Source organism: Allokutzneria sp. A3M-2-11 16 (assembly GCF_024213555.1).
Lineage (GTDB): Bacteria > Actinomycetota > Actinomycetes > Mycobacteriales > Pseudonocardiaceae > Allokutzneria.
This window is the reverse complement of record NZ_JANAVO010000001.1, coordinates 226,403-337,658: the sequence shown is the minus strand read 5'-3', so window position 1 is coordinate 337,658 and position 111,256 is coordinate 226,403. Positions and strand designations below refer to the sequence as shown.

Below are 111,256 nucleotides of genomic sequence, written 5' to 3'. Positions count from 1 at the left end.
CACATGGCTTCAAGGCGGTAAGCCAGACTTTGGCTGGCTCAAGTTCTTCTCGGCTGCCGTACTCGCGGCAACAGTGCTGCTGACAGTTTGGGATCTTTGGCTTTGGCGCACCAGGATTGCACAAATAATCCCCGGGGTACCACGATCTCTCCGAGGTACTTGGCGTGGAACCCTCACGTCTTTCTGGGTAAACCCTGAAACAGGAGAGCGGGTTCCTCCCAAGACGGTCTATCTTGTCGTGCGGCAGCGGATTACTCGCATCTCGGTCACGCTGCTGACCAACGAGTCGCGCTCGACGTCGTCTCTGGCGGAGCTGTCAGAAGTGGACGGAATTTGCGAACTGGTCTACCTGTACATCAACCGCCCCGAAGCTCGTTTCGAGCATCGCAGTCGAATGCACCACGGCTCAACCGTCCTCTCGGTTTCCGGTAGTCCGGCGAAGCGTCTTAAAGGCAAGTATTGGACCGATCGGGATTCCAAGGGAGAGCTCGACTTCGCCGAGTGGAACAAGACGCTTGTTGATGATTTCGAAGAAGGCGTCACTCTGTTTCGCCCTGAAACGAAGACGTGAGCTGCCAGAAGCGCAAGTGAGGCTGACCGCGGAACCACAGCGAAGCATGTTCCAACTTGTGCATGCCTACGTGGTCTCGACGGAGATGACGTGATCCTCCTTATGATCAAGCCACTACCTCTGCGGACTGACCACTGCGTCGCCGATGTTCGCGGCTGCTCTTGAACCGCACGGCATCTGGCTTGGGTCGCAGTGCGCGAAGGCCCCCGTTCTCAGCGCGCAATCGAGAACATCTTCCACGCTCTGAAGTCCCGCTCATCATTGAAGAAAATACTAAAGAACTCGTGCAGGGGAGGGATGCTACTGTTGGACGTGGATTGCTGGTAATGAAGCACGAACAGCACTTCGCTCATATGACGGGCTAGGCAGGCGCTGATTACAGTGCTCTCACGTTGGATAATCTTTGCTTGCTTTGCCCGGATGGCCGAGTCATGAATCGAACCGATGTGCGTCCCATCTTCAGCTGTGAAAAGCACGTGAGCCTTGCCTTCGATGAGCTTTTCAAGGAACTCGGCTTCGGCTGCGTCTTTCAGTTTTTGCCTTCCAGAATACTTGCGCTTCAGCACCTCGGTCGCAACAGTTGTATACCAGGCTTCTACTGGGTCGCGCTTGCTGTCAATGTTCGGCGCCCCAGTCAAAACATCAAGATTGTAATATCTAGTGCTTTTGGCGAAGTCGCTGAGGACTGCGAGGGCTGTAAGCGCGAGATCGCGGTCCGGCAAGCTCCACTTCAGCTCGCTCTGATATTTGACCCGCCGTGCCTCTACTTCGCCGAATAGCTTCTGCAAGTCATGCCCATACTTGTGCTTAAACTCGGTGTTAGTTGGATACTGGAAGGGAGGGGATATCTTATCGTCGATCAGGATCACAAGTTTTGCGAGACGCTCTAGGCCAATCGACAGGCCAAAGAACGCATGATTGTACAACTCTGGCTGCGAGAAGTTGGCCTTCCGTAGGGCCGTGAGCCCCGTGCAAATTAGCTGAGCAGCGATGCCTGCCTCGCGTGTGAGAGTAATCCACTCTCTAGGCAGTCCAGAAACGTTTACTACCTCTTGTTGATTCAACTCCGGTTAGCTCCCTTATTTACCCCCCGTGACTGTATGACCTTAGCGTACATGGACAGTTTCAGCTACTGAATTGACGGCTATCTTGACGGCAACGATGCCAAGAATTTGCTGCCATATAAGTGTCTGCGCAGCTGCTGCTCTAACAGAGGTAACGCGAGTTTGCAGAGGCGCCTCTATGGAATCAGGTGGTCTCGTCATGCATCGCTAACCCAACTCGTCGATGGCAGCTGCCTGCCGGAATGGATAGCAGCCGCTTGCACTAATCCGCATTCTGAGCAAAAATAGATATGATCATGAATATAAATTACGTCAATCCCATTCGTTTCCTCGTGAAGATCATCGCCAGCGCGCAGCCTGTCAAAGGGGAAGCGGCATGACGCTCGAACCCCTCGCCGACTATCTTCAGCCTCGCTTTGGCAACATCTACGAGGATGACCTCACTGCTGTGGCTGACGGCCTTGACGTTCGTCCGTGGACACCGGAGCTTACGCAAGCCGTCATGCAGTATCTTGTGCGCGAGATCACCGACGAGCAGTACGCCCAATTTTGCGACGCATTCGAGAGCATGGTTTCCTCTCCTGCGATACCGCAAGGATCTCGGGAAGAGCAAGCTGCCCCCATTGTGAAACGGTGCTTACCGTGGGAGATTGCATACGCCTTTCGCATAGCCGCCCTTCGGGCCGTTCCGACACTCGACGAGCTTGTCAAGCAGGTTGGCAGCTGGGAGGGGAGGGATCAGGGAGGAAGGGAAGATGTCGCCGAGTGGCTTCATGTTCACGCCAGCAAAGACCAGCTCGCTGAACTTGTCGCCTACGTCAGCCATCCAGAACGCGACTCGACAACACCGTGGTATCAGCCGGACCCCACTGCGTGGGACCTAACCAATAACCTCACTTCAGCAGAACTACTCGACGCCTGGCATTACTTTATTAGTCCTGCATCGAGTGATCTCACCGACGCAGAGTGGGAGCTGCTTATCCCACTGCTGTTGAACCGTGGGAACAGGAACGGGACTACGTCCCCGCGATCTGCCGACGAGCTGGCTGCCACCCGACGTGCCTACGATGGTATTCGTTACAAGTTTGCCAATGATGTTCCTTGGAGTCATATACCGCAACGGTATGGTCGAGGGGGAAACATATACCAACGACTTCAGGGTAGGAGGCTCGAATTCTTTGCGCAGATGGCGCGGTCGCTGGAGGACGTTCCGGAGGCCGCAGGGTTGGTGGAGTGGTTGAACCGACTCGTCGTGAAGGATCGGCAGTAGCTCATTAGGTCGCTTGGCCGCGCAGCAGAACGTGGTTCGGTCGTCCATCGAGCCGCCCTGTGATGAGCGTTGACCGCATGGTTGTCAGGCAGCGATCCGCTTAGACCGGTCGCCACTGCTGTAGTCGCGATGCGAACTGGATGACGCAAAGGAGAGCCGCTGCAATCAGTTTTGAAGGCTGTATCTGACGGCTAATTTGACGGCAACGACACCAAGAATTTGCTGTCTTGTACGTGTCTGCGCAGCCTCTCTAACAGAGGTAACGCGAGCTTGCAGGGACGCCTCTATGGATCCATGCATTCGGGGGTTCGAATCCCTCCATCCCAGCCAAGTACCAGAGATCATCGATGTTGTATCTACAACGAATTTTGCGGTTTGACGGCTAATCTGACGGCAACCGTTGCCGTCACGTACGATCGGTGGATAGCCAGGACTCTTGTCCTGGCTATCTTCGTGTGGTGCGAAGGCGCCGCGAAGCACACCTTCAAGACGACCAACGCCGTCGCGCTTTAGATCCATGTTGCTGTGCTGGTAGATCTGCTGAGTGGTCGAGATGTGAGAGTGTCCCAGAATTGCTTGAACCGTGCGGGCTGAGACTCCCAAGACATCAAGCATGGTGGCGGTGGTGTGGCGTGTGTCGTGAAGTCGAATGGCTCGGATTCTGTGTGCCTTACAGACGCGCACGAAGGAGCGAAAGAAGTTTCGAGGATCGATCGGGAGAGCTTTAGCGGTGGTGAAGACGAGATCGTGAGTTGGTGGGGTAGGGCACATCTGGAAGAGTTCACGCTGCTTCTCGCGGTGTTTCAGCAAGACGTCACGTGCGAGCGAAAGCAAAGGCAAGTCGCGTCGGCCGGACTTCGTTTTGACAGGGCCAGGTTGAGGAGCGCCAGCCACGCGAACGATCTGCTGCCGAATGCGTATCACTTCGCGCTCGAAGTCGATATCGCTCCATCGGAGCCCGAGCACTTCGCCGCGGCGCAGTCCGTACAGCACCGGAAGGAGGAAAGCTGCGGAGAGTTGGTGTGATTGTATAGCTTGCAGGAACGTGTGCAGTTCGTCGGTCGTCCAGGGGATTACTTCGTCCGCCACATAGGTCGGGAGCTTGACGAGGCTTGTCACGTTGCGCGTGATGAGTTCTTCACGCTGAGCTGAGGTGAGAACCGAGCTCAGTATTGCTCGGAGCATTTTTGCGCTGTGCGTTGAGTGGCCTTGTTCGAGATGACCGTTGAGGAAGGCTTGCACGGTTGACACTGACAAGCGTGTGAGCCGATACCTACCCAGCCCTGGTTGCAGGTAGAGCCGAATGGCTGTGGAGTAGCGCTCAAGCGTCGTCGGGCGTACGTTCGGCTTCGCGACCTCTCTGAGCCAGTAGGTTAAATAGTCGCTGAGGGTCCACTCCTTGGCCGGATGAGCAATACCTTGCTGCTGCTTCGCCTTGGCAGCGATGAGCCTGCTATGGACTTCAGCTCGAGTCGCCCCATAGAAGCGCAAACGCTTCTTGGTGCCGCTGGTTGTGAAGGCGTAAAGCGCCCCCTCATACCGTCCATCCTTCCGACGGTAGATCGTCCCCTCGCCGTTTGCTCCGCGACGCGCCATCTAGGCAATGTCCTCGCGTGCCAGTTGGCCCAGAAGGTGCTTTATTGCGGCAACAGGTATGAGCCGCCGTCTTCCGATGCGGATCGTCTCGAGCTGGCGCGAGTTGATGAGCTGGTAGAGCGACGCCTTGCTGATCCGCAGGACCAGGCAGGCTTCAGCCACGCTGAGGACCAACGGCTCTTTCGTCTGGTCGTCCTGCGAGTTTGATTGTGTTATTGAACTTACTTCCATATTCCTCCTTGATTATATCAAATAGCGTATCTGTGAGCTCTTTATTGTGCGGGCGGGCTGCGGTTCTGTGGCCTGCTCATGTCGCTTCTCCTGAATCTTGGCCAGACAGAACTTTCGGCCCGAGCTTGAGTAAGCCGACGTCGAACAGAACCTGGCTGCCCGTCGGCAGCGTCAACACGACGCTGGCGACGTTCTCCTGTCGCCGTTCATCTGGCACCAGCCACACGACCTTCGGGAAGACCGAGCGGTGGCGTTGCTCGATCCCCGAGCGCCAGTAGGCGATGAAACACTGGCACTTGCGCCGGATGGTCGGCAGGCTCTCGGTTGCAAGATCGACCTCGACGAACGCGCTGCGCTCGATGTCGCCGATGCCGAGCCGCACGTACGCGTCCGGCTTGAGGATGCTCATCTCGCCACCAGGACCGTGGTGGCGCCGCCAACAGGCCGGCTCTCCGTCGAACTGGAGGAGATCGGCGCAACCCTCCCGCTCGTGCTCGACCAGCTGAACGTAGAACTCGGCTACCGCCAGCATGTGGTCTTGGAAGTACGGCTTCGTCTCCCACACGCGGCGTCGTCGCCGACCAAGCGGTCCGTCTACCTGAAGCACCGCTTGCCCGAGGCCGGAAAGCCCGTAGGTGAAGCCAGCTGATCCAGCTCGAACGCCGCCGATGACCCGTGAAAGCCGGACAACAAGATCAAGCCCGTGCAGGCGTTTGAGTAGCTGTTGAGCCCTACGCACGCGGGCGCCGAGCGCACCGTCGACCACGTGCAGCCGTTGCAGTTGGCGAAGGCTCAGCAGACGAACCTTGTGCAGCGAGCGCAGCACATCCAGGTCTCGGCCGCTCAGTTTTCGCCGGAGCCGATGGATACGCCCCTGATGAGGCAACCGCCCTCTCATCGTGAACCTCTGAACGATGAGATATTCGGTGGCGTTGAAAGCGCTGTAACAGGGGGGGATTTCCTTGCCCTGCCAACGCGATGAGAACGCCGACGCGAAGGCCAAGGCAGAGCGCTCATGCTGCTCTCCTCGGAACTTGCCCGATTGGGCCGTTGGGTGAGTCACCGCCGTGCCAGCGCTGCTTCAGGAGGTCATCGAGTGCTGCACCGTCGACGCCGTATCGCTGTTGGCTGGTGCGGCGCAGTTCTGCCGGATCACTGAGTGGTTCCGGGAGTCTCTGCGTGCGCACGATGAACGGTTCGCTCAACTGGCGCTCGACTAACAACCGCGCGTACGCCTCGAAGGCACCGAGCCGTTCGAGGTCTTGTGCGATCAGTCCACCACCTAGCACAGCCGCTAGGTGAGCGCAGTCCTCGGCGCTGGGATGGAAGACGACCCGCGACCGGGCATTGGCAAGCAGGGCAGCCCGCAACTTTGGCGGAAGTTGGTGAAGGTGTTGGTGTGCAACAGTAAGACCAACATGCAAGCCGCGTGCTTGAGCGAACAGGTCGCCCAGATCAACCGGCAGTTTGAGGTAGTTCTGTACTTCGTCGATCACGGCCATGACTGGATGGCGTTGGGGCGCAGGCACTTCTGCCCGCCGCTGCATGGCTTGCCAGAGCTGGGTTACCAGCAGGGCGCCGATGAAGCGTGCCGTCTCGCTGCCGACGACGCCGGTATTCAGGTTGACGAGCACGATGCGCCGCTCGGTGAACAGGTCGTCCAGCTGGAACCGCGGCGAGGCTTGCCCGAGCAGCCGTCGGATTGCCGTCCGGCTCAAAAAAGCCCGGGTCTTGTTGAGTACCGGCGCGATCACCTGGTGACGCTCGGCGTCGGAAAGCCCGTCGTACCAAGCAAAGAACGGAGCCAGCACCAACGGATCGCCGACCTTGGCGAGCAAGCGACGTCGGAAGGTCGAGTTGGTGAGAAGCACCGGCAGGTCGGCGAACGTGCCATCAGGACTGCGCGCAAGGGCGATCAGGGCGTGAAGGAGGACGTCGCTGCTTCGTGGACCGAGGCTGCTGCCGTACAGCTCGTGAAGCAGATGAAGCAGCTGATCGGCACGGCGTTCGGCGTCCTCGGGTGAGCCAGCGAGGGGGTTGATGCCGACCACTTGATTGGTGGCACCAGGCTCAATGAGGACGACGTCGTCACGTCGGTCTTCGGGGACGCCAGTGAGAACATCGGCCACCAGGTCGCCCCGCGGCTCGATCACAAGGACGCTGTGACCGGCAGCCATATCCGCGTGGACCAGCTGGGCGAGCAGCGTCGACTTGCCCGATCCGGTTGGCCCCACGACGTGCAGATGGTGAAGCGCCGTCTGCGTTGGCATCGCTACCAACCGGCCGCCGTCAGCAGGGTGCACGCTTGCACCCAGGATGCGTTGCGATGAAAGGAGATCGACCGATTTCGGGGGTAGCACCAACCGACTTGGTGCGGGGTGTTGCCGTCCATAGACGTGCCTGAGTGACGTCGCTCCATCGACTGGCCACCCGAGTAGCGCGGCCAGCTCGGCCGCGTTGAGGATGCCCGCCCAGCGCATGCCGATGCTGAACACGTCGTTGATGCGGCGCGCGCCCCGCATGGTCGGCTTGGACACCTTGAGTCCGGTGTGGCTGGCATTCGCCAGTTGCAGCGCGCTGCCCAACATGCGCACAACAGCGCTTGCTACTTCTGGCAATGCGGCACGGGCACCGATCCGTGCTCGTACTGCGAACAGCGGCTCGCTGCTTCGTCGTTGCCAGCCCCGCTGTTGGTCAGATGACGCATGCCGAAGGGCAACCAGTCCAAGCGACCGCGCGAGGTTGAACTCAGTGGGCTGGCTGTGGCGCTGCTGCCCGGGACCGATGACCCACTGCACGACGGCCGACTCGTCCTTGTCGAGCGCGTTCATCACTTCCAGGAGGCCAGCGGTAACACCGGCAGCCATCTCGACGCGCAGAGGTTGGGCCAGCCCAATCGGTCGGACGTTGCTAACGAGGAGCGGACGCGTACGACCAGCCCGGCTGCGTCGAACGATCACCAAGCCCGGAAGTTGGGCACGTAGTTGCCCTGGGAAGGTGTCCCCGAGACGCTGGTCGAAGCCGAGCAGCCATCGAACCGCGCCCGCTTCGATCCGTAGCTCGAACACGACGATCGGGGTTTGCTGACGCCATCCGAGCTTTGGACGCTGCGCTAAGGGCTGGAGTACTCGCGTGACCTCCGCAAGGCTCAGCTCCACTGGAAAATAGAGTTCATGCCAGCTCAACCCGTGGGCTAGTTTGTGCGTGCTCCTTTCGGTTCGTGTGTTGCTGTCCGACGTCATGGTGCCCCCCTTCATTTTGCAGTTTTTCTTCCAGGAAGCTATGGGCGCAACTAAGTTGACCTGACGGCTATAAGCCGTTGGCCGTTGGATGTCGCACTGAATTGCCTGGAGTAGAGCAACCCGCAACGCTTCAGCCGCCTCATCTCCAATTTGTCGACCGGAAATTGCGCCTGCTCTAACTTCACTATGAGGGAGCTGACATGTCGAGTTCAATGAACTTTGCGCATCCCACAACACCGATAGGAACGGGCTGATCGAGGAGTAGGTGCCAGCGGAAAGTGATCGAACCTATCGCTCGCATGGGTGGGTAGAGCAAGAAAGAAGAAGCCCCGTTCCGACTCGTCAAGTCAGAACGGGGTGAGGGTGGATAGGGGCATACCTGGCAAGCTCTACGAGCTGTTTCGCGAACCCGGGATGCGTCCGCGGGTGCCACGCGCTTTCGCCAGGATCTCGTCCATATTGGGAGCGACCTTATTGAACTCGCTAAGGCGCATGTGGACCTCGCGGTTCGTCATGTCCGGCATCCGAATCTCGAGGACGACCAGATCACCGATGTCTTTGAACTGAGCCAACTCCTCGATGAGTACGTCCAATGCCTTGGGCTGGTCGAGCTTTGGATGTTGACGGACGACTACCTGAGCGAAATCTGCGTCACTACCTTCGCTGTCGGACAAGTCCGACACCTTGCGGCTCACGATTGCCATCGCTCTCTCCTTTTCCACTTGTCGTCGGGAAAGTTTTCCACGACTGCTTCTATTTAGTCACCTTTTGTCTGATTTTCATATAGTGGAAAGAGCTGCACGAGAGAGCTGGCTGATGCATAGGTAATGTTGTCTGCGTCTGCTCATGGAGGCTGAAGACTGGCGCGTGTACCAGGCGCGTCGTCGACTACTCTGGAATCGAACTTACATCGGATTGGTCAACGCCAACACTCTGATGATTCATAATTATGCTTAGACTCGGTGCGGCGCCTCCGACGACTGCGAGCGTGTTCGGTTTGACTGCTGATCGAAACGTCCGGAGCCAGCTACCAGTGGGCTCTTCTGGAAGGTGCTCGTCCTCCTCTAGCCGGAGGAACCCGCTGGCGAAGCTATCAAGTTGGAGCGGCGCCTTGACCTTGCCGATGCCAGCGTCGTTATAGGCAACGATGTAGTGCTGATACAGACCTGGACGCCCAAAGTAGTACTCTTCGGAGTAACCAAATCGGCTGGCGCCAACGATGTAGCGAATACTATCTGGGTGATCCTGCAACGCCGCGAAGCGGGTTCTTGGAAGCGCTAGCTTCATTTGCTTTGTGAGCAGCTTCGTGACGGGCAGTCGAAAGCCGCGTCGGCGAACCGTGATAGCAAAGGCATCGATCGAGTCGTCCTTTGAAGGCGCGGTTGCAGCGACGTACACCTCGCGAGTTCGGTAGATGAACGTAACCCGTTGGCTTCCATTTGAAGGAGCGCGCTTGGTGATTGGCTTGCCTACGAGTGCCTCGACTCCGTCAAAGGTTAGACCACAAGCAAGCTTCAACAAGTTGCTTCGACGGCGACGGTACCGGTCGCGAAGGCGAATGTAGCACTTCTTCATTGGCTTGAAGAGCAGAAAGCCCACGAGCGTGATCAACGCTGTGATTGCTCCGGGTGCCCCGATCCACATTCGAAGCGTGTCCAACATGGTGACCAACCTTCGCTCGCGGCCCGATCATTGAGGCTAGCAGGTGCTGAGCATGACGATGTCGCGAAAGGCTCGTGGTCCTGTGCACGTCTCGGCGGGGTTGCAGGATGGCGTAAAAAACGTCACGCCGGTAACTCATCTCGTGTTCGGGGCGACGAGACGTTTGCGTGCACGTTCGTCTGATCCTGAGTAAAGAGGCCGCCATGTACTACCTCGTTACAGATGAGACAAATCTAGAGCAGAGCGGTGCCAGCAAATTCTTCATCTACGGCGGGCTGATCCTCTCCTCGAAGCAGATGATCGAGGTCACTGACGCTATTTCTGGCATACGTGACAAGTACGGTTACCGGCCGCATGATCAGCTCAAGTTCGATACGAACTGTCGGCCGGCGCATGTTTCTATTGATGACGCCAAGCTAGCCAAGAACGAGGTCATTTTGGCCTGCCATGCCTCGGGGGTGCATTTTATTGCCTATCTGATTCTGCACGCGATCTTGCAGGCGGAGAACAAGAACGCTTATGCGCTGAACAGCGTACTGTGTGCCTTTGACAAGAAGTTTCTCGCCCAGAGGAACGATCGGGGGATCGTCCTTACTGACCGCCTTCCGGACTCTTCCGATGCGTACACGTTACTTAAGAGCAAATTTCAAGAAGGGTTAAAGTTTCCCGATAATGCGCAGCTCGTGCCGTTGGACCGAGTGTTGATGTACGGCACGACGTGCGATGGCGCGTCCCACATTAGCTCGGCAGTTGACATTGTTCTGGGCGGTTTCCGCTGGGTGGTGAACTCGAAGGATAAGAGTATTTCAAACGACACGCCGAAAATTATCATGAAGAACATTGTGCAAATGATGTATACACGAGAAGGGGGCGACGTGAAGTACGTTCGCGACTACGGGCTGATTTTGCGACCGCGAGTCGTGGCGGCTCCTGCCTACAAGGCCGAGTACGACAGTCTAATGACGTACTTCAGGACCTTGATTGATGAATGACTTCGGTCGCCGTTGGCTCCGCACAGATGAGAAACGGGGGCCCAGGACTGCGCGAAGTCGTGCAGACATTCAAGGGTAGTGTCACGCGTCGTCCGAAACGCGTGGAAGCGGTGGCCAAGCCCGACACCGAGAGTATCGTCACCGTGACAAAACTCGCCCAGGGGTCAGGAAGGTCACATACAGCCAGTTGGAGTCGCTTCTGAGCTCTCGACACGCCGTCAATGCGAGGGTAGAGCGTGGCTGTGACGTAGGCTGGAGACAACTTCGAAGGCCGTTGGAGGCCACATGACCCGCAGGGACCGCGCTATGCCCAGCTCTAACAAGATGGTGCACCTGGACAAGTCAGGCCAGCACTCCGAGAACAAGGGCACCACGATGGTCTCGGGCTTCGAAATTAAGCCCGTGGCCGAGTTTCCCACGCAACTCGTGACCCCGTCGTCCACTGGCCCTCAGAACGACGCAGCTCCGCAGGAGTAGGCTTGACCATCCCGGCGAGTGCTATCGGTCTCGTCGTCTTCTTTCTCGCCGTCGCACCCGGAACCTGTTACGAGCTGCTCCGCGGTAGAACACTTCTGCCGCGTGAGGAGAGTACTTTTCTCCAGGTCAGTCGCGTCTTGTTGGCTGGCACGCTCATTACCGCGCTTACCGTGCTCCTGATGTCGCTCGTTGCAGCGGTCGCGCCTTCTGCATTTATCGATGTTGCTCAGCTGATCGTAGGTGGCGAGAAGTACATCGCCGCTAACGTCTTGCTTTGTGGCTGGACGATATTGGTGCAGCTCGTCTTGTCGGCGCTGCTGGCTGTAGTATTTAGCGGTCTGCGAACGCCTCGTCAGGCGCGGCCAATTTTGCAGGTAGACGCGTGGCATCGGCTCACCGAGGAGGTCGTCCCCTCGGGTTATGAAGTACAAGTGAGCGTGCGCCTGAAGAGTGGTCGAGAGATTGTCGGTCGCTATCTGGGTGCGTCAACTGATCTAGATCCCACGAAGCGCGAGTTGAAGCTTCAAGAACCACTGTTCGTGCGCGAAAGCGATAAAGAAGAGTCTGTTCCCCTGGTTGGCTGGCAAACCATGGTCATCATGGGTGGGGAGATCGAGTCGCTAGCGTTCTGCTACAAGCGCGTAAGCGGCGAAGAAGAGCAGGGGAAGCCTACGCGGCTGTCGAGAGTTGGACTGCTCGGCTCTAGGTGGTTGCTCAGCTGGCAGCTGGCAGCAACGGCTGCAGCACTCCTCTTATTCGTCATTGTTTTGATCGGCAATGCAGATGCACGCATGGCGCTTTATCTATTCTTTGTGTGGCACTTCTCCTGATCTGCTCAGTAGGGCTAGAAATTGCAACCGCGGGCTTGTATAATAATGAAGTGAGATTAATTGAGCATCTAACCTTATGGCGACAAAAGTAGTAGTATTAAAATCGAAGTTCACTATGGCTCGTTGGGTGAAGAAGTCGACCACTGCGAGCGGGGTTCCTGTGAAGGCTGACGACCAGAAGGTTGTCGCGACACTCGCCCGGTTGGTTAGACTTTCCAAGCAATCCTGACATGCTCTGGATTGAACTGGAATCCTTCCCACATCATCCCGCGCGGGTGTCCCGGTAGAATCTCTACATAGTCGACGAGCAGAGAAATGATTTTGCGCTTCCATTCGATGCTGGCCGTTTCGGCCACGGTCTTCAGCGTCTGCCCCGCAGGGATGATACGAGCCCTGTTGGACTGAATCTTGCTGAGCTCAGACTCAGTGGAAGCAAGGGCAGCCTGAGCCGATGTCTTCGCGATCACCAGCTCGTCGCGTGTGAGCACCCCTGCGCCGTAGTCGGCTACCAAGCCTTCGAGATGCAACTTCTGCTTGGTCTGGAGTTCCACGAGTTCCTTCAGGCGAGCCTGATCGTCGGTTGGCGCCAATGCCGCCGCTACTTCTGGTGTGTCGAAGCGGTAGACGACAGCTTCCCAAACCAGCAGATCGACCGGGTCGGCATAGCGAAATGTCTTGCCGCAACCGACGATCTCCCCGTATGCGTCCTTGTGGCGGCACCCGTAGCGACGCTGATAGCTGCCATCTTTTGACTTGCGCCCTTTGCCGTACATAGCGCCGCCGCACCGGCCACAGCGGCAGATGCCGCTAAGAAGGTAGGTGCGTCCCTTGGTGCGCGTAGGGTACGGGCTTTGGGTAAGTTTGAAAGCAGCCATCATCAGTTCGTAGTCCTCCTTGGAGATAATGGCGGGCCAAACCGCCCGGTACTCCTTGTTTTTGTAGACACGAGTACCTGGCCCTGGAAATTCAGCGAAGGCAACATCACGCCTCCGCATCAGTAGGTATCTCAGGTTGCCCTTGCGCCAACGTCCGCCACCGGACGCCGGGATAGCTCGTCGATTCAGATCGTCCACTAGGTCTGCCTCGCGCTCGCCGCAGATGATTCGGTTGGTGCATTCTCGCCGAACGGCGGCTTCTTCTTCGATGATGGCGCAACCGACGCGGCCGGGGTTCAGAAGTCGACCGTTAATTTTCTCGCCGTCTGGTGTTGTGAGCGTCTCGTACTTAGCGCCCTCGTATCCATACGGGCGCTGTCCGCCGTGGAAGGCGCCAGCGATGGCTTTGGCGTTCTTCTTCCTGTGCTGACGGGCCGAACTTTGGTCCGTTTCAAACTCAGCGTCGCTGACAGCTTCACGAAACGCCTTGCGGCCACGAGGCGTGTGGAGGTCATAGACCATGCCGTCGGTGGTTGTAACGTAGCGAAGGGCTGTCGTCTTGCTGAGGGCGATCAGCTCCAGCGCTTCGGTCATCTGGCGACAAAGACGAGGTACCTCGGTGACAATAATTTCGCTGACCAAGTTGGACCGGATCGCGTCAAGCAGGTCTTGGTAGCCATCCCGGGGCTTGGTCTCAAAGACTGACGCACCGATGTCGTTGTCAGAATACGACAGGTGCAGCGGGATAGCGTCGCCGGTCTCCTCGGCGTACCCGCTGATTTCTTGAAGTTGGATCGTGACGTTGACGCTGCGCTTCGATTTGTCCTTACTGAGGCGAGCATAGGCTGCACGTGCTGCACCAACTGCGAGTGCAGTCCATGAATTTTCTGTGCTGGTGGGAGTAGTAGAAGTAGTCCTCATCAATGTCACCCGTTATGCATTTATTTAAGCAAATTGCGGGTGAATAAGCAATCCCATGCTGAGGCGTGCGAGTTCGGCCCGCGTCGGCTGGAGACGCTGCGCACCGCGCTGGAGGAGGGTGAGGTCAGGCTCGCCCGGCGGGACGGGGTGGTGCGCTACCCGGCCCGGTTCCAGCTCGTGCTGGCGACGAACCCCTGCCCGTGCGCCCCGCCGAGGGACACGGAGTGCCTGTGCCCGCCGAACACCCGCCGCCGGTACCTGGCCCGGCTGTCCGGCCCGTTGCTGGACCGGGTGGACATCCGGGTGCGGATGCGGCCCCTGACGGCGATGTCGGTCCGCGACGGGACCGAGCCGGAGTCGACCTCGGTGGTGCGGGAGCGCGTGCGGCAGGCGCGCCAGCGGGCGGCGGAGCGTTGGGCCACCTACGGGCTGGGTTCGAACGCGGAGGTGCCGGGAACCGTGCTGCGGCGGGATTTCCCGTTGGCTCGCGAGGCGATCGAGTTGCTGGACCACGGGCTCGACATCGGTGTGGTGACCGGCAGGGGAGCCGATCGGTGCCTGCGGGTGGCGTGGACGTTGGCGGATCTGGCGGGTCTCGACGTGCCGGGCGTGGACGAGGTCGCGGCCGCGCTGGAGTTCCGCGATCGGAGGTCGGCGTGAGTCCGCTATTCGTGGAGCCGCGTCAGCCACGGGTGGCTCGGCGCGATGGCTTCGCGCAGCCACTTCTGTTGGGCCGCGGTCAGGTGTGCGACCACGGCGGCGAAGTCCTGTTCGTCCTTGTCACGGGGATCGCGGGACTTGTAGTACAGCTGGATCTCCGGCCGGAGGAACGGCAGCCCATCGGTGGTGACCGCGCCGATCTCGGCCAGCGGGCGGCGAATCCGGGTGTCCCGCCGAGAGATCCATTCTTCGCCCGCCGACTCGTCGATCATGATCTGGACGCGCCACGGCGATTCCGGGCCGGGGCGGCACCACACGTCGTGAACGGTGGTCGGCAGCGGCTGTCCCGGTGGCCACGGGCGCAGCGTCCCAGGCGGGTCCGCGGCCCACAGCTCCCAGCCGGGGAGGGCGCGGTGCACACCGAGGTGGTGCTCGCGCAGCACCATGACGTCGATGTCGGCGTGTCGGCGCCGTTCGTCCACAGTGGACGGGTCGATGGCGAACTCGATCGCCCAGCCCCCGGCGATCCACCACGGCCCGTCGAAATCCGCGAACCAGGCCGCCACCTCGGCGGGAGTGGCCGGTTCCCAGCTGCCCAACTCCGCGCCCATGGCCCCAGCCTGCCGGACGTCGTCGCGCGAAGGAGGCTGACATGACCGAGGCGTTGCCCTCCATCGAGCTGGCCAGGGCCTATCTGTCGAGGGTCGCCGAACCACCGGCGCCCGCGCTCGTCGCCTTCGTGGCGCGGCACGGTCCACAGCGGTCAGCGGTGCTGATCCGTTCCGGCGAGGTGCCTGCGGAAGTGGCGAAGGTGACCACCGCCCGCGCCGAGGTCTGGCGACCGGAGGCGGATCTTCGTGCCGCGGCGGAGGTGGGCGCCCGGTTGCTCACGCCGGAGGACGACGAGTGGCCCGCGTGGCGGCTGCTGTCGTTCACCGCCGCAGCGATCCGAGGGAAGGAGGACGCGGCGGAGCCGGTGGCGCTGTGGGTGCGTGGCGACCCCGACCTCGCCCGGCTGACCGAGCAGTCCGTCGCGATCGTAGGAGCGCGGGCCGCGACCGGCTACGGCGAGCACGTCTCGGCGGAGTTCGCGCACGGCCTGGCACGGCGTGGGTTCACGGTGATCTCCGGGGCCGCCTACGGCATCGACGGCGCCGCGCACGGCGGTGCGCTCGCGGCCGGTGGGCAGACGGTCGCCGTACTGGCCTGCGGTGTCGACATCCCCTATCCGGCAGGGCACGCGCGGCTGCTCGATCGGATCGCCTCGGCCGGTGCGGTGGTCAGCGAGTACCCACCGGGTACCCGGGTCGGACGACACCGGTTCCTGGTGCGCAACAGGCTGATCGCGGCGTTGGCGGAGGGAACGGTCGTGGTCGAGGCCGGGCTGCGCAGCGGTGCCAGCAACACCGCGGCCACCGCGCGCACGCTCGGTCGGATGGTGCTCGCGGTGCCCGGGCCGATCACCTCGGCGATGTCGGTGGGGTGCCACGCGATGCTGCGCGAGGGAGAGGCCCAGGCGGTCACCAGCGCCGCCGAGGTCGCGGAGTCGATCGGCCGGATCGGCGGCGACCTCACCGTGGAGCCGGAGGCACCGGTCCGCCCGACCGACGCGTTGGACCCGCGGTCGTTGCGCGTGCACCAGGCGCTGCGCGAGCGCGCGGGCAGCAGCCCCGAGCAGGTGTCGATGGAGGCCGGCATCCCGATCGGTCAAGTGCGCGCGGTGCTGCCGATGCTGGAGCTGGCCGGCCTGGCCCAGCGTGGTGACACAGGGTGGCGACGGTGCTCCGGCCGCTCCGCGCCGTCCCGCGGGGAAGGAGGTGGACCCATCACCCCGGCTACCTGAGCAAACACGCGGAGGGAGGGTGAAGATCGTCGCCGTGGGTACGGACGCTTGCTCAGCCGGGCTACCCCCGGACGAGTGGTTGCCTGCGTCCACCTGTCGGTCAAGTGGTTGGCGTAGTCGCGCCTGGCCCCTACGGTGACCATGTGGCTGCCGTTGTCCCGACCCGTGAGGGCGCTGATCCACTCGGATCAGTGCGGCGGTCGTTCCGTTCCGGGACGCGGCGGTAGGACGCCATGGACGCCCTCACCCACCGTCGGCCGTCCCGCGTCGACCTGATCCGACTCCGCACCGAGCTGCCCGATGCGCTGGGCAGGGTGCTCGACGACTTCGAACGGCACCTCGCGAGCGAACGCGGACTGTCGCGGAACACCGTGCGCGCCTACGTCGGTGACGTGGTCTCGCTGTTGGGCCACCTCGTTCACGGCGGAGCAGGCGATGGCGGCGATGAGCGCGCCGGGGCGGACCGGCTCGACGCGCTCGACCTGACGGTGCTGCGCTCGTGGCTGGCCGCGCAGCGTTCCTCCGGTACCGGTCGCACGACGCTGGCCAGGCGGTCGGCCTCCGCGAGGGCCTTCACCGCGTGGGCCGTGCGCGGCGGGCTCATGGCCGCCGACCCCGGCGAGCGCCTGGCGTCGCCGCGGGCGCACCGGGCACTGCCGGTGGTGCTCCGGGCGGAGCAGGCGGAGCAGGCGATGCGGGCGTCGGCGTCCGGCGCCGAACAGGACGATCCGCTGGCTCTCCGTGACCACGCGCTGGTCGAGTTGTTGTACGCGAGCGGCATCCGAGTCTCCGAACTGTGCGGCCTCGACGTCGGCGACGTGGATCACTCGCGGCGGGTCGTACGGGTGCTCGGCAAGGGCGACAAGGAGCGCGCCGTGCCCTACGGGGTGCCCGCGCAGAAGGCGCTCGACGACTGGCTGAACAAGGGCAGACCACTTCTGGCGAAAGGGGAATCACCAGCGGCTTTGTTTCTCGGAGCGCGTGGGCGGCGGCTGGATCCGCGCACCGCGCGGCGAGTCGTGCACGACGTGGTCGGCGCCGTCCCCGGTGCGGCGGACATGGGGCCGCACGGCCTGCGCCACACGGCGGCCACGCATTTGCTGGAAGGCGGAGCCGACCTCCGCAGCGTCCAGGAACTGCTCGGTCACGCTACGCTCGCAACAACGCAGCTTTACACCCACGTCACCGTCGAACGGCTGAAGGCGATCCATGACCGAACCCACCCCCGTTCCTAACGCTGCCGGGGGAGGGTCCCGCACGGCGACTGTGCCCACGACGTCCACGTCGCAGCAGGGCCAGCGGCGTCCTGCGCGGACCTATCACGGCTCCGACAGGGACGGCGAGACCGGCCGGACCCCTTCAGCGGCAACGGCTTCCGGCGTGCCCGCGCAGAGCGAGCCGTCCCCCGCCGGTGCGGTCGACGCCGTCTCCAGCAGCGACACCTCCGGCAGCCCAGCTTCCAGTAGCCCAGCCTCTGGCAGCCGGGTCGCGAAGGGCAGTGCGCGCGGCACGGGTACGGCTGCCGCGGCCTCCTCCAGCACGGAGCTCCGCAGCGCCGACGAGGTCGAAGCCGGGATCGTGGCGCTCTGGCGCGCCTACGGTGGGAGCCGGGCGCAGCCGCTGCGGGATCGCCTCGTGCTGCACTACGCGCCGCTGGTCAAGTACGTCGCCGGCCGCGTCGGCACCGGCCTGCCGTCCTACGTCGACGTGGCGGACCTGGTGCAGTCGGGCATCTTCGGCCTGGTCGACGCGATCGAGAAGTTCGAGCCCGAACGCGGCCTGAAGTTCGAGACCTACGCGATGCAGCGCATCCGCGGCGCGATCCTGGACGACCTGCGCGCCCAGGACTGGGTGCCGCGTTCGGTGCGTAGCCGGGCGCGGGACGTCGAGCGCGCCATCGAGCGACTGGAGGCCAGGCTGCAGCGCTCCGCGACCGACGCCGAGCTGTCCGAGGAACTCGGCATCACGATCGGCGACCTGCGCGATCTCTACGCGCAGCTCCAGCTCACCTCCGTCGTCGCACTGGACGAGCTGATCGCGGCGGGCCGGGGCAGCGCCTCGCTCGCCGAGACGCTGCCGGACGACCGCGCCGAGGACCCTGTCGCCTCGCTGGTCGACCAGGACGGCAAGCGGCAGCTCGCCGACGCCATCGCGCAGCTTTCCGAGCGCGACCGCGTCGTGGTCACGCTGTACTACTTCGAGAACCTGACCCTGGCGGAGATCGGCAAGGTACTCGGGGTGACCGAGTCCCGCGTCTGCCAGCTGCACACCCGCGCCGTTCTGCGGCTGCGCACCAAGCTTTCCGAGCAGTCCGACGGTTAGCACTGCCTGGCGCGGTTAGCACTGCCTAGCGCTGCCCGCGGTCTCCGTTCCACGGCAGCAGCCGGAGCGCCGGACGCCGGAGCAGCCGAAGCGGGTCGAGGTAGTCCTCGCCGCGCCGCACGCCCCAGTGCAGGCACGCGGGTGGACCCCGGCAGCCCGCGTGACCGGGCTGGAGCGCGCCGATCACCGCGCCGCGCGCGATGCCCGAACCCGTGGTGACCGCGGGCGTCAGTGGTTCATAGGTGGTCCGCAGTCCGTTGGGGTGGTCGATCGACACCACGCCGTGCCCGGCCACCTGACCAGCGAACGCGACCGTGCCGTCCCCGGCCGCGAGCACCGGTTGCTCGGGCGTTCCGGCCAGGTCCGCGCCGCGATGGCCCGGGCCGTAGCGATGCGGTGGCCGCTCGAAGTGGCGGACCACGACCGGCGTTCCAGCCAGCGGCCAGCCGAAGCGGGACGACGGCGACACCACCGTCCGCACGGGTGGCGACAGGAGGGTCGGTGTGGCCGCCGGGAGGAGCAGGAAGGCCGCCAGCAGCAGGGGCGTGAGGTGCGGGGACATGGCTCCACTGTCGCCCGGGGGGAAGGGTGGTGACGGCCGGAAAGGCCGGGGTTGTGGACAAACTGGGTGGTTGTGGACAACTCAGGCGCACCCGGTGGACCGAGTTGTCGGTGGCCGGGCGGTGGCGAGTACACTCGGCTCGCGGTCTGTGCTGCACAGATCGACTTCGCGTGCTACTGCGGGTCCCGATTCACCGGGGCGCGGCGCCCGGGGGTCTGAGGGGGTCGGTTTCCTCCCGCTCAGTCCGGGTGACGGCAGGGCACCAGGGCGGTGACCAGCCCGGTCCCCGCGACAACCCACCCGCGCGTGGGGCAAGGCCCGACGCGCTGATCACATGAGGTGTGAACCGGCCATGGCCGTCGTCACCATGAAGCAGCTGCTCGACAGCGGCGTGCACTTCGGACACCAGACCCGTCGCTGGAACCCGAAGATGAAGCGCTACATCCTGACCGAGCGCAACGGCATCTACATCATCGACCTGCAGCAGACGCTGACCTACATCGACCGTGCCTTCGAGTTCATCAAGGAGACGGTGGCGCACGGCGGCACCATCCTGTTCGTCGGCACCAAGAAGCAGGCTCAGGAGGCCATCTCCGAGCAGGCGCTGCGCGTCGGTATGCCGTTCGTCAACCAGCGCTGGCTGGGCGGCATGCTCACCAACTTCACCACCGTGCACAAGCGCCTCCAGCGCCTCAAGGAGCTGGAGTCCATGGAGCAGACCGGTGGCTTCCAGGGTCGCACCAAGAAGGAAATCCTCATGCTCACGCGTGAGAAGGACAAGCTGGAGAAGACCCTCGGCGGTATCCGCGACATGCAGAAGGTGCCCAGCGCCGTCTGGATCGTGGACACCAAGAAGGAGCACATCGCCGTCGGCGAGGCGCGCAAGCTGAACATCCCGGTCGTGGCGATCCTCGACACCAACTGCGACCCGGACGAGGTCGACTTCCCGATCCCGGGCAACGACGACGCGATCCGCTCCGCCGCGCTGCTGACCCGCGTGGTCGCCGACGGTGTCGCCGAGGGCCTGATGTCCCGCTCCGGCCGCAACACCGCCGCCGCCGAGGGCGCTGACAAGCCTGAGGCCGGTGTCGCCAGCGAGGAGCCGCTCGCCGAGTGGGAGCAGGAGCTGCTGACCCCGGCCACCGCGGACGCCGGTGCCTCCGCGGGCGGCGGCGACTCCGCCCAGTCCTGACCCGAACGCGTCCCGCCCGCCCGTGCGGCGGGCGGGACGCGCGGTCGGACCACCCGAGCACAAGAGCCCACCCCTCCTCGTAGGCGAACAAGGACGGAACACAGCACCATGGGGAACTACACCGCGGCCGACGTCAAGCGGCTTCGCGAGCTGACCGGGTCCGGAATGATGGACTGCAAGAAGGCGCTTGAGGAGTCGGCAGGCGACTTCGACAAGGCCGTCGAGCTGCTGCGCATCAAGGGCGCCAAGGACGTGGGCAAGCGCGCCGAGCGCACCACCGCCAACGGCCTGGTCGCCGCTGACGGCGGCGTCATGGTCGAGCTGCGCTGCGAGACCGACTTCGTCGCCAAGAACGACGCCTTCCAGGAGCTGGCGAACAAGATCGTCGCCGTCGCCAAGGCCAACAAGCCGGCCGACGTCGCGGCCCTCAAGGGCCTCGACCTCGACGGCCGGACCGTCGACGCGGCCGTCCAGGAGCTCTCCGCCAAGATCGGCGAGAAGCTGGAGCTGCACCGGGTCGTCGTCTTCGAGGGCGTCGTCAGCACCTACCTGCACCGCCGTTCCTCCGACCTGCCGCCCGCCGTGGGCGTGCTGGTCGAGTTCACCGGCGAGGGCGAGGAGGTGGCCCGCGGCACCGCGCTGCAGATCGCCGCGATGAAGCCGCGCTACGTCACCCGCGAGGAGGTGCCCTCCGACCTCGTCGCCCACGAGCGCGAGATCGCGGAGAAGACCGCCCGCGAGGAGGGCAAGCCGGAGCAGGCGCTGCCGAAGATCGTCGAGGGTCGTCTCAACGGCTTCTTCAAGGACGTCGTGCTGCTGGAGCAGTCCTCCGTGCAGGACTCCAAGAAGACCGTGAAGGCCCTGCTGTCGGACGCGGGCGTGACCGTCACCCGGTTCGCGCGCTTCGAGGTCGGCCAGAACTGAGTTCCACCGGGGGCGGGGTTGCTGCGCGCGTCACGCCGCGGCGGCCCCGCCCTTGGCACGTGTGCCGCCTGTGCCGCTGAAAGCCGTGACACCGAAAGACCACGACCCCGCCGCGGCGGGACGCGAGGAGGACTGACGTGAGCTCCGACGACGGGATGCTGCACCCGCCTTACAAGAGGGTGCTGCTCAAGCTCGGCGGCGAGATGTTCGGCGGAGGCTCCGTCGGTGTCGACCCCGACGTCGTGGAAACCGTCGCCACCCAGATCGCCGACGTGGTCCGCACCGGCGTGCAGATGGCCGTGGTCATCGGCGGCGGCAACTTCTTCCGCGGCGCGGAGCTCCAGCAGCGCGGCATGGAACGCGACCGGGCCGACTACATGGCCATGCTCGGCACGGTGATGAACTGCCTGGCGCTGCAGGACTTCCTGGAGAAGCTCGGCATCGACACCCGGGTGCAGACCGCCATCACGATGGGCCAGGTCGCCGAGCCCTACATCCCGCGCAAGGCCGAGCGGCACCTGGAGAAGGGCCGCGTGGTCATCTTCGGTGCCGGGGTCGGCATGCCGTACTTCTCCACCGACACCGCCGCCGCGCAGCGCGCGCTGGAGATCGGCTGCGAGGTCGTGCTGATGGCCAAGGGCGTCGACGGCGTGTACACGGCCGACCCCAAGAAGGACGCGCGCGCCGAGCGCTTCGACCAGATCTCCCACCAGGAGGTCCTGGTCCGGGGCCTCGAGGTCGCCGACGCAACGGCGTTCAGCCTCTGCAAGGACAACGCCATGCCGATCCTGGTCTTCAACCTCTTGGTGGAGGGCAACATCGCGCGCGCGGTGCGTGGTGAGAAGATCGGCACGCTGGTGAGCACCCCCGCCTAGCCGGTACCGGCGTGAGAGGTGCTGGTACCCACACCAGCCCGCTCCATCGGCACGCACACTAAGGAGAAGCCGTGATCGACGAGACTCTCTTCGACGCCGAGGAGAAGATGGACAAGGCGGTGACGGTCGCCAAGGAGCAGCTCCAGTCGGTGCGCACCGGCCGGGCGACCCCCTCCATGTTCTCGCGCATCCACATCGAGTACTACGGGGCGCCGACGCCGCTGAACCAGATGGCCAGCGTCAACGTTCCCGAGGCCAGGATGGCGGTCATCAAGCCCTACGACGCCGGCCAGCTCAACGCCATCGAGAAGGCGATCCGGGACTCCGACCTCGGGGTGAACCCGACCAACGACGGCACGGTGATCCGCGTGATCATCCCGCAGCTGTCCGAGGAGCGCCGCAAGGAGATGGTGAAGGTCGCCAAGACCAAGGGCGAGGACGCCAAGATCTCCATCCGCAACATCCGCCGCAAGGCCAAGGAGGAGCTCGACCGCATCGTCAAGGACGGTGAGGCCGGCGAGGACGACGGCACCCGCGCGGAGAAGGAACTCCAGGACCTCACCGACAAGTACGTCGGCCAGGTCGAGGTGCTGGTCAAGCACAAGGAAGCCGAGCTGCTCGAGGTATGACCCACTCCTGTCTCCCCCACCGTGTCGGCCGGGGATCGTGAGAGCACGTCCGGCGCGTCGGGTGGCGCGCCGGACGGTGGCTTCGACTCCGACAAGCCCGCGTCCCGGGCCGGGCGCAACCTGGGTGCCGCGATCGGCGTCGGGGTCGCCCTCGGCGCGGTCATCCTGCTCACCCTGCTGACCTACCGGCACTCGTTCCTCGCGGTGATCGCCGCCGCGGTCGCGGTGGCCACCTGGGAGCTGGCGGGCGCGCTCAAGCGCAGCCGCGGCATCGAGGTGGCGCTGCTGCCGGTGCTCATCGGCGGCCAGGCGATGCTGTGGTTGTCCTGGCCCTTCGGCAGGGACGGCGTGCTGGCCTCGTTCGTGGTGACGATCCTGGTCTGCCTGCTGTGGCGTTTCCGGGGTGGCCAGGACGGCTTCGTCCGCGACGTCACCGCCTCGGTGTTCACCGCCGCGTACGTGCCGTTGTTCGCCGCGTTCGCGGCGATGCTGGTGCTGCCGGAGGACGGCGTCGGCCGGGTGATCGCGTTCATCCTCGGCGTGGTGGCCTCCGACACCGGCGGTTACGCGGCCGGGGTGTTCTTCGGCAGGCACCCGATGGCGCCGCGGATCAGCCCGAAGAAGTCCTGGGAGGGCTTCGCCGGATCGCTGCTGGCCGGCATGGTCGCGGGCGCGCTGAGCCTGACCCTGCTGTTGGACGGCCAGTGGTGGCAGGGCGTGCTCTTCGGCATCGCGCTGGTGATCACGGCGACCGCCGGTGACCTGGCGGAGTCCTTGATCAAGCGGGACCTCGGGATCAAGGACATGGGCACGCTGCTGCCCGGCCACGGCGGACTGATGGACCGGATGGACTCGCTGTTGCCCTCCGCCGTGGTCTCGTGGCTGCTGCTCAGCCTGTTCGTCGCGGTGCCCTAGTCGACGTCAGTCGTCGAAGCGCTCGTCGTAGTACCGCACGATCGCCCGCCTGGACGGGTCGATCACCGAGAACGTCGCGCCGCCCGGATCGCGGAGCACCGCGGTCCGGCCGTACGGCGAGTCGAACGGGTCCACCTCGATCGCGCCGTCCAGCATCAGCGCGCGGTCGGCGGTGACGTCCGTGCCGACGCGGGGACTGACGTTGAAGTAGATCATCCAGTGCGGCGGGACCTCGGCCGGGTAGTCGCGCCCCATCGCGAGCCTGCCGAGGTACGGCTTCCCCTGCAGCCACCAGGTCGTGTAGTCGAACCGCTTCCCGTCGCCGACCTGGCGCGGGTGGAAGGCGAACAGCGTCGCGAAGAACGAGTCCGCCCGGTGCGCGAGGTGGGTGTTCAGGTCGGCCCAGCCGAAGGTGCCCGGCCTGCGCGTGACGAAGCGCCACGGGCGCGTCGGCTGCCAGAAGCCCACCCGCGCGCCGCTGGGATCGTCGAGCATCAGCAGGGAACCGTGGCCCTCTATGTCCAGCGGCCCGTAGTGCACCTTCCCGCCGAGCCTGCGCACCCGGGCGCGCGCGGTCTCGATGCGCCGCATCCGGAGGTAGAGGCTCCACGTTGGATAGTCGCTGAGCCGGTTCGGCAGCGCGTGCAGTCCCGCCACCGGCTGGCCGTCGAGCATCGCGAAGGTGTAGTCGCCGATCGCGGGATGGTGCTCGGTCTCGAACTCCCAGCCGAACAGTTCCGCGTAGAAGTCCTTGCTGGCTTCGAGATCGCGTGTCGAGACGTCCACCCAGGACGGCGTTCCACTGACCGGATCATGAGCGCTGTGTGGCATCGGGCTGACCACGGCGACCTCCTGGGTGAGCAGGCAGGATCGGCTATTGATCAACGGTACGCCGGAAAAATCCCAACACGGTGCGTCCATTCGGGCGGGATTGCGACACGACTGTCTCAATTGGCCGGTCCGGCAGGCGGGCCTGGAGCCGCTCGGCGTGCCCGGCCGCGAGCCGCGCGAGCCGTTTCCACCGGCGTATCCCGGCTGTTCGCCTGGCGAACCGCTCTCGGGCGGCGCGTTCCTCGGCCTCGCGCCGGTGCAGGGCGAGGAAGGTGATTTCGGGTAGGTGCACGGCTGTGCTCGCTCTCTCGTGATGGAACTCGCTTACGGTTGAGGGGTGCGGAACTACGTGCGCGCCGCGCTCGCCGGGGTGCGCCCGGCGGCGGTGGTGCCCAGCCCCAACATCTGGAACTGGCCCGAGGTCTACGAGATCGAGAACCGGGCGCAGGACCACGGCGGGGTGGTCTGGCGCGCGTTGCGCGAGGACTGCCCCTTCGCGGGACTGGACGTCGTGGATGTCGGCTGCGGGGACGGGTTCCACCTGCCGGAGTTCGCCGCGAGCGCGCGCGGGGTCGTCGGGGTGGAGCCGCATCGGCCGTTGCTGCGCAGGGCGAGGCAGCGGATCGCCGGACTGACCAATGTGGAGCTTCGGCACGGCTCGGCCGAGCGGCTCCCCCTCGCCGACAACAGCGTCGACGTCGTGCACGCGCGGACGGCGTACTTCTTCGGCCCCGGCTGTGAACGCGGGATGGCCGAGGCGGATCGCGTGCTGCGACCCGGCGGAGCGCTGGTGATCGTCGACCTGGACGCCACGAGCGCGCCTTATGGGACGTGGCTGCGCGAGGACCTGCCCGGCTACGACTCCAACGAGATCGAGGAGTTCTTCACCGCACAGGGTTTCTCGTGCCGGGCGCTGGAGACGCTGTGGCGCTTCCAGGACCGGGAGAGCCTGGCGGCGGTGCTGCGGATCGAGTTCTCCCCGTCCGTCGCGGAACGGGCGATCGCGCAGACCACCGGGCTCACGTTGCCGGTCGGCTACCGCATGAGGCTGCGGCGCAAGCCGAGCGGGTTGCTGGTGCCGTGAGCGTTCAGTCCTCGTCGAGGCCGGTGCCGTGCTCGGCGAGCAGCGTGTAGATCTGCCGCCGGGCCTCCTTCAAGATGGCCAGCAGCCGGGCCTGTTCCTCGGCGGGAATGGCGTAGGCCGCCTGCTGGACAGCCATCGTGAACTGTTCGTAGGCCTCGCGCAGCTGCTGCTCCGCCGGGCTGGCGGGGTTGGTGAGCCCGCCCCACAGCTCCTCGGTGTCGATCTTCTCCGCCTCGGTGCGGCCCGCCTCGGTGAGCGTGTGCAGCCTGCGTCCTTCCGCCTCCTCGGTGCTGACGAATCCCTCGTCGGTGAGCAGCTGGAGGGTGGGGTAGACCGATCCCGGGCTGGGCTTCCACGCGCCCTCGGAGCGCTCGGCGATCTCCTGGATCATCTCGTAGCCGTGCATGGGGCGTTCGATGAGCAGTGCGAGCAGTGCCGCGCGCACGTTGCCCCTGCGCCGCCTGCCGCCCGGGCCGCCACGGTGTCCTCCGCCGCGGCCGCGTTCCCAGCCGGGGCCTGCGCCCCAACCCGGGCCCCCGCCCCAGCCGGGTGGCTGCGGCGGGGCGGGCGGGAACGGCGGGGGACCACCGAAGGGACCGCGGCCGGGCTGGAATCCGTAGCCGCCCCGGGCCTGCGGGGCGAAGCCGAAGTGCTGGTGCTGCGGGCCCCAACCGGGGCCGAAGTGGTCGTTGTGCGGGTGCATGAGGTTCCTCCTCGGTCGGCGCTGACGAGTTAACGATATATCGCTGACGTATCGCGATGCAACGCCGAATATCGGCGGCCTGGCGGATCGCTGCTCCGAATGGAGTAGTAACATTGTTGATCTTGTGTCCGTTTTGTCCCCTGAACAGGAGAAGGCAATGCGTCTGAGCAGCATCGGAATGGCCCTGAGCGTCTGCGCGCTCGCCGCCGCCCCGGTCGTGGAGATCAACGAGTCCCTGGTCGAGATCGAGGACGTCACGGTCGACGTGCACCCCGGCGAACTGACCTCGCTGCTGATCGACCAGCCGCCGAGGGGGGCCTGACCGGCGGCGTGCCCGGAGCCCGGCCCGGACGTGGGACAATCGGCCCGCTATGACTTCACTACCTCTCGTCTTCGACGCGCCCAAGCGCGGCCTGCCGCCGCGTCATCTGGTGGACCTCAGCCCCGCCGAGCGGCAGGAGGCCGTCGTCGCGCTGGGGGAGAAGCCGTTCCGGGCGAAGCAGCTGGCCAACCACTACTTCAGCCGCCTCACGGTCGATCCGGCCGAGATGACCGACATCCCGGCCGCGGCGCGGGACAGGCTGGTCGGCGACCTGATGCCGCCGCTGTTCACCGAGCTGCGCAAGGTGACCTGCGACGACGGCACCACGCGGAAGAGCCTGCTGCGGGCGCACGACGGCACGTTGATCGAGAGCGTGCTGATGCGCTACCCGGGCCGGGCCACGCTGTGCATCTCCAGCCAGGCCGGGTGCGGGATGGCCTGCCCGTTCTGCGCGACCGGGCAGGGCGGGCTCCAGCGCAACCTCTCCACCGCCGAGATCGTGGAGCAGGTCCGCCTCGGCGCCGCCGCGATGCGCGACGGCGAACTGCCCGGCGGGCCGGGGCGCCTGTCCAACATCGTGTTCATGGGCATGGGCGAGCCGCTGGCGAACTACAAGCGGGTGATCGACGCGGTGCGGCGGATCTGTGATCCGGTGCCGAACGGTCTGGGGATTTCGCAGCGGTCGGTGACGGTGTCGACGGTGGGATTGGTGCCCGCGATCCGCAAGCTCACCGAGGAGGGCTTGCAGGTTCGGCTCGCGGTGTCGCTGCACACGCCGGACGACGAGCTGCGGGACACGTTGGTGCCGGTGAACAGCCGGTGGAAGGTCGCCGAGGTCCTCGACGCGGCGCGGGCTTATGCGGATCGGACCGGTCGGCGGGTGTCGATCGAGTACGCGTTGATCCGCGACATCAATGACCACGGGTGGCGAGCGGATCTGCTCGGCCGGGTGCTGCGCAAGCACCTGGGGCAGTTCGCGCACGTCAACCTGATCCCGTTGAACCCGACGCCGGGGTCGAAGTGGGACGCGTCGCCGAAGCACGTGCAGGAGGACTTCGTGCGCCGTGTCGAGGCGCAGGGGGTGGCGTGCACGGTGCGGGACACGCGTGGTCAGGAGATCGCCGCGGCCTGCGGCCAGCTCGCCGCCGAAGGCTGATGGGCGACTGGAAACAGCGGTAATACCCGGTTATACTTTATCGTATGAAAACGGCGATCTCTGTTCCTGACGAGACGTTCGCGCAGGTGGAGCGTAGTGCGAAGTGTCTGGGTGTCACGCGCTCGGAATTCTATGTGCGTGCGGCACGCTACTACCTGGAGCACCTGGAGCAAGAGTCTCTGACCAACGAGATCAACGCGGCCCTTGAGATCATCGGTGACGATGATGACTCCGCTGCTGCGGCTGTTGGCGCAGGTCGGCGTGTGCTGGCGCAGGTGGACGACGAGTGGTGATCGAACGGGGCGGCATCCACTGGGCCGATCTTGGCGAGGTGGATGGCTCAAAGCCGGCCAAGCGGCGCCCGGTGCTGGTCGTGCAGGCCAATCCTTACAACGCGAGCCGGCTGGCGACCGTGCTCGTAGCGGTCCTCACGTCAAACACAAGGTTGGCCACCGCGCCAGGGAACGTCTTTCTGCCTGCGTCCGTGACAGGGCTGCCGCGGGACTCGGTGGCAAACGTGACCGCGTTGGTGACCCTCGACAAGAGTGACCTGACTGGGCGAGCAGGCGAGGTTCCGATGAGCTTGATGCGGGACGTGGACGCGGGGCTGCGCCGAGTACTCGGACTCTGACTCCGGGGCCGAAGTGGGGTGCTCCGGTTGAGCAGATCGCTCGGCGCGTGTATCGCGAGTCGGCCCGACCCCTGCCGATGAGTGCTAGCATTGACTGCACTGACAGCGTGGGAGGTGGGCGATGGCGACCTTGACGATCCGCGACTTCGACGAGGAGCTGAAGGCCAGGCTTCGGGTCCGGGCGGCTGAACACGGTCGTTCGATGGAAGCCGAGGTGCGCGCGATCCTCGCCTCCGTGCTGGTCAAATCCGAGCCCGGGCCGGGGATGGGGTCGAGGATCCGGCAGCGGTTCGACGGCGTGGACGACCTGTCGTTCGAGCCTCCGCAGCGCGTGGAGCAGGCACGAGCCGCGGAGTTCCCTGAGTGATCGTCCTCGACACCAACGTCGTCTCCGAACTGATGCGGCAAGTTCCGGACGACACCGTGGTTCGCTGGGTCGATCGCTATCCGGCCGACGAAGTCTTCATCACGGCGGTGACGGTTGCCGAACTCGTGTACGGAGTCGCTCGGCTACCGGGCGGCCACCGCAAGACCGTGCTCGCGGCCAAGGTCTTCGAGCTGCTGACAGAGGATCTGCAAGGCCAAGTCCTGCCGTTCGACGGTGCCTCCGCCGAGTACTACGGCGAGATCGTGGCAGCGCGCGAGCGGCAAGGACGCCCGATCAGCATGGCCGACGCTCAGATAGCCGCGGTGTGCAGGCGTTTCACGGCGTGCCTCGCGACGCGCAACACCAAGGACTTCGTCGGTACCGGCATCTCGTTGCTCGACCCGTGGGACGCGGCGACGACCTGAAATACCGGGCTGGGAGTCAGCGGCGCCAGGAGGTGCGGCGGCGGACCTTGTCCAGCAGCAGCACGCCGACCATGCCGGAGCCCAGGACGATCAGCCAGACGTCCTCGTTCCAGCCCCTGTGGTTGCCGATCAGCATGATGAACATGATCGCGGCGCAGATCCAGCCGGCGGCCCGGGTGGCGCGAGGGAACTCGCCGTGCCAGCCCCACGCCTCCGAGGGCTCCGCGTGCGGGTCGGTGGCGTGGTGGGCGTGCGCGTCGTGCTTCTCCAGCTCAGCGGACTGCTGGGTCGCCACGATTACCTCCCGGGTGATGGTTGGAGCGGCGTTATCGTCGCACATCCGCCCCGTGTGATCCCCGCCGGAGTGGTCTTCCCGACCCGCCCCGCGGCCTCCTCTAGGCTCACCGGGAGTGACCGTCCAGCCGTCGACGGGGTTCCGCCCGGCCGAGCAGCGAACCCCGGATCTCCACGCCCCGGTCGAGGTCGGCATCCACGAGGTGCGCAAGAGCTTCCACGACCAGGTCGCGGTGGACTCCGTGTCGCTGCGCGTGCACGAGGGCGAGTTCTTCTCCGTGCTCGGCCCGTCGGGATGCGGCAAGACCACGTTGCTGCGCATGATCGCGGGCTTCGACGACCCGGACAGCGGGCGCATCGAGCTGGACGGCGTGGACATGGTTGGAGTGCCGCCCTACCGCCGCGACGTGAACACGGTCTTCCAGTCCTACGCGTTGTTCCCGCACCTCAGCGTGCGCGACAACGTGGCATATGGCCTGCGCCGCAAGAAGGTCAGGGGCGCTGAGCTGCGGCGGCGGGTGGCGGAGCACCTGGAGCTGGTGCAGCTCGGCCGCTTCGCGGACCGCCGTCCCGGCCAGCTCTCCGGTGGGCAGCAACAGCGGGTCGCGATCGCGCGGGCGCTGGCGTGCGAGCCGAGGCTGCTCCTGCTCGACGAGCCGCTCGGCGCGCTCGACGCCCAGTTGCGCAAGCAGGTGCAGATCGAGCTGATGCGCATCCAGCGCGAGGTCGGCACGACCTTCCTCTACGTCACCCACGACCAGGAAGAAGCGTTGGTGCTGTCACACCGGGTCGCCGTGATGAACGCGGGGCGGCTGGAGCAGGTCGGCTACCCGGAGGACGTCTACGAGCGGCCCGCGACGCGGTTCGTCGCCGGGTTCATCGGCACCTCGAACATCCTCGACGGGCAGGTGTCCGGAGTGGATGGTCAGTGGGTCGAGCTGTCCGCGCACGGCGTGCACCGCCTGCGCTCCGCGTTGCCCGAGGGGCGGACCGTGCGCGCGGGGGAGAAGGTCGCCGTGACGGTGCGGCCGGAGAAGCTGCACCTGCACGAGCGCGAGGACGAGGTGCCGACCGGCTGGTGCGCGCTGAACGGGACCGTGGCCGACGTGGTCTACACGGGTGTTTCCACGCAGTACGTCGTCGAGCTACCCGGTGGTGGATCGATGGTTGCCTTCGTGCAGAACGCTCGTAGGGTTTCCGACGCGGGTACCCCCGGGCAGCCGGTGTGCATGGCCTGGGACCCGGAGTTCACGGTGCTTCTTGACGAGAGTCTCGTCGACGAGGAGAACAACGATGTCCGGTAGCGTCCGCGTCGCGCGGTTGTGGGACGGCAAGCGGTCGAACAGGCGGACCATGTTGCGCTCCATGGCTTTCTTCGCGATCGCGGCGCACGGGCTGGCCGCCTGCGGGATCTCGGAGGCCCCGCAGGGCGACCCGGGTAGGCCGGGCGGGCGCGCGGTCAACCGGGTCGACGAGTCCAGGCTGAACTTCTACAACTGGACCGACTACATCGCCCCGGACACGATCAGCAGCTTCCAGGCGGCGACCGGGATCAAGCTCACCTACGACAACTTCAGCTCCAACGACGAGATGGAGGCGAAGATCGCCTCCGGCGCCGCGGGCTACGACCTCGTGGTGCCCAGCGACAACTTCCTGCGCAGGTTCGTGCGCGGAGGGCTGGTGCGGGAGCTGGACCGCGACCTCATCCCGAACCTGGTCAACCTGGAGCGCCGCTTCGTCGAGGCCGACTACGACCCCGGCAACCGCCATTCCGTGCCGTGGGCGTGGGGCACGACCGGCCTGGCCTACTCGAAGACCGCGCTCGGCGACCGGGTCACCGGCTTCTCCGCGTTCGACCTGGCCGAGGCGCAGGGCCGTGGCATGGTGCTCGACGAGGCGCGCGACGCTCTGGCCATAGGGCTGCTCGCGCTCGGGCACGACCCGAACACCGGCGACGCGGGTCAGATCGACGACGCCACGCGGTACCTGCTGAACCTCAAGAAGAAGCTCGGGCAGATCAGCTCCGACGTGATCGAGCCGTTGACCTCCGGGCAGATGGTGCTGGCACAGGCGTTCTCCGGCGACGCCTTCCAGGCGCGCAGGGCGAACCCGGCCATCGCCTACACCATTCCCCGGGAGGGCGGTCTGTCCTATGTGGACCTCCTGTGCATCCCGAAGGACGCGCCGCACGCGCTGAACGCGCACCGGTTCATCGACCACATCCTGCGGCCCGACGTGGGGGCCGCGTTGTCCAACGCGGTGCGCTACGGCAGCCCGAACGCGGCCGCGAAACCGTTCATCGACAAGGACCTCCTCAGCGACCCGCTGGTCTACCCGAGCGCGGAGGTCCTCGCGCGGCTGCCGTTCATCAAGGACCTGGGGCGCGAGGTGGAGGCGCGCTACGCGGACGCGTGGACAAAGGTGAAAACAGGGTGAGATCTGCCCTGCGCCGGGCGCTCATGCTCGGTCCCGCCAGCGTGTGGCTGGCCCTGTTCTTCCTTGCTCCCATGGCACTCGTGGCGCAGTACAGCTTCGCCACCAGGGAACTCGGTGTCCTCCGAGTGGTGCTGCCGTGGACGACGCAGGCGTACCGGAGCGTGCTCGATCCGGCGTTCCTGCCGATCTTCGGGCGCACGGTGCTCTACGCGGGGCTGACCACGGTGATCTGCCTGATGCTCGGATTCCCGTTGGCGTGGTTCATCGCGCGCCACAGCGGCCGGTGGCGGTCGGTGCTGATCGCGGCCGTGCTGATCCCGTTCTGGTCCAGTTTCCTCGCGCGCATCTACGCGTGGAAGGCGCTGCTGGACGACAGCGGTTTCCTGTTCACCGACGGTGCCGTGGTCCTCGGGCTGAGCTACGGCTTTTTACCGTTCATGGTGTTGCCGCTGTACGTCGCCTGTGAGCGCATGGACTACCGGCAGGTCGAAGCGTCCTACGACCTCGGACACGGTCGGTTGTCCACGTTTTGGCACGTAGTGCTCCCCGGGGTCGCACCGGGAGTTCTCGCAGGCTCGTTGCTAGTGTTCGTGCCCGCTGCCGGTGACTTCGTGACACCGAAGCTGCTCGGCGGTGTCGACCAGTCCACCTTCGGCAGCGTTATCGACGACCAGTTCCGTGGCGGCAACAACTGGCCGTTGGGTTCGGCGATGGCCGTAGTGCTGCTGGGGCTCGTCGCGATCGTCCTTGTAGCGCGCGGAAAGCGTGGAGAGGACGTGCTGTGAAACGACGTCCTTGGAAGCTCGCTGTTGTCGTAGTGCTGGTCTACGCGTTCCTGTACTTGCCGATCGCGTGGCTGGCTTTGGTGTCGTTCAACTCGTCGCGGTCGGTCAGTGAATTCACCGGGTTCTCGTTGCAGTGGTACGCCGAGCTGCTCGATGACGAGCGTGTCTTACAAGCACTGGATCTGACGCTGCGGCTCGCGTTGACGAGCGCGGTCGTATGCGCGGTGATTGGCACGCTCGCAGCTTTCGGACTGCGACGGGCGTTCCGCGGCCGGTCGGCTTGGGCGTTGGTCCTGACACTGCCGATGGTGGTGCCGGAAGTCGTGATGGGCGTGAGCCTGCTGGCGTTCTGCGTCAAGCTCGCCGGGATTCCCCTGGGCTTCTGGGCGTTGCTCGTGGCGCACGTGTCGTTCTCGATGAGTTTCGTGGTCGTCGTGGTCCGCGCCCGGCTGAGTGGCATGGGCCCGTGCCTTGAAGAGGCAGCGGCAGACCTGGGCGCCGGTCCGTTCACCGCGTTCCGCACGGTGACATGGCCACTGGTGCTGCCCGCGGTGGCCGCGGGTGCGGCGTTCGCGTTCCTGCTGTCCTTCGACGACGTGGTGACCTCGAACTATCTTGGTGGGGTCGGATCGACCACGTTGCCGGTGTACGTCTACGGGCAGGCCAGCAAGCGCGGGGTGTCGCCGGAGATCGTCGCGCTGTCCACCGGGATGGTCGCGGTCAGCGCGGTCCTGCTCGTGGCGGGCGTGGCGATCGCGAGCAGGCGGGCGCGTCGCGCCTCGTCGTCCGTCGTGGAGGTGGTCGGTGTTCCGCAGGGTGGTTGAGGACTTCGAGTGCGGCAACTGCGGCCGCGCGGTCCGCGGCAACGGCTACACCAACCACTGCCCGCGCTGCCTGTGGTCGCGCCACGTCGACGAGGAGCCGGGGGACCGGGCGGCGGAGTGCGGCGGGCTGATGCGCCCGGTGCACGCGTTCCTCAAAGGCCAGAAGACGCGGATCGTGCACGAGTGCGCGAAGTGCGAGGAGCGCAAGAACGTCAACTCCGTGGCGGCGGACGACCGCGATGAGATCCTCAGGCTCATGGCGGCGTCCGCGCGCGACCTCACGGGGTTCTGAGCAGCGGGTTCAGTCCAGGGCGCCGTTGTAGTCGGGCAGCTTGAACGTGCGCTCGGCGTGGCCGCCCGCCAGGTCCCAGGTGTTGTTGCCGACGTTGGCGACGATCTTGTAGCCCTTGGCCTCGACCGCCTTGCGCGCGTCGGTCTTGACCTTCTCGGTCGGCTCGAAGTTGAACCACGGCCGCAGGTAGAGCCCGTCGACGGGGTAGTCGACGTCCACCAGGTTGGCCTTGGTCGGCAGGCCGAGCGCCTCGGGGCGGTTGGTGATGAAGAAGACCGCCGCGCCCTTGGACTTGGCCAGCAGCACGGCCTTGAGCATCGACCTGATCGCCGGGGTGGTCAGCTGCGGGTGGTAGGCCGTCTCCAGCGTGGTGTTGTCGATGTCGAGGGTGATCGCCGTCTTCTCGCCGGTGTTGGTCAGCCGCGAGGTCAGGTAGGTCTCCAGCTGTTTGGCGATCACGCCGACGTCGGAGATCCAGGTCTCGTACGACGGCTTCGCCGCGGGCGCGGCGACCGCCGCCGAAGGGGCCGCGACGCCCAAGGCCGCCGCCACGAACGCCGCGGTCACCAGTCGTGCCCTCATGCTGTTGCTCCTCTCGCCCCGGGCAAGGGATCCCACGCAGGTCATGGGGACCGGGGGTCAGGAGCACAGGATGTCGGTGATCAAGCCGCGCGAGAATCCTCCGAACGGACGGGCCACCTGGACAGGGAACGGGGCCGTCGGCAGGCAGCCGACGGCCCCGTTCGGGTCGATGGGTCAGGCGTGGGAACGGCGGTTTCCGACGATGAGCCGGTAGATGGCGAGCACGATCACGGCGCCGAGGATCGCCAGCAGCCACGAACTGAGGCTGAAGAACGAGTCGACGTCGGCGTTGAACAGCGTGCGGCCGATCCAGCCACCCAGCACGCCACCCACGATGCCCAGCAGCATCGTGACGATGATGCCGCCCGGGTCCTTCCCCGGCATGATCGCCTTCGCCAGAGCACCGGCGATCAGGCCAAGCACGATCCAAGCGATGAAGCCCATGGGGTGTACCCCTTCCTGCCACGACGCGACGCGCCGTACCTGCGCAGTTGCCGTTCGTCCCTGCTCTCCACAGAGGTGCCCCAGTCCTGATGATCTCACGCGGATGTTATGACTCCGTGACCTAGCATGGCCCGATCGGGGATGCGACACCATGGTCATGATCCCGCCGCCGGGCGCCCCGCGCCCCGCGGCCCGAGTCCCACGATCGGGGAGAATGGCCGTTATGACTGCTTCCGGCGCTGGTCAGCGCTCTGTGCTTGTGCTCGGTTCGACCGGCTCGATCGGGACGCAGGCGCTCGACGTCGTCCGCGCCGCGCCCGCCCTGTTCCGGGTCGCCGGCATCGCGGCGGGCGGGGGCGACCCGGCGACCGTCGCCGCGCAGGCGCTGGAGTTCGGCGTCGAGGCCATCGCGCTGAGCAGGGCGAGCGCCACCGAGGACCTCCAGCTCGCGCTGTACGCGGAGGCGCAGCGGCGCGGGTTCGAGCGCGGCGAGTTCCGGCTGCCCAGGGTGCTCGTGGGACCCGAGGCCGTCCGCGAGCTGATCGCGAGCACGCCGGTGGACATGGTGCTCAACGCGCTGCCCGGCTCGATGGGCCTGGTCCCGACGCTGGACGCGCTCGCGACCGGATCGACCCTGGCGCTGGCCAACAAGGAATCGCTGATCGCGGGCGGTCCGCTGGTGCTCAAGGCGGCGAAGCCGGGTCAGATCGTGCCGGTGGACTCCGAGCACTCCGCGCTCGCGCAGTGCCTGCGGGGCGGGCGGGCCGAGGAGGTGGACCGGCTGGTGGTGACCGCCTCCGGCGGGCCGTTCCGGGGTCGCCGCCGCGAGGAGCTGACCGAGGTCACCGTGGCCCAGGCGATGAACCACCCGACGTGGGCGATGGGCCGGGTGATCACGATCAACTCCGCCACCCTGGTCAACAAGGGGCTGGAGCTGATCGAGGCGAAGCTGCTCTACGACCTGCCCTACGAGCGCATCGACGTGGTCGTGCACCCGCAGTCGATCATCCACTCGATGGTCACCTTCGTCGACGGCTCGACCCTGGCCCAGGCCAGCCCGCCGGACATGCGGCTGCCGATCGCGCTGGCGCTGAACTGGCCGAACCGGGTGGCCGGGGCGGCGCGGCCGTGCGTGTTCGACACCGCGGCCTCGTGGACCTTCGAGCCGGTCGACGACGAGACCTTCCCGGCGGTGCGGCTGGCCCGCCAGTCCGGGATGGCGGGCGGATGCGTGCCCGCCGTGTACAACGCGGCGAACGAGGAGGCGGTCGAGGCGTTCCTCGCCGGCCGCGCCTCGTTCCTCTCGATCGTGGACACCGTGCAGCGCGTTGTGGACGAGGCCGACCAGTGGCGCGCGGAACCGTCTACGGTGGACGAGGTGCTGGCCGCGGAGCAGTGGGCCAGGGCTCGGGCTCAGGAGCTGGTGGGCGCGGTGAGCGGCCCAGCCACCGCTGGAAGGAACTAGAGACGTGTCGTTCGTTTTCGGCGTGGTGCTCTTCGCACTCGCCATCGGGGTGTCCATCGCCCTGCACGAGTTCGGTCACCTGCTGACCGCGAAGATGTTCGGGATGAAGGCCACCGAGTACTTCATCGGGTTCGGGCCGCGGATCTTCTCCTTCCGGAAGGGGGAGACCGAGTACGGGCTCAAGGCCATCCCCGCGGGCGGCTACGTGCGCATCATCGGCATGACCGCGCTGGAGGAGGTCGATCCGGCCGACCAGAAGCGCGCCTTCTACAACCAGAAGGTGTGGAAGCGCGTCGTCGTGCTCAGCGCGGGATCGGTCATGCACTTCATCATCGGGGTGCTGGTCGTCTACCTCATGGCCGTCTCCACGGGTATGCCCAACCTGGAGAACAAGCCGATCGTCGGCGAGGTGAGCCAGTGCGTCCCCGCGGCGCAGGACACCAAGACCACCAAGCTCGTCCCGTGCGCCCCCGGTGACAAGGCCCCCGCGCTCGCGGCCGGTCTGCAGAAGGGCGACCGCATCCTCAGCGTCGCGGGCAAGGCCACCCCGGCCTACGCCGACGTCCTCAACACGACTCGCGCGGCCAGCGGCCCGACGCCGTTCGTCGTCGACCGCGCGGGCCAGCAGCTGACGCTGACCATCGACGTCGCCCAGGTGCGCCGGATGCCGCTGGGCGCCAAGGCGGGTGACGACCGCCTGGAGACCGTCGGCGCGGTCGGCCTCGCCAACGCGGGCACCATCTCCTACGGCGCGTTCTCCGCCGTCGGGCCGACCTTCGAGTTCACCGGGCTGCTGTTCCAGAACGCCTGGGAAGGGCTGAAGAAGCTGCCGGAGAAGGTCCCGGTCGTGGTGAAGGCGATCTTCGGGGACGACAACCCGGAGCGCCCGGTCAGCGTCGTCGGCGCCAGCATCATGGGCGGGGACGCGGTCGAGCGCGGCCTGTGGGAGGTCTTCCTCATCCTGCTCGCGATGCTCAACCTGTTCATCGGTGTGTTCAACCTGCTGCCCCTGCTGCCGCTGGACGGCGGGCACATCGCGGTGAATCTTTATGAAAAGGCCCGTAACTCGATCCGGCGAATGCGTGGTCGCCCGATCGGGGCGCCGGTCGACTACACCAGGCTGCTTCCGCTCACCTACGTGATGATTTTCCTCGGTGGTGCGCTGATGCTGCTGACCATCACCGCTGATGTGGTGAACCCGCTGCGCCTGGGTGGCCAGTAGCGAACTACCGAATGTGAGCGGCGCCGCGGCCATTGTTTTTCGGGCCTTGTGGCGCCGCTCACATTTGTTGTATGGATTCCGGGCGCACCCCCGGCGTTTCCACCCGGCTCCTCGGGGCCCGTACAGTGGAAGGCGGCAGTGGTGCTCTCGCCTCGCACGAAGATCCTCATCCCGGGAGTTGAAATACATGTCCGTTGACGGTGTGATGCTCGGAATGCCGGGCCTGCCCGCCCCGGTGCTCGGAGCGCGGCGCAAGACCCGTCAGCTCAAGGTCGGCTCCGTCGGCGTCGGCAGCGACTCGCCCGTCTCGATCCAGTCGATGACCACCACCCTGACCTCCGACGTCAACTCGACGCTGCAGCAGATCGCCGAGCTCACCGCGTCCGGCTGCGACATCGTGCGCGTGGCCTGCCCGTCCCAGGACGACGCGGACGCGCTCCCGGCCATCGCGAAGAAGTCGCAGATTCCCGTCATCGCCGACATTCATTTCCAGCCGAAATACGTTTTCGCCGCGATCGAGGCCGGTTGTGCGGCTGTTCGGGTGAATCCCGGAAACATTCGCAAGTTCGACGACAAGGTCGGCGAGATCGCGAAGGCGGCGAAGGACCACGGAACTCCGATCCGCATCGGTGTGAACGCCGGTTCGCTCGATCCGCGACTGCTGCAGAAATACGGCAAGGCCACCCCGGAGGCGCTGGTCGAGTCCGCGCTGTGGGAGGCGTCGCTGTTCGCCGAGCACGACTTCCACGACATCAAGATCTCGGTCAAGCACAACGACCCGGTGGTCATGGTGCGCGCGTACGAGCTGCTGGCCGAGCAGTGCGACTACCCGCTGCACCTCGGCGTGACCGAGGCGGGCCCCGCGTTCCAGGGCACCATCAAGTCGGCGGTGGCCTTCGGCGCGCTGCTGGCCAAGGGCATCGGCGACACGATCCGGGTCTCGCTGTCCGCGCCGCCGGTCGAGGAGATCAAGGTCGGCACCCAGATCCTGCAGTCGCTGAACCTGCGCCCGCGCAAGCTGGAGATCGTCTCCTGCCCGTCCTGCGGTCGTGCCCAGGTCGACGTCTACACGCTGGCCGAGCAGGTCACCGCCGGGCTCGAGGGCATGGAGGTGCCGCTGCGCGTCGCGGTCATGGGCTGCGTCGTCAACGGTCCCGGCGAGGCGCGCGAGGCCGACCTCGGCGTCGCCTCCGGCAACGGCAAGGGCCAGATCTTCGTGAAGGGCGAGGTCATCAAGACCGTGCCCGAGCACAAGATCGTGGAGACCCTGATCGAGGAGGCCATGCGCATCGCCGAGGAGATGGAGGACGCCGGCGAGCCCTCAGGCGCTCCCGTCGTCAGCGTCTCCTGACCTCGCCTGGTGGTTCCGGCGTCTTCAAGACCCCCCAACCCCCGGTGTTGATCACCGCTAACGACGGCGAACCCCGCGGCACGCTCCGCGGGGTTCGCCGTTTTCTCCCCCTCCCCGGGAGACGCATGCCCTGAACGACCCGTTCAGCGCGCGGCGAACGGCCCTCAATGACTCATTCAGTGCGTTGGTGGCCCTGAATGAGTCATTGAGGGCGTTCAAGTACCCCAATGACTCATTCAGGTGGTAAACGCCGGTGGGTTGGGGGTTGTTGGGGACGGTGGCGGGTGGGGTCGGGGGTACTTGAAGATCCGCCTACGCGCAGTGATTGGAGTAGCTGCGGATACGGCCAACCGGGGGGCAACCGGCGCGCGTTCGGCCCGGGGTCTGGCAGTCTTGGGGAGTGCTGAAGCTTGCCGGGGCTCGGCTGCTCGACGAAGGCGATCTTCGGGCGGTGCGTGCCGTTCTGGACGCCGATCCCGTCGCGTCGTGCATGGTCTCCTCGCGTGTCGAGGTCGCGGGCACCGATCCGTGGCGGCTCGGCGGTGAACTCTGGGGCTTCGGCCGGGACGGGATGTGCTTCTCCGGCGCGAACCTGGTGCCGCTCGCGGGCGGTCCCGCCGCGCTGCGCGCCTTCGCCGACCGGGCGCTGCGCCGTCGCCGCGCGTGCTCCTCGCTGGTGGGCCCGGCCGAACAGGTCCTCGGGCTCTGGCAGGAGCTGGAGCCGGAGTGGGGCTCCGCCCGCGAGATCCGCGCCGACCAACCGCTGATGGCGTTGGTCGGCCCGCCGACGGTGCGGCCCGACCCCCTGGTGCGCCCGGTGCGGCCGGACGAGCTGGACCGCTACCTGCCCGCGGCGATCGCGATGTTCGTCGAGGAAGTCGGCATCGACCCCCGTGCCGAGGACGGCGGTGTCGGCTACCGCGCCCGCGTCGCCGAACTGGTCGCAGCGGGGCGCGCGTTCGCCCGCTTCGAGGACGGCGAGGTCGTCTTCAAGGCCGAGATCGGCGCGATGTCGGCCAGGGTCGGCCAGATCCAGGGCGTCTGGGTGCGACCGGAACGCCGTGGTCAGGGCCTCGGTGCTGCGGGCACCGCCGCCGTCGCCGACCGGCTCGTGCGCGGGCTCGGCCGGGTGGCCAGCCTCTACGTCAACGGCTACAACGCGCCCGCCCGCGCGGCGTACGCCAGCATCGGCTTCAACCAGGTCGGGCAGTTCAGCACCGTGCTGTTCTAGAACGTGGCGGGGCGCGCTGGCACACTGTGCGCCGTGTCAGCACAGCCACCACGCGTCCGCTCGGCCAGGCTGTTCGCGGCCGCGCTCCTCGTCCTGCCCGTCGCGGGCTGCGGGCTGTTCGGCTCGGAGGCGAAACCGGAGGTCACCGCCCGCACCTTCCTCAGCGCGTTCGCCGGTGGGGACACTACGACGGCGTCCAAGAACACCGATGACGCGCAGGCCGCGAAGGACCTGATGGACAAGGTCCGCGCCGCGCTCAAACCCGTCGCGCTCAAGACGACCGTGGACGAGCCGACGGCCAAGGGCGATACCGCGACGGTGACCTACACCGCCGAGTGGGACCTGGGCAGGAACCGGATCTGGGGCTACAAGGGCACCCTTGAGCTGCGCCGCGGCGACAAGCAGTGGCAGGTGCACTGGACGCCGGAGGCGATCCACCCGAAGCTCTCCGCCCAGCAGACCCTGGCACTGCGGGAGCAGCAGCCCGATCCGGCGCCGATCCTGGACCGCGACGGGGGTTCGCTGCTCTCGGCGGAGAAGGTCGTCTCGGTGCTGCTGGACCGCAAGCAGGCCGGAGACCTCAACTCGGTGGCGTCCGTGCTGGCCAACGCGTTGAACCGGTTCGACTCCGATATCACCCAGCAGTCCATTGTGGACAGAGCGGGCAAGACGCCGGAGGGCCAGGCGTACGCCGTCGCGCTGCTGCGCGATCCCGACTACCAGAAGGTGAAGGCGCAGATCTACGACCTGCCGGGCGTGCGGTTCAGCTCGCAGACCCGGTTGCTCGCGCCCGACCGCGCGTTCGCCGCCCAGGTGCTGCCGGGAATCCGCAAGGCGGTGGAGAACCGGATCGAGGGCAAGGCGGGCTACCGGATCTACTCGGTGAACGCGGGCGGCAACGAGGTCGAGACGCTGGTCGACGAGAAGGCCGCGCCCGCGCAGGCCGTCTCCACCTCGCTCAGCCGCGCCATCCAGTCTGCGGCGGAGGACGCGGTCGAGCCGGTCGGCAACGCGGCGATGATCGTGGCGCTCCAGCCGTCCAGCGGTGACGTGCTCGCGGTGGCGCAGAACGGGGCCGCGGACGCCCAGGGCGCGGTGGCGCTGACCGGGCGCTACCCGCCGGGCTCCACGTTCAAGATCGTCACGGCGGCCGCGGCCCTCGGCGGCGGGGTCGCCGACTCGAACACCGAGCTACCCTGCCCGGCGACGTGGACCATCCAGGGGCGCAAGATCCCCAACGACAACGAGTTCGAGCTCGGCACGGTCCCACTGCACCGCGCCTTCGCGCGCTCGTGCAACACGACCTTCGCGGAGCTGGCGACCAAACTGCCCGCGGACGCGCTGACCAAGTCCGCCAAGCAGTTCGGCCTCGGCGCGGACTTCGTCATCCCCGGCATCACCACGGTGACCGGCTCGGTCCCGCCCGCGAGCGCGGTCGTCGAGCGCGCCGAGGACGGCTTCGGCCAGGGCAAGGTGCTGGCCAGCCCGTTCGGCATGGCCATGGTCGCGGCGACGGCCGCCAAGGGCTCGATGCCGCTGCCCAACCTGATCAGGGGCGCGGCGAAGACCACGGTGGACGCCGAGCAGCAGCCGGTGCCGCAGCAGGTGGTGGACGCGGTCCGCACGATGATGCGCGAGGTGGTGACCGAGGGCACGGCGACGAAGCTCCAGCGCAACGGCGAGGTGCACGGCAAGACCGGGACCGCGCAGTTCGGCGACGGGACGCACTCGCACGGCTGGTTCGTCGGGTACCGCGGCGACCTGGCGTTCGCGGTGCTGATCGTGGACGCGGGCTCCTCCTCGCCCGCGGTGGACGTGGCGTCGAAGTTCCTCGCCGCCGTTCGCTAGGCGACCTTTCGGGTGCGTGCTACTTTGTAGCACATGAGCGTGGAAACCATCGGGGTTCGCGAGTTGCGGCAGAACGCCAGCAAGTACCTCAAGCGGGCCGCCGCCGGGGAGACGTTGGTGATCACTGAGCACGGGGTACCGGTCGCGATGCTGGCGCCGCCGCCGAAGCCGTCGCTGCGCGATCAGTTGATCGCAAACGGTGAACTCCTTCCCGGACGGGGACGATCTTTCCCGCCGCCGCTGCCGGCGGCCCAGGGAGAACGAGCGTTTTCCGATGTGTTGCAGCAGATGCGTGACGAGGAGCGCTGGTGATCTACTTCGATTCCTCGGCTCTGGTCAAGCTGGTCAGGGTCGAGGCTGAGACCACGGCGCTCGGCGCGTGGTTGGAGCAGCACCCAGATGCTCAGAAGGTTACGAGCGCGCTCGCGCGAGTCGAAGTTGTCAGGGCGGTGCGCGATGGTGGGCAGCAGTTCATGTCCCAGGCCGCAGCCGTTCTCGTCGAGATCGACCAGATGCCGATGACCTATGACCTGCTCGACGAGGCCGCCACATTGCCGCTGCAGGTCAAGAGCCTCGACGCGATCCACCTCGCCTCGGCGATGCGGCTGCGCAGCGAACTGAAGGCGTTCGTCTGCTACGACAAGCAGCTCATCGCGGCGGCGACCGAGGTCGGTCTGAGCGTGGCGGCGCCCGGCGCGTCGTAGGCTGGGGCCATGCCCGTCAGCACCCCGTTGAAGCCAGGCCAGCAGTCCCCGCGCCGCCCAGTGCCCTCGCACATCGCCCGGCCCGAGTACGTCGACAAGCCCGCGCCGAAGCGCAACACCGATCCGTGGGTGCAGCCGGACGAGATCATCGAGGCGATGCGCGTCGCGGGCAGGCTCGCCGCGCAGGCGCTGCAGGAGGCCGGCAAGGTCATCGAGCCGGGCGTGACCACGGATCACGTGGACGCGGTCGTGCACGAGTTCCTCTGCGACAACAACGCCTACCCGTCCACCCTGGGGTACCGGCAGTTCCCGAAGTCTTGCTGCACCTCGCTGAACGAGGTCATCTGCCACGGAATCCCGGACTCCACGGTGATCTCCGACGGCGACATCGTGAACGTGGACGTCACCGCCTTCATCGGCGGCGTGCACGGGGACACCAACGGGACCTTTCTCGCCGGAGCCGTTGACGAGGAGTCCCGGCTGCTGGTGGAGCGGACCCGCGAGGCCACGATGCGCGCGATCAAGGCGGTCAAGCCGGGCAGGCAGATCAACGTGATCGGCCGGGTGATCGAGGCGTACGCGAAGCGTTTCGGCTACGGGGTCGTCCGCGATTTCACCGGGCACGGCATCGGCCGCTCGTTCCACAGTGGACTCGTGGTGCTGCACTACGACGAGCCGAAGATGGACACCGTGCTGGAGCCCGGGATGACGTTCACCATCGAGCCGATGATCACCCTCGGCACGATCGAGTACGACATCTGGGACGACGGCTGGACGGTCACCACCAAGGACAAGAAGCGCACCGCGCAGTTCGAGCACACCATCGTGGTCACCAGGGACGGCTCCGAGATCCTGACCCTGCCGTGATCGGTTTCAGGCGGTGGTCGGAGGCGGACGCGGCCTGGTACGCGGAGCAGTCGAAGGATCCGGAGATCCTGCGCTGGACCACGGACGGCCCGGACCTCACGGCCGAGTACGTGCGCGGGCGCATCGCGGCGCTTCCCGAGGACGCCCTGGCGTGGATCGTCGTCGACGCGGAGACGGGTGAACCGCTCGGCAACGCGGCGGTCGACCTGAAGGACGGGGTCGGCGAGCCCTCGTACTGGGTCGCGGCGGCGGCGCGCGGGCGCGGAGTCGCCACGGCGGCGCTGCGCGAGATGTGCGTGCGGGCCATCGCGGCGGGGGTCGAGCGGGTCGAGGTGGTCATCCACCGGGACAACGCGGTGTCGGCCCGGGTGGCGGCCAACGTCGGCTTCAGCCAGATCGACGCGTTCGACCACCCGAAGCTCGGGCCGTGCGCGCGCTACCGGTGGAACGGATGAGCCTGGGCGGGGCGCTGCTCGTCGCGGGGACCACGTCGGACGCCGGGAAGAGCGTGGTGGTCGCCGGGCTGTGCCGGTGGCTGGCCAGGCAGGGCGTGCGGGTCGCGCCGTTCAAGGCGCAGAACATGTCCAACAACTCCGTGGTGACCGCGGACGGCGGCGAGATCGGGCGCGCGCAGGCGGTGCAGGCCGCGGCGGCCGGGCTGGAGCCGTCGGTGCGGTTCAACCCGGTGCTGCTCAAACCGGGCAGCGACCGCAGTTCCCAGGTCGTCGTGCTGGGCAGGGCGCTCGGCCAGGTCAGCGCGCTGTCCTACCGGCAGCGCAAGCTGGAGCTGGCCGCGGTCGTCGCGTCCACTTTGGACGGTCTGCGGCGGGAGTTCGACGCCGTCGTCTGCGAGGGCGCGGGCTCGCCGACCGAGATCAACCTGCGGGCCAACGACATCGCGAACATGGGGCTGGCCAGGGCGGCGGGCCTGCCGGTGCTGGTGGTCGGCGACATCGACCGGGGCGGGGTGTTCGCGCACCTGTTCGGCACCCTGGCGCTGCTCGACGCCGCGGACCAGGCGCTGGTCAGCGGCTTCGTGATCAACAAGTTCCGCGGTGATCCCGCGCTGCTGACCCCGGGGCTGGACCAGATCACCGAGCTGACCGGGCGGCCCGTGCTCGGCGTGCTGCCCTGGCGCGAAGAACTGTGGCTCGACGCGGAGGACTCCTTGTCCTACACCGCGGACGGCGTGGTCGGCCGCCCCGCACCGCCCGCCGGTGAGCAGTGGCTGCGCGTCGCGGTGGTGCGGCTGCCCAGGATCTCCAACGCCACCGATGTCGAGGCGCTGGCCTGCGAACCCGGCGTCTCCGTCCGCTTCGTCACCGAGCCCTCGCGTATCGCGGACGCCGATCTTGTGGTGATCCCCGGCTCCAAGTCCACAGTGGACGATCTGGAGTGGTTGCGGCGCACGGGTTTGGCGGAGGCGGTCGCGCGCCACGCGGCCAAGGGGCTGCCGGTGGCCGGGATCTGCGGCGGCTTCCAGATGCTCGGCGCGCGGATCACCGACCGCGTCGAGTCGGCGGCGGGGGAGGTCGACGGCCTCGGGTTGCTCGACCTGGACATCGAGTTCCGGCAGCACAAGACCCTGGAACGCCCGGCGGGCACGGCGTTCGGCGAAGCGGTGCACGGCTACGAGATCCACCACGGCGCTGTAGTCCGGTCGGCCGAGAAACCGTTGCTGGAACTGGACAACGGCGACGGCGAGGGCGCGCTCACCGAGAACATCGCGGGAACCCACTGGCACGGGCTGTTCGAGAACGACGCCTTCCGCGCGAAGTTCCTGCGCTGGGCCGCCGACCGCAGCGACCGGGACGGGTTCGCGGTGGCGGGCGGGGTGTCGTTCGCCCGGCAGCGCGCGGCGCAGCTCGACCTGCTCGGCGACCTGGTCGCGGACCACCTGGACACCGACGCGGTCCTGCGGCTGTTCGAGCACGGCGCTCCCGGCGGGATGCGCACCATCCCGCCGGGAGCCTGATCACGAGGCCGGGCCGCGGAAGGCTTCGAGCATCGCCCTGGCGATCCGCTCCCCGCCGTCGCCGAGCTTCGCCCGGTACTTGTCGATGATCACCTGCTCGCGGGCCGGGTCCACCCGGCCACCGCCGGAGGAGGTGCGGGCGCGCTGCACCGCCTCCGACGCCTCCTTGCGCTGGGCGAGCAGGTCGACGATCTGCCGGTCGAGGTCGTTGATGCGCTCCCGCTGCTGGGAGATCACATCCGCTGGGGCGGGAGCCGGGGGTGGTGGCGCGCTCCCGCACCCGGTCATCGCGAGAACCCCGAGCAGCGCAAGGACAACGCGCATCGCCGACCTCCTTGAGTCCGTGGCTACGGGCAACCGTAGATCACAGCTCCACGCGCACGTCGTAGTCGCTGAGCCAACCGTCGAGAGTCAGGATCAGCTCCAGCTGCCGCCGCGCGACGGCCGACGAACCGCGGTCCAGCAGGCGCCGCGCCTTGTCCGGGGCGACCAGCTCGAACGCCCGCGAGGTCCCCGCGTGCAGCAGGGTGCTGACCCGCTCGTGCAGCGCGGCGTCGTACCCAGTGTCCTGTGTGGACGGATACGGGCTCTTCACCCGGTCGACCACCGACTGCGGCAGGACGTCCGCGGTTGCGGCGCGCAGGAGGCTCTTTTCCCTGCCGTCAAAGGTTTTCATGGCCCACGGGGCGTTGAAGACGTACTCGACGAGCCGGTGGTCGCAGAACGGCACGCGGACTTCGAGCCCGACCGCCATGCTCATCCGGTCCTTGCGGTCCAACAGTGAGTTCACGAAGCGCGTCAGGTGCAGGTAGCTGATCTCCCGCATGCGCGCCTCCTTCCCGGACTCGCCGGGCAGCTTCGGTGCTTCGGCGATCGCTTCCGCGTAGCGCTGCTGGATGTACCCGCCGAGGTCGAGCTTCTTCGCGACCCCGTCCCGCAGGAGATCCGGCCGCTCGCCGGTGAAGTGCATGGCCAGCCACGGGAATGTCGGCGCGTTGACCGCTTTCTCGTTGTGGAACCAGGCATAACCGCCGAACACCTCGTCCGCCGACTCGCCGGAGAGCGCGACCGTGGACCGCTTCCTGATCTCCTGGAAGAGCAGGTAGAGCGAGATGTCCATGTCTCCCATGGAGATCGGCAGGTCGCGGGCGCGGAGTACGGCCTTGCGCACCCCGTCGTCGAGCAGGTCGGCGTTGTTGAGCACGATGTCGGTGTGCTCGGCCGCGACGTGCTTGGCCACGTCGGTGACGAAGGGCGCGTCCGGGCTGCCGCGGAACTCGTCGGCCTGGAAGTTCTCGGTGTAGCCCGCGAAGTCGACGGAGAACGAGCGCACCGGCACGTCGAGCGACTTGGCCGCGAGCGCGGTCAGCGCGCTGGAGTCCAGGCCGCCGGAGAGCAGGGTGCACAGCGGCACGTCGGCGATCAGCTGGCGCGCGACGATGTCGTCCAGCAGCTCGCGCACCGTGCCGATCGTGGTGTCGAGGTCATCGGTGTGCTCGCGCGCTTCGAGCTGCCAGTACTGGCTCTTCCGCAGGCCCGACCGCGAGACGCGCACCACGCCGCCGGGGCGGACCTCGTGCATGCCGCCCAGGATCGCCAGCTCGGGTGTCTTGACGAAGGACATCGACTCGGCCAGGCCCTCCGCGTCAACGACGGCCTTGGCGAGCGGGTTGGCCAGGATCGCCTTGGGCTCGGAGCCGAAGAGCACGCCGTCCGCGGTGGGGTAGTAGTAGAGCGGCTTGATGCCGAGGCGGTCGCGCACCAGCAGCAGCTCCTCGCTGCGCGGGTCCCAGACGGCGAAGGCGTACATGCCGTTGAGGCGGTCGACCAGGCCCGCGCCCCACTCCAGGTAGGAGCGCAGCACGACCTCGGTGTCACTGCTGGTGGAGAACGCGTGTCCGCGCCGGGTGAGCTCCGCGCGCAGTTCGGTGAAGTTGTACGCCTCGCCGCTGTAGGTGATGACGGCCTCGACCTCGCCGTCCCGCGTGGCGACCATCGGCTGCGCGCCGCCGTCGATGTCGATCACCGAGAGCCTGCGGTGGCCGAGCGCCGCGTGCCGGGCGAACCAGGCCCCGCCCGCGTCGGGACCGCGGCAGATCATCGTCTCGGTCATCGCGACGACTGTGTCCCGCTCGGTCGTCAGATCCTGCCGATAAGCCACCCATCCCGTGATTCCGCACATTGTCGATCCCCTTTTCTTGTGGATAACGACCACGTTACGGACGACAGTTGCGCGGCGCAACAGTAGGGAGGTATGGTGCGTATGTGACAGAGCGGACAAATGGCTCAGGAATGACCGAGCTGGAGCAGCAGCTCACGCTGTTCGCGCGGAAGGCGGTCTGGCGCAGTTGGTCGCGCGGCTACCAGGGGCTGGACCACGTCACCTACCCGTACCTCGTCGCGGTCGCGCTACGGGGCGAGAGCCGGGTCGGCGACCTGGCGAAGCAGTTCGCCGTCGACAAGTCCACCGCGAGCAGGCATGTGGCGAAACTCCAGGCAGCGGGGCTGATCAAACCGGTGGAGAACCCGCCGGACGCGCGTTCGATCCCGCTGTGCGCCACGGCGGCCGGGCTGCGCCTGCTCGCCGATGTCCAGGCCGAGCGGGCGGCGTGGCTGCGCGCCGCACTGGCCGACTGGGACGAGGCGGACCAGCGCGTCCTCGCCACCCTGATGGCCCGGCTGAATGCGGGACTGGAATCGCCCTAGCGTCCCTTTTTGCCCTTTGTGGGCAGATTTGCGAGTAGTTCCTCCAAGAAGCCGCTGGCTTCCCTGACGGCTTTTTCCGCGTCCCGCTCGCGCACCGCGTCGAGCAGTTCGGTGTGCGAGACGTGCTCCTCGGTGCGCAGGCTGGTGTCCACCGTCGCGGCGACGCTGGAGCGCACTGCCTCCGTGAAGCCCCGGTAGAGCTCGGTCAGCACGTTGTTGTGCGAGCACTCCACCAGGAACAGGTGGAAGTCGGTGTCGAGCTGGACCATCAGGTCGAACTCGCCCGCTTCCAGCGCGGCGTCGCGTTCGGTGAGGATGCGTTCCAGCTCGCGCAGGTCCGCGGCGCTGCGACGGGTCGCGGCCTGGCGCGCGCCCTCGACCTCCAGCGCGCGGCGCACCTCCAGCACGTCGCGCAGCTCCGACCCGCACAGCCGCCGGACCGCGCCGGACAGCTCGCTCGTCGCGCGGACGAAGGTGCCGTCGCCCTGCCGGACTTCGAGCAGCCCGGCGTGCGCGAGCGCGCGAACCGCCTCGCGGACGGTGTTGCGGCCGACGCCGAGCGCCGTCACCAGCTCCGGCTCGGGCGGGATGCGCCTGCCGACCGGCCACTCGCCGGAGGTGACCAGCGCGCGCATCTGTTCGATGACCTGCTCGACCAGACCGGCGCGCCGGGTAGTGGCCAAAGGCACAGACTCATCCTTTCATCCGAACATCCCATGTTTGCCATACTCGTTCGCGTGACGCTCTCGCCCCAGCTCGACCAGCCTGCCAGGACCCGTTCGGCCCCCGCCGCGAGCGTGGCCGGTGGACTGGCGCTGGTCGTCGGCGTGATGCTGGCCGCGGCCAACCTCCGTCCCGCGGTGACCAGTCTGGCCGCGGTGCTCTCCGAGGTGCGGGACACCCTCGGTGTTTCCGCCGCATGGACCAGCGCCGTCACCGCGATCCCGACCCTGTGCTTCGGCCTGGTCGGCATGCTCGCGCCGTGGTTCAGCCGCAGGTACGGCGCCCGCGCGGTGATCTCCGGGGCGCTCGTGCTGATCACCGCGGGCCTGGCGCTGCGGGTGGTCGACGGTCCGCTCGTGCTCGTCGCGGGCACCTTCCTGGCCTGCGCGGCGATCGCGGTCTGCAACGTCCTGATCCCGGTCGTCGTCAAGGATTCCTTCCCCGCGGGCAAGGTCGGCGCGGTCACCGGCGCCTACAGCGCGGCGTTGTCCGCCGGTGGCGCGGTCGCGGCAGCGTTCACCGCTCCGCTGGAGGAACTGGTGGGCGGCTGGCGCGGTGCGGTCGGCATGTGGGCGCTGCTCGGCGTCCTCGCGCTGATCTGCTGGCGGCTCGCCGGTCGCGGCCCGGCGCCTTCGGAGGCGGTCGTGGCGGACTCGGCGCCTCGTCGCTCGCTCCTGCGCAGCCCGTTGGCTTGGGCCGTCACGGTGTTCTTCGGCTTCCAGTCGCTGGTCGCGTACACGGTCATGGGTTGGCTGCCGGAGATCCTGCGCGACACCGCCGGAGTCTCCGCGACCACCGCGGGGCAGCTGCTGGCGATCGTGATGGTCCTCGGCGTGCCCGTCTCCATGATCGTTCCGCCGCTGGCCGCCCGGGCCCGCTCCCAGTCCGCGTGGGCGATGTCCATGGCGCTGAGCGGCTTCGTCGGCTTCGCCGGACTGCTGTTCGCCCCGGCGACCGCGACCGGCTTGTGGATCTTGCTGATCGGCATCGGCATGGGCGTGTTCCCGTTGGCGCTGACGCTGATCACGCTGCGGGCGCGCACCGGTCAGGAGACCGCGCGGCTGTCCGCGATGGCGCAGAGCCTCGGCTACCTGATCGCGGCGGTCGGCCCGTTCGCGGTCGGCATCCTGCACGGCCTCACCGGCGGTTGGACGGTGCCCCTGACCCTGGTGCTGGTGGTCCTCGCCGCCCAGATCGCCCTCGGCCACGTCGCCGGTCGCCCCCGCTACGTCTAGTCCCAGCGTGGTTTTCCCGTTTCGTACTCATAGCGGGAAATGGAGCGCTCCCAAATCCGGCTATGAGTACGAAACGGGATTGGTCTGGACCACCTCAGCCGACGGGGGCGAGGGCGCGGGCGGTGGGCATGAGGTGAGTTTAGCCTGGTCTGGGCGGGGCTAGTGCTTCACGGGGAGCTTGAGCAGGGCGTTCTCGACCAGCTCGGGCATCGTGGGGTGGATCCAGTACTGGCCGGTGGCGATGGTCCGCGCGGTCTGCCCGAAGTGCATGGCCTGGATCAGCGGCTGGATCAGCGTTCCCGCCTCGGGGCCGATGATGTGCGCGCCGAGCAGCCTGCCGGTGTCCGGGTCGGCGAGCAGTTTGCAGAAGCCCGTCGTGTCCTCCATCGCCCAGCCGTAGGCGATGCCCGCGTACTCCTGCACGGCGGTCACGTAGTTCACGCCGTTGGCGCGCGCCTCCTGCTCGGTCAAACCGACGGCGGCGATGGTCGGCGAGGAGAACACCGCGTGCGGCACGAACCGGTGGTCCGAGGCGAGCGGCTGCTCCGGGTGCAGCAGGTTGTGCTGCACGACGCGGGACTCGTGGTTGGCGACGTGCTTGAGCTGGAACGGCGACGAGATGTCCCCGAGCGCCCAGATCCCGTCGACCCCGGTGCGCTGGAACTCGTCCACCACCACGCGGCCGTCCGGGTGCGTCGCCACGCCGGTCGCCGCCACGTCGAGGATGTCGGAGTTCGGCGTGCGGCCCACCGCGACGAGCAGCTCGTCGGCCTCGACGACCTCAGCGCCGTTCGGGCCGGTCAGGTGCAGCCTCACCACGCCGTCGACCCGCTCCGCGCGCACGGTGTCGCGGTTCAGGCGGAGATCCCACCGCTGCGCGGCCAGCTCGGTGAAGCGCGCGGCGATGTCCTCGTCCTCGGCGCGCAGAACCGTCCCGGAGCGGGCGATCAGCGTGACGTCCACGCCGAAGGAGGAGAACACGTGCGCGAACTCGGTCGCGACGAACCCGCTGCCGAGGACGATCATCCGCTTCGGCAGCTCGTCCAGCCGCATGATGGTGTCGTTGGTGTGGAACCCGGTCTCGGCGATGCCGGGAACGTCCGGGACGACCGGCCTGCTGCCCGCGGCGAGCACGAAGCGGTCCGCCGTGATGATCTCGCCCGTGCCGGTGTCAAGCTGCTTCGGGCCCACGAACTTCGCCGTGCCGGTGAACACCGTGACGTTCGGGCAGTCCTCGACGCGGTAGCGCTTGCCGCCCGCCGCGATCGGGTCGATCCGGCCGAACACGCGGTCGCGGATGTCGGTCCACCGCACGCCGTGCAGCTCCGCGTCCACGCCGAGCTTGGTGCCTGCGGCGGGCGTCCCGGCCACGTTCGCGGTGTGCACGAACATCTTCGTCGGGATGCAGCCGACGTTCAGGCACGTCCCGCCGAAGACGCCCTTCTCGACGAGGGCCACGTTCCAGTCATCGAACCGTTCGTCGAGGATGGAGTTCCCCGAGCCGGTGCCGATGATCACCAGGTCAAAATGCCGCACGGTGCATCCCCTTCGATCTCCGTCGAGCCCGACCGTACCCGCGCCCCGTCCGTCCCAAGTGTCCGGAAGGTTCGTGGTCCTGGTCACGGCGCCCCCGTGAACGGGCTCGTCCGCCGGGTACAACGGATTCATGCGCCCCTTGTCTTCCCGTCGAATGCTGGTGGCGAGCGTTCTGGCGCTGGGGCTCATAGCCGCCTGCGGTGCCCCACCGTCGCCTCCCGCTCCGCCGCCCACACCGACCGGTCCGCCCGTGCCGTCCTTCGAGGCGCCCTACGCCTTCGGCACCCCGCAGGCGAAGATCCCGCCTCCGGAGCACGGCCTCATCCCCGTCGTGAAGCGCGTCCACACCGACAAGCCCTACGTCTTCATCACCATCGACGACGGCCAGGTGCCACATCCGATGGCCCTGGACCTGATGCGGCGCAGCAAGACCCGACCGACGCTGTTCCTCACCGATCGTTACGTCGAAGGACACCGCGGCTACTTCAAGGACCTCCGCGACCAGGCTGGCGCGACCATCGAGAACCACACGCTGAGCCACCCGAACCTGCGCGGCAAGCCCTACGAGGTGCAGCACAAGGAGATCTGCGGAGCCTCCGACGCGTACCAACGCGAGTACGGCAAGCGCCCAGTGCTGTTCCGCCCGCCCTACGGCAACTACGACGACACCACGCGCAAGGCCGCCGCTGACTGTGGCATCAAGGCGCTCGTGCTGTGGACCGAGACCATCAACGACGGCGCGATGCAGTTCCAGACCGGGACCAAGCTGAAACCGGGCGACGTCGTCCTCATGCACTTCCGCAAGACCTTCGTCGAGGACTACACCGCTTTCCTCACCAAGGCCAAGGAGGACGGCATGACCCCCGTCCCCCTCGAAGACTTCCTCACCCCCTGACCCCTCCCCCACCCTCGCCGTTTTGTACCCAATGTGGCATCCGTTACGTCTAGCGAAACAAATGCCACATTGGGTACATAAGTAGCAAGATCATGAGCGGTTGCGGGCGGCTTGGTAGGCGGCGCGGATCTCTGAGACGACGCGATCGGGGTCCAGGCGAATGCGTGTGGGGAGAGTTTGGAGCACGGTGATCCCGGCCGCCGCGTAGCGAGCGTTGCGGTCCAGCGTCCTGGCGTAGCCCTCGCGGTGGAAGTGGTACTCATAGGAGTCGATCTCCCATGCCAGTCTCACTTCCTGACACCACGCGTCGGGAACCGCGATGAGCTTCTTTGTCTCGTCGTAAACCGGCACATTCCATTGAGGCATCGGTAATCCGGTGCGTCGCCAAACTCGAAGCGCTTCCGCCTCGGCGACGGACCTCGATCCGTGGAGAAGCTCGTTGATCACCCTGCGAGGCACGGCCGACCCGCGCTGGCTTCCCCCGTCGAGCTCCGTTGCCAGGTCCGATGGCGAGCACCCGCCGCGCTGTACCGCCTCGGCGAGCACGGCGCGCACAGGGTCCACGCGCCAGAGCCGACGGGCGCCGTCGAGTACCGCTCGAACCAGCGGAGTGGTCGGGAGCCCGTCGCGGTGTTCTGGCTCGGGGAGCCGGTACGTCCGCTCGACGATGGTGAAACCGGCCGTGGAGATCTGCCGGTCATCGGGCACCAGGACGTGTATGAAACCGGTCTCGGTGATGTTGCGCAGACCATGTGCCCGCGCCGCCTCGAACCCGGTGATCTGGGAGTCTGGCCCGCCGTGCATCACAGCGGCTTCGAGTCGTTGCCGCCGCGTCGGCTTGCCCGAGGAGAGCAGCACGATGCCTGGGAGCAGTCGTTGCCATGGCCCCTCGGGCCGACATCGTCGCCAGATCGCGGGCCGGGGTACCCCCAGCCGTTCCAATGTAGACGATCTGATCACGTCGAAACGGCTGTGCTCGCGCAGCTCGCCGACGTGCCGAACCCAAGTGCTCTGTCTCATGGCGGCGAGGATGACTCGCCCCTCTGACACTCACGTCCGCCCAACCGCCGACATACGTACCCAATGCGGCATTGGTTACGTCTGGCGAAACAAATGCCACATTGGGTACAAACACGTGTGGGTGAATTAGTGGGCGTAGGTGGGGGTGATGATCGCGCGCGCCAGGGTGTGGAAGGCGAGGTTGAAGCTGACCACGGCGGCGGTGGCGTCCTTGTCCACGCCGAGTGATTCGACGTCGACGGCGTGCACCACGAAGTAGTAGCGGTGCGCGCGGTCGCCCTGTGGCGGGGCGGCGCCGCCGTAGCCGGGAGTGCCGAAGTCGGTGGGCGTGTGGAAGGCACCCGCGGGGAGGGAGCCGGAGCCCGCGCCCGTGGGCAGCGAGGTCACGGAGGCGGGGATGTCCACCAGCACCCAGTGCCAGAAGCCGGACGGCGTCGGGGCGTCCGGGTCGAAGCAGGTGACGACGAAGCTCTTCGTCTCGGCGGGGAACCCGGACCAGGACAGGGCGGGGGAGAGGTTCTCGCCGGTCGCGCCCATGCCGTTGAACACGTGCTTGGCGGGCAGCGGCTGACCGTCCGCGATGTCGTCCGAGGTGACCGTGAACGTCGCGACCTCGGGCAGCAGCGCGTACGGGTCCGGGGCGATGGGACGATCGAGGCTCATCGGTGTTCCTCCGCGGGAAGGTGTTCGAACCGGTATCTGCGGTCGTGGGCAACCCTAGTGCCGTAGCGGTCCACCCGGGAGTCGATCACCGTCAGCCCGGCGAGCACTCCGCTCAGCCCGCGGCCGCCGGTGGTGTGCACGAGGAAGACGAAACTGGTGCACACCAACAACAACGCCGCGTCAGGCGCCGCTCCGACAAGGACGAAGTACCCACCGGAGCCGGTCAGGAAGCGCAGCACGACGCGCGGCCAGCGCGGAACGCCGCCGAGCCGGTCGGCCGGGCGCAGCAACACGATGCGCTGCCCGATCGTGCCCCCGTTGCCCAACAACGGCGCCACCAGCAACAGCAGCACCGCGGGCAGCCAGTACGCCAGAACCGAGGTGAGCAACGGGTTCCACACGCCGCGCCGCGGCACTTCGCCGTGCAGAGCCCAGTTGGCGAGCTTCGCGCCGAACAGCAGGCCGTTGCCCGCGACCCACACGGCGAGCAGGTCCAGCGCGATGCCGAGCAGGCGCCGCCGCCTGGTCACGGCCCGGGGCACCCCCATCGGTACGCGAACCCGTTGTCCTGGAACGAGGTTGAGCACGGGAGCGAGGAGGAAGCCGACGCCCGCGCCGAGTGTGTTGGACAGCAGGTCGCCGGTGTCGAAGAGGCGGTAGGGGCACTGGAAGAGGAACCACACGCCGGTCAGCTGGGTGCTCTCCACGGTGAGCGAGATCAGGAGACCGGTGGACAACGTCAGCGCCAGGCCACCGCGGAACAGGTGCCGCAGGAACATCCCGAGCGGAACGAAGAGCGCCACGTTGAACAACACCTGGCGCAGTGCGGGGTTGCGCAGCACGGCGCGGATGCCCGAGGTGTCGTACTTGTGCATGTCGTCGAGGAACCGCAACGGCGCCAGCACGGGCGTGGTGACCGCCGCGTGCTTCACGCAGAACGTCGTGTCGACCTCGGGCAGCGGCAGCAGCGTGTAGGTGACGAGGGCGAAGGAGTAGATCAGGAAACCCAGGCCGAGCACCGCGTGCCCGAGGCCGAGCTCGCCCCGCCGGTGGTAGCTCCAGGCGATGTAGGGCACGACCAGGACGGCCGCCAACCCGAATCCCCCGAGCACCGCCACGACGGCCGACAGCGTCGTGCCGCTCAACAACCATCCCCTTTGCCGCCCCGCACCTCCTCGTCAGTATCGCGAAGCAAGATCATGATTTCCGGGTGCTCCACCCGGACGTGTAAGACGGGCGGCCGGTGACCGGCCGCCCGTCGGGAGAGCTCTAGAGAACGACGAGTACGCGGATGCCGAGCAGGTTCACGCCCAGCCGCACGTGCACGCCGACCCGGATCTTGCCGATCACGATGCAGCCGGCGAGCCGGACCTTGACGACGGCACCGACCTTGGTCTTGATCATCACGTGGCCGCCGACGATCGCGGTGACCTTGCCCTCGACCTTGGCGGCCGCGTGCACGGCCGCGCCGGCCTTCACGTGACTGGTGCCCGCCGACGCCGCCGGAGCCGCGCCGAGCATCAGTGCCGTGCCGACCGCGGTCGCGGCCACGACGCCCAGGGCCCGTTTGGTGAAAGTACGCATGGAATTGCACCCCTCCCGGTGAATACCTAACTGACCATCAGTCAACTCCTCGCTCGACAGATGGGAAGTGGGCTGGACCTGATTCACTCGATCCAGCCGAACCCGCTGGTAGGAATTCCGGAGCGTGACCCGGCTCTGCCCGGTCGGATGACCTCGGCCAGTACTCCGTGGGAATCGCGCAAATCGTTAGAACACTTTTCGCGTTCACTGAGTTCGGTCGTTGTCTCGGGAGGGACACGGCGGCACAACAAAGGGGGCGGCCGGAAATCCGGCCGCCCCCTTCGCGGGGTCGTCGATGGCGCTACAACACCACCAGAATTCTGATCCCGAGGAGGTTGACGCCCAGTCGCACCTTGACGCCCTCGACGAGCGGGCCGCCGATGACGATGCAGGCGTTGGCGCGGAGCTTGACCCGGACGCCGGTCTTGAGCTTGACCGTCACGTTGCCGTCGACGATGGACTCGACCTCGCCTTCGCCCTGCTCCTGGGCGTCCACCTGGGTGGTCGCCGAGGGGGTGGCCGGGTTCGCGGGTGCGGCGGAGGCCGGTAGGCCGACGAGTGCCAGACCGGCGGTGACGGCCGCGGTGGCGGCCAGGGTCAGTACGCGCTTGGTAATGGTTCGCATGGGTTGTTGCTTCCCCTCGAGTCGGGCGAAATTCTGGAAGTGGTGGGCCCATCACCAGTGCAACACCCAATTCCCGATAACGGCATCTCCAATTCGCTATTTCACCCGTTTCCCGGAATCCGCGAACTGAGAGCTACTGATGTGCCACCACAACGTATGAGCGGAACCAGGCCGTTCGGGGATCACCGGGAATTGCCCGGTGATCACCTGATCGAGAGGTTTTCAGGGCTTTCGCGCCGTCACCAGCGTGGTGGGCACCCAGGGGCCGCTCCACCACATTCGCCAGCCGAGGCCGCGCCTGCGCACGTCGGTCATTCCCAGTTCGGTGAGCGCGGCCGCGTACTGCCGCGTGTGCGCGATATCGGCGAGCACGATCCGGCCGCCGGAGCGCAGAACGCGGACCGCCTCGCGGATCGCCAGCGTCCGCGCGTCCGCCCCAGGCACGGTGTGGATCGCCAGGCTGCTCAGCACGAGGTCGAAGGACTCGTCGAGCAACGGCAACCCCGCCAGGTCACCGGTGCGCAGCTGGACGCGGTCGGCCACCCCCTCCGCCACCGCGTTCTCCTGGGTGACGGCGATGTCGTTGCCGGACTGGTCGACACTGCGCCAGGGGTCGACGCCGACCGCGCCGCCGCAGGGGAGGCGCTTGGCCGCGGCGAGCAGCACGGCGCCGCGGCCGCAACCGAGGTCCACCACGTCCTCGTCGCCGCGCAGCCGGAGCCCGGCGAGGACCTCGTCCCAGACGACGAACTTGCCGCGCACGGTGGCGTGCAGGTGGACGGCCGCGAACAACGCCAGCAGCCCGGCCCCCACGAGGGGCGCCGGGCTGTCGGTGATGGCCATCGTCAGGAGGCAGCTGAGCACGCCGAAGCCGAATCCCGCGAAAACGACCGGAGCGTCGATTCCGTAGGAAGCCGCCCGCCGTACCGATACGCCAGCCATGTCGGACTCCTGCCACCCGATTCCTGGAGAACAGAATAATGCGGCTCCAGGAAAAGGAAACGTGAGTTCGGCAGGATTGCGGTAAATGTCCGGTATGGCGGGTAAACAGTGCGCGTCAGTGGCCCGGCTTGGGCAGCAGCAGGGCCAGAACCAGGTACAACAGGATCTGTGGGCCGGGAAGCACGCAGGACACCACGAAGGCCAGTCGAACGGTCCCGGGGCGCCAGCCGAAGCGCTCCGCGATGCCGCCCGCGACACCGAAGAACACGCTGTCGCGAGAACGGGTGAGCCGGTGGGTGCGGTACGGAGCGGTCATTTGGCGCTACCTCCTGATCTTGGCGGCGGGGCCGGTGCCTATTGCCCCTCCACATCAGGTTGCCCATTTCGCGCATTCCACACCTCGGGGTCTGCCCGGAATCCGACCCGGAGCCGCACCCGCCCGCCTCAGGGGCCCAGCCGCTGCGCGAGCCAGGAGTCGATCTCCGCGAGCGCCTTGTTCCGCACCGGCTCGGCCGACAGGAACAGGTCGTGCATGCCGTCCTCGATCGGCACCGTCGTGACATCGCGGCCGAGCTTGGGCGCCCAGCGCGCGATCTGCTCCACGTCCAGCACGGTGTCGGCGGTCATCGCCGCGGGCTCCCACTTCCTGCGGTGCAGGAGGCTGCGCGTGGAGTGCTCGACGAGCACGGGAACCCGGATGTCCAGCCCGCGGTGCACCCGCGCGTGGCCGATCCGCACCGCGCGCAGCCATCCCGCCCGCACCGGGAAGTGCTCGGAGGGCTTCCACTCGTTGTCGTAGCTCCACTCGCCGTGGTGGGTGGAGCTGAGGCTGTGCCCGTAGGTGGGCGCCAGACCCGGCTTCACGACCAGCCGCGGGGCGATGCCGCCCACCACGTGGTTCACCGCCGTGCCGATCGTGCGGGAGAGCCAGGGTTCTGCGAGGTCCAGCCACGGGCTGTTCAGCACGAGGGCGTCGATGAGGTTCGCCGCCCGGTGCTCGTGCGCCCACAGCGGCGCGATCAGCCCGCCGGTGGAGTGCGCGAGCAGCACCACGCGCCGGTGCCCGTGCTCGGAGCGGATCACCGAGATCGCGGCGTCGATCTCCTCGAAGTACTCGGTGAGGTCGGTGGTGAACGTCGGTAGCTGGTCGGGCCGGATCGAGCGCCCGTAGCGCCGCAGGTCCAACGCGTAGAAGTCGTGGCCCTGGGCGGTGAAGTGCCGGGCCACGTGGTCCTGGAAGAAGTAGTCGCACCAGCCGTGGACGTAGAGGACCGCGCCCTTGCCGGGGTTCTCGGCGGGCAGGTGCACCAGGGTCGCGACGACCTCGTCGCCGTCCTGGGTGGGGGCGAGGGGCAGCGTTCGAACCCGATAGGGCTCACCGAGAATGTCGACGTCCACGGGACAAGTGTGAACCCTGACCGCCCGGTGGGGGCACCTCGGCGTTGTGCACGGCGCGTTTCGACCGCACGCGGAGCGGCATCGACGTCGGAACCGTGATCCAGCCGACGCGCTCGGCACGCAGCGCGGCGCGGTCGACCGAGATCTCGCAGTAGCGCCACAGCAGCAGCTCCAGGGCCATCCGCGTCTGCAACCGCGCGACGGGGGAGCCCGGACCGAACGGCAGGCCGTAGCCGGTGGACAGCCGTGAGGTCGTCTTGCGGTGGATGTCGAAGCGCTCCGGGGCGGGGAACCGGCGCTCGTCCTGGTTCACCGAGTCCATGACGACCACGACCTGCTCCCCGGCCAGGACGCGCCGCCCGCCGAGCTCGACGTCCAGCTTCGCCCTGCGCGTCACCTGGGAGACCGGGGTGCGGTACCGCAGCACCTCCTCGATCGTCGGCGCGAGCAGTTCGGGGAAGGCGCGCACCTCGTCGCTCGCCGCGGGGAAGTCGTCGAGGCTGAGCACGACCGACGCCAGCAGGCTCGTGGTGGTGAGGTGCCCGGAGAGCAGCACCAGGCCGAGCAGCGCCACGGCTTGGTCGTCGTCCGGCGTCATGCCGTCGATCTCGGTCGCGAGGAACTCCGCGGTGAGGTCCGAAGCGCTGTTCCGCCGGTACTCCGCGACGTGCGCGTACAGGTAGGCCAGCAGCTCGGCGCGTGCGTCGCACGCGGACACCCGGCGCTGGACGGGGACCAGCGGTGGCTGGGAATCGTTGCCGCACAACGTGTCCACCCACAGCAACACGGAGTCCATGTCCGCTTGCGGAACACCGAGCAGCTCCGCGATCACGCGCACCGGCAGGGGGAAGGCGAGATCGGTGGCGAGGTCGATCCGCTCGTCCCCGGCGACCCGGTCCAGCAGTTCCGTCGTCACCGTCAGCACCCGCGAACCCAACGCGGCCACCACGCCGGGCGTGAACCGGCGGCTGACCGTGCGGCGCAGCTCGCGGTGCATCGCCGGGGTGATCACCACCGGGTCCCGCCCGGAGAGCAGGCGCGAGACGAGCGCGCTGGAGGAGGCGTACTCCGAGGTGAACGCGGCGTGGTCGGTCAGCACCCGCGCCGCGTCCTCGTACCGGTACACCAGCCACATCCCGGAATCGGGATCGCGTGCGACGGGTTCCGCCCCGCGCATCGCCCGATGTCGATCCCGGTCCGCCGTCGTCGGCCACGCCCCCAGCGCCTCCGCCACGGTGATCACCCCTTTCGGGCCCCTCAGTCCGGTGCCGCCGCCCCCTCGACCTGACCCGTGCGCACGTGGTCGAGGCAGCGCGCGTGGGTCCGCTCGTAGAAGGCGGTCACTTCACCGGCGATCCTGGTCAGTTCCTCCTCGGACGGCGTCCGCCTGGCCTCGAACGCGTTGCGCACGATGTGCGCCAGCACGTCCGCGGTGGTCTCCAGCCCCATGCCGGACCCACCGGGCACCGCCGTGTCGATCAGGTAGAAGCCCATGATCGTGCATGTCAGTCCCCGGATCTCCAGTTCCGGGCTGAGATCACCCCGAAGCAGGCGTCCGTTCGCGATCGCGCGGTCGTATCCCTCGCGCTCCAGCATCAGCACCGCCCTCGGCACGGTGCTGCCGTCGCGGCTGACGAGCGAGCCGAGCAGGTCCTCGTCCCCGACGAGCATCGCGCGCATCAGCGGGTTGCGCATGACCGCCAGGTAGCCGATGCGCACCATCCGGTTGGGCAGCACGGCCGCCGGATCGGCGGCGATCTCGTCGAGCAGTTCCCGCAGGTAGCGGGCCGACTCGCGGACCAGCACCGCCTGGAACAGGTCCTCGCGGGTGCGCCAGTGCAGGTAGATCGTGCCCTTGCCGATGCCCGCCTGTTTCGCCACGTCGTCGACGGTGGTCCGGCGATAACCCCAGCGCAGCAGCAGGTCGGCCGCCGCGTCCAGGACGCGCTCGGCCCTGGCGGCGCGTTCGGCCATGGACTCCCCGCTCGGTGCCGGTTGATTGACCGCTTGACTGAAAACGAAATCTGGTCAAGATTTTCATGTGGGGTGAGGGGCGTCAACCGGGGTGTCGGCCTCCGACAGGGGGTGAGGCCGACACCCCGGGCTGGTCAGGGCCGCTTCGGGGGCCGATTCAGGGTTTCCACCGATCTGGCCACCGCCCGATCGGGCTAGCCTCGGAGGCACACCAGAGATCGGGGAGTGTCTGTGAACCAACCGCCTCAACCGCCCGCCGCGACCGGCCGGGTTCGGTTTCCGAACATCAGCCCGCGCGCGTACGAGCACCCGGCGGACCGCGGCGCGCTGGCGACCGCGCGCGCCGTGCCGGGGTTCCCGGCGGTGCTGAAGGCCATCTCCGGTGCCCTCGGGGAGCGCAGCGAGCGGCTGCTCGCGCTGGCGTCCTCGATCAAGGTCACCGAGACCCAGTACCCGACGGTGCACCGGCTCCGGCTGGAGTGCGCCGCAGTGCTGGACATCACCCCGGTGCCCGAGGTCTTCGTGGCGCGGGACCCGCACGCCAACGCGATGACCATCGGCATGGACGAGCCGTTCATCGTGATCACCACCGGGCTGATCGAACTGCTCGACGAGGACGAGCTGCGCTTCGTCATCGGCCACGAGATGGGCCACGCGCTCTCCGGCCACGCCGTCTACTACACGGTGCTGCGCAGGCTGATCTCCATGGTCACCGGCATCGCCTGGATGCCGGTCGGCTACTGGGGCATGCGCGCGATCATCATCGCGCTGCAGGACTGGTACCGCCGCGCCCAGCTCTCCGCCGACCGGGCGGGCCTGCTCTGCGTGCAGGACCCCGAGGTCGCGCTGCGGGCGCACATCAAGCTCTCCGGCGGCATCGACGTCCGCGAGATCGACACCGAGGCCTACCTCAAGCAGGCCAAGGACTACGACGCGGTCCCGGACGTCCGCGACAGCGTGCTCAAGCTGCTGCACCTGAGCAACCGCCTCGACCCGCTGCCGGTGGTCCGCGCCGCCGACCTGCAGCGCTGGGCGGCGGGCGAGGAGTACCGGGCGATCCTGGCGGGCGAGTACCCCAGCCGCGAGAACGACGACGTCACCAACTGGCGCGACGACGTCAAGTCGGCGGCCAAGTCCTACAAGGACGCCATCGCCAGCTCGGCCGACCCGCTCGCCAAGGTCCTCAACGAGGTGGGCGACATCCTCTCCAGCACCGCGGGCAAGGTCTGGAAGAAGTTCACCGGCGGACCGGACGACCAGCCCCCGTCGGGCCCTCCGTCGAGCGACGGGAAGTAGCTCGGCACATCAAGGAGGGGCGCTCCAGAGCGCCCCTCCCGTGCTGTGTCAGCCGGTCGTGCGCAGCGCGCTCGCCGGGGGAGGTGTCGCGGAGCCGCAGGCGGCCTTCGTGACCACGTCGAGGTAGGCCGGGTCGATCGTGGGGTGCGGCTGGACCGAACCGTCCGGCTTGATGCGCTGGTACTTCATCAGGTTCGTGCCGACCGAGAGCTGGCGCTTGCCGTCCTCGGTCGACCCGCTGAACGTGCCCATGCCCCACACCGCGCCGTCATGGCCCCAGATCCGCCCGCACGGCAGCGCGTAGGCGTTGAGCCCCAGGCCGTACTCGCCGACCTTCGTGCCGTTGGGCGCGATGATCGGCACCGTGCGCTTCATCTCCGCGAGCTGCGCTGGCGGCAGCAGCTTGCCGCCCTGCAAGGCTTTGTGGAACGCCACCACGTCCGCCATCGGCGCGATGATCTCGCCCGCGGCGTCCGCCCACGTCATCTTGTAGACGCTGAAGTCCTTGGGCGGCACGAACGCCCCGTAGAGCTCCTCGTAGGCCTTCGCGTGCGGTCCGCGGATCGTCGCTTCCCTGCGTGGGAAGTACGTGTTCCGCATCCCCGCGGGCCGCAGCACGTTGCGCGTCACATACTCGCGGAAGTCCGCCTTGGTGACCTTGGTCAGCAGCAGTCCGGCGATCAGGTAGTTGGTGTTGGAGTAGCTCCACTTCTCGCCGGGCGCGCCGGTCGGCGGCAGCGGCAGCGCGGTGCGCACGAGCGAGGCCACGTCGAACTCGCGCAACCGGTTCGCCTCGATGTCCGCCGGCTTGGGGAACAGCGGCGCGATGAAGTCGGCGATGCCGCTGGTGTGGTTGAGCAGCATGCGCACGGTCACCCGGCGGCCCAGCTCACCCGGCACGTTCTCCGGCAGGTAGTCGCCGATCGGCGCGTCGAGCGCGATCTTCTTCGTGGCCACCAGCTGGAGCACCGCGGTGGCGATCATCGGCTTGGTGACGCTGCCGATGCGGTGCTCGAAGGTCGCGCGCGCGGGCACCTTGGTGTCCACATCGGACACTCCGGCCGCGCCCTGCCAGTACCGCGCCCCGTCCCGCACCGCGGCGTACACGGCGGGCATCCCGGCCGTGTGCAACTTCGTCAGACTTGCTTGCAGTGCAACAGGATCGAGTCCTGGCTGACCGGCGTTCGCGACACCGGCGGTGAGCGCTGTGGCGAGCACGGCCACGACGCCGATCCGAGCTGGATATCCCCGCATGGCGCGACCGTAGCCCTCACCTGCGACGGGGGCTACCTACCGTTTGCCGAAAAGTGCATCAGATCCTTGGGGGAGCGCCACGAGCCGCCCCAGGTCCAGCCCACGGACGCGAACGCCCGTGTGACCACGTCGTCGGAGAAGATCATCCCAGGAGAGCGGCGGGACCGGTTGACGTAGGCGCCCGCCAGCTCCGGCAGAACGAGATCGCCGCGCAGGTAGGGATTGCAGAACGGGTTGATGTCCAGGGCGATGCCGTAAGCGTGCGCCGACCACGTGGACAGGCCGCGCGTGGGGCGGCACACGAACGCAGACGTGTTGTTGCCGTCGCCGGTCGGTGCGCGGTCGAGATCGGCGCGCGAGGAGATCCGCATTTCCTCCAAGGGAAAGCGCGCGGCCCAGAGCTTGCCGAACACCGTGACCATCGCGTCCGCCGCGCTCGCGTTCACCAGCAGCTCGCCGGTGTGCTGGCGGCCGTCGAAGCCCCAGAACGACAGCGTCAGGTAGCGCAGGTCTTCTTTGCGCACGGGGCATCCCGATTGCCACGTGCTCCGCGCCAGCACCGAGGGCGGGACCGCGCTCACCGTCGAGGCGAACCGGTTGCCGCTCGGCGGGGGCAACACGTCCGTGGTCGGCAGCGCGCGGTTCACCAGCTCCGGCGGTGTCGGCAGGATCGCGCCGAAGCCGTCCGCGCGCTTGGGCAACGGCTGGGCACCCACGCGCCACTTCGGCTTCGGAGCTTCGGTGGTCGTCGTTGTCGGAGCGGTGGTGGCGGAAGAGGAGCTGCTGGTCGGCGCGCTCAGCGGGGCCGGTTGCTGGGCTGGTTGCTGAGTGGCGCACGCCGTGAGGAGGGTCGCCGCGCACGCCAGATTCAGCGTGTTCTGTGAAAGGCGCTGTGAAAAACCGGCCACTCCGCCAGCTTCGCACGAACGGCGCAAACGATCTTTGAGGCACCCCGCCGCCCCGTCGTCCGGGGGCGTCCATTTAGATCAGTGGTCGGTACGCCGACCAGTCGAGTGGACCTCGTTGGTGAAACCGGTGGTTTGAGATCACCGGAGAATGGACAAGGAGTTCGCGCATGTCGACCCCGCCCGCAGCGATCCGTTCCCGCAGGCGAGTGCTGGGGATCGCCCTCGCCGTCGCCGCGCTGGCGGCCCTGGTGCCCACCGTCGCGGTCGGCCTGGCCGCCGCGAACGAGCCCGTGGAAGAGGTGCGCGCGGACCCCTTCGTCGTCGGCGGGCAGCGCGCCGCGGTGGGCCAGCACCCGTGGCTGGTCTACCTCGTCGACCGGATGGGGATGGTCTACTGCGGCGGCGCGCTGATGAGCCCGACGAAGGTGCTCACCGCCGCGCACTGCGTGGCCCAGCGCTCCGCGTCCGACATCACCGTGGTCTCCGGCCGCGAGGACACCGAGACCCGCGCCGGGCAGGCGGCCAGGGGCGCCAAGGTCTGGCAGCACCCGTCCTACCGCAGCGTCTTCGAAGGCGATGACCTGGGCGTTCTCACCCTGGAGACGCCGATCCTGGCGCAGACCGCGACGCTGGTCTCGGCCGGTGAGCGGGAGCGCTACGCGGCGGGGACCGAGGCCGTCGTCGCGGGCTGGGGCGCCACCTCCGAGACGGGCACGACCTCGCGCTACCTGATGTCGGCGAACGTGCCGGTGATGGACGACGAGACCTGCTCGCGGTCGTACCGCTCCTACGACAAGAAGAAGATGTTCTGCGCCGGGTACGAGAGCGGTCGGATCGACAGCTGCCAGGGTGACTCCGGCGGGCCGCTGATCGTCCGGGGCGTCGTCATCGGCGTGACCTCGTGGGGCGACGGCTGCGCCCGCGCGGGCAAGCCGGGCGTGTACGTGCGACTGACCAGCTATCTGGACACTTTGCGTGGCCAACTCTGATTCATGATCACTAATGGAGTAGTACGCATCGCGGCGTGTGGTCCATTCGACTGGGCTGAATAGACTAATTCGAATAGCCGTTGTGCCTTGATCTCCCCCAAGCGTTTGCTCTGTGTAGCCCCGGGTGTCACCCAACCGGGGAAACAACTGCTGAGATGCGCGATTGGGAGGCAAAGATGGCGGCAACCCTGCACCGTCTGGCCAAAACCGTCGGGGTCGCGCTCGCGGTGGCCACCTGTGGGATTTCCTCGCTGTCCGTGGCCACTGCGGCAACCCCGCCGGAGCAGAAGATCGTCGGTGGTGAGCGCGCGAAGATCGCCGATCACCCGTACGCGGTCTTCCTGACTAACACCTCCGGTTTCCAGTTCTGCGGCGGCACCGTCGCCGCGGCGAACAAGATCGTCACCGCCGCGCACTGCGTGAAGGGCAAGACCGCCGAGAGCATCAAGGTGGTCGCGGGCCGCGAGGACAAGCAGGCGACGGACGGCACGACCGCCGCGGTGTCCAAGGTCTGGGTGCACCCGCAGTACACGACGGCGACCGCCGGTTTCGACGTCGCGGTGCTGACGCTGGGCTCGAACCTGACGCAGAAGGCGGCCCCGCTGGCCTCCTCCGCCGACGCGGCCCTCTACAAGGAGGGCGCGAACTCCACCGTGCTCGGCTGGGGCACCACCAGCTCCGGTGGGGCGGCTTCGCGCTACCTGCTCAAGGTCGACGTCCCGGTGACCTCCGACGCCACCTGCAAGGCGGCGTACTCCCAGTACAGCAACGCCTCGATGGTGTGCGCCGGTATTCCGGAGGGCGGCAAGGACAGCTGCCAGGGTGACTCCGGTGGCCCGATGGTCGGCGGCGGCAAGCTGATCGGCGTCGTGTCGTGGGGCGAGGGTTGCGCCGCGCCGAAGAAGCCCGGTGTCTACGCCCGCGTCGCGGCCTACCACGACGTGCTCCAGGAGCAGATCAAGTCCTGATCCGCTCGCTCGTCCCCTGCCGGCTCCGGCCCGGCACACCCCGCCCAGTGGGGGTGTGCCGGGCCGGACGCCGTCGCGGCTCTGCGATCTATTCGGTAAAAGCTTCACTTTGCCGATGAATTCACCGGTCCAAGCCGTTTTTGTGAAGCATTTCCCAAGTGCTGAGCTGTTCAGCCTACATCTAACGGCCGTTGTGTCACTTCATCACCGAACGCTTGCATTGTGTTCACCCCGGGTGAGGGCCCGGGGCATGTGAGAGGAGCACAACCATGGCGGGAACCCTGCGTCGCCTGGTTAGGTTCGCCGGAGCGGCCGTGGCCGTCTCGGCGATCGGGCTTTCCTTCGTCCCGGCCGCTGCCGCTGCCGACAACGGTGATCCGCAGACCCAGATCGTCGGCGGAACCCGGGCCAGCATCGGCACCTACCCGTGGACGGTCTTCCTGACCAACACCTCCGGTTTCCAGTTCTGCGGCGGCACCCTGGTCTCGCCGACCAAGGTCGTCACCGCCGCGCACTGCGTGAAGGGCACCGCCGCCTCCTCGGTCCGCGTGGTCTCCGGCCGCGAGGACAAGCAGAGCACCGCGGGCACGGTCACCAACGTGACCAAGGTCTGGGTGCACCCCAGCTACACCACCGCGACCGCCGGCTACGACGTCGCCGTGCTGACGCTGGCCAGCGGGGTCAACTCGGCCGTGCTGCCGCTGGCCACGCCGCAGGACACCGCGCTCTACGCGGCCGGGACCAACTCCACCGTCCTCGGCTGGGGCACCACCAGCTCCGGCGGCTCGGCCTCGCGCTACCTGCTCAAGGTCGACGTCCCGGTGACCTCCGACGCCACCTGCAAGACCGCGTACCCGCAGTACAGCAACACCTCCATGGTGTGCGCGGGCATCCCGGCCGGTGGCAAGGACAGCTGCCAGGGTGACTCCGGTGGCCCGATGGTCGCCGGTGGCAAGCTGATCGGCGTCGTCTCCTGGGGCCGCGGCTGCGCGCTGCCGAACTACCCCGGCGTCTACGCCAGGGTCGCCCCGTACCACGCCGTGCTGACCGCTCAGATCAACTCGTAATTTCGTTACACAGCAAGCAGAAGAGGCGAGGACGGTCCCTGCAACCGCCCTCGCCTCTTCTTTTGGGCGGGGTTCGATCGGGTGGATCGACGCGATTCCGTCCCGCACTGAGCAGTTCCTGTCCAGAGTGGGTAGACGTGGCGTCGTCGGTTCGAGAACAGGTGCGGCTGCTGTTGGCACGGGTACCCGACCGCGTCGAGTCCTGGATCTCAGGGCTTGGTGGCAGCGTTGCGCTCCCTCAGCCGTTGGACTCTTCCGCGTTGCCGACATCACCGGCAACCCTGGCCGTGCGCTGTCAGCAACTGGCCTCATGGGCTCACGTCGAGCTACTTCCGACAGTGGTTCCGGGCGGGGGAACGAAACGCACGGTCGGGGCCTGCCACGCAATCGACGAGCCGCGCGATCGGCCGACGTCGAACTGAAATGTGCCGCCCGGATGGTCACCACCGGGACCCGAAACGTCACTGTTGCCCACCGGGTACACACTCACCGTGCTCGGCAGCGACGGTTATCGGAGAACGTTCGAAGGGGGAGCCGCGCCATGGCGGCGTTGAACGCCTACTACGACTTCGAGCACGGTGAGACACCCGCCCGGATCACTGACGAGGACCAACTCGCCGAAGCCCTGGAGGAGGTTCGGCGCACTCGCACGTCGGCGCTCGTCGAACTGCTGCCCGCCGATGACCTCGGCGCGGCAACGCTTGACGTGGGGCTCAACGATGACCGTGGGGTGCTCTTCTACTCCGGACCCGACCACGCGGGATGTGGCAGCCGCAACCCCGGCGCCACCGCTGTCCCGGAGCCGGTCCTCTACTACTACATGACTTCGGACACCGAGTACCCCGCGACGGCGGAGATCCCCGTCGAGGACGTGATCGCCGCCGCGCGGGAACACCTCCGCACCAGTGGCCGTCGTCCCACCAGCGTCGACTGGCAGGACTTCGACTAGCCGGGCGGTCAGACGACCAGTCCGACCGACATGGTCAGGAAGGCCGTCGCGGAGACCACGTCCAGCGTGGTCAGGACGGCGGGCCGCTGGAGCCTGCCGGAGACCCGCGCCGCGGTGAGCACGATCCCGGTCTCCCACGCCGCCGCGAGCGCGAGGAACACCGCGCCGAGCAGGCCGAGCTGGAGCACCGGGCTGCTCGCCGAGCCCATGAACTGCGGCAGGAACGCGAGGCAGAACAGCAGCATCTTCGGGTTGGTGATGTTGCAGACGAAGCCGCGCCGGAACGGGTTGTCGTTGCCGCGCAAGGCTTCCCCGCCGTTGTCCCGGCCGCCGCGCGAACGCCACACGTCGCGGGCGATGCCCAGCGCCAGGTAGGTCAGGTAGGCCGCGCCCAGCCAGCGCAGCACCGTGAGCACGCCCGGGTTGCTCGCGAGCACGACGCCGAGGCCGGAGACCACGAGGGCCACGTGGACCAGGCTCGCGGAGTGGATTCCGGCGAGGGTGAGCAGGCCCGCCCGCGTGCCGGTGCGCATGGAGGTGCGCAGCAGCAGGAAGACGTCGACCCCCGGGGTGATCACGAAGATCACGCTGGCTATGACGAAGACCGGGATCTGGCTGGTGTCGATGGCGGACATGGCGCACCCCCTTTTGGTGGACAGCTCGCGGGACCTGTTTGCCTCAGGCAGGCAAATTTCTTGGCCTTGACGAGATTAGCAGAAGATTTTGCGGAATCTTGACGGATTTGCCGTGGTTTCCACCACGTCACCCGGTCGTCACACTGGTTCTTCCGGCCTGGCTCTGGTACGCACGTGCGCGTGACGAAGACCGAGAGGATTCAGCGCAGGGCGACCGGGAACGAGCTCAGCGCGGAGGAGCTGTACCGCATCCTGAGGTTGCGGGTGGACGTGTTCGTGGTCGAGCAGAAGGCGGCGTACCCGGAGCTGGACGGCCGCGACCTCGCGCCGTCGACCGTGCACCTGTGGTGGGAGACCGACGATCCGGACGTCGGGGAGGCAGTTGTGCTGGCCTACGCTCGCGTGCTCGACGAACCGAACGGCACGGCCCGCATCGGCCGCGTCGTGACCGCGGCGCCCGCGCGCGGGCAGGGCCTGTCGCGTGCGCTGATGGAGACGGCGCTGACGGAGATCGGTGACCAGCCCTCGGTGCTCGACGCGCAGACCCAGGTCGCGGACTTCTACACGTCACTGGGATACCGCGTGATCGGCGACGAGTTCCTGGACGACGACGGCATTCCCCACGTCCCCATGCACCGCCCCTGACACCCTGCACGCACCACCTGACGCCCGGCGTGGTTGGCACGTCTTCAAGTACGACCAACCCCGCCTGTGGCTGTCGTAAACCGCACCAAACCCGGTCGGCGGCGCGCGGAGGTTGGGTGCGGTTAGAGATCGCTGGGGCGGGGGTGGGTGGTACTTGAAGACGTAGGAACTACGGCGGTCAGGGGAGGAGTGGGCCGCCGCGCCAGTGTTGGAAGATCAGGTTGGTGTGCACCAGCGCCACCTCGGTGCGGGCGGTGAACTCGTCCAGCACCAGGCGTTGCAGGTCCGCGGCGCTGCGCGCGGCGACGTGCACGAGGAAGTCGTCCGGCCCGGTCAGGTGGTAGAGCGCGCGCGTTTCCGGTTGCGCCAGAACGTGTTCCACGAACGGGTCGACCAGCGGACGGCGGTGCGGCTGCACGCGCACGGACAGGAACGCCTCCAGCGGCCTGCCCAGCTTCGCCGCGTCCACGCGCAGGTCCTGGCCGAGGATCACGCCCGCCTCGCGGAGCCGGTTGACCCGGTCCAGGCAGGTGGACGGCGCGACGCCGACCGCGGCGGCCAGCTCCTTGTTGGAGGTCCGTGCGTCGTTCTGGAGCACCCGCAGGATATCGAGGTCGACCGGATCCAAGCGCACGTTCGCCGTCATTCGCCGAATTCTAAGCGGATTTCTTGCCGCTGAGCCGGTAGATCTTTGACGCTGCTGCTCATGCAGCTGGAGACAACGGCCGTCCACGCGGGCCGCGAAGACCTCGTCGACCTCGGCGTCCACGCCGTGCCGCTCGACCTCTCCACGACCTACCCGTCCCGGGACAGCCGGGAGGAGGCGATCCGGCTGGACGCCTTCGCCGCGGGGGCGGAGCTGCCCGGTGCGCCGATCTACGGCCGCCTCGGGAACCCGACCGTCGCCCGGTTCGAGGCCGCGCTCGCCGCACTCGAAGGGCTGCCCGCCGCCGTGTCCTTCGCCAGCGGGATGGCCGCGTTGTCCGCGTGCCTGCTCGCCGCGGTCTCGTCGGGGCGGCCGCACGTGGTCGCGGTCCGCCCGCTCTACGGGACCAGCGATCACCTGATCGCCTCCGGACTGCTCGGCAACCAGCTCACCTGGGCCGATCCGGACGGTGTCGCCGCCGCGATCCGGCCCGACACCGGGCTGGTGATCGTCGAGACGCCCGCCAACCCGACGCTGAGCGAGGTCGACCTGCGCGCGCTCGCCGACGCGTGCGGATCGGTGCCTTTGTTGGTGGACAACACTTTCGCGACTCCGGTACTGCAACGCCCCGCGGAGTCCGGCGCTTCCATCGTGCTGCACAGCGCGACGAAGTTCCTTGGCGGGCATGGAGATGTGCTCGGCGGTGTCGTCGCGTGCGACGAGTCCTACGCGCGCGTACTGCGGCAGATCCGCATGGTCACCGGCGGAGTTCTGCACCCGCTCGCCGGATATCTGTTGCTGCGCGGGCTTTCTACGCTTCCCGTGCGCATCAAGGCCCAGTCGGCGACGGCTGTCGAACTCGCCAGGAGGCTCGCCGCGCATCCTGGAGTCCGGCGCGTGCACTACCCGCGACTCGGTGGTCCGCTGGTGGCCTTCGAGGTGGAGAGCGATCCGCACGCGGTGATCGCCGCTGTCCGGCTGGTGACCCCGGCGGTCAGCCTCGGCAGCGTGGACACCCTCATCCAGCACCCCGCCTCGCTGAGCCACCGCATCGTCGAGGAGGCCGACAGGCACGGCTGCGGTGTGTCCGACCAGCTGCTGCGCATGTCGGTGGGTCTTGAAGACGTCGAGGACCTGTGGGCCGACCTCGACGCGGCGGTCCGGGCCGCGGTCAGCCCGGGTGCTCGATCAGTGCCAGCACCTGTGGGATGACCCTTTCCATCGGGTCGGTGGACTGGAAGGCGCGGCAGAGCACCATCGCGCCTTCCAGGCAGATCAGCATCAGCATCGCCAGATCGTCCGCCCGCTTCCGCTCGACGCCGTAGGACACCAGGCACTCGGCGAGCGCGGCCAGCCAGGCCGAGTAGGCGTCCCGGCACGCCTCCGTCAACGGTGCGGAGGCGGGCACGGAGTCCAGCGTCACCGTCGTGATCGGACAGCCCTCGGTGAAGTCCGAGGACCGCAGCTGGTCCGCGAAACCCGTGCACATCAACGCGATCCACTCTTCCGGCGTCGAGCTGGCCGCGCGCGCCTGGCGGATCAGGTCGGCCCACTCGCCGATGCACTCGCGCACGCCGGCGACGGCCAGTTCCTCCTTCCCGCCGGGGAACAGGAAGTACAGCGAGCCGCGCGGGGCCCCGCTGTCCTCGATCACCTGCGCCAGGCCGGTGCCGTGGTAGCCCTGCCTGCGCAGCAGCCTGCGCGCGCTCTCGACGATCTTGTCTCGGGAATCCGACTTGGGTCGTGGCACAACTTGACTATACCGATCCTCATAGTTTTAACTATGACGATCGGTCAACTTAGTCGGGAGTGGTGGTCGCGGTGGACGTCTTCGTCACGGGTGGTTCCGGGTTCGTGGGGGCTGCCTTGATCCGGCGCCTCGTCGGAGACGGGCACGCGGTCCGCGCGCTGGCGCGCAGTGAACGCGCCGCGAGCGCCGTCGCCGACCTCGGTGCCAAGCCGGTGCGCGGTGACCTGAGTGACGTCGGCTCCCTTCGCGAAGCGGCTCGCGGCGCCGAGCTGGCGTTTCACGCCGCCGCCCGCACCCCCGGCTCCGGCAGCCGCGTGGAGTTCCTGCGCGACAACGCGGTGGGCACGCTCGGCATGCTGACCGCCTGCCGTGACGCGGGTGTGCGGCGCCTGGTCCACGTCGGCAGCGAGGCAGGTCTGCGCAACGGTCAGCCGCTGGTCAATGCGAACGAAACCTTTGCGCTGCAACCGAATTCGTCGGCCGCGTACGCGGCGAGCAAGGCGCGCGCCGAGGCTGAGGTGCTGGGCTTCGACGGGCTCGACACCGTGGTGCTCCGACCCTGCGTGATCTGGGGGCGCGGGGACACGACGCTGCTGCCGTCGCTCGTTTCCGCTGTGCGGGCGGGGAAGTTCGCGTGGATCGGCGGAGGCCGCCACTTCGTGGACGTCACCCACGTGGACAACGTGGTCGAAGGACTCGTTCTCGCGGCGGACAGGGGCAGGGCGGGCGAGGCGTACTTCGTCACCGACGGGCGGCCGGTCGTCTTCCGCGAGTTCGCCACGGAACTGCTCGCCACCCAAGGGATTTCCGAGCCGAAGCGGTCGATTCCCGCTGGGCTCGCCAGGATCGCGGCCGCGTCGGGGGAAGCGGTGTGGGAACTGCTCGGCCTGCGCGGCGCGCCGCCGGTCGACCGGATGTCGGTCTGGGTCAGCGGGGCGGAGGGCACGATCGACATCTCGAAGGCGCGGTCGGAGCTGGGCTACGCACCCGTGCGCTCCCTGGAGTCCGGGCTGGCCGAGCTGGCTGGACGTGAATGACCCACGGATACCGGCTAATTGTTGGTTGGAAACTCTTGATGATCGCTTCGGTCTGGGCCGAATGTCGCTAGCTTCGCAGCTCTGTCGGACTGAAGGGAAACACATGCGCAGGTTGATGTCGGTGCTCGTGGCCGTGCTGGTCGCCGCGTCGTTCACGGGCCCCACCGCCGTCGCGGCACCCGCCGTCGCCTCGGCACCCGCGACGGGCAAGACCCCCGTGGTCTTCGTGCACGGGTTCAGCGGGGGATCGTCGATCCTGTTCAAGGAGATGATCGACAAGTTCAAGGCCGCGGGCTGGGGCGACCGCGAGCTGGTCCGCTGGGACTACGACTGGAAGCAGTCCAACTTCACCACGGCCGACCAGCTCAAGGCGAAGGTCGCCCAGGTGCTCAGGGACACCGGCGCGGCCAAGGTCGACATCGTCGCCCACTCCATGGGCTCGCTGTCCACCCGGTACTACGTCAAGGCGCTGGGCGGCACGGCCAAGACCAAGCGCTGGTTGTCCATCGGCGGCGTGAACCAGGGCGCCGACGTGGCCAGGCTCTGCCCCGGGTTCCTCTTCGACTCGTGCGCCGACATGAAGCCCGGATCGCGGATGCTCAAGGCGCTCAACGACTCCAGCCCGGCGCCCGCGCCGACGAAGTACCAGACGCTGTCCTCCAGCTGCGACCTGATGGCGCCGGAGTCGAAGGTGAAGATCCCCGGTGTGCCCAACGTCGACGTCGGTTGCTACGAGCACATCTACATGCCCAAGGGCGACCGCGTGATCACCGAGGCGGTCAAGTACCTCAGGGGCTGATCGCCCTGGCGATGATGTCCTCGTGGTCGAAGGCCAGGCCGGGCAGTTCGGTCACCGGCCACCAGCGCGCCTCCGTCGCGTCCGAGGCACCGGTCACCTCGGCGGCCTCGGGCAGGATGAGCAGGTAGGCGGTGCTGGCGTAGTCGCCCCGGGGATCGCGGCCGGGCGCGGTGAAGTTGCCGACCCAGCGCAGCTCGCCCGCCCGGCAGCGCAGGCCGGTCTCCTCGGCCAGTTCGCGCACCGCGGCGTCCACAGTGGACTCTCCGGGGTCCACGTGTCCGCCCGGCAGGGCCCAACGGCCCGCGAAAGGCGGTTTCCCGCGCCGGATCAGCAGCACCTGCCACTGTCCGGCGCGGGAAGCCACGACCACCAGGTCGGCCGTGATGATCATGAACCGACCAGTGGTCCGGTGAACACCAGCACGGCCGCGGCACTGACCACGCCGAGCACCAGCGCCACGACAGCGGGACGCGCTCCACCCGCCGCCCACGGCTGGGCCCGGTCCAGCGAGTACCGCCCCGGGCCGATCGCCGCGACGCACACCGCGATCACCGCCACCACGATGGGGTACTCCGCGCCCCCGTCCTTCGACCAGAACCCGACGGAGGTCAGCGTGACGGCGACCGCGTTGGTCATCACGCCCACCAGCGCGGCCGAGGCCAGCGGGGTGAGCAGGCCCACGGCCAGCAGCAACCCGCCGACCAGCTCGGTCAGCCCGGCGAGCACGGCGAACGGGTAGGCCGGGGCGTAGCCCCTCGACGCGAAGAACGCGGCGGTCCCGTCGAGACCGCCTCCGCCGAACCAGTCGAACAGCTTCTGCTCGCCCTGCAGGGCGATGAAGCACCCGACCACGACCCGCAGGGCCAGCATCCCGACGTCACCCGACGCGTCGGCCTTCTTCGGGGTGAGGATGGTCAGCGCCTTCATGTCAGGACCGCATGCCGTACTCGTCCAGCAGCGACTGGTCGCCGAGGACGTAGGTGGTGTCCGTGCCGACCGTCTGGTCGCTCGGGCCGCGGCTGCACATGCACATGTGCCTGCCGGTGGAGTGCACCCGGACCGCGCGCGCCCCGCCCGAGGTCATGATCTCCCTGGCGATGTCGGCGACCAGGTCCTCCTGGATCTGGAACCGTTTCGCGTAGGCGTTGACCAGCCTCGGGAACTTGCCAAGGCCGATGATCTTCGTGCCCGGCACGTAGGCGATGTCGACCTTGCCGAAGAACGGCAGGAAGTGGTGCGCGCAGATGGAGAAGTAGTTGATCTCGTGCACCCGGACGACGCCCTGGTGGTCCCCCTCGACCGGGCGAGTGGTCTTCAGCAGCGTCGACGGGTCGATCGAGTAACCCTCCAGCAGCTCCCGGTAGGCCCGGACGATGCGGTCCTCGCACTCCGGCTCGGCGAACCACCGCACCGCGCGGTCGTCGTCGGTGACGTTGGACTTGATCCACTCAGCGATCGTGGTCATCACGCGTTCCTTCCCGAAGCGGCCAGGCCGAGGCCGACGATGCGGGCGATCATGGGAAGGCCGGATGGAGCAGTGATGGAGCTCCGATGGAACCGCGATGGATCTCTCGCCCGCCACGCCCCGTGCCGAGCCGCTCACCAGCCGTCACTCAAATTCCGGAACCACGCGAAGGAAACCCCGAACGACCCGTTCAGGGCACCGCGTAAGCCCTGAATGACTCGTTGAGGGCGCTCAAGTACCCCAATGACTCGTTCAGGGCGTTGAAGTACCTCAATGACTCATTCAGGGCACAACGGTGGGGGTGGTTTGGGTGATGACCTCGATGGCGGTGGTGATTTCGGCGGGAGTGAGGTCGGCGCGGGCGGTCAGGCGGAGGCGGGAGACGCGGTCGGGGACCGAAGGCGGGCGGAAGCAGCCGACGGCGACGCCGGAGGTGCGGCATTCCTGGGACCACGCCAGGGCTGAGGCGGGCGAAGGGGCGCGGACGGAGACCACGGCCGCTGAAGGAGCACTGGTGGACAGGCCCGCCGCCGAAAGGCGTTGCGCCAGTTCGCGGGCGACGGCGCGGGATCGGCCGGGCAGCGCGGGAGCGGCGCGGATGATCCGGAGCGCGGCGAGGGCGGCTCCGACGGTGCTCGGCGCCAAGCCGGTGTCGAAGATGAAGCTCCGCGCGGTGTCCACCAGGTGCGCGATCACTCGCGGCGACGCCAACACGGCTCCGCCTTGTGCGCCAAGGGATTTTGACAGCGTGGTGGTGACGATGACGTCGGGGGCGCCCGCGAGTCCGGCGGCCGCGACGGCTCCGGAACCGTCGCCGATCACGCCGAGCCCGTGCGCGTCGTCGACGACGAGTCCGGCGCCGTGGTCCCGGCAGGCGTCCGCGAGCGAAGCCAACGGAGCCAGGTCGCCGTCCACCGAGAAGACGGAGTCGGTCACCACGAGAGCACGCTTGCGCGTGCGGTTGGCCAGCGCGTCGCGGAACGCCGAGACATCGCGATGCGGCACCACAACGGTTTCCGCTCGCGACAACCGCGCGCCGTCGATCAAAGACGCGTGGTTGTACTCGTCGGTGATCAACACGGTTCCCGGGCCGGACAGGGCTGCGAGCACTCCGAGGTTCGCCGCGTAACCGGTGGAAAAGACCAAAGCGGCCGGGAAACCGCAGAACTCCGCCAGCTCCGCTTCGAGTTCGGCGTGCAGCTCCGTCGTACCGGTGACGAGGCGAGAGCCGGTCGCGCCCGCGCCCCAACGCAGCGCGGCGTCAGCGGCAGCTCGCGTGACCCGGGGATCGCGAGTCAGGCCGAGGTAGTCGTTGCTGGCGAGGTCGAGCACGGTCGCCGACTCGGGCCGGGGGCGCAGCGTTCGGCTCAACCCGGCCTTGGCCCGTGCGGCCGAACGGGTGTCCAGCCAGTCGAACGTGTGGGTTCCAGTGCTCAAGCTCACGCGGGCAGTGTCGCATCGTCCGGTTACGGTCGTGCCCGTGCGGGCGGCGGCGGATGTGGGAGTCGGGTTCGGCTTGTTCGACCCCGGCTTCGTCGCCAACCCCGAAGGACCGTTGGCGCGGCTGCGCGAGTACGCCCCGGTCCACCACGATCCGAACACCGGACTTTGGCTTGTCAGCAAGCATTCCGACATTCGCGCGGTGCTCGCGGACCCCGATACGTTCCGGCCCGACAACGCGCTGACCGCGGTGACACCGTTGCCCGTTTCGACGCTGAGGATGCTTGCCCGGGCAGGGTTCGCGCTGCCGCCGACCTTGGCCAACAACGGTACTGAGAGCCATTCCGGCTTGCGTCGCGTCGTCGCGTCGTTCCTCACGCAGCCGCGAGTCGACCACGCGATGGACCTGACCCGCCGCCTCGTCGCGGACGGTGCGGACCAGGCACGACTGCAACTCGCGGAGAGCGGCGAATGCGATCTCGTCGAGCTGATCGCCCGCGACCTGCCGTGCATCGTGTTGTTGCACCTGCTGGGGATCGAGGACATCGACCTGCCGGTGCTCAAGGCGTGGAGCCGTGCGTCGCTGGAGTTGTTCTGGGGCAACCCCGATCCGGCGCGGCAACGGCGGCTCGCCGAGGAGGCGGCCGAGTTCCACCAGTGGCTCGCCGCGCGGGTCAAGGCCGCCGAGCCGGACGATCCGGACCTCTTCGGAGCGCTGGTGGCACACCGAAAACCGGACGATCGTCCGCTGCGCGTCGTCGAGGCTGTCGGTGTCTGCTACTTCTTGTTGATCGCAGGACAAGAGACCACGACCCAGCTGCTGAGCACGTTGCTGCGCCGATGCATCGAGCGCCCGGAACTGTGGCAACGGCTCGCCGCAGGGGAAGAAGGACTCGCGGCGGACTGCGTCGAGGAGGTCCTGCGCCGCGAGCCACCGGTGATCACGTGGCGGCGGGTGACCGAGAACGCGACCAGCCTCGGCGGCGTGGAGCTACCCGCGGGTGCGCAGCTGTTGTTGATGCTGGCGGGCAGCGGCTCCGATCCGGAGGTGTTCGCCGAACCGGAGCGGCTGTGCCCGGGGCGCGAAGGGGCGCGGCGGCACCTGGCCTTCGGCTACGGCAGGCACTTCTGCCTCGGTGCCGCGTTGGCGCGCGCCGAAGCCTCGGTGGTGCTCGACGCGGTCGCCCGCGCACTGCCCGACCTCCGCCTGCTGGAGCCCGACCCGCCGATGCTGGGGCTGCTGTCGTTCCGCGCGCCCACGCGGCTTCAGGTGGCCCGCGCGTAGGTCCCGTGCCCGAAAACGATCTTGCCGTCCTTGAAACCCAGGATCTCGTTGACCAGGTGCCCGCGCTCGTTGCGGTAGTTGATCACGATCGTGTTCAGGCCGAGGTACACGCCCTCGACGGCGAAGTGCAGGTCGGGCAGGAACTTCAGGCCCTTCGCCCAGTACTCGCGCAGCGCCGCCTTGCCGACCACCCGGCCGTCACCACCGAGCAGCCGAGCCGCGACCGGCGAGTGGAACACCACGTCGTCGGCGTAGTGCTCCAAGATCAGGTCGAGGTCGTGCGTGTTCCACCGCTGTTCCCAGTCGCGGGCGAACTCTTCGGCAAAGTCCATGTCGATATCCATGGGGCATGCCTATCAGCGCGAATCCGTACCGTCGCGGTGTTTTCCCACTGTGTGTGATTAGCGGTGTGTGATGATTGCGGTGAACGCAAGGGGAGCGCGAGGAAACCGGTGTGAGTCCGGTGCGGTCCCGCCACTGTGACCGGAGCGATCCGGGAGCCAGGAACTCAACCCCCTTGCCGGGTGCGCGCCCGCGCGCCCGACCCCCTACCCGGGCGTGGACACCCGAGGAAGGAACTGCGCTGGTGACCGCTCGTTATCCGTTCTCCGCCGTCGTGGGGCACGAGGACCTGAGGCTGGGACTGCTGCTCAACGCGGTGCACCCGGGCATCGGCGGAGTCCTGGTCCGCGGTGAGAAGGGCACGGCCAAGTCGACCATCGTGCGCGGGCTCGCAGCGCTGTTGCCCGCGCTGGACGCGGTGCGCGACTGCCGCTTCGCCTGCGATCCGCATCGCCCCGACCCCGCGTGTCCGGACGGCCCGCATGAGCACGGCGCGACCACGACCAAGCCCTCCAGCCTGGTGGAACTGCCCGTGGGTGCCACCGAGGACCGCCTCGTCGGCTCGCTCGACCTGGAGCGCGCGCTGACCGAGGGCGTGCGCGCCTACCAACCCGGCTTGCTCGCGGCGGCCCACCGTGGCGTGCTGTACGTCGACGAGGTCAACCTTCTGCACGACCACCTGGTGGACCTGCTGCTCGACGCCGCGGCGATGGGGCGGGCGCACGTGGAGCGTGACGGCGTCTCGGTCTCGCACGCTTCGTCCTTCCTGTTGGTGGGCACGATGAACCCGGAGGAAGGCGAGCTGCGGCCGCAGCTGCTCGACCGCTTCGGGCTGACCGTTCAGGTCAACGCGTCGCGCGATGTGGAGATCCGGACCGAGGTCGTGCGCCGCCGCCTCGCCTACGAGGCTGACCCCGTGGGTTTCGCGCAGCGGTGGGAAAAGGCCGACGCGGAGCTGGCGGAGAGCATCGTCGCCGCCCGCGCCGCGCTGCCGGGAATCGCGTTGCCGGACTCCGAACTCCGCCGTATCGCAGCGGTGTGCGCGGCCTTCGAGGTGGACGGCATGCGTGCTGACCTCGTGGTGGCGCGAACCGCGATCGCGCACGCGGCGTGGCGCGGCGGGGACGCGGTGACTGAGGCCGATGTGGAGGTCGCGGTCCGGCTCGCGCTGCCGCACCGCCGTCGCCGCGATCCCTTCGACGAGCCGGGCCTGGACTCGGAGCAGCTGGAACAGGCCCTCCGCGACGCAGCAGAGCAGGTGGAGCAGGCAGAAGCCCCCGAACCGCCGGACGACGACGGGCCTGGCGGAGGTGGTGGCGCGCCGCAAAGCGAAGGGCCGCAACAAAAGCAGGAAAAGTCGGAGGAGGGGCGAGGCGGTGAGCAGCCACCCGCCAAGCCCGCGCAGCAGTTCCGCCCCCGTCTGCTCCAGGTCCCCGGCCTCGGCGAAGGCGCTCCGGGACGTCGTTCCCGATCGCGCTCGTCCTCCGGCCGCGTGGTCCGGGACTCCACTGTGGACGGTCATGGTGTGCACTTGACGGCAACCGTCAAGGCCGCCGCGCCGCACCAGCACGCGCGCGGGCGCAGTGGCGCAGGGCTCGAACTCCGCTCCGGGGATCTCCGCCGTGCGGTGCGGGAAGGCCGTGAAGGCAACCTGGTGCTGTTCGCGGTGGACGCATCGGGATCGATGGCGGCTCGGACGCGGATGTCGGCGGTGACCGGCGCGGTCCTCTCGCTGCTGCGTGATGCCTACCAGCGGCGGGACAAGGTTGGCCTGATCACGTTCCGGGGCCGCGAAGCCGAGGTCGCGCTGCCGCCGACGTCCTCTGTGGACGCTGCCGCGACCAGGCTGCGCAGGCTTCGCACCGGAGGTCGCACGCCTCTCGCGCACGGGTTGCTCGCCGTGCGCAAACTCCTTGCCGCAGAACGACTTCGCGATCCGCGTCGTCGGCCGCTGCTGGTGCTCGTCACCGATGGGCGGGCTACTGTGCCCGCGAGCCAAGGTGGTGACGCGTTGCACGACGCGATGCGTGCGGCGGCGTTGCTTGAAGCCGACGGTGTGGCGAGCGTCGTCGTGGACTGCGAGAACGGCGTTGTCCGGCTGGGGTTGCCCGACCGGCTCGCGATCGCGCTGGGCGGAACCTGCCTCCAGCTCGCCGAACTGTCCGCCGAGCAGGTTGCCGGAGTCGTCCGCGCCGCACGCGCTGCCTAGGAGGGATTCGTTATGCCACAAGGACAACCCGCGGTGGTCCCCGCCGATGGCAAGACCACGCGGCAGCGCAGGAACCGGCCTCTCGTCGTCGTGCACACCGGCGTGATGAAGGGCAAGTCCACGGCCGCGTTCGGGCTCGCGCTGCGCGGGTGGAACCAGGGCTGGGACATCGGCGTTTTCCAGTTCGTCAAGTCAGCCAAGTGGAAGGTCGGCGAGGAAGCCGCCTTCCGCGCGCTCGGCAAGGTGCACGAGGACACCGGCCAGGGCGGCCCCGTCGAGTGGCACAAGATGGGCGAGGGCTGGTCCTGGGCGCGGAAGCAGGGCACGGAGGAGGACCACGCCGAGGCGGCGCGCGACGGCTGGCGGGAGATCGCCCGCCGCATCGCCGAGCAGCGGCACGACCTGTACGTGCTCGACGAGTTCACCTATCCGCTGCACTGGGGTTGGATCGACGTGGACGAGGTCGTCGCGGCGCTGGCGGATCGCCCAGGCCACCAGCACGTCGTGATCACCGGCCGCAACGCCCCGGCGGCTCTGATCGACGCCGCCGACCTGGTGGTGGAGATGACGAAGGTGAAGCACCCCATGGACGCGGGCCAGAAGGGCCAGAAGGGCATCGAGTGGTGACACGTGGTCGGGCAGTCTTCAAGTACAACGAACCCCGCCCCCAGAAGTCGCTATCCGCCCCCAACCCCGGGGAGCGCGCTGAAGGCTTCCGGGGTGTGCTGCGGTTGAAGACATCGTGAGCGGGGGTGCGGCGTACTTGAAGACCGGGGAACCGCGGCGGCTGGTGGCGCGCGTGGTGCTCGCGGCGCCGGGTTCGGGCTGCGGGAAGACGACGGCGGCCACCGGGCTGATCGCGGCGCTGCGCCGGGCCGGGCACAGGGTCGCGCCGTTCAAGGTGGGGCCGGACTACATCGACCCCGGCTACCACTCGATCGCGGCGGGACGGCCCGGCCGCAACCTGGACCCGGTCCTGGTCGGCGAGGACCTGATCGCCCCGCTGTTCGCGCACGGCTCCGCGGACGCCGACATCGCCGTGATCGAAGGCGTCATGGGCCTGTTCGACGGCAAGTCCGGCACGCCGAGCTTCGGGTCGACGGCGCACGTGGCGAAGCTGCTCGACGCGCCGGTGGTGCTCGTCGTCGACGCGCGGGGCCAGGGACGCAGCCTCGCCGCGCTGCTGCACGGGTTCCGCGGGTTCGACGCCGAGGTCCGGCTCGCCGGGGTGCTGCTCAACAACGTGGGTTCCCCGCACCACGAACAGGTTCTCCGCGATGCGTGCGACGAGGTCGGCCTCGACGTGGTGGGCTGCCTTCCCCGCCGCCAGCAGCTCGATGTGCCCTCGCGGCACCTCGGCCTGGTCACCGCCGCCGAGCACGGAGCCGCGGCGCTGGACGCCGTCGCCGCGATGGGTGACCTCGTCGCCGAGTCGGTGGACCTGGACGCCGTGGTCCGTGTCGCGCGATCGGCTCCACGAAGGGAAACCACGCCGTGGCAGTCCACTGTGGACGATCCGGTGCCCGGTCGCCCGGTCGTGGCGGTCGCCGGTGGGCGGGCGTTCACCTTCGGCTACGCGGAGCACCTGGAGCTGCTGCGGGCGGCGGGAGCTGAGGTCGTGTCCTTCGACCCGCTGCGCGACGAGCACCTGCCGGACGGCACCGCGGGGCTGCTCCTCCCCGGTGGCTTCCCGGAGCAGCACGCCGCCGAGCTGAGCGCGAACTCCTTGCTGCGTAAGGAAGTCGCGGACCTGGCCGCGACGGGGAAGCCGGTGCACGCGGAGTGCGGCGGACTGCTCTACCTCGCGCGCGGCCTCGATGGGCTGCCGATGTGCGGAGTGCTAGACGCCGAAGCGGAGATGACCTCGCGGCTCACGCTCGGCTATCGGGATGCCGTCGCCGCGACGGACTCGCCGGTGGGCGGGACGGGTGAACGCCGGACAGGGCACGAGTTCCACCGAACCCGCATCACTCCCGGAGTGGGTGGACAGCCCGCGTGGTTCTGGCGTGATCGTGAGGGTCGTCCGGTTCGCGAGGGTTTCGTGCTCAACGGTGTGCACGCCTCCTACCTGCACACGCACCCCGCCGCGGCCCCGGAGTCCGTGCGGCGCTTCGTGGAGCGCTGTTCCATGTGACACGGTGTCGGGCGTGGAGCACTTGGACCCGCCTACCGAGATGCGCATCGACGCCGACGACCCGTTCGAGTTGGCGCACGTCGTCTGCGTGCTGCCGCTGGTCGTCCTGCGCACCCGGCGCACGGTGCTCCGGCCGTTCCGGGTCACCGACGCCTCCGACGTGGCCGAGGGCGTCGACGACGAGGTGCTGCGGTGGATTCCGCTGCCCGAGCCCTACGACGAGTCCGCCGCGCTGACCTGGTGCGCCGAGCAGTCCCACCACGTCCGGCTCTCCGGTGAGGGCCAGAGCTGGGCGATCTGCGATCCGGAGACCGACCGCTTCCTCGCCACCATCGGCCTGACCAGGACCCGGTGGGAGCACCGCGTGACCGAGGTCGGCTACTGGGCGGCGCCGCACGCGCGCGGCCGCGGCTTCGTCGCGGAGGCCACCAGGATGGTGGCGGAGTGGGCGCTGCGCGAGGTCGACTTCGCCCGTGTGGAGCTGCGCGCCGCGGTCGGGAACACCGCCTCGCAGCGGGTCGCGGAGAAGGCCGGGTTCACCCGCGAGGGCGTACTTCGCAACGCCGATCGGCACCGCGGACGCCAATATGACCTTGTTTCATGGTCCCTCGTTCCGGCGGATCTTGACTGATAGTGGCCGGTTCTGCGCCCAAAGTGACCGGGCTCGTGAGCCGATCATCGGTGGCGGTACCGTCATCGCGACCACCACCAGCACCGTGTCGCAGGAGCGGCCGAGGGGAGCAACCGTGAACGGGCGGGTTTCGTTCATCGGCGCCGGACCTGGCGCAGCAGACCTGTTGACCCTGCGGGCGGCCCGGCGGATCGCCGAGGCCGACGTGGTGCTGTGGGCGCCGAGCGTCCTGGACGCCGACTGCGTTCGCGAGCACGCCGCCGCGGCCGCCGAACTGGTCGACTTCACCCGGGTGAGCCAGGACGAGGTCCTGGAGGTCTACCGGCGCGCGATCGTCAAGCGGCTCAAGGTGGTCCGGCTGCACGCCGGGGACACCTCGCTCTGGGGCGCCGTGCAGGAGCAGCACGACCTCTGCCGCAAGATGGGCCTGGACGTGGAGATCGTTCCCGGCGTGTCCACGTTCTCCGCCGCCGCCGCGATCGTCGGCAAGGAGCTCACGGCCACCGAGAACGCCCAGTCGATGATCATGACGAGGGTCGAGGGCAGCAACGCCGACCTGCCCGACGCCGAGCGCATCCGCGCGTTCGCCCGGCACGGCACCACGATGGCCATCTCGCTGCCCGCCGCCCGCGCCGGTCAGCTGGTCGAGGAGCTCGTCGAGGGCGGCTACGCCGCGGACACCCCGGTGGTGATCGCGTACAAGACCACCTGGCCGGACGAGCTGACCGTGCAGACGACCATCGGCGAGCTGGAGCGCGTGGTCAAGCAGCACAAGCTCTGGCGGCACACGCTCTTCCTGGTGGGCAAGGCCCTCCGCAACGGCGGCACCCGCTCCTACGCCCCGGCCTCCTCGGGCTACCGCCGCCCGGGTCGCCCGCTGCGCTCGGTCACGCCCGCGGCCGACCTGCTGGCGCAGGAGCCCGCCGGGGAGGCCGAGACCGCGGCCCGTCCCGCGCAGCCCGGCTCCGACGTGGCGTGGTGGGCCGTCCGCGACTGGCAGGAGACCACCCGCGCGACCAGCCGCACCGCGCGCCGCTACCGCACCGCCCGGCTCACCGGTACCTCCGGCCGGGTCGCCGCGGCGAGCAAATCCACGAAGCACCCCGACCAGGTGACGCTGCCCGTCGACCTGCCGGAGCCCGCGGCCCCGGTCGAAGAGGCCAAGCCGAAGCGCAAGCCCGCCAAGCCCGCCGAGAAGCCCGCGGCCGACAAGGCGGAGAAGGCCAAGGCGCCCAAGAGCAAGAGCACCGGCGCCCGCAAGCCGAAGCGCGCGACGAAGAGCAGTTGATCTCTCCGTCCACAAAGGACGCTCGGGCAACGTTTGCATTGCCGTCGAACGGGTGAATCTCCGGCGCGGCACCCATATGCGAGCCCGGGAATGGGCTAACTGATGGGTGTCCGTGGGCATGGGCGCTCAGCCCACCTGGTTCCAGCGCACCGGTCGTGCCCCGGGGATGTGGAGACGAGCTGTGCGTACAGACGTGGGCCGCTCCGGCGGGATGTTCCGCCGAGGCCGTCAGACAACGGAGGCCGGACCGGTCGGCCATGAGCTGCTCCAGCAGCGGTCGCCGAACAGCGAGCGCCTGCGCTCCGGTCCACCCGCCACCGTCGCGGTGAGCGTGCTCGGTATCGACGCCGACGGCCTGCCGCGCGGCGCGACCGAGCTGCTGGCCGGGGCGAAGGTGGTGCTCGGCAGCTGGGCCCACCTCGAAGCCCACGCACCGGAGGGCGCGCGCCGGATCGAGCTCGCCCAGCCCGGAACCGCTCAGTTCGACCAGGCGATCGGCGACCTCGGCGAACTGTCCGAGGAGGACGGTCCCGCGGTGATCATCACCTCCGGCGACCCCGGTTTCTTCGGGATCATGCGGGCGCTGCGCGAACGCGGAGTGCGGACCGGGAAGGTGCTGCCCGGCGTCTCCAGCGTGCAGCGGCTGCTGGCCAAGCTCGGCCGCTCCTGGGACGACGTGCTCGTCGTCAGCGCACGCGGCCGGGACCTGCGGCGCGCGCTCAACGTGTGCCGCGCGCGCCCCGCCGTCGCCGTGCTGACCGACGCCGTCGCCGGTCCCGCGGAGATCGGCGCGGGCCTGACCGGCTGGCGCCGCACGCTGATCGTGGCCGAGGACCTCGACACCCCGGACGAGCGGATCTCCGTGGTGGACCCGCCGAAGGCCGCCAAGCGCCGGTGGCGCGACCCGAACGTGGTGCTCTGCCTCGCCGACCCGGAGGCGGTCCCGCCGCGCGACTGGTGCGCGGGCGGCGACCCGACCCCGCCCGCGGGCGGCTGGGGGCTGCCGGAGGAGTCCTTCGCCCACCGCGACGGCACCGTGAGCAAGGCCGAGGTGCGCGCGCTCGCCCTCGCCAAGCTCGCCCCGCGCCCCGGCTCACTGGTCTGGGACGTGGGCTCGGGGGCGGGCGCGCTGGCGATTGAGTGCGCGCGGCTGGGTGCGGCGGTCATCGCGGTGGAGCCGAATCCCGTGCAGTGCATGCGGATCATCGCCAACGCCGCGACGCACGGCGTCGACATGCGGATCGTGGAGAACGAGGCGCCCGCGGCCCTCGTCGGCCTGCCCCGCCCGGACTCGATCTTCGTCGGTGGTGGTGGCCCGGAGGTCGTCGCCGCGTGCGCGGCGGTCGGGGCCGAGCGCGTCGTCGTAGCGCTGACCGCTCTGGATCGCCTCGGTGCGTCCCGGGACGCGTTGCGGCACTCCGGCTACGTCGTCGACGGCTGCCAGCTCTCCGCCAACCGGCTCGCGACGATGTCCGACGGCGCCAGCCGTTTCGTCGGCACCACACCGACCCTCATCCTCTGGGGCCGCCGCAAGACCTCCTGACGCCCGCTCCCCGTCTCCGTCCCCTCAACCCCCTCAGCGCAGACTGACGCCCCCAATGACTCATTCAGGGCGTTGAGTGCCCTGAACGGGTCGTTGGGGGCGTTAGATTCCCCGAACGACCCGTTCAGGGAATGCGGGTGTGGGGGCGGGGATAGGGTTCCCGGGTGATCGGGTTGTTTGCGGTGACGGCGAAGGGACGCCGCTCCGCGGGGGAGCTGGCGGCACATCTGGGCGCGGACGCCGCGGTGGTCGAAGGGGCGGTGAAGCCCGCGCTGCGGCGGATGTGGCCGCGCCTGGGTGCCGCCGTGTTCTTCCTGTCCACCGGGGCGACGGTCCGGCTGATCGCGCCGCTGCTCACCGACCGGCACGGCGATCCCGCCGTGGTCTGCGTGGACGAGGACAGCGGCTACGCGGTCGCCCTGACCGGCGGTCCCGCCGCGAACGCCCTCGCCGAGCGGGTCGGGGAGTTCCTGGGCTGCCAGCCCGTCGTCACCACCGCGGCGGAGTCGGTCGGTGCCACGGTGCTCGACGAGCTGGTCGAGCTGCTGGACGCCACCGTGGACGGGGAGTTCGCCGACTGCGCCGCGGCGATGCTCGCGGGGGAGCCGGTCCGCGTGGTCAACCCGCTGCGCTTTCCCTTGCCCGCCATGCCTTCCAACGTCACGGTGCACGAGCAGCCGCCGCCCGCTGGTCCACAGTGGACGGTCGTGGTGGACGACCGGTTGCTGGCGGTGGAGGGCAGGGTGCTCCGGCTCGTGCCCAGGACGCTGGTGATCGGGGTCGGCTCGTCCAGCGGGGTGCGGGCGGGCGCGGTGACCGGGCTGCTGGCCGAGCTGGCCGAGCGCGCCGAGCTGGACCTGCGCGCGGTGCGGGCGTTCGCCACCGTCGACGCCAAGTCCGCGGAGCAGGGCATCATCGACGCCGTCGACGACCACGGCTTCTGGCAGGACAGCGCGCCGGAGCTGCTGCACTACCCGGCGGACACCCTCGCCGAGGTCGACGTGCCGACGCCGAGCGAGGACGTGCTCGCCGAGGTGGGCACGCCCAGCGTCGCGGAGGCGGCCGCGCTGCACGCCGCCGGGGAGCTCGCCGGGGGTTCGCCGGTCGAGCTGGTCGCGGCGAAGCTCAAGGGGGACAAGGCGACCGTGGCGGCGGCCAGGGTGCGGCCACGCGGTCGGCTGGTCATCGTCGACGCCGGGCCGGGCGCCGAGGACCTGCGCGCGCCCCGGGCCGAGGCGGAGCTGCGCCGCGCCGCCGTCGTGGTGGGGCTCGAAGCCGATCTGGACCGCGTCCGGCACCTGCTGCGCCAGGGCACGGAGGTCCGGGTCAGCGCGCCGGGCGACGAGCGCCAGCGCGCCGCGGAGGCGGTGCGGCTGGCCGTGTCCGGGCGGTCCGTGGCGCTGGTCGGCTCGGGCGCGCTCATCGGGCCCGCGCTGGAGCAGGCCGACGAGCGGATCGAGATCGCCGGGGTGCCCGGGGTGAGCGCGGTGTCGGCCGCCGCGGCCGAGCTGGGCGCTCCGCTCGGCTCCGACCACGCGGTGATCAGCCTCGCCGACGCGGGCGCCACGTGGCCGGTGATCGAGCAGCGGGTGCGCGCGGTCGCCGAGGCCGACGTCGTGGTCTGCCTGCGGGACAACGCGGACTGGCGGCTCGGCGCCGCGCTGGACCTGCTCCGGCTGCACCGGCCGCCGAGGACCCCTGTCGGCGTCGCCGGGCCCGGGATCAGCGCCGACGTGGCGACGATCACCGGCTTCGATCCGACCGGTGTCCGGCCCGCCGCGACCGTTGTCGTGGGCAGTTCGCGGACCCGCGCGGTGGGCGGTCGCATGGTGACTCCGCCCTGATCAATGCATTGATGCGCAACCGGTAGCACGTTGTGATGAAAAGGTGCCACAACCCCTTGCCGCACAAGGGCATTCGGGTGTGCCATGGATATGCCCGTCTTGACGAGGTAACACGTCCCAGGTGGGAGGTGGAAATTGCGACCACTGGCCAGGATGAAATCCGCGGCCGCGGCAATGTTGACCACGGGAGATCCTCCGTCACCACTGGGTTGAGCGTGACGGCCCGGTCAACCGCACCACCCGGCCCCGGTCTTCCGGCTGAGCCGACCAGAACCACGCAGTAGTGCTGAACGTGTGTGAGCGGTATGCGGATCCTTGAGATCGCGTCCGCGAAAGAGACGACGAAGTGTACGGTCGAGGCGGGGATCGTGGGCTCGTCGATTTCTGGAAGAGTTTCACGTTCGCCGACCCGCTTTGCCTGCCCCTCCCGCCGCCCGGGGCAGGCAAAGCTCATTTCCGCTCCTATTCCGTTTCCTTTCTCCGGTCCGCCGCGCCCCTGTCCCGCGCCGCCGCCGAAGATCACGTGGCCGACACGGGCCGGGCTCAACCTCCTCCGGCCGGATTGACGCGGCGTCGCCGCCGCCCCCACGATGCGTGACGCCACCAGTGCGAGGAACCCGGTGCGAGTCCGGGGCGGTCCCGCCACTGTGATCGGGTCACGATGATCCGGAAGTCAGGAACTCCCTGGTGGTCGCGGGCCACGCCGTGGTCCGCGCGAACTCCCCTCGGGCGAGGCACCCAGGAGGTTCCTTTCATGACGTCCCTTGACGCCCAGGCTCCCAGCGGCGCGTGGACCGCGTCGGAGCGGCGCAGGCTCTCCGGCATCATCGGCGCGATCGTGCTGCTGCACGTCGCGGGCATCGGGCTCTACCTGGCCTACGCCGACCAGTTCCCCGGCTCCGGCATCCTCGCGTCGGCGGGCGCGATCGCGTACGTGCTCGGCGTCCGGCACGCCTTCGACGCCGACCACATCGCCGCCATCGACGACACCACCCGGCTGATGTTGTTGCGCGGCAAGCGACCCATGGGGGTCGGCTTCTTCTTCGCGATGGGCCACTCCTCGGTGGTGCTCGTGCTCGCGGTGATCGTCGCGCTCGCCGCGGGCACCATCGCCGAGTCCGAAGTGGAGGGTGCTCAGGAGGTCACCGGCACCATCGCGATGATCGTGGCGATCTCGTTCCTGCTGCTCGTCGCCGTGCTCAACGCGGGCGTGCTGCGCTCGCTCGCCGGGCTGTGGCGGAAGCTGCGGCGCGGCGAGATGGCCGAGGACGAGGTCGAGCGGGTGCTGATGAACCGCGGTGTGTTCAACCGGATCTTCGGGGGCAGGCTGCGCGTGCTGATCCGCTCCTCCTGGCACATGTACCCGGTGGGTTTCCTGATGGGCCTTGGCCTGGACACCGCTTCGGAGATCACGTTGCTCGGCCTCACCGCGACCCACGCGGCGGGCGGGCAGCTCCCGCTGGTGGCGGTGCTCAGCCTGCCGTTGATCTTCGCGGCCGGGATGAGCACCTTCGACACGCTCGACTCGCTGCTGATGACCCGGGCCTACTCGTGGTCCTACCGCAACCCGGTGCGGACCCTGTTCTACAACACCGTCACCACCGCGATCACCGTGGCGATCGCGGCCTTCGTGGTGGTGGTCTACGTGTCGCAGCTGCTCGCCGAGAAGGCCGGGCTGACCTGGCTGACCGGGATCGGCGAGATCTCCGAGCAGTTCGAGGTCATGGGCTACGGCATCGCCGCGACCTTCCTGCTGGCGTGGGGCGGCGCGGTGCTGTGGTGGAAGGCCCGCGGCTACGAGGACCGGCACCCCGCGATCCGGGTGGGCGAGTGATGTCACAGCGCTCTCCGGATGTGTTCGGCCGCGCGGATCGGCATGCTTAGCGGTCATGCGGGCTGAGCAGCACTACCTCGCCGGGTTGGATCTCGCCGGGCGGCGCGTCGTGGTGGTCGGTGCGGGCACGGTCGCCCAGCGCCGACTGCCGCGGTTGGTCGCCTCCGGGGCGGTCATCGAGGTCATCTCGCCGGAGGCGACCCCGGCCGTCGAGGCGATGGCGACCGCGGGGGAGTTCACCTGGACCCGCCGCGCCTACGCGGACGGGGACCTCGACGGCGCCTGGTACGCGCTGGCGTGCACCGACGACACGGACGTGAACGCGGCGATCACCGTTGAGGCGGAACAGAAGCGCGTGTTCTGCGTGCGTGCCGACGTCGCCCGCCTCGGCACCGCGGTGACCCCCGCGGTGGGCGAGCACGACGGGCTGCTGCTGGGCGTGCTGGCGGGCGGTGAGCACCGGCGTTCCGCGGCCGTGCGCAACGGCGTGCTGGACGCGCTGCGCTCCGGTGTGGTCGGCGACGCCGCTTCACCTCCTCTGCCCGGTGTGGCGTTGATCGGTGGCGGTCCGGGTGACCCGGAGCTGATCACCGTGCGCGGCAGGCGTTTGCTGGCGCGGGCGGATGTGGTGGTCGCTGACCGGCTGGCCCCGCGCGAGCTGCTGGAGGAGCTGCCGCCGCACGTGCTCGTCGTCGACGCGGCGAAGATCCCGTACGGCCGCGCCGCGAGCCAGGACGTGATCAACTCGACGCTGATCGAGCACGCCAAGGCCGGGAAGTTCGTGGTGCGCCTCAAAGGCGGCGATTCCTACGTCTTCGGCAGGGGCTTCGAGGAGCTGCTGGCCTGCGCGGAGGCGGGCGTCCCGGTGACCGTCGTCCCCGGCGTGACGAGCGCCTTCGGCGTGCCCGCGGTCGGCGGCGTTCCGGTCACCCACCGCGGCGTCGCGCACGAAGTCGTCGTGGTGTCAGGACATGTGAGCCCGACCGACGAACGGTCCCTTGTGGACTGGCCCGCTCTGGCGAAGCTGCGCGGCACCCTCGTGCTGATGATGGCCGTGGAGCGCGCGGACGCCTTCGCCGCCACGCTGATCGAGCACGGCCGCCCCGCCACCACTCCGGTGGCGGTGATCCAGGAGGGCACCACGCGGGCGCAGCGGGTGGTTCGCACGACCCTCGACAAGCTCGGCACCACGATCACCACCGAGGCGATCCGTCCTCCGGCGATCATCGTCATCGGCGACGTCACCGCCCTGACCCCGTAGCCGTTTTCCCGTTTCGTACTCATAGCGGGATGAGGAGCGCTCTCATGCCCGCTATGAGTACGAAACGGGCAACCCCCGCCTGCCCACGCGGTGCTTGCGTGGGCCGACGGGGGTCGCCGGAGTGCTGGTGGAGCTAGTGGGTGGGGGAGTTGAAGCGCGGACGGCCCCCGGTGCCCCGGTTCTGGCGGGCGGCGCGGTCACCACCGCGGTCCTCCCACTTCTGGTGCCCGCGGTCGTCGCGGCGGCCGCTCGGACGGTCGTCGGAGCGGAAGCCACTGCGAGCCGGGCGGTCGTCGTTGCCGCGGAAGCCACGGTCGTCCCTGCGGAAGCCGTTGTCGCCCCGCTCGTTGTCCCGCCGGAAGCCGCGGTCGTCGCCACGGTTCTCGCTGCGGTCGTCCCTGCGGAAACCACCGCGGTCGTCGCTGCGGAAGCCGCGGTCGCCCCGGTCGTCGCGCCGGAAGCCGCGCGGGCGGTCGCCCTCACGGGCGGGGCGTCGGCCGAAGCCGCGAGCGCCGCGGTCGCCACCACCGGCACGGGCCGGGCGGCGCTCCGGGCGGACCATCTCGTCCGGCAGCTCGATGCCGCTGGGCGCCTGAGCGCCGGTGATCTCGTTCAGCTCCGTCCAGCCCGGGCGGACCCGGGTGATGGTCGGCCGCACGCCGGCCTTGGTGGTCATCGCCTGCACGGAACGGCGCTGCGCCTGCAACGCCAGCGTGACGACGACACCGGCCTGGCCCGCACGCGCGGTGCGGCCCGCGCGGTGCAGGTAGTCCTTCGGGTCCAGCGGCGGGTCCACGTGCACGACCAGGCTCACGTCGTCGACGTGGATGCCGCGGGCCGCCACGTTCGTCGCCACCAGGCAGGTGGTGACGCCCTCGCGGAAGTCGCCGAGGGTCCGGGTACGCGCGCCTTGGGTCTTGCCGCCGTGCAGGCCACCGGCCTTCACGCCGACGGAGCGCAGCTTCTTGGTCAGCCGGTCCACGCCGTGCTTGGTGCGGACGAACATGATGGTCCGGCCCTCGCGGGCGCCCACCTCGGCGACGACGTCGAGCTTGTCGTCGTTGCTCATCAGCAGCACGTGGTGGTCCATCGTCGACACGCTCGCCGAGGACGGCGCGGTCGAGTGGGTCACCGGGTCGGTCAGGTAGCGCCGCACCAGCTGGTCGACGTCGCCGTCCAGGGTGGCGGAGAACAGCAGCCGCTGGCCGCCGGGCGCGACCTGGTCCAGCAGCTCGCGGACCTGGGGCAGGAAGCCCATGTCGGCCATCTGGTCGGCCTCGTCCAGCGCGGTGATCTGGACGTCGCCGAGCGAGCAGGTGCCCTGCCGGATGTGGTCGCTGAGCCTGCCGGGGGTGGCGATCAGCAGGTCGACCCCGCGCCGCAGCGCGGCGACCTGCTTCGGGAAGGAGGTGCCGCCGACGACGATGTTGCAGCGCAGGCCGAGGCCCTCCGCCAGGTCGTTGAGCGAGTCGCGGACCTGCATGGCCAGCTCGCGGGTGGGCACCAGGACCAGGCCGCGCGGCTGCATCGGCTTGGTGCGGCCGGAGGCCAGGGTGACCAGCATCGGCAGGCCGAAGGCCAGGGTCTTGCCGGAGCCGGTCTGGCCGCGGCCGAGCAGGTCGCGCCCGGCGAGGGAGTCCGGCAGCGTGGCGGCCTGGATCGGGAAGGCGTCGACGATGCCGCGCTTGGCGAGCCGCTCGACGAGCACCTCGGGCAGGCCGAGCTCGGCGAAGGTCTTCGTTTCCGGGGTCTCGGTCACGTCGGTGACCTCCGAGACCTCGGGAGCGTCCTGCGCCTTGATGGCGGCAGGGGTGGTTGCCCGGTTGCGAGGCTTGCGCTGGGCGTGCTCGGGCCGGGCAGGTGTAGCGATAGACACAGATCCTCCGAGACGTGGCACGTCTCGGGGACTCTCGCCGCATCGATACCGCGAGCTGGTCACAAGGACGGGCCCGGCGCTTGTGCGCCGTTGAGTGGTCAGGAGCACCACTGGCCGGCCTGGCCGGCAGACGCGATCTTCGCGCGACTGACGTGGTGCTCTGTCCAGTGTAGCCGGTCGGCCGACCGGCGCGGTCCATCCGTGCCCCGCCACGGGAAACAGTTTCCCGTGGCAGGGCGCATGATCAACTATCGGTGCAGGTCAGAGCCCTGCGGGGCGGGGCACCGTGAAGTAGAGCACCTGCCTACAACAGCCGTGCCTCGCGGCGCAGCAGCTCCTCCAGCCAGTCGGCGTCGGCGACGTCCTCCGGCAGCCCGCGGGCGACGAACCAGGCGCACGTGGTGCGCACGTCCCGCCGGAGGAACACCTCGCTCTGCGGGTTCGCCACGAGGTCGACGACCTGCGGCAGGTCGATTACCACGAGCCGGTCGCCGTGCACGAGCAGGTTGAACGGGGAGAGGTCGCCGTGGGTGACGCCCTCGGCGGCCATCAGCAGCATCGCCTCGACGAGCTGGAACCACAGGTCCCGCAGCGCGTCGCGGTCCGGCCGCAGCCGCGCGAGCCGCGGCGCCGCCGAACCGTCGGGCTCGCCGATGAACTCCAGCAGCAGCTCCGTGCCCAGGTACGCCACGGGGTAGGGCACGGGAACACCCGCCGCCCACAGCCGGGTGAGCGCGGTGAACTCCGCCTCCGCCCACTGCTGCGAGATGACGTCGCGGCCGTAGCGCGTGCGGTTGGCGATGGCGCGGGTGTCGCGGGACTTGTTGGTCTTGCGGCCTTCGAGGTAACCGGCGTCGCGGTGGAACATCCGGTGCTCGGAGCCGCGGTAGCGCTTGGCGGCCAGCAGGCAGCTCGCCCCGGAACCGGGAACGGTGCGCTCGATCAGGTGGACGTCGGCTTCCTTGCCGGTCTTGAGAACCCCGAGGTCGTGATCGACTGCCGAGTCGTCAGTGATCAGCCAGGCGGGGAGGACGTGCGGTCGCACGGTGGGAACTCCTACGGTGGAGGACGGACATGGCTGTCATGTGCATGTCGCACCTCCTTGCTTCGTAGGGATCGCCAGGATCGCCGACCGCGCCCACCCGCGCAATCGAGTTAGTCGGTGAGCAGCTCCAGCTCGGTGTCGCCGGTGACCTCCAGGCTGAGCCCGGCGGCCCCGGCGATCTTGATGACGTCCTTGACCGTGGACGCTTCCTTGCGGGCGGAGCCGAGCACCCGCGCGAGGCGGCCCTTGTGCGCCTTGTTGAAGTGGCTGACCGTCTTGCGGCGCCCGGTGCCGTCGTCGGTGACCACCCGCACGGTCACCGCGCCGGGAACGCGGGCCAGACCGGCGTAGGACCCGGAGCGGAGATCGACCACCAGACCGTCCACTTCGGACAGAGTCGGTTCGAGCACCGGCTTCCACACGCCGCGCAGCGGGCCGACCGCCGCGAGCGAACTGCCCGCGGAGAGCCGGTAGTGCGGGACCCGGTCGGTCCCGCGCGCGAGCCCGAACAGCGCGGACGCGACGGCCAGCCGGGCGTCCGCGCGGGCGCGCTCGGCCTTGGTCAGCGTGCCGATGCCGAGCGCGTCGTAGAGCACACCGGTGTAGCGGGTGAGCGCCAGCATGGTCGGCGCGGAGTGCAGCTCGGCGTTGTGCCGGACCTCGTCGAGCTGCCGTTCGGAGAGCCCGAGCGCGGCCATGCTCGCCGCCGGGTCCGCGGCGAGGTCGACGAGGGCGTCGACCAGCTTGCGGCGCACGGGGGTCAGGGCCGGGAAGGACAGCGCGTCCAGGTCGAGCGGCGGTCCGAACCCGCCGAGGGCCTTCGTCTCCGACGGCGGCAGCAACACGAGCACGCGCAGAGCTTAGGCCGGGGTCAGCGCGGGCGGCGGGGCGGGACGATCAGGTCGGCCTGGTCGCCGAGCACCACCTGGCGGATGTCCGGCTGGGCGAGGAAGTCGTGCGGGAACCCGAGCGTGGGCGCGGACACCGCGGACAGCCGGTCCAGGTGCTCCTGGGGCAGCGCGATCCCGGTCACCGCGAGGCTCTGTTCGAGCTGGGCCGCGGTCCTGGCCCCGATCAGCGGGATGATCGGCTGCTCGGTGTGCTGCCGCAGCCACGCGAGCGCCACCTGCGCCGGGGTGAATCCCAGCTCGTTGGCCACCTCGACCACCGCGTCGCCGACGCGCAGCTTCCACTCCGGCTGCTCCGCGTACCGGCGCTCGCCCTCAAGGCTGCGATACTTCCCGGTCAGCACACCGCCGCCGAGCGGCGCCCACGCCGTCACCCCGAGGCCGAGCGCGTCGGCCATCGGCAGCAGCTCGCGCTCCACGTCGCGCTGCACCAGCGAGTGCTCGACCTGGAGTCCCGCCAACGGGTTCCAGCCGCGCAGCTCGGCCATGGTCTGCATGCGCGCGATCTGCCACGCGGGCGCGTCGGAGACTCCGAGGTAGAGCACCTTGCCCGCGCTGACCTGGTCGTCGAGCGCGCGCATGACCTCCGACGGCGAGGTCAGGAAGTCCCACGCGTGCACCCACAGGATGTCCACGTAGTCCGTGTCGAGCCTGCGCAGCGACGCCTCCAGCGACCGCACCAGGTTCTTGCGGGAGTTGCCGGAGGCGTTGGGGTCCGGGCCCATCGACAGCGTGTACTTGGTCGAGACCACCCACCGGTCCCGGTCCGCGGCGATCAGCCCGCCGACGATCCGCTCCGCGCTGCCGTTGGTGTACTTGTTCGCGGTGTCGATCAGGTTGCCGCCCGCCTCGGCGAAGACCTCCAGCTGCTTGCGGCTCTCCGCGGCGTCGGCGCCCCAGCCCCAGTCGTCGCCGAAGGTCATCGTGCCCAGCGCGAGCTCGGACACCCGGAGGCCGGAGTCGCCGAACAGGACGTAACGCATGTCCGCTCCCTTGGTCGTCTGCATGGGAGCAGCCTGTTGCCGGACCCCGCCCGGCGTCCAAGACCCGCTGTGATAGCCGTCGGTTATCCGCTCAGGTCGGCATCTCGGAGCGCTCGGAGACGCAGAACTCGTTGCCCTCGGGATCGGTGAGCACCGTCCAGGTCAGCCCCGGAACGGTGAACTCGCCCTGGACGGCGGCGCCGAGCCCGACCAGCCGCTCCACCTCGGCGGCCCGGTCGTCGGCGCTGAGGTCCATGTGCACGCGGTTCTTGCGGTCCTTCGGCTCGTCGACCCTCTGCAGGCCGAGCGCGGCGCCGCGGGCGTCCTTGGGCGCCAGGAAGACGAACTCGCCCAGGTCGGCGACGACCTCGAGGTCCAGCGCCTCGGTCCAGAAGCCGGTCAGCTTCGCCGGGTCGGCGCAGTCGATGGTGAGGCACGCGATGTTGAGTCCCATGAGGGCGAACGGTAGACGCGCCCACCGACAACCGGCAGCCCATCGTTAGGCTGCTCGAACCACAGCAGAAGGAGTTCAGCCAGTGATCACCAGGATGTCGTCGCTGTTCCTGCGGACCCTGCGTGAGGACCCGGCCGACGCAGAGGTGCCCAGCCACAAGCTCCTCGTGCGCGCCGGGTACGTACGCCGTGTCGCCCCGGGCGTGTACTCCTGGCTGCCACTGGGCTGGCGCGTGCTGCGCAACGTCGAGCGGATCGTCCGCGAGGAGATGGACGCGATCGGCGCGCAGGAGGTGCACTTCCCCGCGCTGCTGCCGCGCGAGGCCTACGAGAGCACCGGCCGCTGGACCGAGTACGGCGACACGCTGTTCCGCCTCAAGGACCGCAAGAACGCCGACTACCTGCTCGGGCCGACGCACGAGGAGCTGTTCACCCTGATGGTCAAGGGTGAGTTCAGCTCCTACAAGGACTACCCGGTCGTGCTCTACCAGATCCAGAACAAGTACCGGGACGAGGAGCGCCCGCGGGCGGGCATCCTCCGCGGCCGCGAGTTCGTCATGAAGGACTCCTACTCCTTCGACCTCGACGACGACGGCCTCTCCACGTCCTACCAGGCGCACCGCGACGCCTACATCCGGATCTTCGAGCGGCTCGGCATCGAGTACCACATCGTCTCCGCGGTCTCGGGCGCGATGGGCGGCTCGGCGAGCGAGGAGTTCCTGGCGCCCGCGGAGGTCGGCGAGGACACCTACGTGCGCTGCCTGGACAGCGGGTACGCCGCGAACGTGGAGGCCGTGACCACCCCGGTCCCGCCCGCGCGCGCGCTCGACGGCCTGCCCGCCGCGCAGGTGCACCACACCCCGGACACCCCGACCATCGAGACGCTGGTCGCCTTCCTCAACGGCGCCGGGCTCGGCAGGGAGTTCACCGGCGCGGACACGCTGAAGAACGTCCTGGTCAAGACCCGCGTGCCTGGGGAGAAGGACTGGACGCTGCTGGCGATCGGCCTGCCGGGCGACCGCGAGGTGGACCTCAAGCGCGTGGAGGCCGGGCTCGCGCCCGCCGAGATCGCGTTGGTCGAGGAGGCCGACTTCAAGGCGAACCCGTGGCTGGTCAAGGGCTACATCGGCCCGAAGGCGTTGCAGGACAACGGAGTCCGCTACCTGGTCGACCCGCGCGTCGTCACCGGGACGGCGTGGGTGACAGGTGCGGACAAGGCCGACCACCACGTGGTGGACCTGGTCGCGGGCCGCGACTTCACCCCGGACGGCACGATCGAGGCCGCCGAGGTGCGCGAGGGCGACGAGTCCCCGGACGGCGGCGGCAAGCTCGTCATGGCGCGCGGTATCGAGATCGGCCACATCTTCCAGCTCGGCCGCAAGTACGCCGACGCGTTCGGCCTGGACGCGCTCGGCCCGGACAGCAAGCCCGTGCGCATCACCATGGGCTCCTACGGCATCGGTGTCTCCCGCGCGCTCGCCGTGATCGCGGAGCAGCGCGCCGACGACAAGGGCCTGGTGTGGCCGCGCGAGATCGCGCCCGCCGACGTGCACGTGGTCGTCGCGGGCAAGGACGAGGCCGTGCGCGAGGGCGGTGAGCGGATCGCCGCCGAGCTGGACGCGGCCGGGGTGCGGGTGCTCCTCGACGACCGCAAGGCCTCGCCGGGCGTGAAGTTCGCCGACGCGGAGCTGGTCGGGGTGCCGACGATCCTGGTGGTGGGCCGCGGCCTGGCCAACGGCGTGGTCGAGGTGAAGGACCGGGCCAGCGGCGAGCGCGTCGAGGTCGGCGTGGACAAGGTCGTCGCGCATCTTGTCGACCTCTGCCGGAACTGAGCTCTGCCGGAGCTGACCCAGCCCGGGTTCGCCGGTCTTCAAGTCCCCCGAACCCGGCTCACAGCTGTCGTCAACCGCCACCAACCCCGCGCCGCGGCCGGGGTTGGTGGCGGTTTTCGGTGCTGGGGGCGGGGGTTCGCGGTACTTGAAGACGGGGGAACCCCGCTGGTTCGGCCAAGTGGACGGCAAAGCGTGAAAATCACCCGCCTTTGGTCGCTTCCGCGCTCCCGCGCCGACCGGTTGCCTGGATCTCGTGGCTCACCCGAAACCCTGCTGGGTGGGCGTCCAGGAGGACAGCATGCGACACGTGCGCAGATCGATCGCGCTCTTGACCGGGTTGGCGGCAGCGGCAGCGGCGACCCTCACCGGGGTTCCCGCTTTCGCGCAGCCGTCCGGAAATATCGTCGACAACGAGACCAAGCCGATCTACTCCCACGCCGAGGCGATCCGGGAGACGGTCTACATCGAGTCCAAGATCGACAGTGACGCGGACGGCAAACCGGACCGCATCGCCGCGGATGTGATGCGGCCCAAGGAGACCAACACCGGGCTGAAGTCGGCCACCGTCATGGAGGCCAGCCCGTACTACTCCGCCGCGGCCACCGCCCGCGCCCGCGGCGGCGACGAGAACTTCCTGCCCGGCGCGGCCCCGCGCGGCTTCGGTCGCTGGTACGACGAGTTCTTCGTGCCGCGCGGCTACGCCGTCGTCGAGGTCGAGATGCAGGGCACGGCCCGCTCCCAGGGCTGCCCGACCACCGGTGACTCCGAGGACACCTCGTCCATCGAAGCCTCGGTCGACTGGCTCAACGGCCGCGCGAAGGCCTACTACGCGGACGGCAAGCCCGCCGTGGCGTCGTGGAGCACCGGTGCCGTCGGCATGCTCGGCGTCTCCTACAACGGCACGCTGCCCAACGCGCTCGCCGCGCGCGGCGTGGACGGCCTCAAGACCATCGTGCCGATCGCCGCGATCTCCAGCTGGTACGACTACACCCGCGACCAGGGCATCGGCTACTACGGCGCGTGGGGCAAGCGGTACCCGGAGTGGCTGGCCAACTACGTGATCAGCCCGGCCGCCAAGGCGAAGTGCGCCGCATTCGTGAAGGAACTCGGCGACCAGGCGGGCGACGACACCTACGACTACACCAAGTTCTGGTCGGAGCGGGACTACCGCCCGGACGCGGCCAAGGTGAAGGCGTCGGTGTTCGTGGTGCACGGCCAGGAGGACTGGAACGTCAAGCCGGGGCACTTCTCCAAGTGGTGGTACGAGCTGCAGAAGCTCAACGTGCCGCGCAAGATCTGGCTGCACCGGGGCGCGCACAGCGACCCGATCGGCTTCCGCAAGGCCGAGTGGGAGAAGGCCATGCACCGGTGGATGGACCACTGGCTGCTCGGCCTGCAGAACGGCGTCATGTCCGAGCCGATGGCCGACGTCCAGCGGCCGGACGGCGCCTGGGAGACCCACGGCAGCTGGCCGGACGCCGCGGCGAAGAAGGCGAAGCTGTTCCTCGGCGCAGGTGGCCAGGGCGAGCCGGGCGTGCTCAAGCCGCAGCCGGTGGCCGATCCGGGCAAGCAGCTGATCACCGACCTGAAGACGCAGACGGAGGCCGTGGCGGCCGGTGACCCCGAACTGGCCAAGGCGAACCGCCTCGCCTACCTGACCGCGCCGCTGAAGGAGGCCGTCCGCCTGTCCGGGACGGCGAAGGTGAGCGTGAACGCCAGCGCGGACACCACCAGTGCCCCGCTGACGGCGCTGCTGGTCGACTACGGCCAGGCGACGCGCACCGAGGCGCTGGGCAAGTCGCCGATCGAGCTGATGACCGACTCCTGCGAACAGGCCGACCTCGACCGGCGCACCGGTTGCGCGGCCCCGCCCGCCGAGGTCACCGCGGCCACGCCGTACAAGGTGATCACCCGCGGGTCGATCGACATGAAGAACCACCAGTCGCTCACCCAGGGCCAGGACCTGGTGCCGGGCCGGACCTACCGGGTCCAGTGGGAGCTGCACCCGAAGGACTACGTGTTCCCGGCCGGGCACCGCATCGGCCTGGTCCTGGTGCAGAACCTGCCGAGCTACATCGCCGCCGACGCCAAGGCGAACAAGGTGGAGATCGCGCTCGCGCCGAGCAACCTGGAGCTGCCGATCGTCGGGAGCGTGCGCTAGGTCGCACTGACGGGGAGCGGGGCCGGACGGTCCCGCTCCCCGTTGCTACACAAGGATTTCCAGTACCGCCGCGGTATCGGCGAGGTCGGCCAGGACGACGTCGGCCCCGGCGGCTCGCAGCTCCGCGGCGCTGCTGTGACCCGTCGCCACCCCCACCGCGACCGCGCCGTGGTGCCGGGCCGCGGTGATGTCGTGCGGGCTGTCCCCGATGACGATCACCGCGTCGGCCGCGAAACCCTTGGTGTGCCTCGCGGTCGCGGCCTCGACGGCGGTGGCGACGAGATCGGCTCGCACCAGGGACTCCGCGCCGTAGCCGCCGATCGTCAGGTCCAGCCGCCGGTCCAGGCCGAAGGCGCCGAGCTTGTGCTTGGCGACCTCGACCAGGTTCCCGGTGACCAAGCCCTGCACCACGTCCGCGCGCAGCGCGAGCGCGTCCAGCGCCTCGACCGCACCCGGCAGCGCGCGCCCGCGCACGGGCAGCACGTCCAGGTCCGCCTCGACGGCCTCGGTGAGCGCGGCGAAGAGCCCGCGCACCGAGGCGTCATCGGTGGGCAACCCGTGCGCGGTCAGGATCTCCGTGCTGATCCAGCGCTCCGTGCGGCCCGCGGTGGGCGGTTCGTGCACCAGCTCGGTCCCGGTCGCGGCGGCCAGCGCGCGGCGGTACCAGTGCATGCCGAGCCCGCGCAGTTCGACCAGCGTGAGGTCGATGTCCCACAGCACCAAGCGGTTCGGGCCCATCGCGCGATCAGCTCTCCGCGACGCGGAAGCTGTCGGCGATCTTGTTCAGCTCTTCGTCGGTCGCGGTCGGCGCCGATTCCTGGCCGGGCACGGGCGCGGTGTCGGCGTTGATCACCATGACGATGCCGTTCTCCGGCCGGTTGGTCATCGCGACCACGAGCACCTTGCCGGTGGCCGCCATGCACGGCTCGCCGGGCGCGGTCGTGGCGGTGGCCTCCAGGATGACGCCGCTGAAGCCCTGGCGCTCCACCGGTTTCGGCTGGCCGAGCTTCACCTGCGGCTTCTGCGTCTTGCCGTCCTTGGAGAACTCGTAGAACGACGACGCGTAGCCGTTGGCGAAGTCGGTGGCGACCTTCCCCGCCTCCAGGCCCGGTTTGCCCTCCAGCGGCCTGATCGTGACCATGCCGGTGACGCCGCGCGAGTAGGTCGCGCCGCCGCACTGGTAGGACCCCAGCGTGGCGATGGTGTTGATGCCCGCCGCGCCCGCGGCCGACCGCGTCTCCCCGGTCGGGGCGGGCTTCCAGGCCGCGGGAACCTCGTAGACCAGCCTGGTGATCAGGTTGGGCACGATCTTCCAGCCCGGGTTCTTCGCGGCCTCGTTGATCGGCTCCGGCGGCTTCGCGATGGCCTTCGTGGTGGTCGTCGGGCCCGCGGGAGTGGTGGTGGTCGGCCCGGCCTGCGGGCTGTTGCCGTTGGTCAGCAGGACCACCGTGACCACGATGGCGGCGACCAGCACGACACCGAGCGCGCTGAAGAGGATCGCCTTGTTGCGCTTGCTCTTGTTCGGCGGCGGCTGCTGCTGGCCGAAGGCGCCGAGGCCGCCGTAGCCGCCCTGGCCGAACCCGCCGTACTGGGGTTGCTGGGGCTGCTGCTGCGGAGCCTGCTGGCCCCACTGCGGTTGGGGCTGCTGTTGCGGCTGCTGCTGGGGGTACCCGCCCCAGCCGCCCTGCCCCTGCTGGTCCTGTCCACCACCTGGCCATGTCACGGCAGCGACGGTACTACCAGGGCGCACGGCGGAGGCAACTCAGCTCAGCAGGCGGACGGACTCCAGGATTCGGCGCACCTCGTCGGCGCTCGGCGAGAACTGCGCGTCCTTGCCGTCCTCCGGCACCTCGATCTTGACCGCGACCGTGCCGTTGGGCACCGTCAGCGCGAGCACGGTGATCCGCGCTTTGCTTGCGTGGCAAGGACTTGGCGCGGTGGAGGAGACGTCGGCGACCACCGTCGCACCCGCGAGGTTGTCCACGGCGACCGGGGCGGGCGGACCGAGTTCGACGGTGGGGGAGCCGTAGTTGGACTTGGCGGCCCCCTCGGCGACGGCGCCCGCCACGATCGCCGGATCGTCCCGCCGGAGCATCCGGCCGGAGCCGACCTCGCCGCGGACGAACTCCTTGCCGTCGCACTGGAAGGGCCGCGCGGCGGCGAGCCCGCTCAGCGACAGCACTCCGCCGGGGCGGGCCATCCGGGCGCCGCCCAGCGCCCAGGAGCCCGGCACCTCGTAGATCAGTCCCGAGTCGTGGTTGGCGATGACCTGCCAGCCGGCGTTGCGCGCGGGCGGCAGGGGTCTCGTGGTGACCGGTGGCGGGGTGGTCTTCTCGGGCGGAGGAGGCGCGGTGGTGCTGGGCGCGGTCTGGCCGCCACCGCGCGAGAGCAGCAACGCGGTCGCCGTGCCACCGGCCACGACGATCACCAGCAACAGTGCGGTGATCAGCGCGTTCCGGCGTGCGTTCGGCCTCGTCACATGCGGCACGCTACCCGGAGCGCGGGCTGCTGCGCCGGGTCTCCGGGGCGAGTGCCATGCCGACCACCCGCGCGGGAGCGGCCGGTCAAGCTGGTTCTGATTATCTGAATCTGATAGTGTTACCCCGTGAAGGTGCTGACCGCGTCGGAAGCCTCCCGGCGCTTCTCCGCCGTCCTTGACGAGGTCGAGGAGGGCGAGACGATCGTGGTCACCCGAGGGGGGCGGCGGGTCGCCCTGCTCTCCCCGGCGCCGAGGGCGAACGGCGCGGAACTGGCCGCACTGGCCCGTCGCTGGGCGGGACGCCTCGACGAGGGGTTCGCGGGCGACGTCGCGGGCGCACGCGCGGGCGTCGGACTGGACGAGGACCCGTGGGCGACCGCCTGATCCTGGACACCGGCGTGCTGATCGACGCCGCCCGCGGACGGCTGGCGCTGGACCGCGTGGTCGGGGCCGACGACGACGCGGTGCTGGCGGCGGTCACCATCGCCGAGTACCTCACCGGTGTCGCGCTCGCACCCGATGCCGCCGTGCGCGGGCTCCGGCAGGCGTTCATCTCCGACGTCCTCGAGGTCGTCCCGGTCGAGGACTACACGCCGGGCATCGCCGTGCACCACGCCGAACTGCTCGCGCACGTGCGCCGCACCGGGACTCCGCGAGGGGCGCACGACCTGATCATCGCCGCCACCGCTCGGGCCACCCGCCGGACGCTCGTCACCACGGACGCGCGGGCCCGGTTCGGGGAGCTGCCCGACATCACGTCCCGGGTGGTCAGCCGGGAAGGAAGCTGAACCGCACGCTGCGGACCGGGTTGTCGCGGTTGGTGTCGACCAGGCAGACCGACTGCCAGGTGCCCAGGGCCATCCGCCCGCCGAAGACCGGGACCGAGGCGTAGGGCGGGACCAGCGCGGGCAGGACGTGGTCGCGGCCGTGCCCCTTGGAGCCGTGGCGGTGCCGCCAGCGGTCGTCGGCCGGGAGGAGTTCGCGCAGCGCCGCCAGCAGGTCGTCGTCGCTGCCCGCGCCCGTCTCCAGGACCGCAAGGCCCGCCGTCGCGTGCGGCACCCACACGTGCAGCAGCCCGTCCGCGCCGTCCACCCCCGCCAGGAACCGCTCGCACTCCGCCGTCAGGTCGTAGACCACCTCGACCGAGCCGGTCCTGATCTCGATCACCTCAGAACGCATGCCCCAACGCTAGCCCGGTGTCGGCGACCCGGCGCCGCGCGGTGATGCGGATGTCTTCAAGTCCTACGAACCCCGCCCGCGATCACCGTTAACCACCGCGAACCCCCGCGACGCTTCCGGGGTTGGGGGCGGTTGGCGATCGCTGGGGAGGGGGTTGGTGGTACTTGAAGACGCCCCAACTCGGCCAGCGGTCAGGATGTGGCGGAAAACCGCTGGTGCCGCGCATACGCTCGGGGCATGCGCCATGCCTTCGGAGCGAGTTTCGACGTCCCCACCGGGTATCTCAACACGCCGAGCATCGGCATCCCGCCGACGCTGACCACCGACGCCGTGCGCGAATCCGTGACGCGATGGGGTGCGGGGGCCGACCACCCCGCCGACTTCGACGAGCACGTGCGGCGGGCGCGGGCGGCCTTCGCGAAGCTGGTCGGCGTCGACGCGGACAACGTGGCGGCGGGGGCCAGCGGGTCCCAACTGGCGGGCATCGTCGCGGCGAGCGTGCCGGACGGGAGTCGGGTGCTGGTCGCCCGGGGCGAGTTCACCAGCCTGACGTTTCCCTTTGCCGCACAAGCACATCGCGGGGTCAAGGTGACCGAGGTCGAGCTGGCCGATATCCCGTCCGAAGTGGACGGTCACGATCTCGTGGCGGTCAGCGTCGTGCAGTCGGCCAACGGCGCGGAGGTCGACCTGGCCGCGCTGCGCGAAGCCGCGACGGGGACCCGAGTGTTGCTCGACGCCACGCAGGCGGTGGGGTGGATGCCGCTGGACCTGGCGTGGGCGGACTGGGTGGTGGCCGCCGCCTACAAGTGGATGCTCTGCCCGCGAGGCGCGGCTTGGCTGGCGGTGCGGCCGGACGCGCTGGACGAGCTGGTGGTGCACTCGGCCAACTGGTACGCGGGCGAGGACCCGTGGCAGTCGATCTACGGGCTGCCGTTGCGGTTGGCGCGGAACGCGCGGCGGCTGGACCTCTCGCCGGTGTGGCTGGCCCAGGTCGGCGCGACCGCCTCGCTGGAGTATCTGTCCACATTGGACCTCGCTGAGGTGCGCGCGCATTCGGTGCGGTTGACCGACGCGTTGCTCGCCGAACTGGACCTGCCGGGAACCGGATCGGCGATCGTGTCACTGGAACTGAACGACGAGCAGGCGCGGCGGTTGTCCGAAGCCGGGGTGAGGTCGGCCTCCCGTGCGGGCAGGACGCGGTTGGGCTTCCACCTTTACAACAACGCGGAGGACGTCGACTTGGTCGTGCGAACACTCAAGCGTTGACAGCTCGGCGAACCCGGCCCACGATGGTGACCGCCCGGTCATATGACCAGGTGGTCACTTTTTCGGGAGGTGGCGGAGCTGCCCACCGACGTCTGGCGCAACCTGCCCGCGGCCAAGCGCGAACGCGTGCTCGCGGCGGCCCTCGACGAGTTCGCCGCGCTCGGCTACTCGCGCGGGTCGCTCAACGTGATCGCGCGCGAGGCCGGGATCGCCAAAGGCTCGCTGTTCCAGTACTTCCACGACAAGCTCGACCTGTTCGCAACTGCGGCGGAAGTGGTGTCCCTGCGGGTGCGCGCGGCCATCGAGCCGCGACTCGGACAGCTGGGCAGTCCGGACTTCGCCGAGTTCGTGGTCGACGCGCTGGACGTCTGGGTCCGGTGGTTCGCCGAGCACCCGGTGGAGCGGGGCGTCACCGCGGCGACCAACCTGGAGATGGACCCGGTCGTGCGCGCCGCGGTCCGCGACGTTGCGCACCGGCACTACCTGGAAGTGTTGCGGCCCTTGGTGATCGCCGCGGTCGAACGCGGCGAACTGGACGCCGACCCCGACGTGGTCATCGCCTGGTTGATGTTGCTCGTCCCCCATCTCGCGCTGGCGCCGTTCCTGCCGGGCCTCGACCCGGTGTTCGGGCTGCACGGCGCACCCCCGGAGACGATCCGGGACACGGTCCGCAGGCTGCTCGCCCCACTACTGGGAGGCAAAGCGTGACGAAGACGGTGTGCGTGATCGGCGCGGGCTCCTCCGGCCTGGTCGCGCTGAAGAACCTCCGGCAGGCCGGGTTCGACGCGGTGGCCTACGAAAGGCACGACGAGGTCGGCGGCAACTGGTGTTTCGGTGCTCCGGGCAGCCGGGTCTACGCCAGCACGCACACGATCTCCTCCAAGCCGTTCACCCAGTACCCGGACTTCCCGATGCCGGACGAGTGGCCCGACTACCCGCACCACAGCCACCTCCGCGAGTACTTCCGGCGCTACGCCGAACACTTCCGCCTGCTCGACCACGTTCGGTTCGGGCAGGAGGTGGTCGGCGCGGAGCCTGACGGCAACGGGTGGTCGGTGACCGTGAAAGGCAAGGCGCCCACGCACTTCGACGCGCTCGTCGTGGCCAACGGGCACAACTGGCATCCCAAGGTGCCGGAGTACCCGGGGCTCGCGGAGTTCTCCGGAAGGGTGCTCCACTCCGCCGACTACAAGGGGCCCGATGTCCTTCGCGGGCAACGGGTTCTGGTGATCGGCGCGGGCAACACGGGCTGCGACATCGCGGTGGAGGCCGCTCAGCACGCGGACTCCGTGTGGCACTCCACGCGGCGCGGTTACTGGTACGTGCCGAAGTACATCCTCGGCAAGCCCTCGGACCAGATCGCGGACGCCCTGATCGGGTTGCGGCTGCCCAAACCCGTTCGCCGCCTCATGACCAAGCTGACGCTCCTCGCGACGGTCGGCCTCCCGCCGCGCGCCGGGCTCCCCAAGCCGGACCACGCGCTCTTCGAGACCCATCCGATCGTGAACAGCCTGCTCACGTACTACGTGGGCCACGGTGACATCAAGCCGGTGCCGGACGTCGAGCGCTTCGAGGGCTCCACGGTCGTGCTGAGCGACGGGCAGCGCGCTGAGGTCGACCTGGTCGTCCTCGCGACCGGCTACCTGCTCCGCGTGCCGTTCCTGAACCCCGCGCTGCTGGCGTGGGACGGCGAAGCGCACACCAAACCCAAGCTGTACCAACACGTTTTCTCGCCCGCGCACGAGACCTTGTTCGTGGCAGGGCTGATCCAGCCCGACTCCGGCCAGTTCGCCTTGGCGCACTGGCAGACCGTGGCCATCGCGTCCTACCTGCGAGCCCGCGAGCGGTCGCCGCGCCGTGCCGCCGCATTCCGGAAGACGGTCGCGGAACAGGCGGAGCGGCGCTGGACCGGAGGGCAGGACTACGTGAAGAGCACGCGTCACCACTTCGAGGTAGCCCACCAGCACTACTTACGCGGCTTACAAAGCACCATCGACTCGTTAGGGGCCGCGTGATGGCCAGAGCGATGCGTGTCTTCGACTGGGCGTTCCCTGTGCCGTCAGTGCAGCGCGAAGTGCTCTCCGAGCTGCCGGAGACCGACACCGGCAAGCCTCCGCTGCTGTTCGTCCACGGCGTGGGCGGCGGAGCGTGGCAGTTCGCCGAGCACTGGCTCAAAGCCGCCGCGGAGCGCGGTTTCCCGGCCTATGCGCTCAGCCTGCGTTGTGCGGGCGGCAGCGGCGGCGCGCGACGGCGGCTCCTGACCGGACTGCGCCACTACGTGCACGACGTCGTGCAGACCGCCGTTCGACTGCCACGCCAACCGATTCTTATAGGTCATTCCCTAGGTGGGCTCATCGTGCAGCGCGCGCTCGCCCACTACCCAGCGCGAGCCGGAGTGCTGCTCGGCTCTGTCGGTGCGGGGCCCGAGGTGGCCGGGCTCGGAGTGCTGGCGGTCCGGTCGCCGCGCACCCTGGGGCAGGCGCTGGTCGGCCGGTCGATGACGTTCCCGGAGCGGATGCGCTTCGTCGGCACACCGCGCCCTGACCTGCTGCGAGAGGGGCCCACGGGCGCGCTCGCGCAGTGCCAGCTGCTCTTCCACCGGCGCCCGCCGAGCCCGCTCGGAGGTGCTCCGGTGCTGGTGGTCGGCGCGACGGCGGACCGGATCATCCCGATGTCCAGCGTGCGGGCGACCGCGCGGCACTACGGCACGACGCCGCGCTGGGTGGACGGCGTCGGACATGCGCTGATGCTGGACTCCGGGCAGGAGCGGGTACTCGACCTGATCCTCGATTGGGTGGAATTGTCCGGACTGTGACGAGCCGTCCGTTACCGCTGTTCACGCGTACGGGTGAGAGTCGGGGCTGGCGCTCCCGGTTCTGAAGGTTGTAGGTACGCGTCGCGTTTCCCCGTGCCGACCGTTACCGTGAGCCATCGTGTCGGATCTGCGCTCATCGGACGGACAGGTGATGACGCGAGTGGAGCCCGCGGAGTGGGACACCTCGCCCCTGACCGAAGCCGCCCCAGCTCCGCGACCGCGGGGTGAGGCCCCGGTTGCGGAGCCGCCTGCGCAGCGCCCTGAGCAGGACAGGGACAGCCCGGCCGACCGGCTGGCCGACCTCGTCGCCGACCGCTCCCGCAAGGGCTGGCTCATCAAGGGCGGGGTCCTCGCGGGCGTCGCGCTGCTCTCCGGCACCCTCTGGAGCGCGGCGGACCGCACCGTCACCGGGCTCGCCGAGCTGCCGTCCGACCCGCCGCAGCTCGTCTACGAGGAGCACGCGACGCACAACACCAGCGACTGCGCCGCGCACGCCTACGACGACACGCAGAAGTTCTTCCAGAAGACCCCGTGCAAGAGCCTGGTCCGCACGTTGTTCGCCACCAAGGCCAAGGACGGCGCGCCGGTCGTCGTCTCCCTCGCGGTGGTCACGATGTTCAGCTCCCACGACGCCACCGAGCTGGAGAAGCTGACCCAGTCGAACAACACCGGCAACGTCAACGACCTCGTTCGCGAGGGCCGCAACGTGCCAGGAGGGCCTCCTTCGCTCAAGGACGCGGGCTACGCCTCGGCCGTGGACGGCGTGACCGTTCTGATCGCGGAGTCGGACTTCTACAACCACACGCGCAAGGACGTCGACCTCCTCCGGGAAGTCAGCAAGGACACGCTTCTCGTCGGGAGCGCGATGCTCGGGCGCCCGAGGCGCTGAGAAGTCCTTACAAGCGACCGGGAAACGCGGTCATGGCCGGGGTCTGCCCGCCCATCTTCCGCCAGCGCACGGTGCGCACGGCCGCCGAGGTCAGCCCTTCGAGGGCGGTGCGCCGCAGCGACTCCTCCTCCGACCGTTCGAGCACGCCGTGCCACGCCGCGGCCGCGTCCGTCTCCGCTGACGCCAGCAGCCCGGCGGCGCTCGCCTGGTTCGTGACCGGCTGCGGCGGTTGGTAGGCGGGCTCAGCGGGAACGGGCGTTGCCCCGGCGTCGCGCAACAGCCGCTCCACCGAGTCCCGCCGCGCCCGGTGCGCCGTCGCGCCCTCGCGGATCGCGGAATCGGCCGAGGCGGGCAGGAACGCCGACGCGAGGCCGTAGGCCCACTCGGCGGCGTGCTCGGCGGCGAGCGCCTGCTGCACCGCGTTCACCGTCTCCGGCGACGGCGTGTTCTTCTGCGTCCGGACCAACATCAGGCCAGCACCTCCCGCAGGCACGCACAGCTCGCCGCGACCGAGCCGATCAGGCCCGCGCGGTGCTTCGGCAGCGACGGCACCAGTTCCGCCGCGCGCTTCTCCCCGGTGGTGATCGCGTCCTTCAAGGCGCTCAAAGCCGCTGACGCCTGCTGGGGAGCGCTGGGGGCCGGAGCGGGAGCCGGGGTCGCGGTCGTGCTCACCCGCGCCGGACGCGCCCGGTTCAGCTCCTTCTCGATCGCCCCGTGGTGCGCCCGCCGGTCCGTCGCGACCGCGTCGACCTTCGCCGCGAGCGAGGGGTGCGCTGCGGCGATCGCCTTGGCCAGGTCGGCGTCGGAACGCGCTTGCGCGGCGAGTTCCTCAAGCGGATCGGGCTTGTTCGGCGTCGGCTCGCCGGTGCACGCGGTCAGCGGCAGCACCGCCGCGCCCGCGAGCCCGGTCAGCAGCACGCTGCGACGGGAATGTCCGGAGGAATTTCGGGAGACCACGAGCGCCCATCCTGCCAGGCTCGCCCGAACGAGCGGTGATCGCGGATACCGGCTCATCGCTCGCGGCAAGATACGCTGTGCGACCGGACCGGTGAGATGTGCGCACCGGCCGTTTTCTTCGCTACTCAAGCCACAGCTACTTCAAGAGCAGGGAGCCCGTCAGGTGTCCAGCAGGCAGCACGGGGGGCCTGGTCCACGGGACCAGCTCACCGCGCAGCTCGAACCCGTCGTGGACGAGGCGGTCCGCGCCGCCGGGTTCGAGTTGGAGCAACTCGACGTGCGGTCGGCGGGCCGCCGCCGGGTTCTGCGCGTCGTCGTCGACTCCGAGCGCGGGGTGAACCTGGACGAGGTGGCCGACGCCTCCCGTTCGGTCGCCGAGGCGCTCGACGCGCGCGAGGACGTGTTGCCCGACGCCTACACCCTGGAGGTCTCCTCGCGCGGCCTCGACGCCCCGCTGACCAAGCCCCGGCACTGGCGGCACACCCGGCTGCGCCTCGCTAAGGTTCGGCTGTCCGACGGTGCCGAGTTCGTCGGCCGGGTCGGCGACGCCGACGACGAGGGCGTCCAGCTGCTGGTCGGCGGTTCCCTGCGACGCGTGACCTACACAGACATCGCCCGCGCCCTGGTCGAGGTCGAGTTCAGCGAGCCCAAGGCCGCGGACCTGGCCCTGCTGGGCGCGAATGACACAACGGAGGAGGAGTCGAAATGAACGTGGACATCGCCGCGCTCCGGGCGATCGAGCGCGAAAAAGAGATCCCCTTCGAAACCGTGCTCGGGGCCATCGAGACCGCGCTGCTGACCGCGTACAAGCACACCGAGGGCCACTTCCAGCACGCGCGGGTGGAGATCGACCGCAAGACCGGCATCGTCCGGGTGCTCGCCCAGGACGTCCAGCCCGACGGCGTGGTCGCCGACGAGTGGGACGACACCCCGGAGGGCTTCGGCCGGATCGCCGCGACCACCGCGCGCCAGGTCATCCTGCAGCGGCTGCGCGACGCCGAGCACGAGCGCACCTTCGGCGAGTTCGCCACCAAGGAGGGCGAGATCCTCGCCGGGGTCGTGCAGCGCGACGCCCGCGCCAACTCGCGCGGCATGGTGGTCGTCAAGGTCGGTGACATCGAGGGCGTCATCCCGCCCGCCGAGCAGGTGCCGGGGGAGACCTACACCCACGGCATGCGGCTCAAGTGCTACGTGGTCACCGTGTCCAGGGCGGCGCGGGGCACCCAGGTGACCCTGTCCAGGACCCACCCCGGTCTGGTCAAGAAGCTGTTCGCGCTGGAGGTCCCGGAGATCGCCGACGGCACCGTGGAGATCGCCGCGGTCGCGCGCGAGGGCGGGCACCGCACCAAGATCGCGGTCCGGTCCACCGTGCCCGGGGTGAACGCCAAGGGCGCGTGCATC

119 protein-coding genes, 1 pseudogene and 2 riboswitches (2 of these 122 cut by a window edge) are annotated in these 111,256 nt (G+C 68.7%); of the genes and pseudogenes, 70 read left to right on the top strand and 50 right to left on the bottom strand.

Annotated elements, in window-relative coordinates; genetic code table 11:
* Positions 1–571, top strand: the 3' portion of a protein-coding gene (locus NLX83_RS01690) for a hypothetical protein (RefSeq protein WP_254233088.1). 62 nt of this gene lie to the left of the window's left edge; the window shows 571 of its 633 coding nt (coding positions 63–633); its start codon lies off the left edge, out of view; its stop codon occupies positions 569–571.
* A gap of 212 nt (positions 572–783) precedes the next feature.
* On the opposite strand, the gene NLX83_RS01685 is transcribed toward NLX83_RS01690, so the two are convergent.
* Positions 784–1,635: a hypothetical protein gene (locus NLX83_RS01685; protein ID WP_254233087.1), complete on the bottom strand. Its 852-nt coding sequence runs from the start codon at positions 1,633–1,635 to the stop codon at positions 784–786.
* 376 nt (positions 1,636–2,011) lie between these two features.
* On the opposite strand from NLX83_RS01685, the gene NLX83_RS01680 reads away from it, so the two are divergent.
* The gene (locus tag NLX83_RS01680) at positions 2,012–2,905 is read left to right on the top strand and encodes a transposase (RefSeq protein WP_254233086.1); all 894 of its coding nucleotides are present in this window, start codon (positions 2,012–2,014) and stop codon (positions 2,903–2,905) included.
* A 165-nt stretch (positions 2,906–3,070) separates the two neighbouring features.
* On the opposite strand, the gene NLX83_RS01675 is transcribed toward NLX83_RS01680, so the two are convergent.
* The 6 genes from NLX83_RS01675 to NLX83_RS01650 form a co-directional block, all read right to left on the bottom strand.
* Complete coding sequence (locus NLX83_RS01675) at positions 3,071–4,501, bottom strand: tyrosine-type recombinase/integrase (RefSeq protein ID WP_254233085.1); 1,431 nt, start codon at positions 4,499–4,501, stop codon at positions 3,071–3,073.
* Positions 4,502–4,663 (bottom strand): helix-turn-helix domain-containing protein, encoded by a 162-nt coding sequence (locus NLX83_RS01670; protein WP_254233084.1) that lies wholly within the window; start codon positions 4,661–4,663, stop codon positions 4,502–4,504. It abuts the gene before it with no gap.
* A 145-nt stretch (positions 4,664–4,808) separates the two neighbouring features.
* Positions 4,809–5,735, bottom strand: a complete 927-nt coding sequence (locus tag NLX83_RS01665) for a replication-relaxation family protein (protein WP_254233083.1) — start codon at positions 5,733–5,735, stop codon at positions 4,809–4,811.
* A 10-nt stretch (positions 5,736–5,745) separates the two neighbouring features.
* The gene (locus NLX83_RS01660; RefSeq protein ID WP_254233082.1) at positions 5,746–7,974 is read right to left on the bottom strand and encodes a type IV secretory system conjugative DNA transfer family protein; all 2,229 of its coding nucleotides are present in this window, start codon (positions 7,972–7,974) and stop codon (positions 5,746–5,748) included.
* Between the two features lie 389 nt (positions 7,975–8,363).
* Positions 8,364–8,678 carry a hypothetical protein gene (locus NLX83_RS01655; RefSeq protein WP_254233081.1) on the bottom strand — a complete coding sequence of 105 codons (315 nt, stop codon included), beginning with the start codon at positions 8,676–8,678 and terminating at the stop codon, positions 8,364–8,366.
* Between the two features lie 184 nt (positions 8,679–8,862).
* A complete protein-coding gene (locus NLX83_RS01650; protein WP_254233080.1) occupies positions 8,863–9,636 on the bottom strand; it encodes an ETEC_3214 domain-containing protein in 774 nt (257 codons plus the stop codon).
* Positions 9,637–9,803: 167 nt separating this feature from the next.
* On the opposite strand from NLX83_RS01650, the gene NLX83_RS01645 reads away from it, so the two are divergent.
* Together NLX83_RS01645 and NLX83_RS01640 are read left to right on the top strand one after the other, a co-directional pair.
* Entirely contained in the window at positions 9,804–10,628 is an 825-nt protein-coding gene (locus NLX83_RS01645) for a hypothetical protein (RefSeq protein ID WP_254233079.1), read from the top strand.
* 479 nt (positions 10,629–11,107) lie between these two features.
* Complete coding sequence (locus NLX83_RS01640; RefSeq protein WP_254233078.1) at positions 11,108–11,935, top strand: DUF6338 family protein; 828 nt, start codon at positions 11,108–11,110, stop codon at positions 11,933–11,935.
* Positions 11,936–12,141: 206 nt separating this feature from the next.
* Here NLX83_RS01640 and NLX83_RS01635 read toward each other — a convergent pair whose 3' ends face one another.
* Positions 12,142–13,731: a recombinase family protein gene (locus NLX83_RS01635; protein ID WP_254233077.1), complete on the bottom strand. Its 1,590-nt coding sequence runs from the start codon at positions 13,729–13,731 to the stop codon at positions 12,142–12,144.
* Positions 13,732–13,791: 60 nt separating this feature from the next.
* On the opposite strand from NLX83_RS01635, the pseudogene NLX83_RS01630 reads away from it, so the two are divergent.
* Positions 13,792–14,391, top strand: a pseudogene (locus tag NLX83_RS01630) (ATP-binding protein); the annotation flags it as partial.
* Positions 14,392–14,396: 5 nt separating this feature from the next.
* Here the strand turns inward: NLX83_RS01630 and NLX83_RS01625 are convergent.
* The gene (locus NLX83_RS01625) at positions 14,397–15,002 is read right to left on the bottom strand and encodes a nucleotidyltransferase domain-containing protein (protein ID WP_254233076.1); all 606 of its coding nucleotides are present in this window, start codon (positions 15,000–15,002) and stop codon (positions 14,397–14,399) included.
* Between the two features lie 41 nt (positions 15,003–15,043).
* Between NLX83_RS01625 and dprA the strand changes: the two genes are divergently transcribed.
* The 3 genes from dprA to NLX83_RS01610 all read left to right on the top strand — a co-directional run bounded on the left by dprA (position 15,044) and on the right by NLX83_RS01610 (position 18,556).
* Entirely contained in the window at positions 15,044–16,234 is a 1,191-nt protein-coding gene (gene dprA / locus NLX83_RS01620) for a DNA-processing protein DprA (protein ID WP_254233075.1), read from the top strand.
* A gap of 233 nt (positions 16,235–16,467) precedes the next feature.
* Positions 16,468–17,469, top strand: a complete 1,002-nt coding sequence (locus NLX83_RS01615; RefSeq protein WP_254233074.1) for a tyrosine recombinase XerC — start codon at positions 16,468–16,470, stop codon at positions 17,467–17,469.
* Between the two features lie 340 nt (positions 17,470–17,809).
* Positions 17,810–18,556, top strand: coding sequence for a FliA/WhiG family RNA polymerase sigma factor (locus NLX83_RS01610; RefSeq protein ID WP_374118753.1), 747 nt, complete (start codon positions 17,810–17,812; stop codon positions 18,554–18,556).
* A gap of 25 nt (positions 18,557–18,581) precedes the next feature.
* On the opposite strand, the gene NLX83_RS01605 is transcribed toward NLX83_RS01610, so the two are convergent.
* Positions 18,582–19,118, bottom strand: coding sequence for a murein hydrolase activator EnvC family protein (locus NLX83_RS01605; protein WP_254233072.1), 537 nt, complete (start codon positions 19,116–19,118; stop codon positions 18,582–18,584).
* A gap of 352 nt (positions 19,119–19,470) precedes the next feature.
* Here NLX83_RS01605 and rpsB point away from each other — a divergent pair, with 352 nt between their 5' ends.
* The 5 genes from rpsB (at position 19,471) to NLX83_RS01580 (ending at position 23,653) form a co-directional block, all read left to right on the top strand.
* The gene (gene rpsB / locus NLX83_RS01600; protein WP_254233071.1) at positions 19,471–20,310 is read left to right on the top strand and encodes a 30S ribosomal protein S2; all 840 of its coding nucleotides are present in this window, start codon (positions 19,471–19,473) and stop codon (positions 20,308–20,310) included.
* A 108-nt stretch (positions 20,311–20,418) separates the two neighbouring features.
* Positions 20,419–21,234, top strand: a complete 816-nt coding sequence (tsf, locus tag NLX83_RS01595; RefSeq protein ID WP_254233070.1) for a translation elongation factor Ts — start codon at positions 20,419–20,421, stop codon at positions 21,232–21,234.
* A gap of 155 nt (positions 21,235–21,389) precedes the next feature.
* Positions 21,390–22,109, top strand: coding sequence for a UMP kinase (pyrH, locus tag NLX83_RS01590; RefSeq protein ID WP_254236043.1), 720 nt, complete (start codon positions 21,390–21,392; stop codon positions 22,107–22,109).
* A 71-nt stretch (positions 22,110–22,180) separates the two neighbouring features.
* Positions 22,181–22,738: a ribosome recycling factor gene (frr, locus tag NLX83_RS01585; RefSeq protein ID WP_254233069.1), complete on the top strand. Its 558-nt coding sequence runs from the start codon at positions 22,181–22,183 to the stop codon at positions 22,736–22,738.
* A gap of 21 nt (positions 22,739–22,759) precedes the next feature.
* The gene (locus NLX83_RS01580; RefSeq protein ID WP_374118622.1) at positions 22,760–23,653 is read left to right on the top strand and encodes a phosphatidate cytidylyltransferase; all 894 of its coding nucleotides are present in this window, start codon (positions 22,760–22,762) and stop codon (positions 23,651–23,653) included.
* A 6-nt stretch (positions 23,654–23,659) separates the two neighbouring features.
* On the opposite strand, the gene NLX83_RS01575 is transcribed toward NLX83_RS01580, so the two are convergent.
* Positions 23,660–24,496 (bottom strand): VOC family protein, encoded by an 837-nt coding sequence (locus NLX83_RS01575; RefSeq protein ID WP_254233068.1) that lies wholly within the window; start codon positions 24,494–24,496, stop codon positions 23,660–23,662.
* 13 nt (positions 24,497–24,509) lie between these two features.
* On the opposite strand from NLX83_RS01575, the gene NLX83_RS01570 reads away from it, so the two are divergent.
* Both NLX83_RS01570 and NLX83_RS01565 read left to right on the top strand, forming a co-directional pair.
* Positions 24,510–24,770, top strand: a complete 261-nt coding sequence (locus NLX83_RS01570; RefSeq protein ID WP_254233067.1) for a hypothetical protein — start codon at positions 24,510–24,512, stop codon at positions 24,768–24,770.
* Positions 24,771–24,821: 51 nt separating this feature from the next.
* Positions 24,822–25,568 (top strand): class I SAM-dependent methyltransferase, encoded by a 747-nt coding sequence (locus tag NLX83_RS01565; protein ID WP_254233066.1) that lies wholly within the window; start codon positions 24,822–24,824, stop codon positions 25,566–25,568.
* A 4-nt stretch (positions 25,569–25,572) separates the two neighbouring features.
* Here the strand turns inward: NLX83_RS01565 and NLX83_RS01560 are convergent, their stop codons facing one another.
* The gene (locus NLX83_RS01560; RefSeq protein ID WP_254233065.1) at positions 25,573–26,271 is read right to left on the bottom strand and encodes a PadR family transcriptional regulator; all 699 of its coding nucleotides are present in this window, start codon (positions 26,269–26,271) and stop codon (positions 25,573–25,575) included.
* A 157-nt stretch (positions 26,272–26,428) separates the two neighbouring features.
* On the opposite strand from NLX83_RS01560, the gene NLX83_RS01555 reads away from it, so the two are divergent.
* From NLX83_RS01555 to NLX83_RS01530, 6 genes are all read left to right on the top strand, one after another.
* Positions 26,429–26,593, top strand: a complete 165-nt coding sequence (locus NLX83_RS01555; RefSeq protein WP_254233064.1) for a hypothetical protein — start codon at positions 26,429–26,431, stop codon at positions 26,591–26,593.
* A gap of 49 nt (positions 26,594–26,642) precedes the next feature.
* Positions 26,643–27,749 (top strand): 23S rRNA (adenine(2503)-C(2))-methyltransferase RlmN, encoded by a 1,107-nt coding sequence (rlmN, locus tag NLX83_RS01550; protein WP_254233063.1) that lies wholly within the window; start codon positions 26,643–26,645, stop codon positions 27,747–27,749.
* A 44-nt stretch (positions 27,750–27,793) separates the two neighbouring features.
* Entirely contained in the window at positions 27,794–28,042 is a 249-nt protein-coding gene (locus NLX83_RS01545) for a CopG family transcriptional regulator (RefSeq protein WP_254233062.1), read from the top strand.
* Complete coding sequence (locus tag NLX83_RS01540) at positions 28,036–28,380, top strand: type II toxin-antitoxin system PemK/MazF family toxin (RefSeq protein WP_254233061.1); 345 nt, start codon at positions 28,036–28,038, stop codon at positions 28,378–28,380. The genes NLX83_RS01545 and NLX83_RS01540 overlap by 7 nt, the downstream gene beginning before the upstream one ends.
* 121 nt (positions 28,381–28,501) lie before the next feature.
* Complete coding sequence (locus NLX83_RS01535; RefSeq protein ID WP_254233060.1) at positions 28,502–28,747, top strand: FitA-like ribbon-helix-helix domain-containing protein; 246 nt, start codon at positions 28,502–28,504, stop codon at positions 28,745–28,747.
* Positions 28,744–29,172 (top strand): type II toxin-antitoxin system VapC family toxin, encoded by a 429-nt coding sequence (locus NLX83_RS01530; RefSeq protein WP_254233059.1) that lies wholly within the window; start codon positions 28,744–28,746, stop codon positions 29,170–29,172. The genes NLX83_RS01535 and NLX83_RS01530 overlap by 4 nt, the downstream gene beginning before the upstream one ends.
* A gap of 16 nt (positions 29,173–29,188) precedes the next feature.
* On the opposite strand, the gene NLX83_RS01525 is transcribed toward NLX83_RS01530, so the two are convergent.
* Positions 29,189–29,467 (bottom strand): DUF2631 domain-containing protein, encoded by a 279-nt coding sequence (locus NLX83_RS01525; RefSeq protein ID WP_254233058.1) that lies wholly within the window; start codon positions 29,465–29,467, stop codon positions 29,189–29,191.
* 115 nt (positions 29,468–29,582) lie between these two features.
* Here NLX83_RS01525 and NLX83_RS01520 point away from each other — a divergent pair, with 115 nt between their 5' ends.
* The 5 genes from NLX83_RS01520 to NLX83_RS01500 are packed head-to-tail and all read left to right on the top strand — an operon-like array spanning position 29,583 to position 33,803.
* Positions 29,583–30,770, top strand: coding sequence for an ABC transporter ATP-binding protein (locus tag NLX83_RS01520; RefSeq protein WP_254233057.1), 1,188 nt, complete (start codon positions 29,583–29,585; stop codon positions 30,768–30,770).
* Positions 30,760–31,902: a polyamine ABC transporter substrate-binding protein gene (locus NLX83_RS01515; protein WP_254233056.1), complete on the top strand. Its 1,143-nt coding sequence runs from the start codon at positions 30,760–30,762 to the stop codon at positions 31,900–31,902. The genes NLX83_RS01520 and NLX83_RS01515 overlap by 11 nt, the downstream gene beginning before the upstream one ends.
* On the top strand, positions 31,899–32,687 hold the full coding sequence (locus NLX83_RS01510) for an ABC transporter permease (protein WP_254233055.1): 789 nt from the start codon (positions 31,899–31,901) through the stop codon (positions 32,685–32,687). Before NLX83_RS01515 ends, NLX83_RS01510 begins: the two co-directional genes overlap by 4 nt.
* Complete coding sequence (locus NLX83_RS01505; RefSeq protein WP_254233054.1) at positions 32,684–33,511, top strand: ABC transporter permease; 828 nt, start codon at positions 32,684–32,686, stop codon at positions 33,509–33,511. The genes NLX83_RS01510 and NLX83_RS01505 overlap by 4 nt, the downstream gene beginning before the upstream one ends.
* Entirely contained in the window at positions 33,492–33,803 is a 312-nt protein-coding gene (locus tag NLX83_RS01500; RefSeq protein ID WP_254233053.1) for an RNHCP domain-containing protein, read from the top strand. Before NLX83_RS01505 ends, NLX83_RS01500 begins: the two co-directional genes overlap by 20 nt.
* Positions 33,804–33,812: 9 nt before the next feature.
* Here the strand turns inward: NLX83_RS01500 and NLX83_RS01495 are convergent, their stop codons facing one another.
* Positions 33,813–34,385, bottom strand: a complete 573-nt coding sequence (locus NLX83_RS01495) for an HAD family acid phosphatase (protein WP_254233052.1) — start codon at positions 34,383–34,385, stop codon at positions 33,813–33,815.
* A gap of 174 nt (positions 34,386–34,559) precedes the next feature.
* Complete coding sequence (locus tag NLX83_RS01490; RefSeq protein WP_254233051.1) at positions 34,560–34,829, bottom strand: GlsB/YeaQ/YmgE family stress response membrane protein; 270 nt, start codon at positions 34,827–34,829, stop codon at positions 34,560–34,562.
* A gap of 214 nt (positions 34,830–35,043) precedes the next feature.
* On the opposite strand from NLX83_RS01490, the gene dxr reads away from it, so the two are divergent.
* The 10 genes from dxr (at position 35,044) to NLX83_RS01440 (ending at position 45,492) form a co-directional block, all read left to right on the top strand.
* Positions 35,044–36,294, top strand: a complete 1,251-nt coding sequence (dxr, locus tag NLX83_RS01485) for a 1-deoxy-D-xylulose-5-phosphate reductoisomerase (RefSeq protein WP_254233050.1) — start codon at positions 35,044–35,046, stop codon at positions 36,292–36,294.
* 4 nt (positions 36,295–36,298) lie between these two features.
* Positions 36,299–37,516, top strand: coding sequence for a M50 family metallopeptidase (locus tag NLX83_RS01480; protein WP_254233049.1), 1,218 nt, complete (start codon positions 36,299–36,301; stop codon positions 37,514–37,516).
* A gap of 187 nt (positions 37,517–37,703) precedes the next feature.
* Entirely contained in the window at positions 37,704–38,867 is a 1,164-nt protein-coding gene (gene ispG / locus NLX83_RS01475) for a flavodoxin-dependent (E)-4-hydroxy-3-methylbut-2-enyl-diphosphate synthase (protein ID WP_254233048.1), read from the top strand.
* 400 nt (positions 38,868–39,267) lie between these two features.
* On the top strand, positions 39,268–40,098 hold the full coding sequence (locus NLX83_RS01470; RefSeq protein WP_254233047.1) for a GNAT family N-acetyltransferase: 831 nt from the start codon (positions 39,268–39,270) through the stop codon (positions 40,096–40,098).
* 33 nt (positions 40,099–40,131) lie between these two features.
* Entirely contained in the window at positions 40,132–41,946 is a 1,815-nt protein-coding gene (locus tag NLX83_RS01465; protein ID WP_254233046.1) for a penicillin-binding transpeptidase domain-containing protein, read from the top strand.
* Positions 41,947–41,979: 33 nt separating this feature from the next.
* The gene (locus NLX83_RS01460) at positions 41,980–42,258 is read left to right on the top strand and encodes a type II toxin-antitoxin system Phd/YefM family antitoxin (protein ID WP_254233045.1); all 279 of its coding nucleotides are present in this window, start codon (positions 41,980–41,982) and stop codon (positions 42,256–42,258) included.
* Complete coding sequence (locus NLX83_RS01455; protein WP_254233044.1) at positions 42,255–42,650, top strand: type II toxin-antitoxin system VapC family toxin; 396 nt, start codon at positions 42,255–42,257, stop codon at positions 42,648–42,650. The genes NLX83_RS01460 and NLX83_RS01455 overlap by 4 nt, the downstream gene beginning before the upstream one ends.
* Positions 42,651–42,659: 9 nt before the next feature.
* Positions 42,660–43,517 carry a type I methionyl aminopeptidase gene (gene map / locus NLX83_RS01450; RefSeq protein WP_254233043.1) on the top strand — a complete coding sequence of 286 codons (858 nt, stop codon included), beginning with the start codon at positions 42,660–42,662 and terminating at the stop codon, positions 43,515–43,517.
* Positions 43,514–43,972: a GNAT family N-acetyltransferase gene (locus tag NLX83_RS01445; RefSeq protein ID WP_254233042.1), complete on the top strand. Its 459-nt coding sequence runs from the start codon at positions 43,514–43,516 to the stop codon at positions 43,970–43,972. The genes map and NLX83_RS01445 overlap by 4 nt, the downstream gene beginning before the upstream one ends.
* On the top strand, positions 43,969–45,492 hold the full coding sequence (locus tag NLX83_RS01440; RefSeq protein WP_254236041.1) for a cobyric acid synthase: 1,524 nt from the start codon (positions 43,969–43,971) through the stop codon (positions 45,490–45,492). The genes NLX83_RS01445 and NLX83_RS01440 overlap by 4 nt, the downstream gene beginning before the upstream one ends.
* Here NLX83_RS01440 and NLX83_RS01435 read toward each other — a convergent pair whose 3' ends face one another.
* Positions 45,493–45,816, bottom strand: a complete 324-nt coding sequence (locus NLX83_RS01435) for a chorismate mutase (protein WP_254233041.1) — start codon at positions 45,814–45,816, stop codon at positions 45,493–45,495.
* A gap of 40 nt (positions 45,817–45,856) precedes the next feature.
* Positions 45,857–47,674, bottom strand: a complete 1,818-nt coding sequence (gene asnB, locus NLX83_RS01430) for an asparagine synthase (glutamine-hydrolyzing) (protein ID WP_254233040.1) — start codon at positions 47,672–47,674, stop codon at positions 45,857–45,859.
* A 110-nt stretch (positions 47,675–47,784) separates the two neighbouring features.
* On the opposite strand from asnB, the gene NLX83_RS01425 reads away from it, so the two are divergent.
* On the top strand, positions 47,785–48,198 hold the full coding sequence (locus NLX83_RS01425; protein WP_254233039.1) for a MarR family winged helix-turn-helix transcriptional regulator: 414 nt from the start codon (positions 47,785–47,787) through the stop codon (positions 48,196–48,198).
* Here the strand turns inward: NLX83_RS01425 and NLX83_RS01420 are convergent.
* Positions 48,195–48,887 carry a FadR/GntR family transcriptional regulator gene (locus NLX83_RS01420; RefSeq protein WP_254233038.1) on the bottom strand — a complete coding sequence of 231 codons (693 nt, stop codon included), beginning with the start codon at positions 48,885–48,887 and terminating at the stop codon, positions 48,195–48,197. The two genes, NLX83_RS01425 and NLX83_RS01420, sit on opposite strands and share 4 nt — an antisense overlap.
* A 48-nt stretch (positions 48,888–48,935) precedes the next feature.
* Between NLX83_RS01420 and NLX83_RS01415 the strand changes: the two genes are divergently transcribed.
* Positions 48,936–50,156 carry a CynX/NimT family MFS transporter gene (locus NLX83_RS01415; protein ID WP_254233037.1) on the top strand — a complete coding sequence of 407 codons (1,221 nt, stop codon included), beginning with the start codon at positions 48,936–48,938 and terminating at the stop codon, positions 50,154–50,156.
* A gap of 159 nt (positions 50,157–50,315) precedes the next feature.
* Here NLX83_RS01415 and NLX83_RS01410 read toward each other — a convergent pair whose 3' ends face one another.
* Entirely contained in the window at positions 50,316–51,692 is a 1,377-nt protein-coding gene (locus tag NLX83_RS01410) for a mycothione reductase (RefSeq protein ID WP_254233036.1), read from the bottom strand.
* A 130-nt stretch (positions 51,693–51,822) separates the two neighbouring features.
* Here NLX83_RS01410 and NLX83_RS01405 point away from each other — a divergent pair, with 130 nt between their 5' ends.
* Positions 51,823–52,587, top strand: coding sequence for a polysaccharide deacetylase family protein (locus NLX83_RS01405; protein WP_254233035.1), 765 nt, complete (start codon positions 51,823–51,825; stop codon positions 52,585–52,587).
* Positions 52,588–52,677: 90 nt separating this feature from the next.
* Here NLX83_RS01405 and NLX83_RS01400 read toward each other — a convergent pair whose 3' ends face one another.
* The 10 genes from NLX83_RS01400 to NLX83_RS01355 all read right to left on the bottom strand — a co-directional run bounded on the left by NLX83_RS01400 (position 52,678) and on the right by NLX83_RS01355 (position 60,793).
* A complete protein-coding gene (locus tag NLX83_RS01400) occupies positions 52,678–53,607 on the bottom strand; it encodes a hypothetical protein (RefSeq protein WP_254233034.1) in 930 nt (309 codons plus the stop codon).
* A 126-nt stretch (positions 53,608–53,733) separates the two neighbouring features.
* Positions 53,734–54,270 carry a YbhB/YbcL family Raf kinase inhibitor-like protein gene (locus tag NLX83_RS01395; protein WP_254233033.1) on the bottom strand — a complete coding sequence of 179 codons (537 nt, stop codon included), beginning with the start codon at positions 54,268–54,270 and terminating at the stop codon, positions 53,734–53,736.
* Positions 54,267–55,415: a VanZ family protein gene (locus NLX83_RS01390; protein ID WP_254233032.1), complete on the bottom strand. Its 1,149-nt coding sequence runs from the start codon at positions 55,413–55,415 to the stop codon at positions 54,267–54,269. The genes NLX83_RS01395 and NLX83_RS01390 overlap by 4 nt, the downstream gene beginning before the upstream one ends.
* A 124-nt stretch (positions 55,416–55,539) precedes the next feature.
* Positions 55,540–55,854 (bottom strand): hypothetical protein, encoded by a 315-nt coding sequence (locus tag NLX83_RS01385; protein WP_254233031.1) that lies wholly within the window; start codon positions 55,852–55,854, stop codon positions 55,540–55,542.
* Between the two features lie 301 nt (positions 55,855–56,155).
* The gene (locus NLX83_RS01380) at positions 56,156–56,479 is read right to left on the bottom strand and encodes a hypothetical protein (protein ID WP_254233030.1); all 324 of its coding nucleotides are present in this window, start codon (positions 56,477–56,479) and stop codon (positions 56,156–56,158) included.
* 222 nt (positions 56,480–56,701) lie between these two features.
* Positions 56,702–57,421: a class I SAM-dependent methyltransferase gene (locus NLX83_RS01375; RefSeq protein WP_254233029.1), complete on the bottom strand. Its 720-nt coding sequence runs from the start codon at positions 57,419–57,421 to the stop codon at positions 56,702–56,704.
* Between the two features lie 115 nt (positions 57,422–57,536).
* Positions 57,537–57,737, bottom strand: coding sequence for a PspC domain-containing protein (locus NLX83_RS01370; protein ID WP_254233028.1), 201 nt, complete (start codon positions 57,735–57,737; stop codon positions 57,537–57,539).
* A gap of 128 nt (positions 57,738–57,865) precedes the next feature.
* Complete coding sequence (locus NLX83_RS01365; RefSeq protein WP_254233027.1) at positions 57,866–58,819, bottom strand: alpha/beta hydrolase; 954 nt, start codon at positions 58,817–58,819, stop codon at positions 57,866–57,868.
* Positions 58,797–60,053 (bottom strand): cytochrome P450, encoded by a 1,257-nt coding sequence (locus NLX83_RS41705; protein ID WP_254233026.1) that lies wholly within the window; start codon positions 60,051–60,053, stop codon positions 58,797–58,799. Before NLX83_RS41705 ends, NLX83_RS01365 begins: the two co-directional genes overlap by 23 nt.
* 23 nt (positions 60,054–60,076) lie before the next feature.
* Positions 60,077–60,793 (bottom strand): TetR/AcrR family transcriptional regulator, encoded by a 717-nt coding sequence (locus NLX83_RS01355; protein ID WP_254233025.1) that lies wholly within the window; start codon positions 60,791–60,793, stop codon positions 60,077–60,079.
* Between the two features lie 231 nt (positions 60,794–61,024).
* Between NLX83_RS01355 and NLX83_RS01350 the strand changes: the two genes are divergently transcribed.
* Entirely contained in the window at positions 61,025–62,089 is a 1,065-nt protein-coding gene (locus tag NLX83_RS01350; RefSeq protein ID WP_254233024.1) for a M48 family metallopeptidase, read from the top strand.
* A gap of 48 nt (positions 62,090–62,137) precedes the next feature.
* Here NLX83_RS01350 and NLX83_RS01345 read toward each other — a convergent pair whose 3' ends face one another.
* Positions 62,138–63,343 carry a serine hydrolase domain-containing protein gene (locus tag NLX83_RS01345; protein ID WP_254233023.1) on the bottom strand — a complete coding sequence of 402 codons (1,206 nt, stop codon included), beginning with the start codon at positions 63,341–63,343 and terminating at the stop codon, positions 62,138–62,140.
* 32 nt (positions 63,344–63,375) lie between these two features.
* Positions 63,376–63,867, bottom strand: coding sequence for a M15 family metallopeptidase (locus tag NLX83_RS41700; protein WP_308209257.1), 492 nt, complete (start codon positions 63,865–63,867; stop codon positions 63,376–63,378).
* 19 nt (positions 63,868–63,886) lie between these two features.
* Here NLX83_RS41700 and NLX83_RS41695 point away from each other — a divergent pair, with 19 nt between their 5' ends.
* The 5 genes from NLX83_RS41695 to NLX83_RS01320 all read left to right on the top strand — a co-directional run bounded on the left by NLX83_RS41695 (position 63,887) and on the right by NLX83_RS01320 (position 68,224).
* Positions 63,887–64,171, top strand: coding sequence for a hypothetical protein (locus NLX83_RS41695; protein ID WP_308209256.1), 285 nt, complete (start codon positions 63,887–63,889; stop codon positions 64,169–64,171).
* A 247-nt stretch (positions 64,172–64,418) separates the two neighbouring features.
* Positions 64,419–65,240 carry a serine protease gene (locus NLX83_RS01335; RefSeq protein WP_254233022.1) on the top strand — a complete coding sequence of 274 codons (822 nt, stop codon included), beginning with the start codon at positions 64,419–64,421 and terminating at the stop codon, positions 65,238–65,240.
* Between the two features lie 176 nt (positions 65,241–65,416).
* Entirely contained in the window at positions 65,417–66,208 is a 792-nt protein-coding gene (locus NLX83_RS01330) for a S1 family peptidase (RefSeq protein WP_254233021.1), read from the top strand.
* Positions 66,209–66,477: 269 nt separating this feature from the next.
* On the top strand, positions 66,478–67,275 hold the full coding sequence (locus NLX83_RS01325; protein WP_254233020.1) for a S1 family peptidase: 798 nt from the start codon (positions 66,478–66,480) through the stop codon (positions 67,273–67,275).
* Positions 67,276–67,816: 541 nt separating this feature from the next.
* Entirely contained in the window at positions 67,817–68,224 is a 408-nt protein-coding gene (locus tag NLX83_RS01320) for an Imm1 family immunity protein (RefSeq protein ID WP_254233019.1), read from the top strand.
* A gap of 8 nt (positions 68,225–68,232) precedes the next feature.
* Here NLX83_RS01320 and NLX83_RS01315 read toward each other — a convergent pair whose 3' ends face one another.
* On the bottom strand, positions 68,233–68,859 hold the full coding sequence (locus tag NLX83_RS01315) for a LysE family translocator (protein ID WP_254233018.1): 627 nt from the start codon (positions 68,857–68,859) through the stop codon (positions 68,233–68,235).
* Positions 68,860–69,039: 180 nt separating this feature from the next.
* On the opposite strand from NLX83_RS01315, the gene NLX83_RS01310 reads away from it, so the two are divergent.
* Positions 69,040–69,504 carry a GNAT family N-acetyltransferase gene (locus tag NLX83_RS01310; RefSeq protein WP_254233017.1) on the top strand — a complete coding sequence of 155 codons (465 nt, stop codon included), beginning with the start codon at positions 69,040–69,042 and terminating at the stop codon, positions 69,502–69,504.
* Between the two features lie 178 nt (positions 69,505–69,682).
* On the opposite strand, the gene NLX83_RS01305 is transcribed toward NLX83_RS01310, so the two are convergent.
* On the bottom strand, positions 69,683–70,150 hold the full coding sequence (locus NLX83_RS01305) for an Lrp/AsnC family transcriptional regulator (RefSeq protein WP_254233016.1): 468 nt from the start codon (positions 70,148–70,150) through the stop codon (positions 69,683–69,685).
* Positions 70,151–70,210: 60 nt separating this feature from the next.
* On the opposite strand from NLX83_RS01305, the gene NLX83_RS01300 reads away from it, so the two are divergent.
* Positions 70,211–71,362 carry a trans-sulfuration enzyme family protein gene (locus NLX83_RS01300; RefSeq protein ID WP_374118618.1) on the top strand — a complete coding sequence of 384 codons (1,152 nt, stop codon included), beginning with the start codon at positions 70,211–70,213 and terminating at the stop codon, positions 71,360–71,362.
* Here NLX83_RS01300 and NLX83_RS41605 read toward each other — a convergent pair.
* Positions 71,322–71,900, bottom strand: coding sequence for a TetR/AcrR family transcriptional regulator (locus NLX83_RS41605; protein ID WP_308209255.1), 579 nt, complete (start codon positions 71,898–71,900; stop codon positions 71,322–71,324). The two genes, NLX83_RS01300 and NLX83_RS41605, sit on opposite strands and share 41 nt — an antisense overlap.
* A 71-nt stretch (positions 71,901–71,971) precedes the next feature.
* Between NLX83_RS41605 and NLX83_RS01290 the strand changes: the two genes are divergently transcribed.
* Together NLX83_RS01290 and NLX83_RS01285 are read left to right on the top strand one after the other, a co-directional pair.
* Entirely contained in the window at positions 71,972–72,937 is a 966-nt protein-coding gene (locus tag NLX83_RS01290; protein ID WP_254233015.1) for an NAD-dependent epimerase/dehydratase family protein, read from the top strand.
* A 103-nt stretch (positions 72,938–73,040) separates the two neighbouring features.
* A complete protein-coding gene (locus NLX83_RS01285; protein ID WP_254233014.1) occupies positions 73,041–73,736 on the top strand; it encodes an esterase/lipase family protein in 696 nt (231 codons plus the stop codon).
* Here the strand turns inward: NLX83_RS01285 and NLX83_RS01280 are convergent.
* The 4 genes from NLX83_RS01280 to NLX83_RS01265 all read right to left on the bottom strand — a co-directional run bounded on the left by NLX83_RS01280 (position 73,726) and on the right by NLX83_RS01265 (position 76,644).
* The gene (locus NLX83_RS01280; RefSeq protein ID WP_254233013.1) at positions 73,726–74,127 is read right to left on the bottom strand and encodes an NUDIX domain-containing protein; all 402 of its coding nucleotides are present in this window, start codon (positions 74,125–74,127) and stop codon (positions 73,726–73,728) included. The genes NLX83_RS01285 and NLX83_RS01280 overlap by 11 nt on opposite strands.
* Positions 74,124–74,663, bottom strand: a complete 540-nt coding sequence (locus tag NLX83_RS01275) for a DoxX family protein (protein WP_254233012.1) — start codon at positions 74,661–74,663, stop codon at positions 74,124–74,126. The genes NLX83_RS01280 and NLX83_RS01275 overlap by 4 nt, the downstream gene beginning before the upstream one ends.
* Position 74,664: 1 nt before the next feature.
* Positions 74,665–75,201: a GTP cyclohydrolase I gene (gene folE / locus NLX83_RS01270; protein ID WP_254233011.1), complete on the bottom strand. Its 537-nt coding sequence runs from the start codon at positions 75,199–75,201 to the stop codon at positions 74,665–74,667.
* A gap of 282 nt (positions 75,202–75,483) precedes the next feature.
* Positions 75,484–76,644 carry an 8-amino-7-oxononanoate synthase gene (locus tag NLX83_RS01265; RefSeq protein ID WP_254233010.1) on the bottom strand — a complete coding sequence of 387 codons (1,161 nt, stop codon included), beginning with the start codon at positions 76,642–76,644 and terminating at the stop codon, positions 75,484–75,486.
* A gap of 37 nt (positions 76,645–76,681) precedes the next feature.
* Between NLX83_RS01265 and NLX83_RS01260 the strand changes: the two genes are divergently transcribed.
* Positions 76,682–77,926, top strand: a complete 1,245-nt coding sequence (locus NLX83_RS01260; protein WP_254233009.1) for a cytochrome P450 — start codon at positions 76,682–76,684, stop codon at positions 77,924–77,926.
* On the opposite strand, the gene NLX83_RS01255 is transcribed toward NLX83_RS01260, so the two are convergent.
* Entirely contained in the window at positions 77,908–78,258 is a 351-nt protein-coding gene (locus tag NLX83_RS01255; RefSeq protein WP_254233008.1) for a nuclear transport factor 2 family protein, read from the bottom strand. The two genes, NLX83_RS01260 and NLX83_RS01255, sit on opposite strands and share 19 nt — an antisense overlap.
* 110 nt (positions 78,259–78,368) lie before the next feature.
* A riboswitch (cobalamin riboswitch) is annotated at positions 78,369–78,436 on the top strand.
* A 73-nt stretch (positions 78,437–78,509) separates the two neighbouring features.
* On the opposite strand from NLX83_RS01255, the gene NLX83_RS01250 reads away from it, so the two are divergent.
* The 9 genes from NLX83_RS01250 (at position 78,510) to cobA (ending at position 91,012) form a co-directional block, all read left to right on the top strand.
* Positions 78,510–80,477 carry a putative cobaltochelatase gene (locus tag NLX83_RS01250; RefSeq protein ID WP_256563185.1) on the top strand — a complete coding sequence of 656 codons (1,968 nt, stop codon included), beginning with the start codon at positions 78,510–78,512 and terminating at the stop codon, positions 80,475–80,477.
* A gap of 12 nt (positions 80,478–80,489) precedes the next feature.
* The gene (cobO, locus tag NLX83_RS01245) at positions 80,490–81,104 is read left to right on the top strand and encodes a cob(I)yrinic acid a,c-diamide adenosyltransferase (RefSeq protein ID WP_254233006.1); all 615 of its coding nucleotides are present in this window, start codon (positions 80,490–80,492) and stop codon (positions 81,102–81,104) included.
* 115 nt (positions 81,105–81,219) lie between these two features.
* On the top strand, positions 81,220–82,611 hold the full coding sequence (locus NLX83_RS01240; protein ID WP_374118617.1) for a cobyrinate a,c-diamide synthase: 1,392 nt from the start codon (positions 81,220–81,222) through the stop codon (positions 82,609–82,611).
* A gap of 13 nt (positions 82,612–82,624) precedes the next feature.
* A complete protein-coding gene (locus NLX83_RS01235) occupies positions 82,625–83,242 on the top strand; it encodes a GNAT family N-acetyltransferase (RefSeq protein WP_254233005.1) in 618 nt (205 codons plus the stop codon).
* Positions 83,243–83,357: 115 nt separating this feature from the next.
* On the top strand, positions 83,358–84,530 hold the full coding sequence (locus tag NLX83_RS41600) for a cobalt-precorrin-4/precorrin-4 C(11)-methyltransferase (RefSeq protein ID WP_308209254.1): 1,173 nt from the start codon (positions 83,358–83,360) through the stop codon (positions 84,528–84,530).
* Positions 84,531–84,711: 181 nt separating this feature from the next.
* The gene (gene cbiE / locus NLX83_RS01225) at positions 84,712–86,073 is read left to right on the top strand and encodes a precorrin-6y C5,15-methyltransferase (decarboxylating) subunit CbiE (protein WP_254233004.1); all 1,362 of its coding nucleotides are present in this window, start codon (positions 84,712–84,714) and stop codon (positions 86,071–86,073) included.
* A 164-nt stretch (positions 86,074–86,237) separates the two neighbouring features.
* Positions 86,238–87,917 (top strand): cobalamin biosynthesis protein, encoded by a 1,680-nt coding sequence (locus NLX83_RS01220; protein ID WP_254233003.1) that lies wholly within the window; start codon positions 86,238–86,240, stop codon positions 87,915–87,917.
* Between the two features lie 587 nt (positions 87,918–88,504).
* A riboswitch (cobalamin riboswitch) is annotated at positions 88,505–88,620 on the top strand.
* Between the two features lie 51 nt (positions 88,621–88,671).
* Complete coding sequence (locus NLX83_RS01215; RefSeq protein ID WP_254233002.1) at positions 88,672–89,751, top strand: HoxN/HupN/NixA family nickel/cobalt transporter; 1,080 nt, start codon at positions 88,672–88,674, stop codon at positions 89,749–89,751.
* Positions 89,752–89,806: 55 nt separating this feature from the next.
* Positions 89,807–91,012 (top strand): uroporphyrinogen-III C-methyltransferase, encoded by a 1,206-nt coding sequence (gene cobA, locus NLX83_RS01210; protein ID WP_254233001.1) that lies wholly within the window; start codon positions 89,807–89,809, stop codon positions 91,010–91,012.
* 133 nt (positions 91,013–91,145) lie between these two features.
* On the opposite strand, the gene NLX83_RS01205 is transcribed toward cobA, so the two are convergent.
* The 5 genes from NLX83_RS01205 to NLX83_RS01185 all read right to left on the bottom strand — a co-directional run bounded on the left by NLX83_RS01205 (position 91,146) and on the right by NLX83_RS01185 (position 96,278).
* Positions 91,146–92,888 carry a DEAD/DEAH box helicase gene (locus tag NLX83_RS01205; RefSeq protein WP_254233000.1) on the bottom strand — a complete coding sequence of 581 codons (1,743 nt, stop codon included), beginning with the start codon at positions 92,886–92,888 and terminating at the stop codon, positions 91,146–91,148.
* Positions 92,889–93,192: 304 nt separating this feature from the next.
* A complete protein-coding gene (locus NLX83_RS01200) occupies positions 93,193–93,933 on the bottom strand; it encodes a serine protein kinase RIO (protein WP_308209253.1) in 741 nt (246 codons plus the stop codon).
* A 110-nt stretch (positions 93,934–94,043) separates the two neighbouring features.
* Positions 94,044–94,784, bottom strand: coding sequence for a peroxide stress protein YaaA (gene yaaA, locus NLX83_RS01195; protein ID WP_254232999.1), 741 nt, complete (start codon positions 94,782–94,784; stop codon positions 94,044–94,046).
* Between the two features lie 20 nt (positions 94,785–94,804).
* Entirely contained in the window at positions 94,805–95,848 is a 1,044-nt protein-coding gene (locus NLX83_RS01190; RefSeq protein WP_254232998.1) for an aldo/keto reductase, read from the bottom strand.
* A gap of 67 nt (positions 95,849–95,915) precedes the next feature.
* The gene (locus NLX83_RS01185) at positions 95,916–96,278 is read right to left on the bottom strand and encodes a VOC family protein (protein ID WP_254232997.1); all 363 of its coding nucleotides are present in this window, start codon (positions 96,276–96,278) and stop codon (positions 95,916–95,918) included.
* Between the two features lie 82 nt (positions 96,279–96,360).
* Between NLX83_RS01185 and NLX83_RS01180 the strand changes: the two genes are divergently transcribed.
* Positions 96,361–98,109, top strand: a complete 1,749-nt coding sequence (locus NLX83_RS01180; RefSeq protein ID WP_254232996.1) for a proline--tRNA ligase — start codon at positions 96,361–96,363, stop codon at positions 98,107–98,109.
* A gap of 307 nt (positions 98,110–98,416) precedes the next feature.
* On the top strand, positions 98,417–100,270 hold the full coding sequence (locus NLX83_RS01175) for a Xaa-Pro dipeptidyl-peptidase (protein ID WP_254232995.1): 1,854 nt from the start codon (positions 98,417–98,419) through the stop codon (positions 100,268–100,270).
* Between the two features lie 45 nt (positions 100,271–100,315).
* Here NLX83_RS01175 and NLX83_RS01170 read toward each other — a convergent pair whose 3' ends face one another.
* From NLX83_RS01170 to NLX83_RS01160, 3 genes are read right to left on the bottom strand one after another with little or no spacing between them, the layout of a single operon-like run.
* The gene (locus NLX83_RS01170) at positions 100,316–101,008 is read right to left on the bottom strand and encodes an HAD family hydrolase (protein WP_254232994.1); all 693 of its coding nucleotides are present in this window, start codon (positions 101,006–101,008) and stop codon (positions 100,316–100,318) included.
* A gap of 7 nt (positions 101,009–101,015) precedes the next feature.
* Positions 101,016–101,993 carry a hypothetical protein gene (locus NLX83_RS01165; protein WP_254232993.1) on the bottom strand — a complete coding sequence of 326 codons (978 nt, stop codon included), beginning with the start codon at positions 101,991–101,993 and terminating at the stop codon, positions 101,016–101,018.
* Positions 101,994–102,032: 39 nt separating this feature from the next.
* Positions 102,033–102,749, bottom strand: a complete 717-nt coding sequence (locus tag NLX83_RS01160; protein WP_254232992.1) for a hypothetical protein — start codon at positions 102,747–102,749, stop codon at positions 102,033–102,035.
* A 126-nt stretch (positions 102,750–102,875) separates the two neighbouring features.
* Between NLX83_RS01160 and NLX83_RS01155 the strand changes: the two genes are divergently transcribed.
* Both NLX83_RS01155 and NLX83_RS01150 read left to right on the top strand, forming a co-directional pair.
* Positions 102,876–103,133, top strand: a complete 258-nt coding sequence (locus NLX83_RS01155) for a type II toxin-antitoxin system Phd/YefM family antitoxin (RefSeq protein WP_254232991.1) — start codon at positions 102,876–102,878, stop codon at positions 103,131–103,133.
* Entirely contained in the window at positions 103,118–103,537 is a 420-nt protein-coding gene (locus NLX83_RS01150; RefSeq protein WP_254232990.1) for a PIN domain-containing protein, read from the top strand. The genes NLX83_RS01155 and NLX83_RS01150 overlap by 16 nt, the downstream gene beginning before the upstream one ends.
* Here NLX83_RS01150 and NLX83_RS01145 read toward each other — a convergent pair.
* Positions 103,518–103,928: a YjbQ family protein gene (locus NLX83_RS01145; RefSeq protein ID WP_254232989.1), complete on the bottom strand. Its 411-nt coding sequence runs from the start codon at positions 103,926–103,928 to the stop codon at positions 103,518–103,520. The two genes, NLX83_RS01150 and NLX83_RS01145, sit on opposite strands and share 20 nt — an antisense overlap.
* A gap of 237 nt (positions 103,929–104,165) precedes the next feature.
* Between NLX83_RS01145 and NLX83_RS01140 the strand changes: the two genes are divergently transcribed.
* From NLX83_RS01140 to NLX83_RS01120, 5 genes are all read left to right on the top strand, one after another.
* Positions 104,166–105,194, top strand: a complete 1,029-nt coding sequence (locus NLX83_RS01140; RefSeq protein ID WP_254232988.1) for an aminotransferase class V-fold PLP-dependent enzyme — start codon at positions 104,166–104,168, stop codon at positions 105,192–105,194.
* A gap of 69 nt (positions 105,195–105,263) precedes the next feature.
* On the top strand, positions 105,264–105,902 hold the full coding sequence (locus tag NLX83_RS01135) for a TetR/AcrR family transcriptional regulator (protein ID WP_254232987.1): 639 nt from the start codon (positions 105,264–105,266) through the stop codon (positions 105,900–105,902).
* Positions 105,899–107,209 (top strand): flavin-containing monooxygenase, encoded by a 1,311-nt coding sequence (locus tag NLX83_RS01130; protein ID WP_254232986.1) that lies wholly within the window; start codon positions 105,899–105,901, stop codon positions 107,207–107,209. Before NLX83_RS01135 ends, NLX83_RS01130 begins: the two co-directional genes overlap by 4 nt.
* On the top strand, positions 107,209–108,009 hold the full coding sequence (locus tag NLX83_RS01125) for an alpha/beta hydrolase (protein ID WP_254232985.1): 801 nt from the start codon (positions 107,209–107,211) through the stop codon (positions 108,007–108,009). The genes NLX83_RS01130 and NLX83_RS01125 overlap by 1 nt, the downstream gene beginning before the upstream one ends.
* A gap of 118 nt (positions 108,010–108,127) precedes the next feature.
* The gene (locus NLX83_RS01120) at positions 108,128–108,898 is read left to right on the top strand and encodes a hypothetical protein (RefSeq protein WP_254232984.1); all 771 of its coding nucleotides are present in this window, start codon (positions 108,128–108,130) and stop codon (positions 108,896–108,898) included.
* A gap of 7 nt (positions 108,899–108,905) precedes the next feature.
* On the opposite strand, the gene NLX83_RS01115 is transcribed toward NLX83_RS01120, so the two are convergent.
* Both NLX83_RS01115 and NLX83_RS01110 read right to left on the bottom strand, forming a co-directional pair.
* Entirely contained in the window at positions 108,906–109,367 is a 462-nt protein-coding gene (locus tag NLX83_RS01115; protein ID WP_254232983.1) for a ferritin-like domain-containing protein, read from the bottom strand.
* The gene (locus NLX83_RS01110) at positions 109,367–109,816 is read right to left on the bottom strand and encodes a hypothetical protein (RefSeq protein WP_254232982.1); all 450 of its coding nucleotides are present in this window, start codon (positions 109,814–109,816) and stop codon (positions 109,367–109,369) included. The genes NLX83_RS01115 and NLX83_RS01110 overlap by 1 nt, the downstream gene beginning before the upstream one ends.
* Positions 109,817–110,018: 202 nt before the next feature.
* Here NLX83_RS01110 and rimP point away from each other — a divergent pair, with 202 nt between their 5' ends.
* Together rimP and nusA are read left to right on the top strand one after the other, a co-directional pair.
* Positions 110,019–110,564 carry a ribosome maturation factor RimP gene (gene rimP / locus NLX83_RS01105; protein WP_254232981.1) on the top strand — a complete coding sequence of 182 codons (546 nt, stop codon included), beginning with the start codon at positions 110,019–110,021 and terminating at the stop codon, positions 110,562–110,564.
* Positions 110,561–111,256: the 5' portion of a transcription termination factor NusA gene (nusA, locus tag NLX83_RS01100; RefSeq protein WP_254232980.1), read on the top strand. Its footprint extends 327 nt past the window's final position; only the first 696 of its 1,023 coding nucleotides appear in the window; it begins with the start codon at positions 110,561–110,563; its stop codon lies beyond the right edge, outside the window. The genes rimP and nusA overlap by 4 nt, the downstream gene beginning before the upstream one ends.

Bases quoted from the DNA above. Each gene is read 5' to 3' on its own strand.
- NLX83_RS01370 (WP_254233028.1), bottom strand. From the start codon at position 57,737: ATGACCGCTCCGTACCGCACCCACCGGCTCACCCGTTCTCGCGACAGC.
- NLX83_RS01285 (WP_254233014.1), top strand. From the start codon at position 73,041: ATGCGCAGGTTGATGTCGGTGCTCGTGGCCGTGCTGGTCGCCGCGTCG.
- folE (WP_254233011.1), bottom strand. From the start codon at position 75,201: ATGACCACGATCGCTGAGTGGATCAAGTCCAACGTCACCGACGACGAC.
- NLX83_RS01545 (WP_254233062.1), top strand. From the start codon at position 27,794: ATGAAAACGGCGATCTCTGTTCCTGACGAGACGTTCGCGCAGGTGGAG.
- rpsB (WP_254233071.1), top strand. From the start codon at position 19,471: ATGGCCGTCGTCACCATGAAGCAGCTGCTCGACAGCGGCGTGCACTTC.
- NLX83_RS01385 (WP_254233031.1), bottom strand. From the start codon at position 55,854: ATGCGTACTTTCACCAAACGGGCCCTGGGCGTCGTGGCCGCGACCGCG.
- NLX83_RS01335 (WP_254233022.1), top strand. From the start codon at position 64,419: ATGTCGACCCCGCCCGCAGCGATCCGTTCCCGCAGGCGAGTGCTGGGG.
- NLX83_RS01185 (WP_254232997.1), bottom strand. From the start codon at position 96,278: ATGGGACTCAACATCGCGTGCCTCACCATCGACTGCGCCGACCCGGCG.
- NLX83_RS01305 (WP_254233016.1), bottom strand. From the start codon at position 70,150: ATGACGGCGAACGTGCGCTTGGATCCGGTCGACCTCGATATCCTGCGG.
- NLX83_RS01380 (WP_254233030.1), bottom strand. From the start codon at position 56,479: ATGCGAACCATTACCAAGCGCGTACTGACCCTGGCCGCCACCGCGGCC.
- NLX83_RS01300 (WP_374118618.1), top strand. From the start codon at position 70,211: ATGCAGCTGGAGACAACGGCCGTCCACGCGGGCCGCGAAGACCTCGTC.
- NLX83_RS01435 (WP_254233041.1), bottom strand. From the start codon at position 45,816: ATGCGCGTTGTCCTTGCGCTGCTCGGGGTTCTCGCGATGACCGGGTGC.
- NLX83_RS01680 (WP_254233086.1), top strand. From the start codon at position 2,012: ATGACGCTCGAACCCCTCGCCGACTATCTTCAGCCTCGCTTTGGCAAC.
- NLX83_RS01145 (WP_254232989.1), bottom strand. From the start codon at position 103,928: ATGCGTTCTGAGGTGATCGAGATCAGGACCGGCTCGGTCGAGGTGGTC.
- dprA (WP_254233075.1), top strand. From the start codon at position 15,044: ATGACCGAGGCGTTGCCCTCCATCGAGCTGGCCAGGGCCTATCTGTCG.
- NLX83_RS01170 (WP_254232994.1), bottom strand. From the start codon at position 101,008: ATGGGCCCGAACCGCTTGGTGCTGTGGGACATCGACCTCACGCTGGTC.
- NLX83_RS01635 (WP_254233077.1), bottom strand. From the start codon at position 13,731: ATGAGGACTACTTCTACTACTCCCACCAGCACAGAAAATTCATGGACT.
- NLX83_RS01400 (WP_254233034.1), bottom strand. From the start codon at position 53,607: ATGAGACAGAGCACTTGGGTTCGGCACGTCGGCGAGCTGCGCGAGCAC.
- NLX83_RS01425 (WP_254233039.1), top strand. From the start codon at position 47,785: ATGACCGAGCTGGAGCAGCAGCTCACGCTGTTCGCGCGGAAGGCGGTC.
- NLX83_RS01560 (WP_254233065.1), bottom strand. From the start codon at position 26,271: ATGCACCCGCACAACGACCACTTCGGCCCCGGTTGGGGCCCGCAGCAC.
- NLX83_RS01515 (WP_254233056.1), top strand. From the start codon at position 30,760: ATGTCCGGTAGCGTCCGCGTCGCGCGGTTGTGGGACGGCAAGCGGTCG.
- tsf (WP_254233070.1), top strand. From the start codon at position 20,419: ATGGGGAACTACACCGCGGCCGACGTCAAGCGGCTTCGCGAGCTGACC.
- NLX83_RS01615 (WP_254233074.1), top strand. From the start codon at position 16,468: ATGGACGCCCTCACCCACCGTCGGCCGTCCCGCGTCGACCTGATCCGA.
- NLX83_RS01320 (WP_254233019.1), top strand. From the start codon at position 67,817: ATGGCGGCGTTGAACGCCTACTACGACTTCGAGCACGGTGAGACACCC.
- NLX83_RS01315 (WP_254233018.1), bottom strand. From the start codon at position 68,859: ATGTCCGCCATCGACACCAGCCAGATCCCGGTCTTCGTCATAGCCAGC.
- asnB (WP_254233040.1), bottom strand. From the start codon at position 47,674: ATGTGCGGAATCACGGGATGGGTGGCTTATCGGCAGGATCTGACGACC.
- NLX83_RS01675 (WP_254233085.1), bottom strand. From the start codon at position 4,501: ATGGCGCGTCGCGGAGCAAACGGCGAGGGGACGATCTACCGTCGGAAG.
- NLX83_RS01255 (WP_254233008.1), bottom strand. From the start codon at position 78,258: ATGGACTTTGCCGAAGAGTTCGCCCGCGACTGGGAACAGCGGTGGAAC.
- NLX83_RS01440 (WP_254236041.1), top strand. From the start codon at position 43,969: ATGAGCCTGGGCGGGGCGCTGCTCGTCGCGGGGACCACGTCGGACGCC.
- NLX83_RS01275 (WP_254233012.1), bottom strand. From the start codon at position 74,663: ATGAAGGCGCTGACCATCCTCACCCCGAAGAAGGCCGACGCGTCGGGT.
- pyrH (WP_254236043.1), top strand. From the start codon at position 21,390: ATGCTGCACCCGCCTTACAAGAGGGTGCTGCTCAAGCTCGGCGGCGAG.
- ispG (WP_254233048.1), top strand. From the start codon at position 37,704: ATGTCCGTTGACGGTGTGATGCTCGGAATGCCGGGCCTGCCCGCCCCG.
- NLX83_RS01115 (WP_254232983.1), bottom strand. From the start codon at position 109,367: ATGTTGGTCCGGACGCAGAAGAACACGCCGTCGCCGGAGACGGTGAAC.
- NLX83_RS01355 (WP_254233025.1), bottom strand. From the start codon at position 60,793: ATGGCCGAACGCGCCGCCAGGGCCGAGCGCGTCCTGGACGCGGCGGCC.
- NLX83_RS01395 (WP_254233033.1), bottom strand. From the start codon at position 54,270: ATGAGCCTCGATCGTCCCATCGCCCCGGACCCGTACGCGCTGCTGCCC.
- NLX83_RS01660 (WP_254233082.1), bottom strand. From the start codon at position 7,974: ATGACGTCGGACAGCAACACACGAACCGAAAGGAGCACGCACAAACTA.
- NLX83_RS01460 (WP_254233045.1), top strand. From the start codon at position 41,980: ATGAGCGTGGAAACCATCGGGGTTCGCGAGTTGCGGCAGAACGCCAGC.
- NLX83_RS01605 (WP_254233072.1), bottom strand. From the start codon at position 19,118: ATGTCCCCGCACCTCACGCCCCTGCTGCTGGCGGCCTTCCTGCTCCTC.
- NLX83_RS01330 (WP_254233021.1), top strand. From the start codon at position 65,417: ATGGCGGCAACCCTGCACCGTCTGGCCAAAACCGTCGGGGTCGCGCTC.
- NLX83_RS01325 (WP_254233020.1), top strand. From the start codon at position 66,478: ATGGCGGGAACCCTGCGTCGCCTGGTTAGGTTCGCCGGAGCGGCCGTG.
- NLX83_RS01655 (WP_254233081.1), bottom strand. From the start codon at position 8,678: ATGGCAATCGTGAGCCGCAAGGTGTCGGACTTGTCCGACAGCGAAGGT.
- NLX83_RS01190 (WP_254232998.1), bottom strand. From the start codon at position 95,848: ATGCAGACGACCAAGGGAGCGGACATGCGTTACGTCCTGTTCGGCGAC.
- rlmN (WP_254233063.1), top strand. From the start codon at position 26,643: ATGACTTCACTACCTCTCGTCTTCGACGCGCCCAAGCGCGGCCTGCCG.
- NLX83_RS01555 (WP_254233064.1), top strand. From the start codon at position 26,429: ATGCGTCTGAGCAGCATCGGAATGGCCCTGAGCGTCTGCGCGCTCGCC.
- NLX83_RS01535 (WP_254233060.1), top strand. From the start codon at position 28,502: ATGGCGACCTTGACGATCCGCGACTTCGACGAGGAGCTGAAGGCCAGG.
- NLX83_RS01650 (WP_254233080.1), bottom strand. From the start codon at position 9,636: ATGTTGGACACGCTTCGAATGTGGATCGGGGCACCCGGAGCAATCACA.
- cobO (WP_254233006.1), top strand. From the start codon at position 80,490: ATGCCACAAGGACAACCCGCGGTGGTCCCCGCCGATGGCAAGACCACG.
- NLX83_RS01625 (WP_254233076.1), bottom strand. From the start codon at position 15,002: ATGGGCGCGGAGTTGGGCAGCTGGGAACCGGCCACTCCCGCCGAGGTG.
- cobA (WP_254233001.1), top strand. From the start codon at position 89,807: ATGCGGGCTGAGCAGCACTACCTCGCCGGGTTGGATCTCGCCGGGCGG.
- dxr (WP_254233050.1), top strand. From the start codon at position 35,044: ATGGCCGTTATGACTGCTTCCGGCGCTGGTCAGCGCTCTGTGCTTGTG.
- map (WP_254233043.1), top strand. From the start codon at position 42,660: ATGCCCGTCAGCACCCCGTTGAAGCCAGGCCAGCAGTCCCCGCGCCGC.
- NLX83_RS01215 (WP_254233002.1), top strand. From the start codon at position 88,672: ATGACGTCCCTTGACGCCCAGGCTCCCAGCGGCGCGTGGACCGCGTCG.
- NLX83_RS01405 (WP_254233035.1), top strand. From the start codon at position 51,823: ATGCGCCCCTTGTCTTCCCGTCGAATGCTGGTGGCGAGCGTTCTGGCG.
- NLX83_RS01375 (WP_254233029.1), bottom strand. From the start codon at position 57,421: ATGGCTGGCGTATCGGTACGGCGGGCGGCTTCCTACGGAATCGACGCT.
- NLX83_RS01345 (WP_254233023.1), bottom strand. From the start codon at position 63,343: ATGCGGGGATATCCAGCTCGGATCGGCGTCGTGGCCGTGCTCGCCACA.
- NLX83_RS01280 (WP_254233013.1), bottom strand. From the start codon at position 74,127: ATGATCATCACGGCCGACCTGGTGGTCGTGGCTTCCCGCGCCGGACAG.
- NLX83_RS01495 (WP_254233052.1), bottom strand. From the start codon at position 34,385: ATGAGGGCACGACTGGTGACCGCGGCGTTCGTGGCGGCGGCCTTGGGC.
- NLX83_RS01140 (WP_254232988.1), top strand. From the start codon at position 104,166: ATGCGCCATGCCTTCGGAGCGAGTTTCGACGTCCCCACCGGGTATCTC.
- NLX83_RS01125 (WP_254232985.1), top strand. From the start codon at position 107,209: ATGGCCAGAGCGATGCGTGTCTTCGACTGGGCGTTCCCTGTGCCGTCA.
- NLX83_RS01490 (WP_254233051.1), bottom strand. From the start codon at position 34,829: ATGGGCTTCATCGCTTGGATCGTGCTTGGCCTGATCGCCGGTGCTCTG.